Source organism: Allobosea lathyri, assembly GCF_900108245.1.
Classification (GTDB): Bacteria; Pseudomonadota; Alphaproteobacteria; order Rhizobiales; family Beijerinckiaceae; genus Allobosea; species Allobosea lathyri.
The window spans coordinates 399,721-514,141 of sequence record NZ_FNUY01000004.1; the positions used below are offsets into that span (position 1 = coordinate 399,721).

Annotated in this window: 100 protein-coding genes and 1 pseudogene (2 of these 101 running past the window's edge); 63 read left to right on the forward strand and 38 right to left on the reverse strand. The window is 65.7% G+C overall.

Annotated features, from left to right (window positions below; translation table 11 throughout):
- The 4 genes in view from C4S73_RS12340 to C4S73_RS12355 are tightly spaced (at most 38 nt apart) and all read left to right on the forward strand, a layout consistent with a single transcriptional unit that may run on beyond the window.
- On the forward strand, nt 1-653 hold the 3' portion of the coding sequence (locus tag C4S73_RS12340; RefSeq protein ID WP_103872784.1) for an ABC transporter substrate-binding protein. Its footprint begins 892 nt before the window's first position; only the last 653 of its 1,545 coding nucleotides appear in the window; its start codon lies off the left edge, out of view; its stop codon occupies nt 651-653.
- 38 nt (nt 654-691) lie between these two features.
- The gene (locus C4S73_RS12345) at nt 692-1,636 is read left to right on the forward strand and encodes an ABC transporter permease (protein WP_103872785.1); all 945 of its coding nucleotides are present in this window, start codon (nt 692-694) and stop codon (nt 1,634-1,636) included.
- Entirely contained in the window at nt 1,633-2,451 is an 819-nt protein-coding gene (locus C4S73_RS12350) for an ABC transporter permease (protein WP_103872786.1), read from the forward strand. The genes C4S73_RS12345 and C4S73_RS12350 overlap by 4 nt, the downstream gene beginning before the upstream one ends.
- A complete protein-coding gene (locus C4S73_RS12355; RefSeq protein ID WP_200827993.1) occupies nt 2,448-4,115 on the forward strand; it encodes an ABC transporter ATP-binding protein in 1,668 nt (555 codons plus the stop codon). The genes C4S73_RS12350 and C4S73_RS12355 overlap by 4 nt, the downstream gene beginning before the upstream one ends.
- Before the next feature lie 107 nt (nt 4,116-4,222).
- Here C4S73_RS12355 and C4S73_RS12360 read toward each other — a convergent pair whose 3' ends face one another.
- From C4S73_RS12360 to C4S73_RS12370, 3 genes are read right to left on the reverse strand one after another with little or no spacing between them, the layout of a single operon-like run.
- Entirely contained in the window at nt 4,223-5,416 is a 1,194-nt protein-coding gene (locus C4S73_RS12360; RefSeq protein ID WP_103872787.1) for an extracellular solute-binding protein, read from the reverse strand.
- Between the two features lie 21 nt (nt 5,417-5,437).
- On the reverse strand, nt 5,438-6,490 hold the full coding sequence (locus tag C4S73_RS12365) for an N-acetylglucosamine-6-phosphate deacetylase (RefSeq protein WP_103872788.1): 1,053 nt from the start codon (nt 6,488-6,490) through the stop codon (nt 5,438-5,440).
- A 26-nt stretch (nt 6,491-6,516) separates the two neighbouring features.
- The gene (locus tag C4S73_RS12370) at nt 6,517-7,260 is read right to left on the reverse strand and encodes a glucosamine-6-phosphate deaminase (protein WP_103872789.1); all 744 of its coding nucleotides are present in this window, start codon (nt 7,258-7,260) and stop codon (nt 6,517-6,519) included.
- 120 nt (nt 7,261-7,380) lie between these two features.
- Here C4S73_RS12370 and C4S73_RS12375 point away from each other — a divergent pair, with 120 nt between their 5' ends.
- The 11 genes from C4S73_RS12375 (at nt 7,381) to C4S73_RS12425 (ending at nt 19,112) form a co-directional block, all read left to right on the forward strand.
- The gene (locus C4S73_RS12375) at nt 7,381-8,565 is read left to right on the forward strand and encodes an ROK family protein (protein ID WP_103872790.1); all 1,185 of its coding nucleotides are present in this window, start codon (nt 7,381-7,383) and stop codon (nt 8,563-8,565) included.
- 143 nt (nt 8,566-8,708) lie between these two features.
- On the forward strand, nt 8,709-9,896 hold the full coding sequence (locus C4S73_RS12380) for an extracellular solute-binding protein (protein WP_103872791.1): 1,188 nt from the start codon (nt 8,709-8,711) through the stop codon (nt 9,894-9,896).
- A 1-nt stretch (nt 9,897) separates the two neighbouring features.
- Nucleotides 9,898-10,944, forward strand: a complete 1,047-nt coding sequence (locus C4S73_RS12385; protein WP_103872792.1) for a Gfo/Idh/MocA family protein — start codon at nt 9,898-9,900, stop codon at nt 10,942-10,944.
- A gap of 150 nt (nt 10,945-11,094) precedes the next feature.
- Entirely contained in the window at nt 11,095-12,108 is a 1,014-nt protein-coding gene (locus C4S73_RS12390) for a Gfo/Idh/MocA family protein (protein WP_103872793.1), read from the forward strand.
- Nucleotides 12,109-12,257: 149 nt separating this feature from the next.
- Nucleotides 12,258-13,781 carry a xylulokinase gene (locus tag C4S73_RS12395; RefSeq protein WP_103872794.1) on the forward strand — a complete coding sequence of 508 codons (1,524 nt, stop codon included), beginning with the start codon at nt 12,258-12,260 and terminating at the stop codon, nt 13,779-13,781.
- Between the two features lie 3 nt (nt 13,782-13,784).
- On the forward strand, nt 13,785-14,579 hold the full coding sequence (locus C4S73_RS12400) for an SDR family NAD(P)-dependent oxidoreductase (protein ID WP_103872795.1): 795 nt from the start codon (nt 13,785-13,787) through the stop codon (nt 14,577-14,579).
- A 5-nt stretch (nt 14,580-14,584) separates the two neighbouring features.
- Nucleotides 14,585-15,541, forward strand: a complete 957-nt coding sequence (locus C4S73_RS12405) for an ABC transporter permease (RefSeq protein WP_103872921.1) — start codon at nt 14,585-14,587, stop codon at nt 15,539-15,541.
- A gap of 180 nt (nt 15,542-15,721) precedes the next feature.
- Nucleotides 15,722-16,660, forward strand: coding sequence for a sugar ABC transporter substrate-binding protein (locus tag C4S73_RS12410; RefSeq protein WP_200827994.1), 939 nt, complete (start codon nt 15,722-15,724; stop codon nt 16,658-16,660).
- A gap of 181 nt (nt 16,661-16,841) precedes the next feature.
- Nucleotides 16,842-17,606, forward strand: coding sequence for an ATP-binding cassette domain-containing protein (locus tag C4S73_RS12415; RefSeq protein WP_103872797.1), 765 nt, complete (start codon nt 16,842-16,844; stop codon nt 17,604-17,606).
- Between the two features lie 25 nt (nt 17,607-17,631).
- Nucleotides 17,632-18,561, forward strand: coding sequence for a nucleoside hydrolase (locus C4S73_RS12420; protein WP_160115752.1), 930 nt, complete (start codon nt 17,632-17,634; stop codon nt 18,559-18,561).
- 29 nt (nt 18,562-18,590) lie between these two features.
- Nucleotides 18,591-19,112 carry a hypothetical protein gene (locus C4S73_RS12425; protein WP_103872799.1) on the forward strand — a complete coding sequence of 174 codons (522 nt, stop codon included), beginning with the start codon at nt 18,591-18,593 and terminating at the stop codon, nt 19,110-19,112.
- A 217-nt stretch (nt 19,113-19,329) separates the two neighbouring features.
- Here the strand turns inward: C4S73_RS12425 and C4S73_RS12430 are convergent, their stop codons facing one another.
- Nucleotides 19,330-19,686, reverse strand: coding sequence for a hypothetical protein (locus tag C4S73_RS12430; RefSeq protein ID WP_103872800.1), 357 nt, complete (start codon nt 19,684-19,686; stop codon nt 19,330-19,332).
- Nucleotides 19,687-19,728: 42 nt separating this feature from the next.
- Nucleotides 19,729-20,754 carry a sugar-binding transcriptional regulator gene (locus tag C4S73_RS12435; protein ID WP_244595574.1) on the reverse strand — a complete coding sequence of 342 codons (1,026 nt, stop codon included), beginning with the start codon at nt 20,752-20,754 and terminating at the stop codon, nt 19,729-19,731.
- Between the two features lie 128 nt (nt 20,755-20,882).
- Here C4S73_RS12435 and C4S73_RS12440 point away from each other — a divergent pair, with 128 nt between their 5' ends.
- From C4S73_RS12440 to C4S73_RS12480, 9 genes are all read left to right on the forward strand, one after another.
- On the forward strand, nt 20,883-22,241 hold the full coding sequence (locus tag C4S73_RS12440) for an NAD(P)H-dependent oxidoreductase (RefSeq protein WP_103872801.1): 1,359 nt from the start codon (nt 20,883-20,885) through the stop codon (nt 22,239-22,241).
- 17 nt (nt 22,242-22,258) lie between these two features.
- Nucleotides 22,259-23,263 (forward strand): thiamine pyrophosphate-dependent dehydrogenase E1 component subunit alpha, encoded by a 1,005-nt coding sequence (locus C4S73_RS12445; protein ID WP_103872802.1) that lies wholly within the window; start codon nt 22,259-22,261, stop codon nt 23,261-23,263.
- Nucleotides 23,253-24,275: an alpha-ketoacid dehydrogenase subunit beta gene (locus tag C4S73_RS12450; RefSeq protein ID WP_103872803.1), complete on the forward strand. Its 1,023-nt coding sequence runs from the start codon at nt 23,253-23,255 to the stop codon at nt 24,273-24,275. Before C4S73_RS12445 ends, C4S73_RS12450 begins: the two co-directional genes overlap by 11 nt.
- Entirely contained in the window at nt 24,275-25,630 is a 1,356-nt protein-coding gene (locus C4S73_RS12455; protein ID WP_103872804.1) for a dihydrolipoamide acetyltransferase family protein, read from the forward strand. Before C4S73_RS12450 ends, C4S73_RS12455 begins: the two co-directional genes overlap by 1 nt.
- A gap of 127 nt (nt 25,631-25,757) precedes the next feature.
- The gene (locus tag C4S73_RS12460; RefSeq protein ID WP_103872805.1) at nt 25,758-26,753 is read left to right on the forward strand and encodes an ABC transporter substrate-binding protein; all 996 of its coding nucleotides are present in this window, start codon (nt 25,758-25,760) and stop codon (nt 26,751-26,753) included.
- A 9-nt stretch (nt 26,754-26,762) separates the two neighbouring features.
- A complete protein-coding gene (locus C4S73_RS12465; protein WP_103872806.1) occupies nt 26,763-28,475 on the forward strand; it encodes an ABC transporter permease in 1,713 nt (570 codons plus the stop codon).
- Complete coding sequence (locus tag C4S73_RS12470; RefSeq protein ID WP_103872807.1) at nt 28,463-29,554, forward strand: ABC transporter ATP-binding protein; 1,092 nt, start codon at nt 28,463-28,465, stop codon at nt 29,552-29,554. Before C4S73_RS12465 ends, C4S73_RS12470 begins: the two co-directional genes overlap by 13 nt.
- Nucleotides 29,551-30,699: an MBL fold metallo-hydrolase gene (locus tag C4S73_RS12475; protein WP_103872808.1), complete on the forward strand. Its 1,149-nt coding sequence runs from the start codon at nt 29,551-29,553 to the stop codon at nt 30,697-30,699. The genes C4S73_RS12470 and C4S73_RS12475 overlap by 4 nt, the downstream gene beginning before the upstream one ends.
- A gap of 13 nt (nt 30,700-30,712) precedes the next feature.
- A complete protein-coding gene (locus C4S73_RS12480; protein WP_103872809.1) occupies nt 30,713-31,471 on the forward strand; it encodes a 5'/3'-nucleotidase SurE in 759 nt (252 codons plus the stop codon).
- A gap of 104 nt (nt 31,472-31,575) precedes the next feature.
- On the opposite strand, the gene C4S73_RS12485 is transcribed toward C4S73_RS12480, so the two are convergent.
- Nucleotides 31,576-32,712 (reverse strand): DSD1 family PLP-dependent enzyme, encoded by a 1,137-nt coding sequence (locus tag C4S73_RS12485; RefSeq protein WP_103872810.1) that lies wholly within the window; start codon nt 32,710-32,712, stop codon nt 31,576-31,578.
- Nucleotides 32,713-32,841: 129 nt separating this feature from the next.
- Here C4S73_RS12485 and C4S73_RS12490 point away from each other — a divergent pair, with 129 nt between their 5' ends.
- The gene (locus C4S73_RS12490) at nt 32,842-34,662 is read left to right on the forward strand and encodes an ABC transporter ATP-binding protein (RefSeq protein WP_103872811.1); all 1,821 of its coding nucleotides are present in this window, start codon (nt 32,842-32,844) and stop codon (nt 34,660-34,662) included.
- Nucleotides 34,663-34,672: 10 nt separating this feature from the next.
- Here the strand turns inward: C4S73_RS12490 and C4S73_RS12495 are convergent, their stop codons facing one another.
- The 3 genes from C4S73_RS12495 to C4S73_RS12505 all read right to left on the reverse strand — a co-directional run bounded on the left by C4S73_RS12495 (nt 34,673) and on the right by C4S73_RS12505 (nt 37,291).
- Nucleotides 34,673-35,251: an invasion associated locus B family protein gene (locus C4S73_RS12495; protein ID WP_160115753.1), complete on the reverse strand. Its 579-nt coding sequence runs from the start codon at nt 35,249-35,251 to the stop codon at nt 34,673-34,675.
- Between the two features lie 85 nt (nt 35,252-35,336).
- Nucleotides 35,337-36,380, reverse strand: a complete 1,044-nt coding sequence (obgE, locus tag C4S73_RS12500; protein WP_103872813.1) for a GTPase ObgE — start codon at nt 36,378-36,380, stop codon at nt 35,337-35,339.
- A gap of 44 nt (nt 36,381-36,424) precedes the next feature.
- The gene (locus C4S73_RS12505; protein ID WP_103872814.1) at nt 36,425-37,291 is read right to left on the reverse strand and encodes a LysR family transcriptional regulator; all 867 of its coding nucleotides are present in this window, start codon (nt 37,289-37,291) and stop codon (nt 36,425-36,427) included.
- A 171-nt stretch (nt 37,292-37,462) separates the two neighbouring features.
- Here C4S73_RS12505 and C4S73_RS12510 point away from each other — a divergent pair, with 171 nt between their 5' ends.
- The 4 genes from C4S73_RS12510 to C4S73_RS12525 all read left to right on the forward strand — a co-directional run bounded on the left by C4S73_RS12510 (nt 37,463) and on the right by C4S73_RS12525 (nt 41,282).
- On the forward strand, nt 37,463-38,395 hold the full coding sequence (locus C4S73_RS12510) for a DMT family transporter (protein WP_103872815.1): 933 nt from the start codon (nt 37,463-37,465) through the stop codon (nt 38,393-38,395).
- Between the two features lie 77 nt (nt 38,396-38,472).
- Complete coding sequence (locus tag C4S73_RS12515) at nt 38,473-39,654, forward strand: hypothetical protein (RefSeq protein ID WP_103872816.1); 1,182 nt, start codon at nt 38,473-38,475, stop codon at nt 39,652-39,654.
- Nucleotides 39,651-40,325: a hypothetical protein gene (locus C4S73_RS12520; protein ID WP_103872817.1), complete on the forward strand. Its 675-nt coding sequence runs from the start codon at nt 39,651-39,653 to the stop codon at nt 40,323-40,325. Before C4S73_RS12515 ends, C4S73_RS12520 begins: the two co-directional genes overlap by 4 nt.
- Nucleotides 40,326-40,607: 282 nt before the next feature.
- The gene (locus C4S73_RS12525) at nt 40,608-41,282 is read left to right on the forward strand and encodes a hypothetical protein (protein ID WP_103872818.1); all 675 of its coding nucleotides are present in this window, start codon (nt 40,608-40,610) and stop codon (nt 41,280-41,282) included.
- A gap of 3 nt (nt 41,283-41,285) precedes the next feature.
- Here the strand turns inward: C4S73_RS12525 and C4S73_RS12530 are convergent, their stop codons facing one another.
- Genes C4S73_RS12530 through C4S73_RS12540 form a run of 3 tightly spaced genes read right to left on the reverse strand, consistent with a single transcriptional unit; the run spans nt 41,286 to nt 46,419 of the window.
- Entirely contained in the window at nt 41,286-44,507 is a 3,222-nt protein-coding gene (locus tag C4S73_RS12530; protein ID WP_103872819.1) for an efflux RND transporter permease subunit, read from the reverse strand.
- Between the two features lie 11 nt (nt 44,508-44,518).
- Nucleotides 44,519-45,766, reverse strand: coding sequence for an efflux RND transporter periplasmic adaptor subunit (locus tag C4S73_RS12535; protein ID WP_103872820.1), 1,248 nt, complete (start codon nt 45,764-45,766; stop codon nt 44,519-44,521).
- On the reverse strand, nt 45,763-46,419 hold the full coding sequence (locus C4S73_RS12540) for a TetR/AcrR family transcriptional regulator (protein WP_146071341.1): 657 nt from the start codon (nt 46,417-46,419) through the stop codon (nt 45,763-45,765). The genes C4S73_RS12535 and C4S73_RS12540 overlap by 4 nt, the downstream gene beginning before the upstream one ends.
- Before the next feature lie 264 nt (nt 46,420-46,683).
- Here C4S73_RS12540 and C4S73_RS12545 point away from each other — a divergent pair, with 264 nt between their 5' ends.
- The gene (locus C4S73_RS12545; RefSeq protein WP_103872822.1) at nt 46,684-47,484 is read left to right on the forward strand and encodes a glutamine amidotransferase; all 801 of its coding nucleotides are present in this window, start codon (nt 46,684-46,686) and stop codon (nt 47,482-47,484) included.
- A complete protein-coding gene (locus tag C4S73_RS12550) occupies nt 47,481-48,725 on the forward strand; it encodes an NAD(P)/FAD-dependent oxidoreductase (protein ID WP_103872923.1) in 1,245 nt (414 codons plus the stop codon). Before C4S73_RS12545 ends, C4S73_RS12550 begins: the two co-directional genes overlap by 4 nt.
- 216 nt (nt 48,726-48,941) lie before the next feature.
- Here the strand turns inward: C4S73_RS12550 and C4S73_RS12555 are convergent, their stop codons facing one another.
- From C4S73_RS12555 to C4S73_RS28995, 6 genes are all read right to left on the reverse strand, one after another.
- Nucleotides 48,942-49,739, reverse strand: a complete 798-nt coding sequence (locus tag C4S73_RS12555) for a succinate dehydrogenase iron-sulfur subunit (protein ID WP_103872823.1) — start codon at nt 49,737-49,739, stop codon at nt 48,942-48,944.
- A gap of 14 nt (nt 49,740-49,753) precedes the next feature.
- Entirely contained in the window at nt 49,754-51,586 is a 1,833-nt protein-coding gene (gene sdhA, locus C4S73_RS12560; protein ID WP_103872824.1) for a succinate dehydrogenase flavoprotein subunit, read from the reverse strand.
- Nucleotides 51,587-51,590: 4 nt separating this feature from the next.
- Nucleotides 51,591-51,983, reverse strand: a complete 393-nt coding sequence (gene sdhD, locus C4S73_RS12565; RefSeq protein WP_244595575.1) for a succinate dehydrogenase, hydrophobic membrane anchor protein — start codon at nt 51,981-51,983, stop codon at nt 51,591-51,593.
- 12 nt (nt 51,984-51,995) lie between these two features.
- Entirely contained in the window at nt 51,996-52,394 is a 399-nt protein-coding gene (gene sdhC / locus C4S73_RS12570; protein WP_200828006.1) for a succinate dehydrogenase, cytochrome b556 subunit, read from the reverse strand.
- 186 nt (nt 52,395-52,580) lie between these two features.
- The gene (locus tag C4S73_RS12575; RefSeq protein ID WP_103872826.1) at nt 52,581-53,642 is read right to left on the reverse strand and encodes a MaoC family dehydratase; all 1,062 of its coding nucleotides are present in this window, start codon (nt 53,640-53,642) and stop codon (nt 52,581-52,583) included.
- Between the two features lie 129 nt (nt 53,643-53,771).
- On the reverse strand, nt 53,772-55,484 hold the full coding sequence (locus C4S73_RS28995; protein WP_160115754.1) for a serine/threonine dehydratase: 1,713 nt from the start codon (nt 55,482-55,484) through the stop codon (nt 53,772-53,774).
- A gap of 101 nt (nt 55,485-55,585) precedes the next feature.
- Between C4S73_RS28995 and C4S73_RS12585 the strand changes: the two genes are divergently transcribed.
- Nucleotides 55,586-56,461, forward strand: coding sequence for an HpcH/HpaI aldolase/citrate lyase family protein (locus C4S73_RS12585; RefSeq protein ID WP_103872828.1), 876 nt, complete (start codon nt 55,586-55,588; stop codon nt 56,459-56,461).
- Between the two features lie 92 nt (nt 56,462-56,553).
- Here C4S73_RS12585 and ppa read toward each other — a convergent pair whose 3' ends face one another.
- Nucleotides 56,554-57,090, reverse strand: a complete 537-nt coding sequence (ppa, locus tag C4S73_RS12590) for an inorganic diphosphatase (RefSeq protein ID WP_103872829.1) — start codon at nt 57,088-57,090, stop codon at nt 56,554-56,556.
- 159 nt (nt 57,091-57,249) lie between these two features.
- Here ppa and C4S73_RS12595 point away from each other — a divergent pair, with 159 nt between their 5' ends.
- A complete protein-coding gene (locus tag C4S73_RS12595; protein WP_244595576.1) occupies nt 57,250-57,972 on the forward strand; it encodes a fused DSP-PTPase phosphatase/NAD kinase-like protein in 723 nt (240 codons plus the stop codon).
- An 18-nt stretch (nt 57,973-57,990) separates the two neighbouring features.
- On the opposite strand, the gene C4S73_RS12600 is transcribed toward C4S73_RS12595, so the two are convergent.
- The 3 genes from C4S73_RS12600 to hmuQ all read right to left on the reverse strand — a co-directional run bounded on the left by C4S73_RS12600 (nt 57,991) and on the right by hmuQ (nt 60,481).
- Nucleotides 57,991-59,346, reverse strand: coding sequence for a hypothetical protein (locus C4S73_RS12600; protein WP_146071342.1), 1,356 nt, complete (start codon nt 59,344-59,346; stop codon nt 57,991-57,993).
- Between the two features lie 243 nt (nt 59,347-59,589).
- Nucleotides 59,590-60,123, reverse strand: coding sequence for a heme utilization cystosolic carrier protein HutX (gene hutX / locus C4S73_RS12605; protein ID WP_103872831.1), 534 nt, complete (start codon nt 60,121-60,123; stop codon nt 59,590-59,592).
- Nucleotides 60,124-60,133: 10 nt separating this feature from the next.
- A complete protein-coding gene (gene hmuQ, locus C4S73_RS12610) occupies nt 60,134-60,481 on the reverse strand; it encodes a heme-degrading protein HmuQ (protein ID WP_103872832.1) in 348 nt (115 codons plus the stop codon).
- A 326-nt stretch (nt 60,482-60,807) separates the two neighbouring features.
- Here hmuQ and C4S73_RS12615 point away from each other — a divergent pair, with 326 nt between their 5' ends.
- The 6 genes from C4S73_RS12615 (at nt 60,808) to C4S73_RS12640 (ending at nt 66,671) form a co-directional block, all read left to right on the forward strand.
- Nucleotides 60,808-61,785 carry a heme/hemin ABC transporter substrate-binding protein gene (locus C4S73_RS12615; RefSeq protein ID WP_103872833.1) on the forward strand — a complete coding sequence of 326 codons (978 nt, stop codon included), beginning with the start codon at nt 60,808-60,810 and terminating at the stop codon, nt 61,783-61,785.
- A 26-nt stretch (nt 61,786-61,811) separates the two neighbouring features.
- Nucleotides 61,812-62,891: a FecCD family ABC transporter permease gene (locus C4S73_RS12620; RefSeq protein WP_103872926.1), complete on the forward strand. Its 1,080-nt coding sequence runs from the start codon at nt 61,812-61,814 to the stop codon at nt 62,889-62,891.
- Nucleotides 62,884-63,705 carry a heme ABC transporter ATP-binding protein gene (locus tag C4S73_RS12625; protein WP_103872834.1) on the forward strand — a complete coding sequence of 274 codons (822 nt, stop codon included), beginning with the start codon at nt 62,884-62,886 and terminating at the stop codon, nt 63,703-63,705. The genes C4S73_RS12620 and C4S73_RS12625 overlap by 8 nt, the downstream gene beginning before the upstream one ends.
- Nucleotides 63,706-63,765: 60 nt before the next feature.
- A complete protein-coding gene (locus C4S73_RS12630) occupies nt 63,766-64,842 on the forward strand; it encodes a tryptophan 2,3-dioxygenase family protein (protein WP_103872835.1) in 1,077 nt (358 codons plus the stop codon).
- A complete protein-coding gene (locus C4S73_RS12635) occupies nt 64,842-66,026 on the forward strand; it encodes an aminotransferase class V-fold PLP-dependent enzyme (protein WP_103872836.1) in 1,185 nt (394 codons plus the stop codon). Before C4S73_RS12630 ends, C4S73_RS12635 begins: the two co-directional genes overlap by 1 nt.
- A 111-nt stretch (nt 66,027-66,137) precedes the next feature.
- Nucleotides 66,138-66,671: a L,D-transpeptidase gene (locus C4S73_RS12640; RefSeq protein WP_425290342.1), complete on the forward strand. Its 534-nt coding sequence runs from the start codon at nt 66,138-66,140 to the stop codon at nt 66,669-66,671.
- Nucleotides 66,672-66,675: 4 nt separating this feature from the next.
- On the opposite strand, the gene C4S73_RS12645 is transcribed toward C4S73_RS12640, so the two are convergent.
- A complete protein-coding gene (locus C4S73_RS12645) occupies nt 66,676-67,620 on the reverse strand; it encodes an NAD(P)-dependent oxidoreductase (RefSeq protein WP_103872837.1) in 945 nt (314 codons plus the stop codon).
- A 243-nt stretch (nt 67,621-67,863) separates the two neighbouring features.
- Here C4S73_RS12645 and C4S73_RS12650 point away from each other — a divergent pair, with 243 nt between their 5' ends.
- Nucleotides 67,864-68,181 carry a DUF2853 family protein gene (locus tag C4S73_RS12650; RefSeq protein ID WP_103872838.1) on the forward strand — a complete coding sequence of 106 codons (318 nt, stop codon included), beginning with the start codon at nt 67,864-67,866 and terminating at the stop codon, nt 68,179-68,181.
- Between the two features lie 95 nt (nt 68,182-68,276).
- On the opposite strand, the gene C4S73_RS12655 is transcribed toward C4S73_RS12650, so the two are convergent.
- Nucleotides 68,277-69,584, reverse strand: coding sequence for a class I SAM-dependent methyltransferase (locus C4S73_RS12655; RefSeq protein ID WP_103872839.1), 1,308 nt, complete (start codon nt 69,582-69,584; stop codon nt 68,277-68,279).
- 108 nt (nt 69,585-69,692) lie between these two features.
- Entirely contained in the window at nt 69,693-69,914 is a 222-nt protein-coding gene (locus C4S73_RS12660) for a DUF1674 domain-containing protein (RefSeq protein WP_103872840.1), read from the reverse strand.
- Nucleotides 69,915-70,028: 114 nt separating this feature from the next.
- On the opposite strand from C4S73_RS12660, the gene htpX reads away from it, so the two are divergent.
- The 7 genes from htpX to C4S73_RS12695 all read left to right on the forward strand — a co-directional run bounded on the left by htpX (nt 70,029) and on the right by C4S73_RS12695 (nt 77,926).
- Nucleotides 70,029-70,952, forward strand: a complete 924-nt coding sequence (gene htpX / locus C4S73_RS12665) for a zinc metalloprotease HtpX (RefSeq protein WP_103872928.1) — start codon at nt 70,029-70,031, stop codon at nt 70,950-70,952.
- Nucleotide 70,953: 1 nt separating this feature from the next.
- A complete protein-coding gene (locus C4S73_RS12670; RefSeq protein WP_244595577.1) occupies nt 70,954-72,312 on the forward strand; it encodes an RsmB/NOP family class I SAM-dependent RNA methyltransferase in 1,359 nt (452 codons plus the stop codon).
- Nucleotides 72,313-72,370: 58 nt separating this feature from the next.
- Nucleotides 72,371-74,116 carry a heparinase II/III family protein gene (locus C4S73_RS12675; RefSeq protein ID WP_103872841.1) on the forward strand — a complete coding sequence of 582 codons (1,746 nt, stop codon included), beginning with the start codon at nt 72,371-72,373 and terminating at the stop codon, nt 74,114-74,116.
- 89 nt (nt 74,117-74,205) lie between these two features.
- Nucleotides 74,206-75,798 carry a bifunctional phosphoribosylaminoimidazolecarboxamide formyltransferase/IMP cyclohydrolase gene (gene purH / locus C4S73_RS12680; protein ID WP_103872842.1) on the forward strand — a complete coding sequence of 531 codons (1,593 nt, stop codon included), beginning with the start codon at nt 74,206-74,208 and terminating at the stop codon, nt 75,796-75,798.
- Between the two features lie 203 nt (nt 75,799-76,001).
- Entirely contained in the window at nt 76,002-77,177 is a 1,176-nt protein-coding gene (locus C4S73_RS12685) for a low temperature requirement protein A (RefSeq protein WP_103872843.1), read from the forward strand.
- Nucleotides 77,178-77,183: 6 nt separating this feature from the next.
- Nucleotides 77,184-77,462, forward strand: a complete 279-nt coding sequence (locus tag C4S73_RS12690) for a hypothetical protein (RefSeq protein ID WP_103872844.1) — start codon at nt 77,184-77,186, stop codon at nt 77,460-77,462.
- Complete coding sequence (locus C4S73_RS12695; RefSeq protein WP_103872845.1) at nt 77,459-77,926, forward strand: YbaK/EbsC family protein; 468 nt, start codon at nt 77,459-77,461, stop codon at nt 77,924-77,926. Before C4S73_RS12690 ends, C4S73_RS12695 begins: the two co-directional genes overlap by 4 nt.
- A gap of 44 nt (nt 77,927-77,970) precedes the next feature.
- On the opposite strand, the gene C4S73_RS12700 is transcribed toward C4S73_RS12695, so the two are convergent.
- Nucleotides 77,971-78,786, reverse strand: coding sequence for a DUF72 domain-containing protein (locus C4S73_RS12700; RefSeq protein WP_103872846.1), 816 nt, complete (start codon nt 78,784-78,786; stop codon nt 77,971-77,973).
- Nucleotides 78,787-79,094: 308 nt separating this feature from the next.
- On the opposite strand from C4S73_RS12700, the gene C4S73_RS12705 reads away from it, so the two are divergent.
- Entirely contained in the window at nt 79,095-79,889 is a 795-nt protein-coding gene (locus tag C4S73_RS12705; RefSeq protein ID WP_244595578.1) for an IclR family transcriptional regulator, read from the forward strand.
- Nucleotides 79,886-80,980, forward strand: coding sequence for a hypothetical protein (locus C4S73_RS12710; protein WP_103872848.1), 1,095 nt, complete (start codon nt 79,886-79,888; stop codon nt 80,978-80,980). The genes C4S73_RS12705 and C4S73_RS12710 overlap by 4 nt, the downstream gene beginning before the upstream one ends.
- A gap of 19 nt (nt 80,981-80,999) precedes the next feature.
- Here C4S73_RS12710 and C4S73_RS12715 read toward each other — a convergent pair whose 3' ends face one another.
- The 3 genes from C4S73_RS12715 to C4S73_RS12725 are packed head-to-tail and all read right to left on the reverse strand — an operon-like array spanning nt 81,000 to nt 84,253.
- Nucleotides 81,000-81,947 carry a 2-hydroxyacid dehydrogenase gene (locus C4S73_RS12715; protein ID WP_103872849.1) on the reverse strand — a complete coding sequence of 316 codons (948 nt, stop codon included), beginning with the start codon at nt 81,945-81,947 and terminating at the stop codon, nt 81,000-81,002.
- A gap of 3 nt (nt 81,948-81,950) precedes the next feature.
- Complete coding sequence (locus C4S73_RS12720) at nt 81,951-82,649, reverse strand: RraA family protein (RefSeq protein WP_103872850.1); 699 nt, start codon at nt 82,647-82,649, stop codon at nt 81,951-81,953.
- Between the two features lie 41 nt (nt 82,650-82,690).
- The gene (locus C4S73_RS12725; protein WP_103872851.1) at nt 82,691-84,253 is read right to left on the reverse strand and encodes an ABC transporter substrate-binding protein; all 1,563 of its coding nucleotides are present in this window, start codon (nt 84,251-84,253) and stop codon (nt 82,691-82,693) included.
- A 250-nt stretch (nt 84,254-84,503) separates the two neighbouring features.
- Here C4S73_RS12725 and C4S73_RS12730 point away from each other — a divergent pair, with 250 nt between their 5' ends.
- Genes C4S73_RS12730 through C4S73_RS12755 form a run of 6 tightly spaced genes read left to right on the forward strand, consistent with a single transcriptional unit; the run spans nt 84,504 to nt 89,831 of the window.
- A complete protein-coding gene (locus C4S73_RS12730) occupies nt 84,504-85,241 on the forward strand; it encodes a FadR/GntR family transcriptional regulator (RefSeq protein ID WP_103872852.1) in 738 nt (245 codons plus the stop codon).
- Nucleotides 85,242-85,245: 4 nt separating this feature from the next.
- Nucleotides 85,246-86,187: an ABC transporter permease gene (locus C4S73_RS12735; RefSeq protein WP_103872853.1), complete on the forward strand. Its 942-nt coding sequence runs from the start codon at nt 85,246-85,248 to the stop codon at nt 86,185-86,187.
- A 3-nt stretch (nt 86,188-86,190) separates the two neighbouring features.
- Entirely contained in the window at nt 86,191-87,084 is an 894-nt protein-coding gene (locus C4S73_RS12740; protein WP_200827996.1) for an ABC transporter permease, read from the forward strand.
- A complete protein-coding gene (locus tag C4S73_RS12745; protein WP_103872855.1) occupies nt 87,077-87,841 on the forward strand; it encodes an SDR family NAD(P)-dependent oxidoreductase in 765 nt (254 codons plus the stop codon). The genes C4S73_RS12740 and C4S73_RS12745 overlap by 8 nt, the downstream gene beginning before the upstream one ends.
- A gap of 15 nt (nt 87,842-87,856) precedes the next feature.
- Complete coding sequence (locus tag C4S73_RS12750; RefSeq protein ID WP_103872856.1) at nt 87,857-89,047, forward strand: enolase C-terminal domain-like protein; 1,191 nt, start codon at nt 87,857-87,859, stop codon at nt 89,045-89,047.
- A 19-nt stretch (nt 89,048-89,066) separates the two neighbouring features.
- A complete protein-coding gene (locus C4S73_RS12755; RefSeq protein ID WP_103872857.1) occupies nt 89,067-89,831 on the forward strand; it encodes an RraA family protein in 765 nt (254 codons plus the stop codon).
- A gap of 128 nt (nt 89,832-89,959) precedes the next feature.
- On the opposite strand, the gene C4S73_RS28640 is transcribed toward C4S73_RS12755, so the two are convergent.
- Nucleotides 89,960-90,472 carry an ATP-binding cassette domain-containing protein gene (locus tag C4S73_RS28640; RefSeq protein ID WP_244595579.1) on the reverse strand — a complete coding sequence of 171 codons (513 nt, stop codon included), beginning with the start codon at nt 90,470-90,472 and terminating at the stop codon, nt 89,960-89,962.
- Between the two features lie 64 nt (nt 90,473-90,536).
- A pseudogene (gene phnA / locus C4S73_RS28645) lies at nt 90,537-91,508 on the reverse strand (phosphonoacetate hydrolase); the annotation flags it as partial.
- Between the two features lie 102 nt (nt 91,509-91,610).
- On the opposite strand from phnA, the gene C4S73_RS12765 reads away from it, so the two are divergent.
- Nucleotides 91,611-92,477: a LysR family transcriptional regulator gene (locus C4S73_RS12765; RefSeq protein WP_103872859.1), complete on the forward strand. Its 867-nt coding sequence runs from the start codon at nt 91,611-91,613 to the stop codon at nt 92,475-92,477.
- 12 nt (nt 92,478-92,489) lie between these two features.
- Nucleotides 92,490-92,909 (forward strand): siderophore-interacting protein, encoded by a 420-nt coding sequence (locus C4S73_RS29050; RefSeq protein WP_425290343.1) that lies wholly within the window; start codon nt 92,490-92,492, stop codon nt 92,907-92,909.
- Between the two features lie 2 nt (nt 92,910-92,911).
- Here C4S73_RS29050 and C4S73_RS12775 read toward each other — a convergent pair whose 3' ends face one another.
- Complete coding sequence (locus C4S73_RS12775; protein WP_103872861.1) at nt 92,912-96,904, reverse strand: AfsR/SARP family transcriptional regulator; 3,993 nt, start codon at nt 96,902-96,904, stop codon at nt 92,912-92,914.
- A 270-nt stretch (nt 96,905-97,174) separates the two neighbouring features.
- On the opposite strand from C4S73_RS12775, the gene C4S73_RS12780 reads away from it, so the two are divergent.
- The 4 genes from C4S73_RS12780 (at nt 97,175) to minE (ending at nt 103,996) form a co-directional block, all read left to right on the forward strand.
- The gene (locus C4S73_RS12780) at nt 97,175-101,779 is read left to right on the forward strand and encodes an autotransporter domain-containing protein (protein ID WP_160115756.1); all 4,605 of its coding nucleotides are present in this window, start codon (nt 97,175-97,177) and stop codon (nt 101,777-101,779) included.
- 376 nt (nt 101,780-102,155) lie between these two features.
- Nucleotides 102,156-102,887, forward strand: a complete 732-nt coding sequence (gene minC, locus C4S73_RS12785; RefSeq protein WP_103872863.1) for a septum site-determining protein MinC — start codon at nt 102,156-102,158, stop codon at nt 102,885-102,887.
- Between the two features lie 33 nt (nt 102,888-102,920).
- Nucleotides 102,921-103,736 carry a septum site-determining protein MinD gene (minD, locus tag C4S73_RS12790; protein WP_103872864.1) on the forward strand — a complete coding sequence of 272 codons (816 nt, stop codon included), beginning with the start codon at nt 102,921-102,923 and terminating at the stop codon, nt 103,734-103,736.
- Complete coding sequence (gene minE, locus C4S73_RS12795) at nt 103,733-103,996, forward strand: cell division topological specificity factor MinE (protein WP_103872865.1); 264 nt, start codon at nt 103,733-103,735, stop codon at nt 103,994-103,996. The genes minD and minE overlap by 4 nt, the downstream gene beginning before the upstream one ends.
- 219 nt (nt 103,997-104,215) lie before the next feature.
- Here minE and C4S73_RS12800 read toward each other — a convergent pair whose 3' ends face one another.
- Genes C4S73_RS12800 through C4S73_RS12810 form a run of 3 tightly spaced genes read right to left on the reverse strand, consistent with a single transcriptional unit; the run spans nt 104,216 to nt 108,441 of the window.
- Nucleotides 104,216-105,070 (reverse strand): alpha/beta fold hydrolase, encoded by an 855-nt coding sequence (locus C4S73_RS12800; protein ID WP_200827997.1) that lies wholly within the window; start codon nt 105,068-105,070, stop codon nt 104,216-104,218.
- On the reverse strand, nt 105,067-106,203 hold the full coding sequence (locus C4S73_RS12805; RefSeq protein ID WP_160115757.1) for an ABC transporter substrate-binding protein: 1,137 nt from the start codon (nt 106,201-106,203) through the stop codon (nt 105,067-105,069). Before C4S73_RS12805 ends, C4S73_RS12800 begins: the two co-directional genes overlap by 4 nt.
- Nucleotides 106,204-106,218: 15 nt before the next feature.
- Nucleotides 106,219-108,441 carry a TonB-dependent siderophore receptor gene (locus C4S73_RS12810; protein ID WP_160115758.1) on the reverse strand — a complete coding sequence of 741 codons (2,223 nt, stop codon included), beginning with the start codon at nt 108,439-108,441 and terminating at the stop codon, nt 106,219-106,221.
- A gap of 198 nt (nt 108,442-108,639) precedes the next feature.
- Between C4S73_RS12810 and C4S73_RS12815 the strand changes: the two genes are divergently transcribed.
- Nucleotides 108,640-109,638, forward strand: coding sequence for a helix-turn-helix transcriptional regulator (locus C4S73_RS12815; protein WP_103872868.1), 999 nt, complete (start codon nt 108,640-108,642; stop codon nt 109,636-109,638).
- Between the two features lie 79 nt (nt 109,639-109,717).
- On the opposite strand, the gene C4S73_RS12820 is transcribed toward C4S73_RS12815, so the two are convergent.
- Nucleotides 109,718-110,686, reverse strand: a complete 969-nt coding sequence (locus C4S73_RS12820; RefSeq protein WP_103872869.1) for an FAD-dependent monooxygenase — start codon at nt 110,684-110,686, stop codon at nt 109,718-109,720.
- 211 nt (nt 110,687-110,897) lie between these two features.
- On the opposite strand from C4S73_RS12820, the gene C4S73_RS12825 reads away from it, so the two are divergent.
- Nucleotides 110,898-111,392, forward strand: coding sequence for a helix-turn-helix transcriptional regulator (locus C4S73_RS12825; protein WP_146071343.1), 495 nt, complete (start codon nt 110,898-110,900; stop codon nt 111,390-111,392).
- A gap of 78 nt (nt 111,393-111,470) precedes the next feature.
- On the opposite strand, the gene C4S73_RS12830 is transcribed toward C4S73_RS12825, so the two are convergent.
- Nucleotides 111,471-111,902 carry a hypothetical protein gene (locus C4S73_RS12830; RefSeq protein ID WP_103872871.1) on the reverse strand — a complete coding sequence of 144 codons (432 nt, stop codon included), beginning with the start codon at nt 111,900-111,902 and terminating at the stop codon, nt 111,471-111,473.
- Between the two features lie 25 nt (nt 111,903-111,927).
- Nucleotides 111,928-114,421, reverse strand: the end of a protein-coding gene (locus C4S73_RS28905; RefSeq protein ID WP_160115759.1) for an autotransporter domain-containing protein. 3,716 nt of this gene lie beyond the right edge of the window; only the last 2,494 of its 6,210 coding nucleotides appear in the window; the start codon falls outside the window, past its right edge; its stop codon occupies nt 111,928-111,930.

Sequence of the window (114,421 nt, forward strand, 5' to 3'; positions counted from 1 at the left end):
CGATCGCTGCATCCATGGATATGGACGAGATCGTTGCTGCCGCCTCGTCGGGCCTCGCGCAGCCCAACACCTCGCCGATCTATCCGGGTTCGGCCTATTTCGGCGCCGTCGAGAAGCAGGGCCTGAAATACGACCCCGCCCAGGCCAAGAAGCTGCTGCAGGAGGCCGGCTACAAGGGCGAGAAGATCACCATTCTCGCCAACAAGCGCTCGACCGTGCCGAGCTTCCCCGCCGCCGTCGTGGCGCAGGCGATGATGCAGGCCGTCGGCATCAATGCCGAGATCGAGGTGCTGGAATGGGCGACGCAGCTCGACCGCTACAACAAGGGCAACTACCAGATGCAGTCCTTCTCCTATTCCTCGCGCTTCGACCCCGCGCTGGGCTTCGAGCAGTTCGCCGGCCCCAAGGACAAGCAGCCGCGCAAGGTCTGGGAGGAGCCGCAGGCGCTCGCCCTGATCGACAAATCGATGGCGGTTGCCGACAAGGCCGAGCGGCAGAAGCTGTTCGACGAGTTGCACAAGCGCACGATCGACGAGGTGCCGCTGATCTTCACCTTCAACGGTCTCGACGTCCTCGCCCATTCCAAGCGCGTGAAGGGCTTCCAGCCCTGGCAGTCCAAGCTGCGCATGTGGGAAGTCACGCTGGCGAACTGAAGCCGTCGAAACCTGTCCCATAGCCGAAGGGGAAGCGGATGCTGCGCTTCGCACTGACACGGGTCGCCATGGCGCTGCCGACGCTGCTGATCGTGGCAGTGTCGGTCTTCGTCCTGATCCGCCTGATACCGGGCGACCCTGCGCAACTCATGCTGGGCGACCTGGCGACACCGGCGAGCCTGGCCGATCTGCGCGCCAAGCTGGGGCTCGACCAGAGCCTGCCGACCCAGTTCCTGATCTGGATCGGCAAGGTCCTGCAGGGCGATTTCGGCCAGTCGATCAACTCGCAGCAGGCCGTGCTCCCGCTGATCCTGTCGCGCTTCTGGGTCAGCGCGCAGATCGTGCTGACCGCGGTTCTGCTGGCCAGCCTCGTGGCCGTGCCGGCCGGCGTGATCGCCGCCTGGCGGCAGGATTCGACGCTCGACCTCGGCCTCGTCGCAACCGCGACGCTGCTGCTTTCGATCCCGACCTTCTGGCTCGGCCTGCTGCTGCTGCTGTTCTTCGGCCTCAAGCTCGAATGGCTTCCGGTCGTCGGCTATGTCTCGATCGGCGACGACCCCTGGGCCGGTGTGCTCTATCTGGTGATGCCGATCCTGACGCTGTTCCTGCACGAAATCGGCGTCATCCTGCGCATGGCGCGGGCCTCGACGCTGGAGGTGATGCGGCTGGACTACATCACCCATGCCCGCGCCAAGGGCCTCTCCGAAATGGCCGTGCTCTGGCGTCACGCCTTCAAGAACGCGTTCGGGCCGACCTGGACGCTGATCGGCCTCGTGCTTGGCAATCTGCTGGGCGGCATCGCGGTGGTCGAAACCGTCTTCACCATTCCCGGCCTCGGCCGGCTGCTCGTCGATGCGATCTTTGCCCGCGATTACCCGGTGATCCAGGGCTGCATGCTCTTCGTCGCCTTCACCTATGTGCTGGTGAACCTCGTCATCGACCTCTGCTATCCCATCTTCGACCCGAGGGTGACGGCCGAATGAAAACTCCCGCACCCAACGCGCTGATCGGCGGCGCGCTCATCGGCGGCCTCGCCATCGTCGCCGGCATCGGCGCGGTCTGGACGCCCTTCGATCCGCTGCAGCTGAGCTTCCGCGCCAAGCTCGCCGCCCCAAGCGCGGCCCACTGGCTCGGCACCGACGAATTCGGCCGCGATGTCCTGAGCCGTCTGATGGCGGGCGCTGCGACCAGCGTCTGGATCAGCCTGCTGACGGTCCTGCTCGCCGTCACGCTCGGTACGATCATCGGCATCTTTTCCGGCTATGTCCGGGGCTGGTTCGATCGCATCGTCATGGCGTTCAACGACGCGCTGCTCGCCTTCCCCGGCATCCTGCTGGCGCTTGGGCTGCTGGCCGTGGTCGGCGCCAACAAATATGGCATCATCGTCGCGCTTGGCATCGCCTATACGCCCTCGGTCGCGCGCATCGTTCGCGGCACCGTGCTCTCGCTGCGCGAGAAGGAGTTCATCTCCGCCTCCCGCGTGATGGGCAATTCCGAGGCCTTCACCATGGCCCGCCACATCCTGCCCAATTGCATCGCGCCGCTCACAGTGCTGGCGACATCGCTGTTCGGCTGGGTGCTGCTGGCCGAGAGCGCCCTGTCCTTCCTGGGCCTGGGCGTCCCGCCGCCGGCGCCGACCTGGGGCAACATGCTAGCAGGCAGCCGCCCCTATATCGGCCAGGCGGTCTGGCTCGGCATCTTCCCGGGCCTGTGCATCTCGCTGACGCTGCTCGGTATCAACCTGCTCGGCGACGCCGTGCGCGACCGGCTCGATCCGCGGATGAGGGGCATGCGATGAACGCCATCAAAGCCCTGTTGGAGGTCAAGGACCTCACGCTGAAGATCGGCGCGACCGGGAAGACCGTCGTCAACGATGTCAGCTTTTCGGTGTCGCCGGGCGAGATCGTCGGCATCGTCGGCGAATCCGGCTCCGGCAAGACGCTGGCCGCGCGCGCCCTGATGGGTTTCGTGCCGCCGGCCGTCAGGATGACCTCCGGTTCGATCCTGTTCGACGGCGAAGAGGTCACGACGATGCCGCCCAAGCGCCTGCGCGCGATGCGCGGCTCGCGGGTCGGCATGGTCTTCCAGGAGCCGATGACCTCCCTCAACCCGTCGATGCTGATCGGCCGCCAGCTCGACGAGGGCCTTGCCCTGCATCGCAAGCTCGATGCGGCTGGCCGCAAGGCGTTGATCCTCGACATGCTCCGGCGTGTCGGCCTGCGCGATCCCGAGGGCGCCCTCACCGCCTATCCGCACCAGTTCTCCGGCGGCATGCGCCAGCGCATCATGCTGGCCTCTGTCATGCTGCTGAAGCCGGCCCTGCTGATCGCCGACGAGCCGACCACCGCGCTCGACGCCGTCGTGCAGCGCGACGTGATGGAGCTGATGGTCGACCTGACCCAGGCGAACGGCACCGCCGTCCTGCTGATCTCGCACGATCTCGGCATGGTCGCGCGCTATTGCAGCCGGATCGTCGTGATGTGCCAGGGCGACGTGGTCGAACAGGGCTTGGCCGAGGACATTCTGGCGCGTCCGCAACATCCCTATACGCGCAAGCTGCTGGCCGCGATGCCGCACCGGCTGCCGGCCCGCGCATTGCCGGAAGCGCAGACGCCGATCGTCGCCGCGCGCGAGCTGATCGTCGACTATCCCGGCCGGCAGGGCTTCTTCCGCAAGGAAGCTCCCAAGCGGGCGCTTCACGGCATCAGCCTTGAGGTTCAGCCCCGGCAGGTCGTGGCCGTCGTCGGCGGCTCGGGCTCGGGCAAGACCACGCTCGGCCAGGCCATTGCCGGCCTGCTCAAGCCCACCGGCGGCGACATCCTGTTCAACGGCAAGCCGATCTTCAAGAGCGAAACAGCCTATTGGGACTACCGCCTGAGCTGCCAGATGGTGTTCCAGGACCCCTATTCCTCGCTCGACCCGCGCATGACCATCGGGCAGCTCGTCGCCGAGCCGCTGCGGTTGGTGCCCGGCATGAGCACGGACGAGAGGAAAGCCCGCGTCGCCGAGGTGCTGGCCGAGGTCGGACTGAAGGACGGCTTCGCCAGCCGCTATCCGCACGAACTCTCGGGCGGGCAGCGCCAGCGCATCGCGATCGCGCGCGCCATCGTGCGCCGGCCGAGCTTCGTCATCGCCGACGAACCGGTCTCGGCGCTCGATGTCACGGTGCGCGCGCAGGTTCTCGAGCTCTTCGCCGAATTGCAGCGCAAGCACGGCTTCTCCTGCCTGTTCATCAGCCATGATCTCGGCGTGGTCGAGCAGGTGGCCGACCGCGTCATCGTCATGCATGAGGGCCGCATCGTCGAGGAAGGCTCGCGCGACGAGATCTTCGACAATCCCCGCCACGCCTACACCCGCAAGCTGCTTTCGGCCGTACCGGGCCTCGAAAGCACCGGCGATGGCGGCGTGCGCCTGTTCTGGCGCTTGGCCGATCAGGACAAAGAAATGGCCGTGCCGGGCTGATCAGCCAGCGGCACGGCCAGTCTATCTTTCGACAGCCCCGGCCCTCGTCCTGAGAGCCATTCCCAAAGGAATGGCGTCTCCAGGGATGGGGGCTGCAGAGAAGGCGCTCAGCGCGCGCGCTTGGCGCCGACCATTTCGTCCCATTTCCGGAACGCGACGACCATCTTCTCGGGCTTCAGCGGCAGCTCGATCGGGTTGTTGGCGATGAGGTCGGCATATTCGGGCCGGCCGAACTCCTCGATGACCTTCTGGCTGCTCTCGGGCGCCAGCGACAGCGGCACGTTCTTCACCGCCGGGCCCGGATAGAGATAGCCCTCGTCATAGGCATAGGCCTGAGCCTTGGGCGTCAGGACATAGGCCATCATGTCGAGCACGACTGCGAGACGATCGCTGGGAATGCCCTTGGGCACGCACATGAAGAACGCGTCGGACACCCAGTGGAAGCCCTTCAGGGTCTGGATCTTCGCCGATTTCGGCACGATTCCGAGCGCGCGCGGATTGATGTCCCAGCCGGTGGTCGAGATGATGATGTCGCGCGAGCCCTCGCCGAACTCCTTCATCGTCGCGCCGGTGCCGGCCGGATAATACTCGATGTACTGGCCAAGTTCCTGGAGATAGGCCCAGGTCTTGTCCCAGCCACCGACCGGGTCCTGCGGGTCCTTGTCGCCGAGAATGTAGGGCAGGCCCATCATGAAGGTGCGGCCGGGCCCGGAATTGGTCGGGCGGGCATACATGAACTTGTTGGGGTTCTGCTTGGCCCAGGCCAGCAGCTCCTCGGCCGAGGTCGGCACCGCCTTGACGCGCTCGGGCGCATATTCGAGCAGCGGCCCGGACGGGTAATAGTTCACCACGACGCCGAAACCATCGCCCTGGACCTTGTGCAGATTCAGCGCGGCCGGCTCGTAATTCTCCTCGATCTTCGGGAATTTATCCGCGAAGTCGGGCAGGATCTTCTGCCACAGCTTCTGGTCGAGCCCTGCGGCGAGTCCGTCGCTGCCGGTCAGCACGAGATCGAGATCGGCGCGGCCTGCCTCCTGCTGCGCTTTGATCTTGCTGGCGAGTTCAGGCGCCGGTGCCTTCACGAAGGCGATGCGCGAGACCAGCTTGGGATTGGCGGTGCGATAATCCTCGAACGCCTTCTGCATCAAGGCCAGCGCGCCGCCGACATCGATGACGCTGATCACCACCGGCGCGGAAGGCAGCGCCGGCGAGGCAGCAAATGCGCCCGGCGCACCGGTCGCCACTGCAGCCAGGCCGCCCAGAACGGCGCGGCGGTTGAGGCCTGTCAGGTCGTTGCTCATATCGTGATCTCCCCTTTTTGATTAAATCGTTGCTTGAATTCGCGAGACGTCAGGCATGGCGTAACGACGCTCGACATCGCCGATGCGGGCGCGTCGGATGAAGAGATCCTGCGACCATTCGAGCTGGCTTTCGGCAAGCGCGATCCCGCGGGCGCGCAAAGCCGGCTCCAGCGCCGCGAGCGGATGGCTCGACGCCATCGCGACCGCCTCTTCAGGCGTCGCCAATCCCCATTCAATGACATTGCGCACGGCCTGATCGAGGCAGAGCGCCGAGCCTGCGAGCGAGGCGCTGCTCGCCAGCCGCACAGAGCCATCCGCCCCGCGCTCGACCGCCATCCCGGCGAAGCTGTAACGGCCGGGCGTGGCCGCAGCCCCCACCACCGCATCGGTGACGAGGATCGCCCGCGAAAACCCCTTGGCCCGCAGCAGCGATTGCAGGGCCTTCGGGTGGACATGGATGCCATCGGCAATGAAGCTTGCCCAGAGCCGGTCTTCGGCGAGCTGCGCGAAGATCGGATTGACGAGCTTGTGCGCCTGCTGCGGCATGCCATTGCCGAGATGGGTCGAAAGCGTCGCGCCGGCCTGCGCCGCCGCAGCGATCACGTCGAAATCCGCGGCCGTATGGCCGAGCGCCACGATCCGATGAGTTCGTGCCAGGGCCTCGATCAGCGGCAGCACGCCGGCGACTTCCGGCGCGACCGTAACCATCAGGATCGGCCGGGCAAGGCCCTGCTCCAGACGGTCGACGAGAGCCGGATCGGCCGCGATCATCGCGTCCGGCGGATGGCAGCCGGCATAGCCGGCCGCCGGATTCAGGAACGGACCCTCAAGATGATAGCCCGGGCACATCAGCGGCCCGAGCCGGCTTGCCGCGACCGCCATGTCGAGGACTTTCAGGCGCGTCTCCAGCTCGTGGGGATGCGCCGTGATGATGGTCGGCAGGCAGGTGGTGACGCCCGTCGCCAGCATCGCCTCAAACGCGTGGTCGATCTCCGCCGCCGTCACCGTGCCGGAGTTGAAGTCGACGCCGGCAAAGCCGTTGACCTGGAGATCGACAAGACCCGCTGTCAGCATGGGCAACGCCTGCTCCCGTTCCAAGCTCAACCGCGCTTCAAAAGCGAGGCGGCAGGCGGATCGATGAACAGCACGGTATTCTTGTGCTGCTGGAGGATCGAGGCCGGATGCAGGTTGCTGACCGGCCCTTCCAGCGCGTCCCGCGTCGCTTGCGCCTTGCGCGTGTCGGAGACGCAGAGAACGATCAGCTCGCTCTTCAGGATTTGCTTCACGCTCATCGAGATCGCGCGTTCCGGCACGGCATCGAAGCTGGGGAACCAGCCCTCGCCGAACTGCTGCTGGCGGCAGGCATCGTCCAGCTTCACCACGATATAGGGCGCGTCTGTATCGAAATCGGCCGGCGGGTCGTTGAAGGCAAGGTGGCAGTTCTCGCCGATGCCGGCAAAGCAGACATCGATGCGCCGTCCCGCGATCAAGGCGCTGAGGCGCTGCGTCTCGGCGTCGGGATCACCCTCGCCATCGACCGGAACGAATGTGGGCGCGTCATTCAGCGGCAGCATGAAGCGCAGGCGGAGATACCCCCTGAAGCTCGCCGGGTGCTGCTCGCCGAGACCGACATATTCGTCGAGATGGAAAGCGGTGACCTTGGTCCAGTCGATGCCTTCGGCTGCGACCAGAGCCTTGAGCACGTCGAACTGGCTCGCGCCGGTGGCGACGATGATCGTTGCCTCGCCGAAACGGGCCTGAGCCTCGCGGATCGCCTGCGCGCCCAGCGCTGCGGCCTGCACGCCCAACGTCTCCTTGTCAGCGGCGATGCGAATATCGATCATGCTATTTTTGAACCTTTTACGAGATAAATTTTTCTATATTCTGGCTTGAAGCTTATGAAGCTTTCGCGGAAACGCAACCGTAATTTTTGAACCGAAGCGTTCTGAATAAGAGGCAACGCCGTGGCGCTGGTGACGATCGACGATAGCGGGCTCTCGACGGCCTATGAGCGCGACTGCGCGCGGGTCTACCGGCTGGTTCTGGCCGGCCTGGCGCATTCCCGCTCCGACGTCAGCAGGCTGCTGGGCATGCGCTCGACCACGACATCGCGCGTGACGGGCGATCTGCTGGCGCACCGCCTCATTCTGGAAACGACAGGAGAGGCCAGCGGTCGTGGCCGCCCCGCCGCCGTGCTCGTCGCCAATACCAGACGCATCGGTACCTCCGTGATCTATGTCTCCAGCCAGTCGCTGTCCGGCGCGCTGGTCGATCTCAGTGGACATCTCGTCGCGGAACGCACGATCATGATCGCTCGCGACGCTGACAACGCCGCCATCGCCGCTGCAATGGCCGAGCTGGCCCGCCTGCTGATCGAGGCGATGCCGCGTGGCATGAGCCATGCCGGCACCGCCGTCTCACTGTCGGGCTTGCTCGATCTGCAGCGCGGCCAATGGCTGATGGCCTCGCGCTGGCCGAAGATGCGCGGACTGGACATCGCCGCGATTCTTGCGCCCATCGCCGGCCCCGTCGAAATCTGCCGCAATCTCGACGCCGAATTGCGGGCCCGCGCAGCACGAGAGCCCGAGCAGTTCGCCGGAAGCACGCTGCTCCTGCATTGGGGCTGGGGCATTGGCCTCGCCTATGCCGTCAACGGACAGCCCTTCGCACCGGCCGGCTCCTTCGGCGAGATCGGCCATTGGCGGCTCTCGGCCCTGGAAGAGCGCAGCTGCGGTTGCGGCAACACCGCCTGCCTCGAAACCGGCGCGGCGCTCTGGTCGCTCCTGCCAGCGCTGAGGCAGCGCTGGCCCGATCTGGAGGAGGACGAGGCCCGGCTTGCCCGGCAACTTTCGGGCCGCGACCTGATGAGCCTGCCCGAGATCGAAACGGCCGCTCGCCTGCTCGCACGCGCACTCGCCAATGCCTGCCGGATTTTCTTCCCGACACGCATCGCGGTCAGCGGCCCCTTTGCCGCCAATCCGCAGCTCTGGGCCCATTTCGACGAGTTGCTCAGGGCGGAAGGTACGATGGACGGCTTTGCCATGCCGCATCTGGCCAGCGTGCGCGCAAGCCAGCAGCACGAGATCCACGGCGCCGCCGCTCCCCTGCTCAGTCGCGCAGCGGGCGCATTGGTGACCGATCGCGGATAGGCACCGTTTTTGGCCATGCGCAATTCCGCTGCCGCTCAGTCACGGACGCTCTAGCGTCGGCGATTGTGGTGCACTAGTATCCCAGTTTATGCCCCGACTTGCCTTGACGGTACGGATAGAGGGCAACAACCTAGGGAGACGAAATGACCAATCTGACACGTCGTGGCGTGGTCGCCGGCGCAGCGAGCCTTGCAGCCCTTCAGACGACCGGCGCCTTTGGCCAGGCTACGCCGCCCGCCAACCCCGTCGCACTCAACATCATCGATGTCGCAGGCAACCTTCAGCTGACGCAGGCCGCGATCGAACGCTTCGCCAAGGACAATCCGAAGCTGATCTCGCGGCTGAACTTCTCGCGCGCGCCGTCGCCGGAATTGCCGGCCAAGCTCAAGGCCCAGCAGGAAGCCAACCGGGTCGATATCGATCTGGTGCTGACCGGGCCCGGCGCGATGTCGGACGGCATCCAGCAGGGGCTTTGGATCGATGTCTGGAAATCCCACGCGGCGAAACTGCCCAAGGCCGAGGAGGTCTATCACGAGCAGGCGCTGATGATGCAGCGCAACTTCGGCCAGAACGAGGGTGTCGCCGTCGTCTATTCGCCGTCAGGGCCCCTGTTCGAATATGCGCCCGATCGCCTCAAGGTCGTCCCCAAGACCGCCGAGGAGTTCCTGGCCTATGTGAAACAGAACCCCAAGCGCTTCACCTATGCGCGCCCGGTGAACTCCGGCCCCGGCTGGACCTGGCTGCAGGGCCTGCCCTATATCCTGAACGACTCCGATCCGACCGATCCGATGAAGGGGTGGGACAAGAGCTGGGCCTATCTCAAGGAACTCGGTACCGGCATCGACTATTATCCCGGCGGTACGACCCCGACGATGAAGGAACTCGGCGAGGGCACCCGCGACGTCATCGTCTCGACCTGCGGCTGGGACATCAACCCGCGCGCGCTCGGTATCGTGCCCAAGGAGGCCAAGGTCTTCGTACTGGCCAACACGCACTGGATTCCCGATACCCAGTTCATGTGCATCCCCAAGGGCGTGTCGGCCGACAAGGTCGGCGTCCTGCTGGCGCTGATGTCCTACATGCTGAAACCCGAGGCGCAGGCCCAGACCTACGACAAGGGCTATTTCTATCCTGGCCCGGCCGTGAAGGGCGTGACGCTTGCGATGGCGCCGCAGGAAAGCCGCGACGTCCTCGCCGAATACGGCCGGCCGGAATATGACGACCTGATCGCAAAGCTGCCGACGCGGCCGCCGCTGACACCGGAGCGTCTGGTCGCCGCCTTCCGGCGTTGGGACCAGGAGATCGGCGTCGGTCACGGGGCGCCCAAGTAGCATGCGCTTCGCGGCAATCGGCCTCGACCATCGCCACATCTTCCATATGGTCGGTGGCCTCCTGGAGGCCGGCGCGGAATGCGCCGGCTTCGACCCGGCGACGAGCGACGAGCGCGTGCTCGCGGGCTTCCGCGAGCGCTTTCCCGATCTCACCCCGCTCCCGGCCGACCGACTGATCGACGACCCGTCGATCGACTTGGTCGTCTGCGCCGGCATCCCCTCCGAGCGCGCCGCGCTTGCGGTGAGGGCGATGCGGGCCGGCAAGGATGTGATGGTCGACAAGCCCGGCGTCACCACCTTCGCCCAGCTGGCGGAGGTCGAAGCCGCGGTGGCGCAGACCGGGCGGATCTTCTCGGTCTGCTTCTCCGAGCGTTTCATCGTCCCCGCGACCATCGTCGCGGGAAAGTTGATCGCCGATGGCGCGATCGGGCGTGTCGTCCAGACCATCGGCCTGGGTCCCCACCGCCTCAACCGCGCCATTCGTCCGGCCTGGTTCTTCGACAAGCGCTGGTTCGGCGGCATCCTGACCGACATCGCCTCGCATCAGATCGACCAGTTCCTGCATTTCACCGGATCGACCGATGCAGAGATCATTGCCTCCGGCACCGGCCGCTTCGGCACCTACGACCTGCCGGAATTCGAGGATTTCGGTGAAATCCTCCTGCGCAGCGACCGGGCCGGCGGCTATATCCGCGTCGACTGGTTCACCGCCGACGGGCTTCCAACCTGGGGCGATGGCCGCCTGACGATCCTCGGAACCGAAGGCACGATCGAGCTACGCAAATATGTCGATATCGCCGGCCGGGAAGGCACCGACCATGTCTTCCTCGTCGACAAGGCCGGCACGCGCCATATCGACGCCTCGCGCGAGCCGCTGACCTATTTCCGCAACCTCGTCGCCGATATCGGCGCACGGACGCAGACCGCGGCGACCCAGAGCCATGTCTTCACCGTCTGCCGGCTCGCGCTCGAAGCGCAGGACAAGGCTATGCCTCTGCCGCAGAAGCCCGGCCACGGCAGCGCGGATCGTTTCGAGACGACACTGTGAGCCCTCACCCTGAGGAGCCATTGCGCAGGAATGGCGTCTCGAAGGGTGGCTCCAGATCGCGCTGGAACATCCTTCGAGACGCCGCTTCGCGGCTCCTCAGGATGAGGGCTGCGTCTACAAATCATCACAAGCTAACAGGAGCAGCCTGACGTGAAGCGCAAGATCGGTGTCGCCGTCATCGGCCTCGGGCCGGCATCCCTGCCCCATTCAAAGAGCCTGATCGACCTGAGCGAGCGCGTGGACGTCCGCTGGGCGGTCAGCCGCACGGCGGGGCGCGCCACGGCTTTCGCGGGTCAGTTCGCCTTTCCTGTGACGACCGATCTCGACGCCGTGCTGGCTGATCCGACCGTCGAGGCCGTCATCGTCCTGACGCCCCCGAGCAGCCATCTCGACGTGTCCGCGCGCTGCCTCGCGGCCGGCAAGCATGTGCTCGTCGAGAAACCGCTTGAGCTGACCAGCGAGCGCGGCCAGCGCCTCGTCGATGCCGCGCGCCAAGCCGGCAAAGTGTTCGGCGTCGTACTGCAGCATCGCTTCCGCCCCGCAAGCGTCAGGCTGAAGGCCGCGATCGACGGCGGTGAGCTCGGCACAATAGAGGCCGCCTTCCTGAGCGTGCCCTGGTGGCGCCCGCAGGCCTATTACGACGAACCCGGACGCGGCACGCTGGCGCGCGACGGCGGCGGCGTGCTGCTGACGCAGGCGATCCACTCGCTCGACCTGTTCCGCTCGCTTGTCGGCATCTCCCGCGTCGTCGCGGCGCAAGTCCGCACCACGGCGCTGCACAGGATGGAGACAGAGGATTACGTTTCGGCCCTTCTGGAAATCGGCAATGGCGCGCCGGCGACGCTGGTCACCACGACCGCGGCCTATCCCGGCCATCCCGAACGCATCGAGATCATCGGCACGAAGGGCTTCGCCGCGCTCATCGGCGGCAGGCTTCACCTCGCCTTCCTCGACGGACGCAATGAGGTCGTCGAGGCCGAGGGCTCGACCGGCAGCGGCGCCAACATCATGGATTTCCCCCATGACGCCCACCGCGCCGTCATCGCCGACTTCCTCGACGCGATCGAACAGGATCGCGATCCCGTCGTGACCGGCGAGGAAGCGCTTGCCTCGCAACGCCTCGTGGACGATATCCTCGGCAACGCCCGCCAGACGGGTCGCTGATCCCAGGGTTTTCTGATCCCAGGATTTTCTGATCCCAAGGCTTCTGATCCAAGGCGCAATCGGACATCGGATGACAGGACATGCCGGGGCCGCAGGGCCTTCCCGCACTGCGGCGGTTTCGCGGGCGACATCATGAGCACGGCCACGCCATGAGCGTCGTCCTCGCCTGCGATCTCGGCGGCACCAGTTTCCGCGCGGCACTGATTGACGCGCATGGCGTGACGTTGGCCGAAAGCACGATCCCCGGCCCGGCCTCGACCGACCGTATGGGCGGCTCCGAGATCGATCCGATCGCCTGGTGGGACAGGCTCGTGGAAGCCTGCATCAGACTGGCAGACACAGCCCCCGATCTCTTCGCCGCCATACAGGCGGTCGCGATCTGCGGCGTGACGCGGACGCAGATCTTCCTCGACAGGGAAGGCCGCCCGCTGCGCGCGGCCATGACGTGGAAGGATGCGCGCTCCGACGCTGCCGCAACCCGCCTGCGCGAGCGGCTTTCGGAAAACCACCCCGAAAGCGCGCGGATCAACGCTTTTCATCCTCTGGCCCGCCTCGCTTGGCTGCGCGAAGAAGAACATGAGACCTTTCGCAGCATCGCTTCGGTCCTGGAACCGAAGGACTATCTGAACTTCCGCCTGACCGGCCGGCAGGCCAGCGACCCCGTCTCGCTGGCGCGGCTGCTGGCCTGCACGGACATCGTCGCCGGCATCGATCCGCTCGGCGCGCTCGGCCTGTCGGCGGCGATCCTGCCGTCCGTGCTTGAACCCTGCGAGGCCGTCGGACCGGCCGTCTCCGGTCTTCCCGCACCGCTCGACCGTATCGCGGGCGTGCCGGTCTTCTGCTCCTCCAACGATACCTGGGCCGCCGTCGCCGGCCTGGGCGCGCTGCGACCGGGCTATGCCTACAACATCTCCGGCACCACCGAAGTGCTCGGCGTCATCAGCGAGAGCGCGGTCGAGGCCGAAGGGCTGCTCACCGTCGACTGGCGCGGGCTCTACCAGATCGGTGGCCCGAGCCAGAATGGTGCCGATACCGTCTCCTGGCTGCTCGCGCTGCTCGGTCGCGACGACAACCATGCCACCAATATCGGTGACAGCATCGACGCGCTGCTCGCCGGCCCGCGTCACGCCCAGCCCTTGCTGTTCCTGCCCTATCTGCAGGGCGAGCGCGTGCCCTATTGGAACCCGGCGCTGCGCGGCGCCTTCATCGGCCTCAACCGCCAGCACGGCGCGACCGATCTCGCCTTTGCGGTGCTGGAGGGCGTCGCCTTCCTCAACCGCATCGTGCTCGAACGCGCCGAGGCCGCCTTGGGCGAGCCGGTGGCGGAAATCCGCTTCGGCGGCGGCGCGGCCGCCAATCCAGTCTGGAGCCAGATCAAGGCTGATATCTGCGGCCGGCCCGTCATCGTCGGCGCTGCGAAAGAGCCCGGCCTGCTCGGCGCCGCGATCATCGGCTGGACCGGGCTCGGCCGTTTCGGTTCGCTCGCGGAGGCGCAGGAAAGCCTCGTCACGACCGCCGCACGCTTCGAGCCGGACCCGGCGCGACATGCAGCCTATGGCGAGCTTTTCGCGCTCTTTCGGCGCAGCGAGGCGGCGCTGGCACCGATCTCGGCGGAACTCGTGGCGCTCTCGCTTCGCAGCGGGCCAGCCGATGACAACAAGAAGGCGCCCTGACGCATGGCATCCCAGCAATCGCATTCCCCGATCACCCTGATCACCGGCGCTTCCGGCGGCATCGGCGGCGCGCTCGCCATGATGCTGGCCGCCTCCGGCCACAGGCTGGTGCTGTCGGGGCTGGAGAGCGAAGGGCTGGAACGGCTGGCGAGTGAAATCGCGGCTGCGGGCGGCGAGGTCGCGACCATCGCCGGCGACGTGCGCGACCGCGATCTGCCGAAGGCCTGCATCGACCTTGCGATCTCACGCTTCAATCGGCTCGACAATCTCGTCAGCGGCGCCGGCGCCTCGCGCCCTGTCCCGATGGTCGATATGGACGACGACGAGTGGGAGAAGCTCGTCGACATCAACCTCTCCTCCGTGTTTCGCATCGCCAAGGCCGCCGCCCGGCAGATGATCGCGCAGGGCGATGGTGGCGCCATCGTCCATATTTCCTCGATCGCCCATGCCAATGGCGGCGCGAACCTTGCGTATGGCTCGGCCAAGGGCGGCGTCGCCACCCTGACCTATGGCATGGCCCAGCAGCTCGGCCCGCATGGCATCAGGGTCAACGCTGTTGCGCCGGGCATCATTGATACGCCAATGGTGCGCGGCGGCTTCGCCCAGCAGTTCAACGCGCTGGTCGAGGGCGCCGCAGTCCGCACGCCGCTTGGACGATTGGGAAGACCCGAGGATGTCGCTGCCGTGATCGCTTTCCTTCTCTCGCCGGGGGCGGCCTTCGTCACGGGCGCGCTGATCCCGATCACCGGCGGCATCGAGATCCTCCAGCCGATCTCGGCCATCGCGAAGGGAACGTGACGACGATGCGCAGGATCAATCCGCGCGAGCTGATCGGGCGCTACGGCACGGCCTTTGCGGGCCTGCTGCTGATCGCCTTCTTCCTGATTTTCGCGAAGAATTTCGCCAGCCCGACCAATATCGTCAACGTGCTCAAGGATACGAGCTTCCTCGCCATTCTCGCGCTCGGCTTCACGCTCGCCTTTACCGTCGCCGAACTCGATCTTTCGGTCGCGGAAATCGCCAGCCTCGCCGCCGTCGTCTGCGGCTGGCTGGTGCAGCTGCAATACCCGCCGGCCGTCGCGGTTGCCGCTGCGCTCGCAGTCGGCATCGTGCTCGGCACGCTGAACGGCTATGGCGTCACCGTGCTGCGCATTCCCTCGCTGATCATGACGCTCGGCACGGCAGCCATAGCCAAGGGCTTCGCCTTCATGATCACGCAGGGCGTCGCCTTCGTCGGGCGCTGGCCCGTCGGCTTCACCGGGCTCGCCCGGGGCTACACCTTCGGCATCCCCAATCTCGTGTTGTGGATGAGCGCCGCGACCCTGTTCGCCTATGGCCTGGTCAAATGGACCCGCACCGGCGCGCATATGGTCGCGACCGGCGAGGCCGACGAGGCCGCGCGCCTGGCCGGTATCGCGACAGCCCGGATGAAGCGCATCGGCCTGCTGCTGGCCGGCGTCTTCGCCAGCATCATGGCCGTGCTGCTCGCCGCCAACCTGTCCTCGGCTGCGCCCAACATGGCGGGCGACTATCTGCTCTACGCCATCGCCGCCGTCCTGCTGGGCATGACCATGTTCGACCCCGGCAAGCCCAATGTGCCCGGAACGGTCTTCGCCGCGCTGGTGCTGAAGGTGCTCGGCAACGGGCTGGTCCTGCTCGGAGCGCCCTATTACGTTCAGGATATCGTCCTCGGCGCGATCATCATCGGCTCTGTCGCCTTCTCGGCCAGCGCGATGAAGAAAGCGGCGTTCAAGGTGTAGAGTGAATCCGTCTTTACCCTCAGCCCTCATCCTGAGGAGCCGCGAAGCGGCGTCTCGAAGGATGGTCCAGATGGTTCGCGAGCCTCCTGGAGCATCCTTCGAGACGCACCTGCGGCGCTCCTCAGGATGAGGGCTGAGCGTGAGCCGGCACGATGTCAGCAAGCAAGAGGGGAAATGTTCATGCACATTCTAAAATCCATAGCGTTGGCGGCCGGCCTTCTCGTCATGGGCCAGTCGGCCCAGGCCTTCGAGATCGGCGTCATCGGCTTCCAGTTCTCATCGGAGACGCATGCGCGCGTCGCCAATGCCGCCGCCGCCGCCGCCAAGGCCAAGGGCTGGGGCGTGACACTGCTGAACTCGGAGGGCGCGCTGCCCAAGCATGCCGAGCAGTTCGACGCTCTCATCGCCAAGAAGGTCGATGCGATCATCATCGCCATGGGCAAGCCGGTCGAGGCCGACGCCCAGTTCAAGGCCGCCAAGGATGCCGGCATTCCCGTCATCACCGTGCAGTCGGGCTCCAGCCCGCACGCGCTCTTCGACATCCAGACCAATGAATACAAGGTCGGCGCGGAAGCGGCGCTCTATCTGCTCGGCCAGCTCGGCTATCAGGGCAACATCGTCACCGCCCGCTTCGACCTGAACGTCGCCTCGCGCATTCGCGGCAGGCTGCTCGATGCGGTGCTGGCCGAGAACCAGGCGGTCAAGGAACTCGGCAAGTTCTCGATGGCTCGCACCCAGAGCTGGCGCGACGACGTCCGCGCCGGCATGCAGGCGCTGCTCCTGCAGAACCAGGGCAAGATCAACGGCATCTGGGCCTCCTTCGACGGGCAGGCCTATATCATCGACGACCTCTTGCAGGCACAGGGGATCAAGAAGGGCCAGATCCCGCTGATCTCGGTCGATGGCGGCAAGGAGACCTATGCCCGCATCGCCGACCCGGCCTCGACCTTCATCGCGACCGTCTCGATCCCCTTCGAGGAGATGGGCAAACAGGCGGTCGACGCGATCCAGACCATCGTCGTCGAGAAAAAGCCGAAGGAAACTGTCGCCAGCGGCCCCTATCTCTTCACCGAAGCCGTGCTGGTCGACAAGACGAATGTCGAGAAGTTCCTGAAGTGAGATCTTTGCCCTCTCCACGCCGTCATCCCGGACAAGCGGCGAAGCCGCGCCGATCCGGGATCCATCGGAGGCCCAAATTTGTCGCCGGATTTGGCTCTACGATGGACCCCGGATCTTCGCTTCGCTGCGTCCGGGATGACGGCGCGCTTGATTGCAAAGGACGCACACGGATCATCTATCCATGACCAAGCCCACACCCATCCTCTCGCTCCGCGGCATCGGCAAGAGCTACGGCGCGGTTGTCGCCGTCAGTGAGGTCGATCTCGACATCTTTCCCGGCGAGGTCGTCGCGATCTGCGGCGATAACGGTGCCGGCAAGTCGAGCCTCATCAAGGTCATCTCCGGCGCGGAGGAGCCGACAGCAGGCTCGCTTGCGATGCGTGGCAAGCCGGTCAGCTTCGCCTCGCCGCATGATGCGCTGGAGCACGGCGTCGCGACGATCTACCAGGACCTTGCGCTGGCCCCGCGCCTTTCCATCGCGCAGAATGTTTTCATGGGCTCGGAACTGACCAGGCCTGTGCTGCTGCCCTTCCTGCGCGTGATCGACAAGAAGCGCATGATCGCGGAATCGCAGCGCTTCCTCTCGCAGCTTTCCGTCTCGGTGACCGACATGACCCGGCCGGTCGAGCGTCTTTCGGGTGGTCAGCGTCAGGCTGTGGCGATCTCGCGGGCGCTGCGCTGGAACGCCGAGATCATCATCATGGACGAGCCGACGGCAGCGCTCGGCGTCAAGGAGACCGCGCTCGTCCTCGATCTCATCCGCAAGCTCAAGGCGGACCGCCGCACCGTGATCCTGATCAGTCACAACATGCGCGATGTCGTGGCGCTGGCCGATCGCGTCGTGATCATGGGCGCCGGCCGGAAATATGTCGACCGCCCTATCCACGGCCTCTCCGCCGACGACCTCACCCATCTGATCATGAGCGGCAATGCCCGTGCAGCCTGAGCCGGCGGCGCGAGAGAACGGCGATATGCGCGAATCCATCATCATCGATACCGATCCGGGGCAGGATGACGCTGTCGCATTGCTGCTCGCCTTCGCCGCAAGCGACAGGCTCGATCTGCGTTGCATCACCACTGTCTCCGGCAATGTCCCGGTCGCGCAAACCACGGCGAATGCTTTGCGCATCTGCGAACTCGCCGGACGCAGCGATATAGCCGTGCATCGCGGCGCGGACGGTCCGCTGCTGTTCCCGCTGGGGACCGCCGAATTCGTCTGCGGTCCCGACGGACTGGCCGGAGCGGATTTACCGCCGCCGCGAGGCGAGGCCGCGCCCGGCCATGCCGTCGAGGCCATCATCGCGACGCTACGCGCGGCGCCCGATGACGGCGTCGCGCTCTGCCCACTCGGCCCCCTTACCAACCTCGCGCTTGCGTTCCGGCTCGCGCCCGACATTCTTCCGAAAATCCGCCGCATCGTCCTGATGGGCGGCGCGCTCGGCCTGGGCAACATGACGCCGGCGGCCGAGTTCAATATTCATGTCGACCCCCACGCCGCCGCGGTCGTCTTCGGATGCGGGCGCCCCATCGTCATGATGGGGCTGGGGGTCACGCATCAGGCCATTGCGAGCCACGAGCAGATTGCGCGCTTCGCCACACTCGGGACGGCCAGTGGGCGCGCGATCCACGGCATGTTGACCCGCCCCCGCCCGGGCGGGCTTGGAACGGCCGGCCACCCGATGCACGACCCCTGCGTCATCGCCTTCCTGCTCTGGCCGGAGCTGTTCGACGGGCGCGACTGTTTCGTCGAGATCGAGACCGCTGCCGGCGCCCTGCGGGGCCGCACCACCATCGACTGGAACGGCCGCCTGAAGCAGCTGGCCAACGCCCATGTCATCGCCACCGTGCAGGCCCACGAGCTGTTCGAGCGCATGACGGAACGCCTCGCCACGCTGCCGTGACGCTCTCGCAAGCCGCCCAAGGACACCCCATGCCCCATTTCGTCGAAGAGCTTCAGCAGGAAGCCGGCCAGGCTATCGATCGCATGCGAGAGGCTGCCCTTGCCGCCCGCCATACTCACGCGCGGGCCGAACTGATGCGCCATATGCTGACCACCGCGCGCAAGGTGAAGGACAGGCCGAAGGCCGAAGCCGTCGAGACCGTCGTCAGGGAGTGGATGGACGCCTGGAATCTTGGCCGAGCCGACTGGCCCCATATCGCCCGCGAGATGGACGCCTTCACCGAGGCCTTCCACGACTATGCCAACGATGCATCCGACGATCACGACGCCGTTCTGCGCCGGTCCTGCGAGGCGCTTGATGCCGTCCTAGCCAAGGAAGGCACCTCGATCTCCGACCAGATGGCCTGGCGCTCGCAATGCGCGCATGGCTGGTGGGATCTGGTGAAGCCGGTCCCCGCCGATCTGCCGGGACGCAAGGAGCGCCCTTCCGTGCCGCCGGTCGAAGCTGGAAAGCCGTTCTGGGAAGCGGGCTGCGCCGGCTTCTGCCGGTAGGGCGCATCGGATCGCGACAGGGCGCTATCTCCGATCGAATTCGCGCCGTCATCCCGGACAAGCGGCGAAGCCGCGCCGATCCGGGATCCATCGGAGGCCCAAATTTGTCGCCGGATTTGGCTCTACGATGGATCCCGGATCTTCGCTTCGCTGCGTCCGGGATGACCGCGTGCTTCAGGCCAAGCCTGTAGTCCCTATCTGCCGTTACCGCAGAAGATCAGGGAAGCTGCTGGTTCTCGAAGAACCCGTCGAGCGGGATCTGCGTCGTCTTCTCGAAATCGTCCATCGCATCGACGAGGCGGGTGCGATAGTTCAGCAGCGCCAGCAGCAGCTGCGCCGCATCCCGCGAGAGACCGTAGCGCGACCAGCTTTCCGAGGTTCGCCGCTCAAGCCCGATCTGGTCTCCGAAAGCCTCGACGCTGGCGAATCCCAAGCCCGTCACGACCTTCCGCAACTCTTCCGCCGACATGCGCGGCTTGACGATGTGCGAATGCACGCGCTCGAGCATCAGCCTGACGTCCGACGGCCGGAACTCCAGCGAGTTCCGCGCGAATTGTTCAAGATTGCTGGCCATTCTCATTCTCCTCCACTTAATGTCGACGCGCGAGCGTGTCGGCTATTCCTGACCGCCCATGCGAGACAGCAGCGCTTCTGCGGCGCTCTCATCGGTGATTAGCACCTTTGCTGCGCTCGCGCGCAAGGCCGCGCGGATGGCCGGGGCCTTGTTGGCGCCGCCGGCCGCGATCGCGACCAGCCCGATGCCGGCAAGCTCCGACGGACTGACCGCCATGATACGCCTGTTCACGGGATGGTCCACCGGCCTCCCCTCGGCATCGATGAAATGGCACAGGAGGTCGCCGACCGCGCCTGCAGCCTTCAGCGAGGCGAGATCCGACTGCGGCAGTAGGCCCTCGCGAAACAGCGTCGAATCCTGCACGAGATCGCCGACGCTGAGCAACGCCACATCGGCAGCGCGCGCCCGCCCGAGCAGGTCGCGCAGGGTCGGCTCGCGCCACAAGGCGTCGCGCACCTCGACGCTGGAGACGAAGACGGGTGCGGTGAGCTGGAAACATTCCGCGCCGAACATATCGGCGACGCGCCGCGCCACGGCAGAGGGATTGATACTGCGCGAATGGGTCAATCCGCCGAGCAGGGACACGACCGACATCGCTTCGATCTGGCGGGGCTGCATGCCGCGCAACGCCAGATGCAGCGTCTGCCCCCAGCCCACCGCGAGCGACATGTTGTCTCGCAGCATGTCGGACAGCCACAGGCCGGCCGCATAGCCCACCAGGGCGGAAATGCTGGCCGCATCGCGCGCCGTGGGCACGACCACGGCCTCGCGCAGCCCCAAGGCGGTCACGAGCCCGCGCTCCAACCCCACCTGGCTTGCGGAGCGTGCGTCGATCCGGATCTTGACGATGCCTTCGGCTCGCGCGGCAGCCAGCGTCCGGATCACCTTGATCCGGCTCAGGCCCAGCGCCTCGGCGATCTGTTCCTGGGTCAGCCCCTCGACATAATAGAGCCAGGCCGCGCGGACCTTCGCGTCGGCCACCGGTTCGCTGCCCTGCCCCAGCCGGATGTCCTCTGCCGTCACCATTGCATCCTTGCCGGCTGGTCGATCGCCCATATCGCGAACCATCGCCGCAGCGAGTCCGCCCCGCAATCTCTTCGCGAACTGTGACGTCTTGACAAGAGCAAGGCAATGACCTTTTGTGCCATTCAAAGCACATATGTACCAGAAGACTCCGGGATGGAGACGCATTGACGATGGCCGCTATTCACTCGCCGTCCCCGACAGGCGCCCCCATTGCCGCCGGCCTGTCGCTGGCCGAAGCGCTGGAGCATCGCCAGAAGACCGGCAAGCCGGTTCGCGTCGGGCTGATCGGCGCCGGCCAGATGGGTACCGACATCGTCGTGCAGGTCGCGCAGATGCAGGGCATCGAGATCGCAGCCGTTGCCGACATCGCGCCGGACCGGGTCTCGCAGGCCGCCGCGCTCGCTGGCCAGGAGGTCGACATCGTCTCGGACAATGCCGGGCTTGAAGCGGCCGGGCGCAGGGGCCGCATCGCCGCGACGAACTCACTCGACCTGATCTGCCGCTCGCCCGCCATCGACGTGATCATCGATGCAACCGGCAATCCCGAGGCCGGCTCGCGCGTGGCGCTGACCGCCATCGCCGCCCGCAAGCATATCGTGATGATGAATGTCGAGGCCGACATCACGATCGGCTCCTATCTCGCGGTCGAGGCCGCCAAGGCCGGCGTTGTCTATACGCTGGGCGCCGGCGACGAGCCGGCCGCCGCGATGGAGCTGATCAACTTCGTCCGTGCCATGGGCTACCCGGTCGTGGCCGCCGGCAAGGGCAAGAACAATCCCTTCCGCATCGACGCCGTGCCGGCCGACTATGTCGAGGAGGCCACCCGGCGGAACATGAACCCGCGCATGCTGGTCGAGTTCGTCGACGGCTCGAAAACCATGGTCGAGATGGTCGCGATCGCCAATGCCTGCGGCTTCGTGCCCGACATCCCGGGCATGCACGGCCCCGCCGCGCCACGCGCCGAATTGCAGGACTATTTCTGTCCGAAAGAAGAAGGCGGCCTGCTCTCGAACAAGGGCGTGGTCGATTTTTCCGTGGCGAAGGGTGTCGCGCCGGGCGTTTTCGTCATCGCCGAGATGCGCCATCCCCGCGTCCGCGAGCGGATGAGCGATCTGCATCTCGGCCCCGGCCCCTACTATTCCTTCTTCCGGCCCTACCACCTCACCAGCCTGGAAGTGCCGCTTTCGGCGGCGGCCGCAGTGCTGTTCGGCCAGAGCCATATGCGCCCGCTTCCGGTTCCCACCGCAGAGGTCGGCTGCGTCGCCAAGCGCGACCTTGCCGTCGGCGAGACGCTCGATGCCATCGGTGAATACGGCTATCGCGGCTTTGCCCTGTCGCGCGTGGATTCCCTGGCGCGCAAGGCCCTGCCGATCGGCCTCGCCCAGGGCGCGACCATGACGCGTCCCGTCCGCAAGGGCGAATTGATCACGCTAGCCGACGCCGCACCCGACGAGCGCCTGAAGATCGTCGAAGTCCGCCGCGCACAGGAGGCGATGATCGCCGCGCTCGGACAGGGAGCATCGGCGTGACCGCAGGAAAGACAGCCATGACCGATACGGCGACGCGCCCCAATCAGAGGCCGGAGCTCGCAGCGCTCGACGATGCGACCCTGAGCGCCGCCCTGACCCGCATGCATCTGATCCGCAAATTCGAGGAGGCCGCCGAGGCGAGCTATATGCGCGGCCTGATCCACGGCACGATGCATCTCTCGATCGGCCAGGAGGCGAGCGCGGTCGGCACGACCCTGCCGCTCGAGGCGCACGACTACATCCTCTCGACCCATCGCGGCCATGGCCACTGCATCGCGCGCGGCGCCGAGCCGAAGCTGATGTTCGCCGAGTTCTTCGGCAAGGAAACCGGCTACTGCAAGGGTCGCGGCGGCTCGATGCATATCGCGGATGTCGAGGGCGGCAATCTCGGCGCCAACGGCATCGTCGGCGGCGGGCTGCCCATTGCGGTCGGCGTCGGCATGAGCATCAAGGCCCAGAAGAACGGCCGGGTCTGCATGGTCTTCTTCGGTGACGGCGCCTCCAATGAAGGCGCCTTCCACGAGGCGCTGAACATGGCCTCGATCTGGAAGCTGCCGGTCGTCTTCGTCTGCGAGAACAACAAATACGGCATGTCGATGGACATTTCGCGGGCCATGGCAGTGGCCAATGTGGCCGACCGCGCCAGCGCCTACGCCATGCCCGGCCATTGCATCGACGGCAATGATCTCGCGGGCGTCGCGGCCGTCGCGAACGAGGCGATCGCCAGGGCGCGTTCGGGAGGCGGTCCGTCGCTGATCGAGTGCAAGACCTATCGCCTGCGCGGCCACTCCAAAAGCGACCGCAATCTCTACCGGACCAAGGAGGAGATCGAGGACTGGCGCGGCCAGGACCCGATCCGCCGGTTGGAAGCCGAATTGCAGGTGCATGACCGCTTCGGCGCCGCCGAACTGATGTCGCTGGAAGAAGATGCGCAGCGCGAGATCGACGCCGCCGTCGAATTCGCCCGCACCTGCCCGGACCCCGATCCGAAAGACCTGACCCGTGACGTCTATGCGCTCTGAGTTGATCGAGCCGCCCGTGCAATTGCGCGAACTGACCTATGCCGAGGCTGCGCGCGAGGCGCTGGCCCAGGCGATGGAAGCCGATGAGCGCGTCTTCCTGTTCGGCGAGGATGTCGGCGTCTATGGCGGCGCCTTCGGCGTCTCCGGCGACCTCGTGCATCGCTTCGGCAAGGACCGCGTCATCGACACACCGATCAGCGAGCTCGGCATTGCCGGCGCGGCTGTCGGTGCCGCGATCACTGGCATGCGCCCGGTGCTGGAGATCCAGTTCTCCGATTTCGTCACGCTCGCCATGGAGCAACTGGTCAACCAGGCCGCGAAGATCCGCTTCATGTTCGGCGGCAAGGCCAGCGTGCCGATGGTCGTGCGCCTTCCCGGCGGCTCGGGAACAGGCGCGGCCGCCCAGCACAGCCAGAGCCTGGAGGCATGGTTCGCCCATGTTCCGGGCCTGAAGGTGCTGCAGCCGAGCACGCCGCATGACGCCAAGGGCATGTTGCTGGCAGCGATCGACGACCCCAACCCGGTCCTGATTTTCGAGCACAAGCTGCTCTACAAGACCAAGGGCCATGTGCCCGAGGAGCCCTATCGCGTCCCGATCGGCAAGGCCGCGATCCGCCGGGAGGGCACAGACATCACCATCGTCGGTTCCTCGATCATGGCGCTGAAGGCGCAGGCCGCGGCCGAGCGGCTGGCTGCGGACGGCATCTCGGCGGAGGTTATCGACCTGCGCTCGCTGCGCCCGATCGACTTCACCACCATCGCCGAGAGCGTGCGCAAGACCCACCGGCTGATGGTGGTCTATGAGGGCGTCAAGATCATGGGCATCGGCGCCGAAATCTCCGCCATGATCGCCGAGAGCGAGGTCTTCGACTTCCTGGACGCGCCGATCATTCGGCTGGGCGGGGCGGATGCGCCGATCCCTTACAACCCGGTTCTGGAAAAGGCTGCCGTGCCGCAGGAGGACGACATCGTCACCGCCGCGCAGAACCTTGTCCGTCGCGGAGAGGCCTGATGCCGGTCGAGGTCATCCTCCCCAAGGTCGACATGGACATGGAGTCGGGCACGATCGAAGCCTGGCATGTCAAGGAAGGCGACCTGGTCCGCAAGGGCGACACGATCTTCGAGATCGGCACCAACAAGGCCGTGATGGAGGTCGAAGCGCCCGCGACAGGCGCGATTCGACGAATTCGCGCGGAAACCGGCGTGGCGATCACCGTCGGCACGCCGGTGGCCTGGATCTATGTCGACGGCGAGGCGACCGATGGAGTCATCGCCGGCGCAGATCTCCTCCCTGTCGCTATGCCCGTGTCGGGACAGGTCGAACCCGCCCCGGCCTCGACTGCCGTTGAGCCCGTTGTCGCTGCCGCCCCGGCCGGCCTGCGGGCCACACCGCTCGCCCGCCGCGTCGCGCGCCAGAACGGCATCGACATCAAGACGATCACAGGCACGGGGCCACGCGGGCGGATCAGCGAAAGCGACGTCACCGCGGCCCTCGTCCTTCGCGGGGCTCATCAGAATTCGACCGTTCAAACGAGCCCTCATCCTGAGGAGGCCCACAGGGCCGTCTCGAAGGATGGTCAGAATGGCTCTCGAGCCTCGACGAACATCCTTCGAGACGCCATTTCTGGCGAAATGGCTCCTCAGGATGAGGGCTTGAAAGACAAAGATCGCAGCCAATCCGCAGGCACGCTGAAACCCTTCTCCGCGATCCGCCGCATCGTCGCGAGCCGGCTCTCGGAGAGCATGCGCAGCGCGCCGCATTTCTATCTCACCTCGGAGATCGAAATGAGCGCGGCTCGCGATCTGCTGCGCCGGCTATCTGTCAGGCATGAGCGCCTGGCTGCCCCCAAGCCGAGCCTGACCGTGCTGATCGCCCGGGTGGTTGCCCGCGTACTTCGTGACCATCCTCTGCTCAACGCGTCGGCCGAGGGCGAGGCAACGCGGCTGCATGAGCGCATCGATATCGGTGTGGCGATGGAGCGCGAGGGCGATCTCGTCGTGCCCGTATTGCGCGATGCCGGCAGCATGGACATGCTGGCGATGACGCGCGAATTCGCTAGGCTGCGCGAAGGCGTCGTCAAACGCAGCCTGACGCCGGCCGAACTTGGCGGCGGCAGCTTCACCATCTCCAATCTCGGCATGTACGGCGTCGACAGCTTCACCGCGATCATCAACCCGCCGCAAAGCGCGATCCTGGCGATTGGACGCACCGTCGACAAGCCGGTGGGACGCGACGGGCAGATCGTGCTGCGGCCGATGGCGAACTTCACCCTGTCCTCTGACCATCGCATCGTCGACGGCGTCACCGCCGCGCGTTTCATGGCCGATCTGCGCGAAGCGCTGGAGAGCCCGGAGGTTCTGCTGTGATTAAAGATGGCGACGCTTGCCTGAAGGCCGCCGCCGCCGCTTATCGATAGACCGCGACAACCACTGACTAAGATCGTCCGACGCCGCCCGGCGCAAAGGACGACGAAGCCAACGGAGGAGACCTCTTATGACCACGACCAGACGCAATTTCGTCCTCGCCGCCGCATTCGGCGCCCTGATCGCGAGCAGCCCCGCTCTTGCCCAGGCTCCCTCCGGGAAGCTGGTGCTCTACACCTCGCAGCCCGAGAAGGACGCCGCCCAGACCACGGCCGCCTTCAAGAAGGCCTATCCCAATGTCGAGGTGGAAATCTTTCGCTCCGGCACCACCGAGGTCATGGGCAAGCTCGCAGCCGAAATCTCGGCCGGCCAGCCGCGCGCCGATGTGCTCCTGATCGCCGATGCCGCCAGCATGGAGATCCTCAAGAAGGACAACCGCCTGCTCGCCTATCCAGGCGCCAAGGTCGAAGGCCTCCAGCCCGGTTCCTTCGATGCCGACAAGACCTATTTCGGCTCCAAGCTGATCACCACCGGCATCGCCGTCAATACCGGCGCAAAGACCCGGCCGACCTCGTGGAACGACCTCGGTAAACCCGACCTCAAGGGGCAGATCTCGATGCCGAGCCCGCTTTATTCGGGCGCCGCCGCGATCATGCTGTCGACGATGACCGCGAGGCCCGATCTCGGCTGGAAGCTGTTCGAGCAGCTCAAGGCCAACGAGGCCGTCGCCGTGCGCGGCAACGGCGCGGTGCTGCGCGCGGTTGCAACCGGCGAGAAGACCTATGGCGTGCTCGTCGACTTCATGGCCTACAACGCCAAGGCGCAGGGATCGCCGATCGACTTCATCTTCCCCACAGAGGGCGCGCCCGCTGTCACCGAGCCGGTGGCGATCCTGAACACCAACAAGAACGAAGCCGCGTCGAAGGCCTTCGTCGACTTCATCCTGTCGGATGACGGGCAGAAGCTTGCGCTCGCCATGGGCTACATCCCGGCCAAGCCCAGCGTCGGCTCGCCCTCATGGTTGCCCGCCGGCACCAAGATCAACGTCATGGCCTCGGATATCGCCGCCGTGGTCAAGGCGACGGAAGCCGACAAGAGCCGCTTCGCCACCATGTTCGGCAACTGAGCAGGCTGCATGTCGTTCGCGGATGCCTCCACGACGCGGACGCGGATCGAGGAGACGGGCCTTCTCTGGAGCCTCGTCATCCTCGTCGCGCTCCTGTCGCTGCTGCCGATCGGGCGGCTGGTGGTCGAGGGTCTGGCCCCCGGCGGCCAGCTCTCGACCTCCTCGCTCGCCAAGGTCTTCGCCAGCCCGGCAACCTGGACGGCGACGGTCAACAGCCTCGTCACGGCCATCGCCGGCACGCTGCTGGCTGTGCTGATCGGCGGCGTGGTGGCGCTCGTCACCTCGCTGACCGACATCCGCGCCCGCAACGCTTTCACCTTCTGCTTCGTTCTGCCGCTGATGATCGCGCCGCAGGTCACAGCGCTCGCCTGGCTGCAGCTGTTTGGCCCATCGAGCACACTGCTCAAGCTGATCGGCATGGCGCCTGGGCTCGGCAGCCGCAACCCGCTCTATTCACGCGAAGGCATCATCCTGCTGCTTGGCCTGCAATACGCGCCGCTGGTCTTCCTGACCCTGCGTGCCGGATTGCGTGCCTTGCCGAAGGAGCTGATCGAGGCCGGACTTGCCGCCGGCGCGAGCCCCCTCACGGTGCTGCGCACTGTCGTCCTGCCGCTGATGACGCCGCCGCTGGTCGCAGGGATTGCGCTCTGCTTCGTCTCCTGCCTCGGCAATTTCGGCATTCCAGCCTTCCTCGGCATCCCCGGCAATTTCGTCGTGCTTCCAACACTGGTCTATCAGCGCCTCGCGGGGCTGGGCCCCGGCGTGCTCTCGGAGGTGGCGATCCTCTCGCTGCTGATCGGCGTCATCGCCATGGCCGGAATCCTGCTTCAGGATTTCATGCTGCGCCGCCGCGACTTCCGGATCACCACGACCTCGAGCGCGGCCCGCCCCTTCGAGCTCGGGCGCTGGCGCAAACCGGTCGAGATCGCGCTCTGGACCTTCGCCGTCCTCGTCCTGGCCCTGCCCTTCCTCGGCCTGCTGACGACCTCGCTGATCCCCGCCTTCGGCGTGCCGCTGAATGCCAGGACAGCGACCTTCGGCAATTACGCCTATGTCCTGTTCGAGCACGCCGCGTCGAAACGCGCCTTCCTCAACAGCTTCCTGATGTCGGCGACCGCTGCGATCGTGATCGTGCTGATCTGCATCCCGCTTGCCTATTTCATCGTCTGGAAGAAATCGCGGCTGCTGCGCCTGCTGAATGTCGCAGCCGAACTGCCTTACGCCATGCCCGGCGTGGTGCTCGCCATCGCCGCAATCCTGCTGTTCCTGAAGCCCCTGCCGCTTCTGGGCTGGTCGCTCTACAACACCGTCTGGATCATCCTCTTCGCCTATCTGGCGCGCTTCCTGGTGCTCGGATTGCGCCCGATCGTCAGCGGCTATCTCCAGCTCGATCGCACGCTGGAAGAAGCCGCGCAGATCGCCGGCGCCGGCCTGCCGCGCCGGCTCGTGACCATCATCTTCCCGCTAGTGGCACCGGCTGCGGTCGCGGGCGCTCTGCTGATCTTCCTGACCGCCTTCAACGAGCTCACCGTCTCGGCTTTGCTGTGGTCGTCGGGCGCCGAGACGCTCGGCGTCGTCGTCTTCTCCTTCGAGCAGGGCGGCGATTCCACCTATGCCTCGGCGCTTGCCGCCGTCACCGTCCTGGTCACCGTCGGGCTGATGCTCTCGACGCTGACCTTCGCCCATAAACTGCCACAGGGAGTGCTGCCGTGGCGCGACTGACGATCGACCGGGCGCAGAAGCGCTTCGGCACCTATACGGCACTGGACGAGGTTTCGCTGGCGGTAGAGGACGGCGAGTTCGTCGCCGTGCTCGGTGCATCCGGCTGCGGCAAGACCACGCTGCTGCGCCAGATCGCCGGCTTCGACAAGCTCGACGGCGGCTCGATCACCATCGGCGACAGGCTGGTCTCGTCGGATACGCAGCATGTCCCGCCCGAGCATCGCAAGATCGGCATTGTCTTCCAGTCCTATGCGCTCTGGCCGCATATGAGTGTGGCCGAGAATGTCGCCTATGGCCTCACGGTCGCCGGCGTGCGCGACCCTGAGCGCGCCAGGCGCGTCGCTGCGGCGCTGGACCTCGTCGGCCTCTCCGGCTTCGCCGACAGGCGGCCCGGCCTGCTCTCGGGCGGCCAGCGCCAGCGCGTGGCGCTGGCGCGCTGCCTCGTCACCGAGCCCTCCCTGGTGCTGCTCGACGAGCCGCTCGCCAATCTCGACGTCCATCTGCGCGCCTCGATGGAGGAGGAGTTCTCCCGCTTTCACGAGCGCACCGGCACGACCATGGTCTACATCACCCATGATCAGGCCGAGGCGATGGCGCTGGCAGACCGTATCGCCGTGATGGATCGCGGCCGGCTGCTCCAGCTCGCCACCCCCTCGATGCTGTATCGCGAGCCGGCCAATGCCACGGTCGCAGGCTTCATCGGCGATGGCATGGTGCTGCCGGCAACCGTGCTCTCGGGGCCTGATGCCGGGCGCTGCAAGGTGCGCGTGCTCGGCGTCGAGGCGGTTGTGCGCTGTCGTCCGGATCAGACCGCTGGCGACAACGCAAAAATCTGCTTGCGCGCCCGCGATATAGGCATCGCCGCAGCCAACGGCACCGGCATCGCCGCCCATGTCGAACGCCTGTCGTATCAAGGTGGCTTCTTCCGGATGGAGGCCCGCCCCGTCGCGAACCCGAACATGCTCCTGCATCTCGATGTGCCCGAACCCACGCCGGCTGAACCCGGCGGCACGATCACGCTCGCCATATCGGATGGTTGGGTCATTCCGGCTGAGACCGTTGCGGATCTGGCGGCATGAGGCTTCGGATTCACGGCGGCGTCGGCGAGAAGGGCCGCACCTGCATCGGCGTCGAACATGGCTCGACGCGCCTGCTGCTGGATGTCGGCGTGGACACCAGCTCTCCGCGCGGGCCAGCCTATTACCCGGCGATCGCTCCCGACATGCTGGTGGCGACCGACGCCATCATCGTGACGCACGCCCATGAGGACCATGTCGGCGCGCTCGGCTGGTGCCTTGCCAACGGCTTTTCCGGCCGCATCCTGATGACGGCAGAGGCGGCAGCCGAAACCGCCGCGACGCTCGCCGCCTACGCAACGCCGGAAGAATGCGCGCTCGCCCGCAACGGACCGGTCGAGATCATCGAACCCGGCCGGCACTTCGAGATCGGTCCGCTGGCTGTGAGGACAGGCCGCAGCGGCCATGTCGTCGGCGGAGTCTGGTGCCACCTGTCGGCAGGCGGGCGCAGCCTCGGCTATTGCGGCGACGTTGTTCCCGCCAGCCCCGTCTTCGCCATGGACCCGATGCCGCCCTGCGATCTCTTCCTCGTCGATGCCTCCTATGGCGAGGATCGCATCCCCGCCGTCGAACGCGGCCGCGCTGTGGCGCGCTGGCTGCAGGCCCATCCGCAGGGCGCCGTATTACCCACGCCGCTGACCGGCCGCTCCATCGAACTGATCGCGCTGATCGAGACCCCGATCGCCATCCACCCGTCGATGCGCGAGCCGCTGGCGCAGCAGATCGCCGCGACGGACTGGCTAGCGCCCGGCATGGCCGAGATACTTGCAAGCCGGCTCGCCAGGGCCGAACTCTGGCAGGAAGGCATGGCGCTGCCCGCCGCCGCCTTGCTGTGCCATGATGGCATGGGCCTGTCGGGCCCCTCGCAGGCCGCACTCACACAGGCCAGTGCCGCCGGGCACCCCGTCCTCCTGACCGGCCACCTCCCCAAGGGCAGCCCGGCCGCGACCATGTTGGCCTCGGGTCAGGCGCAATGGCTGCGTTTCCCGACGCATCCGACACTGCCGGAGAACGCCGCGCTCGCCGCCACCAGCGGCGCTGCCGTCATACTCGCCCATTCCTGCGACATCGCGACGGCGCGCGCGCTGGCCCCGGTAATCGCGAGGCTGAACCCTGAAATCCGCCCCGGCGATGTCATCGAAGTCTGAAACGAGAAAAACCATGCGGATCCTGCTCGCCAACGACGATGGCATCGATGCTCCCGGTCTTGCCCTCCTTCGGCTCGCCGCCGCCCGGCTCTGGTCCGACATCTGGGTCGTCGCGCCCGAGCGGAAATGGACCGCCGCTAGCCACCATCTCTCCTTCGATCGCGATCTGGTGCTGAGCCGGCGCGAGCCTCAGGTCTACTCCCTTTCCGGCACCCCCGCCGATTGCGTGGTCGGCGCCATGAGCGTGCTGTTCCGCGACGGCCAGAAGCCCGATCTGGTGCTCTCCGGCGTCAATGACGGCCGCAATGCCGGGGAGGATGCCGCCTATTCCGGCACGCTCTCGATCGCCCGCGAAGCCTGCTTCTGGGGCATTCCGGCGATCGGGCTCTCGCGCGCGAAGGGCGGCGGCTCTGGGGAAACCGACATCGCGGCGCTTGCCGCTCTCATCGAGAGCCTCTGGGCAAGGCGGACGCAGTGGTCACGCGACGGCGCCTGGCTCAGCGTCAACCTGCCGAAGGAGCTGCCGGCGGAGGTCGGCCTCGCGCGCATCGGTCGCGACAAGATCGCAGGTGCAGCCGATCTGGTCGAGGAAACCCCGGACAAGATCATCTGGCGGATCAGGCGCGGCCGCTCCTATAGCAGCCAGCCCGGGGACGAGAATGCGCTGATCGATTCAGGGCGGATCGCGATCGTGCGGCATTGCTGGACGGATGGCGCGCCGCTGAACGAAGCGCTTGCAACAGGCATCAACGGCGATCTAGGCGCGAAATAGCGTGACCAGAGCGCGATGCTCTCGGCCTTCAGGCCGAGGCGCCGCGTCATCCGGCCAGCCGGCGTCACCAGCCTCAGGGCAAGTTCGGCCAGCACCTGCCGGCGTCAGGTCAAGGCGCCACGTCCGGCCACCGGCCAGAGTGCCTCGACATGGGCGTCGGGCCCATGCAGCCCGCGCACGCAGACATAGAAATCGTGCAGGTTGACGGTCGGGTCGCAATGGCCGGGCACCAGCAGCAGCCGGTCGCCACGATGCGGCAGCGCGATCGGGTCGCCCGTCAGCACGCCATGTTCGTCGGAAGGCTTCGTATAGATCACGCCCTCGCGGCGGAACGGCATCGGCATGCCCGAATCGACCGCCGCCGCCTTGTGACCGGCATCGACGATGGCGCGATCGGGCACCGGCTTGCTCATCACACCCGTCAGGATGAAGAGCGAGTGCTCGAAGGTGCGGAACGGCGTGCCGTCGGCCTGCCGGTTACGGGCGTAGTCTGCGTCCATGAAGATGTAGGAGCCGGCCTGGATCTCGTTCCAGATACCCGACTGGCTCTCGATTTCGAACGTGCCTGTGCCGGCCCCGCTGACGACCCCGCAGGTCAGGCCCGCCTGGGCCAGACGATCGACCGTATTGCGCGCGGCAAGCCCCGCGCGCTCGATCGCCTCGCGCCGCTCGTCGATCGAGCGCATATGCTGGGCCGTGCCGTGATAGGCCTGCAAGCCGCCGAACCGCAAAGTGTTGCTGCGCGCCACGGCTTCCGCGATCCGCACCGCCGCCTCGCCGGGGGCCACGCCGCAGCGACGCCCGCCGACATCGATCTCGACGAGGATATCGAGCACGACATCGTTGCGTGCGGCTGCTTCCGAAGCCTCGCGCACACCTTCGAGATGGTCGACGCAGAGGCTGATCCTTGCCTGTCGGGCCAGCTGTGCCAGCCTGTCGAGCTTGGCGGCACCGGCAATCTCGTTCGAGACCAGCACGTCGGTGACACCGCCTGCGACGAGGATTTCCGCTTCGGAGACCTTCTGGCAGCACTGGCCAACCGCGCCGTGGGCGATCTGGCGCAAGGCGATCTCGGGGCTCTTATGGGTCTTGGCATGAGGGCGCAGGCGCACGCCATGCCCCTGCGTATAGGCCGCCATGGTGACGAGGTTGCGCTCGAAGGCGTCGAGATCGAGCACCAGCGCCGGCGTGTCGATCTCGTTGAAGCTCTGCCCGGCTTGGGCCGGCGGATGCAAGGGCATGGGCGGTCGCATTCTCCTGAATCAGTTATGTCTATCGGACGACAGCTTCGTGTCCGGAGCAAGACCCATGGACCCCGTGGCGTCATGCGCCAGTGGCGCTTGCGCAAATGCCATGGTAGGCCCCGCGCCATGAAGATAGGCCGCGTCACCGACGATACCCTCGCGCTTTTCCTCCGTGTCTGGCGCGAGCAGGTCAGAACCTACCTGCCGCAGATGGCGATGATCATGGGCCTCGTGGTCGTGATCGCGGCGACGACAAGCTTCTATCCGCTGCTGATCAAGGCGGCCTTCGACGCTTTCGCCGACCCCCTGGGGGCCGAGGCCACCGGCTTCGTGCGCCGCATGGAGCGCCTTGTCTCGAAATCGATCGGCATCGAGATCGGCGTCGTCAACGCCGTCGCCGTCGTCGTCGTCATCGTGACCGCGATCAAGGGCTTCTCGCTGCTGACCCAGACGGTGATGACCAACAGCGTCGTCAGCCGGATCGAGGCCGACATGCAGACCGCGCTCTATGCGCATCTGATCGACGCCGACCTCGCCCAGCTCCAGCGCGAGAACCCGGCCTCGCTGACGCAGCGCTTCACCACCGACTTCACCTTCGTCAAGGAAGCCCTGACCCGGTTGATCAACATCGCCGTCCGCGATGTGCTCACCGCGATCGCCCTCGTCGGCGCGATGATGTGGATCGACTGGCAGATGACGCTGGTCGTATTGCTGATCGCCCCCATTCTCGCCCGCCCCATCGGCAAGATCGGCAAGAAGCTGCGCCGCATGGCGATGTCGCAGCAGGAGCAGACCGGCATCATGGCAAGCCTGGTCACCGAGAGTCTGCAGGGCGCGCGTGCCGCCAAGACGGATTCGCTGGAGCCCTATCTCAAGGCGCGTGCCGCCGGCGCTTTCGAAACCATCCGCGCGCTCAAGATGAAGGCCGCCAATGCGCGCGGCCGCCTCGACCCCCTGCTCGAAGTCGGTGGTGGCATGGCAGTCGCGGGCGTGCTGGCCGCGATCGGCGTGCGCATCACCTCGGGCAGCTCGACGGTCGGCGATTTCACCGGCTATGTCTCGGCCCTGCTGCTTGCAGCCCAGCCGATGCGCTCGCTCGGCAACCTCAACGCCATCGTCCAGGAGGCCGGCGCCTCCCTGAAACGCTACTACGCCCTGCTCGATGAGAAGCCGGCGATCACCGAGCGCCCCGATGCGAAGCCCTTGCAGGTCGGGGTCGGCGAAGTGGCCTTCCGCCATCTGCGCTTCCGCTATCGCGACGACGCCCGCGCGCTGGAGGGCATCGACCTCGTCGCGCAAGGCGGCAAGACCACTGCGCTCGTCGGCCGTTCCGGCTCGGGCAAGTCGACGCTGCTTGCGCTGGTTCCCCGCCTCTACGACCCCAGCGACGGCCGCATCGAGATCGACGGGCAGGATCTGCGCGATCTCTCGCTGACGAGTCTGCGCAGCCGGATCGGCGTCGTCAGCCAGGATGTCGTGCTGTTCGACGACACCGTGCGCGCCAACATTGCCTTCGGGCGCCCCGGCGCGAGCGAGGACGAGATCGTCGCAGCCGCCAAGGCCGCCGCGGCACATGATTTCATCATGGCCATGCCGGAAGGCTATGCCTCATCCGTCGGCGAGCGCGGCCAAAAGCTGTCGGGCGGCGAGCGCCAGCGCATCGCCATCGCGCGCGCCATCCTCAAGGATGCGCCGATCCTGCTGCTCGACGAAGCGACGAGCGCGCTCGACACCGAGTCCGAGCGCCTCGTCCAGCAGGCGCTGGCGCGGCTGATGGAGAACCGCACCACGCTGGTCATCGCGCACAGGCTTTCGACGGTCCGCGACGCGGACCTGATCGTCGTGCTGGATGAAGGCAAGATCGTCGAGACCGGCAGCCACGACGCTTTGCTGGCGCGCGGCGGCACCTATGCCCGGCTGCACCGGCTGCAATTCGCCGAGAGCTGAGCCGCTTTTCTCACGGCTCGCGGGCGAGCGCGTCCATCGCCGCCTGGAAGCCACGGAACGAAAAAGGCAGCACCACCGGCCGGTTCGCCGCATCCGGGAAGCGCAGCTGTCCGCTTTCCGAATAGTCGCGCCAGCGCTTCAGCATCTCGTCGCTTAGCGTAACCTCGGCAAAGCAGCCGCCGGGAATGCAGCGCGAATAGGCCGCGAGCGTGCCCTCCTCCTTCTCGCCCAGCGCCAGGCGCACGCCTGCATTGGGGCCGAGGGTGACATTCGGCGCGACCTGCACGACGAGCTTGTAGGGCTCGGTCCTGACCGGCCGGCCCAGCGCGATCAGGGCGACAGGCCCGCGCTGTCCCTGAATCTCGAGCGTCTGCACGATCTCACAGATGCGCGTGCCGACGCCCTGCTGGCAGCGATGAATCCAGTCGCCGTAACTCGCGGTCGTATTGTCGGGCTGCGAGACGCTCCCAGGCGCCGGTGCCGCTGGCGCCGGGCGCTGCGCCGGAGCCGGCGGCCGCTGCGCCTGTGCGAAGGCCGAACCGGCGCAGAACAGCGCCAGCAAGAGGATCGGAGACGTCAGTTTCATCATCGCGCGTTGCATTCCCTCTCGAACGTCAGGGACACGCAATTGACGCGACGAAGCAACGCCGCGCAAGCGCGAGGTTTACGTCTGGTCACGGCCGCCAGCCGGTTTCCTCGGCCGGCGCATTCTCGCGCTGCTCTTCCTTGCGCGCATCCTCGACATAGGAAAACAGCGCCCGCAATGCCGCCTCGACGCCCTCGCCCGATGCCGAGGACAGGATGATCGGCATGCGCTTGGCTGCCCGCTTCAGCCGCGCCACCTGCTCCTTGAGCAGTTCGGGGCTGAGCGCATCGACCTTGGACAGCGCCACGATCTCGGGCTTCTCGTCGAGGCCCTCGCCATAGGCGGCAAGCTCCTTGCGCACCGTCTTGTAGGCCTTGCCGGCATGCTCGCTGGTGCCTTCGACCAGATGCAGCAGCACACGGCAGCGCTCGACATGGCCGAGGAACCGGTCGCCGAGACCATGGCCCTCATGGGCGCCTTCGATCAGGCCGGGAATATCGGCCAGCACCATTTCGCGCGCATCGACCCTGACCACGCCAAGCCCGGGATGGAGCGTCGTGAAGGGATAGTCCGCGATCTTCGGCTTGGCGGCCGTGACGGTGGCGAGGAATGTCGACTTGCCGGCATTGGGCAGGCCCACGAGCCCGGCATCGGCGATCAGCTTCAGCCGCAGCCAGACCCAGCGCTCCTCGCCGACCAGGCCGGGATTGGCATGGCGGGGCGCCTGGTTCGTCGCGGTCTTGAAATAGGCGTTGCCGAAGCCGCCATTGCCGCCCTTGCACAAGACGAAGCGTTGCCCGGCCTGCGTCAGGTCGGCGATCAGCGTCTCGCCGTCTTCGTCGAATATCTGCGTGCCCGGCGGCACACGGAGCACCTTCACTTCGCCATTGGCGCCGTGCCGGTCGGCGCCCATGCCGTGCCCGCCGATCTTGGCCTTGAAGTGCTGCTGGAAGCGGAAGTCGATCAGCGTGTTCAGACCCTGCACGCATTCGATCACGACATCGCCGCCGCGTCCGCCATCGCCGCCATTGGGCCCGCCGAACTCGATGAACTTTTCACGGCGGAAGGAGACGCAGCCTGCGCCGCCATCGCCCGCCTTCACATAGATTTTAGCTTGATCAAGGAATTTCATGCTGTCTCAGTAGTGGTCCGCGCCCGCAAGGGCAATGCGGCGTCTCATGCCGCGAGCTGTGTCGTCATCATCTCTTCGCGCAGGGCTTCGGCAAACCGGCGCGCGGCGAGGCTGGGCTGTGGCGCGATGATGAGCCCGACCGAGAGCTCGAACAGTGCCGGCAGGTCTTCCGCCGGGCCGAGTCGACGCAAGGAGGCCGGCACCGCGCTTTCCGTGATCGCCGTGACGCAGAAACCCGCCTCGACCGCCGAGAGCATGCCCGAAGTGTGCGAACAGGAAAAGACGAGGCGATGCGCCTTCTGCGCCATGGCCAACGCCGAGAGAATGCGCGGCCGCGCGCGACAGCCCTCGGAGAACAGGGCCAGCGGCAGCGTCTCCTGCAATTCCGGCCGGTGGCCGCGCGCCGCGACCCAGACCAGCGGCTCGCGCCGCAAAACCTCGCCCATCGGACGGTTGGGGTCCTGCGTCACCACGGCAAGGTCGAATTCGCCCGCCGCGAGCGCCGGCTCGATGCGCTTGGAGAGATCGCAGCGCAATTCGAGCTCAACACGGGGATGCTCGGCTGCAAAGCGCGCGATCAGCGGGCGCAGATAGGCATCGACATAATCGTCGGGAATGCCGACGCGCAGCCGTCCCGATGCCGTATCGCCACCGAGATCGGTCAGCGCCTCGCGCTCGACCGCGAGCAGCCTGCGCGCATGGCCGATCAACCGCTCGCCGGCATCGGTCGGCGTGACGCCGCGCCGCGACCGCACCAGAAGCTTGTGGCCAAGCTGCGTCTCGAGATCCTGGATCCGAACCGAAATGGCCGATTGCGTCCGGCCGAGCCGCGCACTCGCGGCAGTGAAACCACCGGTCTCCGCCACCGCTACGAGCATGCCGAGCGCGGCGAGATCGAAATGGGTCGTCATTGCCTCTCCTCGCATCGATCGGATTTAAGAATGGTTAAATCAGAATAATCCGTTTTTCCGATTGATGGAAGGGCGGTATTTTGCCTGCACCCTCAGCCTCATCACTGATCCGCCAGCGCGAGACCGCAGCTCGGGGTGAGGGCTGTAGAGTTCGATAGCCAGGACCACGTCATGTCTGCCCCCAGCTTGTCCGCCCCCGCAGTCGCCACCATGCCGCGCCCCACCGCGCCGGCGCTCGCCATGTTCGTCGCCCTGCTGACCGGCGCGACCTGCATCGGCTTTTCCGGCGTCTTCGTGCGGCTTGCCGATGTCGGCCCGGCCGCAGCCGGTTTCTGGCGGATGATCTTCGCGCTGCCGGCGCTTGCAGCCTGGATGGCGCTGGAACAGCGCAGGCCCGTAACAGGCGGCGTGCGGCCCAGCGCGCTGGGCCCGATCCTGCTCGCAGGTGTCGCCTTCGGTTTCGACGTCGTGCTCTACAACGCCTCCCTCCAGTTCACGACCATCGCCAACGCCTCGCTACTCGGCAATCTCGCGCCGGTCGGCGTCGTCCTCGGCGGCTGGCTGCTATTGGGCGAGCGCCCGACGCGACGCATCCTCGGCGCATTGATGCTGGCGCTGAGCGGCGCGCTGATGCTGGTCCTGCCGAAATTCGCCAGCGCCAATGCCATCGCCGTGGCGCCGAACGGCCCGTTCGGCGATGCGTTGGCCGTGGGCGCCGCCTTTGCCTATGCCGGCTACATCCTCGCCATCCGGCGCGCCCGCGACCATGCCGATGCCGGACGCATCAGCCTGATCTCCAGCGCGGTCTGCGCCGTGTTCTGCCTTGGCGCCGCGCTGGCGCTGGGCGAGACGATCCTGCCGCAGAGCCTGCAGGGCTGGCTCGCCGTGATCGCGCTCGGCCTCGTCTCGCATGCCCTCGGCCAGGGCCTGATCACGCTCTCGCTGGGCAGCTACGGCGCCAGCGCCGCCTCGCTGGTAATGGTCTGGCCGGCGCTGGTCAGCGTGCTCGCCGCCTGGGCGCTCTTCGCCGAACAGCCCTCGCCCGCGCAGGCCTTCGGCGGCGTGGCGATTTTGGCGGCAGTGCTGCTGGTGCGGAAGGGCTAACGGGCATTCCGCACCGGACTTATCCCCCCTCCCGAAAATGACCTGAGAATAGCGCGCTCCAAGCCACGGAGCGCCCCATGCCCACCAGCAACGACACGCCGCCATCCGGCCTCGGCCGAAGCGGCGAACTCATCCGCTTGCGCCGCAGCCTGATCCGTCTCCAGGACGAAACCCGCCTGCTGCGCCGCGATCTCCTGCTGCGCAAGTACAACCCTGCCCAAGCACGCGTACCTGCCGGCAATACCGGCGGCGGGCGATGGACCAGCGGTGGTGACGGCGGCTCTGTTCGAAACCCCGCCGCAGGCGGCGGCGGAGATAGCCTTGGTGGAGGCGGCGATGGCCTCGCCGAATTCGGCTCCGGCGACGGATTTGCCGTCGACGACACCGGCCAGGAAGCATGGGCCTCCTATGATGAAGGCTGGAGCGACGACGGCTCGATCTTCGAGCGCGACATCGTCAACCGCGACGGCAGCACGATCCAGTCGGAATACGCCGCGTCCCGCGAAGCAGGTTGGGACGAGCGTCACACGGTCACGCTGAGTGACGGCAGCAAGACCGTTTTCGAGACGAGCGGTAGCGTCCAGACGATCCGCGACGGCGAGGTGATCAGTCGAGCGGTGTGGACGCCGGATGGTCCGGAGCCGATCGCAGATATTGTGGAAGCAAGGTGGAGACGCGGAAGTCGGTCAGGCGGCTCCACTTGGTCAGCAGCTGGCGATAAGCTGTTCAACTGGCTCAACACATTTGGCAACGCCTCCGGACTTCAGACAGTCCTCGGCTTTAGGGCCAATGACTACCAGCCGGGAGCAGTGGGCTCCTTTGACGTTTCCTTCGTTGCGCAGGTCGCGCGAATCGATGTTGAACGAGCGTGTCCTTCCATGCCAAAAATCCAAGATATGCTTGACCAAGCAGCCCGTGATGCGGGGCCAAGCAGCACTTTCCAGTCGATGCAAAAGTACGGCACGGACGTTCATTTGCGAATGAAGCGCAGCATCGATGCTTGGGGCAATCCCAACGTCGTAGCCGAACGATCTTATTTCAAAGAACGGCGCGAAACAGGCGAGCAGGCTTATGGAACTGCCGGAACGAAGAGGTTCGATATCCATGAGAGGGTATCCGACGGTACCCGCTGCCTCTATGACATCAAGACAGGGCGGGCACTCTCGCGCTCGCAATCGGATACTCTCGCCGATGCTGCTATGCGGATCGAAGGAGACGTGAGCCGGCTGCTTGTCATCGAACTTCGGCCACGCTCATGACGACGCAAAGGCAGATAGTCAGACTCCTGGAGCAATATTGCGGCCGCGACGATCTGCTGATCCGAGGACACGATGTCTATCTCGTGCCGATCGGTCATGTGGTGCGAGGCTTCAGCATTTACAGAACCGGCGAGAAAGATCGCTTCGACATCGCCACCTTTTGCGGCAGCAGCTTCGATTCGACCCTGGAATCACCTCGCGGAATCTCGAGTATCGACCGCTACGAGAACTGGCTTCCTCGATGGACGCATCCGGACCTTCAGCACGATTTCGACCGCCTTATCCAACAGTACATCGTGCCCACGCTGACGTGCCTCGATCTCAAGACTCTGTTGCCCAAATCTGATGCGCGATGGCAGGGTCCAGAGGTTCCATTCGCCGGCAGCTTCCGCATGCCGCACATGAGTGCGCCCGTCTACGCGGCGCTCGGCGACTTCGTCTCCGCGGACAAGCAACTCGATGTGCTCACACTTATCCCTCGTGGCCACCGAATCATGGAGCCAGTGCTGGCGGCACTTCTGGACGACCTTCGGCCTTTGATCCGCGCAAACGACCGGCCGGGGGTTGCAGACTTGCTCCACAAATGGGAGGCAGCCGCAATGAGCCGTTGGGCCCTTGCAGACCATTGGCGCCCGACGCCATTCCCTTTGGAACGTCAACTCCCAGCCTAGTCTAGCTTGGATGCCATCCGCTACCGCCGAAACGTCGATGGCGGCGGGCATACCCGCAACAGGGCTATCCCGCCGATCGATCCGCAGATCGCCGCGTCGCTTCGCGCAGACCAACAGTGGATTCACGTTCCAGGATTCATCGCCATGAGCCTTACCGACTTGAAGGCCGCGCGATCCAATGAACGGCCAGATTGACCACCGTGCGGAGATACTTGCCACAGCTTTGTCGTATGGCTTCCGTAATATCCGGCGCATCATCGTCATGGAGGTTCGGCCCAGGCAATGACGACCAAGAAGCAGATCAAATGGCTGTTGCAACAACTCGCGGACCGGAACGGCGATCTATCCGTTGTCGGCCCGTTCGTCGTGGTAAAGCCGCTCCGTCATGTCATACGAACCATTTCAGTCGACAGAACAAGCAGCGCCGATTACCCGCAATTTTTCTGGTCGATCGGGCATAGCTTCAATCCGTTCACATCTCTGCAAGGCATTTGTCTCGAGCAGTTTTATCTGGAACGGGGCGCGCCCAGTCAGTGGTCGCAACCCGGCATGGCCGACGCCTTCATCGAGGCGGCCGAACAGCGAATCTTGCCAATGCTCCGCAAGGTCGTGAACATCGCCGACATACTTCGCGTCGAAGGCGAACGCTCTCATGAATTCAATTCCACCCTCCAGTACGCGCCATACCAGATGCACTTTCATGCCGCCAATGGCCAACTGGGCGAAGCCGTTGCAGTGCTGAATGCGATAAAGAGCGGTCACTGGAGCAGGACGACAGGGCGACGTCGCGATTTTGAGTATGCCACCGACCGGCTAGGACCGCTCCTCCTCGCGGAAGACCGCGACGGTATCGCGGCTCTGTTGCATCGATGGGAACGTGATTTCGTTGAGTGGGGTGGTCTCGAAGCAATTTACGAATCGACGCCCTTCCCCATCGAACTCCAGCCCCCCGCCTGAGCCTCACTCCGCCGCAAGCCTTGGCGGCAGCGGCCGTGCCAGCGCCTTCGCGCTGGCCTCTCCCGGCGTTGCGTGCTCGTGAATCGGCTCCCATTCGCTTTCGTCTTCGGCCTTGCTGAAGAAGCGGCCGAAGAGCCAGGCGGTGCCGCGCGAGAGATCGTCCATCACGGCGTAGAAGGACGGCACGAAGACCAGCGACAACACGGTCGAGACGATCAGGCCGCCGATCACCGCGATCGCCATCGGCGCGCGGAACTCGCCGCCATCGCCGACGCCATAGGCCGAGGGCAGCATGCCCGCCGCCATCGCGATCGTGGTCATCACGATCGGCCGGGCGCGCTTGCGGCCGGCCTCGAGCAACGCGGTGTAGCGGTCTTTGCCCCGCGCGACCTCCTCGACCGCGAAATCGACCAGCATGATCGCGTTCTTGGTGACGATGCCCATCAGCATGAGCAGGCCGATATAGACCGGCATCGAAACGGCATTGCCCGTCGCCAGCAGCGCGATCACCACGCCGCCGAAGGAGAGCGGCAACGAGAGCAGGATCGTGATCGGCTGGAAGACCGAGCCGAACAGCAGGATCAGCACGGCCAGCACGAGCATCAGGCCGGTTGCCATTGCCGTGATGAAGCCCTGCACCACCTCGCCCTGGATCTCGGCGTCGCCGGTCGCGGCGATGCGGACGCCATTGGGCAGGCCGACCTCCTCGACGATCGACTCGAACTTGCCCTGCGCGGTTCCCAGCTCGAAGCCGCGCTTCAGGTCTGCGCCGATCTGCGCGCGCCGCACGCGGTCATAGCGGTCGATCGAGCTAGGCCCCTCGCCGAAGCCGATCGTGGCGACGGCGGTAAGGGGGATCGACACGCCGCTGGCATTGGTGACGCGCAAGGCCGCGATATTGCGGATGTCGGTGCGGGCGATTTCGTCGAGTTGCACCCGGATCGGCACGAGGCGGTCACCGGCATTGAACTTGGCGAGATTGGGACCGACATCGCCGATGGTGGCGACCCGAACGGCCTCGGAGATCGCTTCTGGCGTGACGCCGAGATTGGCGGCCTCCTCCAGCTTCGGGGTCACCCGCATTTCCGGACGGCTGAGTGAACCGGCTGTGGCGACGTTGAGATAGCCGTCGACCTTGCGCATCCGCGCCTCGATCCGCGACACCGCCTCGTCGAGCGCATCGCCATCCTTGGACAGGATCGAGAAGGCCATTTCGCGTTCGCCGCGCTCGTTGACATACCATGCCCGGACATCGGGCACGCTGGCGAGCTTCTCGGCGATGACGACCTTGAGGTCCTTCTGCCGGGCAGTGCGCTCAGCCTTGGGCTTAAGGAGAATGGTGACGGCGGCGCGGCGGACCTCGCGCTGTCCGGTCGGAGAGGCCCCGCCGAGCACGAAGACGTTCGTGACCTCCGGAATGGTCTTCAGCGCATCCACGAGCTGGTCGGTGGTGACGCGCGTATCCTCAAGCGTGGAGCCGGGCGGCAGCTCGACCGAGGCCACGACGCGCGAGGTGTCCTCGTCCGGGATGAAGCCGGTGGGCAGGAGCGAGGTCGCGTGGATCGAGGCGAACAGGAAGCCGAAGCCGATAATCAGCGTCAGATAGGCCATGTTGAACGGCAGCTTGCGCCAGCGTCCGGTGCCGTCGAAGCGCGGCAGCACTGGAATCCGATGCTTGGCCAACGTGCCCTTGAGCAGTCCGACATAGCCGCGCATGACGATCCCGTCCTTGGGATCGGCATGGTCGACCGGCCGCATCAGATAGGCGGCCATCATCGGCGTGATCAGCCGCGCGACCAGAAGGGAGAACAAGACGGCGACCGCGACCGTCAGGCCGAATTGGCGAAAATACTGGCCGGCGACGCCGCCCATGAAAGACACCGGCGCGAAGATCGCGACAATCGTCAGCGTGATCGCGATGACGGCGAGCCCGATCTCGTCGGCCGCTTCCATCGCGGCGCGATAGGGCGATTTGCCCATCTTCATATGCCGGACGATATTCTCGATCTCGACGATCGCATCATCGACCAAAATGCCGGTCACCAGCGTGATGCCGAGCAGGCTGACGAGGTTCAGCGAAAAACCCATCAATTCCATCGCCCAGAAGGTGGGGATGGCCGATAGCGGCAGCGCAATCGCGGTGATCAGCGTCGCCCGCCAGTTGCGCAGGAACAGGAAGACGACGAGCACGGCGAGCCCCGCGCCCTCCAGCAGCGTCTCCATAGCCGCCTTGTAGTTGCCGTAGGTATAGGCGACGGCGTCGTCGATCGGCTTCAATGCGATGTCGGGGAAGCGCTTGTTCAGCTCCTCGATCCGCGCCGCGACGACATCCTTCACGGACAGCTCGCTCGAGCCTTTCGAGCGGAAGACCGCAAAGGTGACGACGGGCTGCTTGTTCAGGCGGCCGAAGGCGCGCGGCTCGGAATTGGAATCCTCGACACGGCCGAGCTCCTTCAGGCGCACTTCGCGCCCGCCGGTCAGCATGATCTTGGTCTCGGCCAGCTCCGCGACGGTACGTGCACCGGCCAGCGTCCGGATCGCCTGTTCCTGCCCGCCCACTTCGCCTCGCCCGCCGGCGAGATCGACATTGGTGGCGCGGATCTGGCGGTTGACCTCGCCTGCCGTGACCCCCAGCGCCAACAAACGGTCGGGATCGAGAGAAATCCGGATTTCGCGATCGACGCCGCCATAGCGCTCGACCCGGCCGACGCCCTTCAACCCCTGCAATTCACGCGCGACGACATCGTCGACATGCCAGGAGAGCTGCTCCAGCGTCATGCCGGTCGAGGCCGCGCCATAGGTGAGGATCGACTGGCCCTCGACATCGATGCGCTGGATGATCGGCTCGTCGATGGTGCGCGGCAGATCGGCCCTGATCTTGGCGATGGCATCCTTGACGTCGTTTACGGCACGGTCGGTGTTGGTTTCCAGCCGGAACTCGATCACCGTCGCCGAAGAGCCGTCGGTCAGCGTCGACATCACATGCTTCACGCCGGTGATGTTGGCGACCGAATCCTCGACGCGTTTCGAGACCTGGCTTTCCAGTTCGGCCGGCGCGGCGCCGGACTGCGTAATCGTGACCGAAACCAGCGGCACGTCGATATTCGGGAAGCGCGTCACCGGCAGCTTCGAGAAGGACATAAGGCCGAGAACGCACAGAACCACGAAGAGCAGGATCGCGGGGACCGGCTTTCGGATCGACCAGGCGGAGAAATTGATATTCACGATCAGCCCCGTCAGTTCGTCGCGATCGGCGTGATGACATCGCCATCGCGCACGAAGGTGCCGGCGCGCGCGACGACCGTCTCGCCCTCGGTGATGCCCGAGGCGATCTCCGCGCGGCCACCGCCGGCTAGCCCCAGCTTGACCTTCTTCGTGGTGATCTTGCCCTCGGTCACGCTCTGCACCGTTGCGCCGGAGCGCGCATAGGTGATCGCCGAAAGCGGCAAGGTCACGACAGTCTTGCGTCCGGTTTCGATAACGCCGCGCGCGAAGGAGCCTATCGCAACGGGCGGATTGCCGATGAGCGCGACCCTGACCCGGCCGAGCCGCGAGAGCTTGTCGACCTCGGGCGCGATCAGGCGGATCGTGCCCGCCAGCGCCACAGGGCTGCCGGCCGGCGTCACCGCGACATTCTGGCCGATTTTCAGGCCGGGGAGCTCCACTTCCGCCACCTGAGCTTCCAGCTCGATCGCGCCGTCCTCGATGATGCGGAACAGCGGCTCTGTGCTGGCCATCGCGGCGGTTGCGCCGAGCTTGGCATTGCGCCGGCTGACGATGCCGCCCTTTGGGGCCTTGATCTCGGTCCGGGCCAGCTTCACCTCGATGTCGCGGCCCTGCGCCTTGGCCAAGGCGAGATCGGCCGTCGCGATCGCCAGCGCCTGCCGCGACGAATTCAGCCGCGCCGCGGCCGAACGGGCGGCGGCATCGCGCTGGTCGAAGGTCTCGATGCTGGCATTGCCGGTGTCGCGCAGCGCCTTGGTGCGATCGAAAGCGTTGTTGGCCTGCACGAGATTGGCCTGGGCCTCGACGATCTGCGCATTGGACTGGGCAACCAGCGCCTCGGCACGCGCGATCTGGGCATCGTTCTGGGTCTTCTGGACTTCGAGCGTGGTGCGCGACAGCCGGGCCAGGACCTGTCCGGTGGCGACGCGGTCCCCCTCCTCAGCCAGGATCTCGACGATCTGGAGGCCATCGACCTCCGGCACGACCTGCACCTCATCGCGCGCGATCATCGAGCCGGAGACGACGACGCTCTGGATGATTTCGGTCACCTTGGCCGTGGTTACCGTGACCGACGGGCCCGTATTGGTCACGGACTGCGCCGGCGGTGCGGCTGGCGTCTGGGCCTGAAGCGGCGACAGCCCGCCGGCGGCGAGCGCCAGCAGCGAAACGCCGACGAGACGTGAAACAGCGATAGGACGGAACATCGGGCGGACTTTCGGAAGAGCGGCGGACTTCGCCGTAATGGCTTTGGCGGTCATGATCGCGGCATGTCCTCGGATAATGCGTCCTGCGGCGGCAGCAGCATCACCTGAGCCAGCCCGCGCATGGCGGCAAAGAGCGTCTCCGCCCCCATCGCCGCGTCGAAATTCGGATCCATTGCGCGGCGACAGAAGAAGCCGTCCGCCATCATGAAGATGGCCTGCAGGTAGCGTGCGTCGTCGAGATTTGCGGGAAGTTCCCCGCCGGCCTTGGCGCCGGTGATCGCCGCCGCCAGCCCCTGGACGACGGTTCCGTCGATATCCGCGCACATCTGCGCCATGCTGGGGTTGCGCGCGGCCTCGGCCCAGATCTGCAGCGCGATGATCGCCTTCTCGCGCGGTTCGTCGACGAGATGCCGGCGACCGAGCGCATCGAGCTGGTCGAGCAGGTTTCCCTTGCTGGGATCGAGGCCCGCAAAATCGGCGGCGATCTGCGTGCGATCGCGCTCGGCCATCCCGGCGATGATCGCGTCCTTCGAGGCGAAATACCGATAGAGGTTGCCCGGGCTCATGCCGGCCTCATTGGCAACGTCGTTCATCGTCGCGGCATGGAAGCCCGCACGGGCGAAGACGCGTTCCGCCGCATCGAGAATACGCGTATGACGCTCCGACAAGGCGCCGTCCTGCAGCATGGCCGGGGAATGAGGGGGCACACAGATATCCTGATTGAGAATGAACGTTCATTCTCATGTCTGAATCCGATGCTGAAGTCAAGAAATCGATCATGCCGAGCATTACGCTCCACTTCGCGGCTTCCCTATGGCAAGCGCCGCCATGCCCCCACCGCCGGATCGCCATGCGCCGCTGGCTTACAATTTGCTTGCCTCGTTCCGGCTGGAACCGCATTCTCAGGAGATGGCATGGCGTCGCGCGCACCTTCCACCCCTGATCGCAGGCGAACGGCCTCGAACCTTGTGATGAACGACCACTCCCTTCGTTTCCGCGCCGCCCGCCCCATTCGCTCGCCTCTCGCGCCCCGGCCGCGCCCGGCGCCGAAACCGGTGCTGGTCGTGCTGCATCAGGAGCAGTCGACGCCCGGCCGCGTTGGACGGCTGCTGCAGGCGCGCGGACATGCGCTCGACATTCGCAAGCCCCGCTATGGCGACCCGCTGCCGCGGACCATGCGCGACCATGCCGGCGCGATGATCTTCGGCGGCCCGATGAGCGCCAATGACCCCGACGACTTCGTCAAGGCCGAGATCGACTGGATCGGCACCTGCCTCAAGGAGAACGCCCCGTTTCTGGGCATCTGCCTGGGCGCCCAGATGCTGACCCGCCATCTCGGCGGCACGGTCTATCCGCATGCGGAAGGCCGCGCCGAGGTCGGCTATTACGGTCTCGACCCGACAGATACCGGCAGGAGCCACGCCGTCGAGGCCGGCTTCGCCTGGCCAAAGACTGTCTATCAGTGGCACCGCGAGGGCTTCGATTGCCCCAAAGGCGCCGAATGCCTGGCGACTGGCGGCGATTTTCCCGTGCAGGCGATCCGCGCCGGCGGCAAGGCCTATGGCATCCAGTTCCACCCCGAGGTCACGCCCGCCATGATGTGCCGCTGGTCCGTACGCGGCCATGAACGCACCCTGATGCCGGGCGCGCAGCTGCGACATCTCCATCTCGAAGGCTGGTACCAGCATGATCCGGCGATCCGGCTCTGGCTCGACGCCTTCCTCGACCATTGGCTGAAAGTCCCGGCGGGCGCGGAAGCCGCGACGTCGTGAGCCGCAGCGTCATCGTCCTCGGCGCCGGCATGGTCGGCGTCTCCTGTGCGCTCAGCCTCCAGAAGCGCGGGCTCGACGTCACGCTTGTCGACCGCCGCGAACCGGGAACCGAGACGTCCTACGGCAATGCCGGCGTGCTCGCCCGCAGCTCGATCATGCCGCTGAACGCGCCCTCGCTCTGGCGCAAGCTGCCGAGCTATCTCGGCAATCGCAGCCCGGCGCTGCATCTCGATCCCGCTCGCCTCATCGCCGAACCCGGCTGGATGCTGCGCTTTCTCTGGGAGGCGAGGCCGTCACGGCTGGCAGCCCGCGTCGCCGCGCTGGAATCGCTGATGGCGCACACCGTGCCGCTGCATCGCGAGCTGATGACGCAGGCCGGCATCCTGCATCGCCTGCGCGAAACCGGCACGCTGAAGCTCTGGCGCTCCGAGGCCGGCTTCGCCAGCGCACAGGCCGAACACGACTTTCTGCGCGAGCATCACATCGAATCGCAGGTGCTGGACCGGCAGGCGATCTCCGCGGTGGAGCGGGACCTGAAGCCGATCTTTCCGGCGGGATTGCTGATCCCGGCCAATGCGTCGGTCGATGCGCCAGGCCCGGTGACATCAGCCTATGCGGACCTGTTCGTGAATCGCGGCGGTCGCATCGAGCAGGCCGAGATCCGTTCGCTGACGCGGGCCGGTTCAGGCTGGGCCGCCACGACTGATTCAAGCGCCTTCGCGGCCGATCTCATCGTCGTCGCGCTCGGCCCCTGGAGCGGCGACCTGCTGCGTCCGCTGGGGCTCAACCCTCAGCTTGGCGTCGAACGCGGCTATCATCGCCATCTGCGGGCGATCGGCAGCGCCAGTCTGTCGCGCCCGGTCTATGATGTCGATGCAGCCTATTTCATGGCGCCGATGGAGCAGGGCTACCGCGTCACCAGCGGCGTCGATCTCAGCGCGCGCGACGCGCCCGACAACCACCGCCAGATCGATGCGGTCACGGCCAGCGCGCGCGAGGCCTTTCCGCTCGGCGATGTCGTGGAGGCCCAGCCATGGCGCGGCGCGCGTCCGACTCTGCCGGATTCCCTGCCGATGATCGGCGAGGCGCCGCGCAATCCCGGCCTGTGGCTCGCCTTCGGCAACCAGCATATCGGTTTTTCGACGGGCCCCGTGACGGGTGAGATCCTGGCGGCGATGATCACCGGCGAAACGCCGATAGCCGATCCAAAGCCGTTTGCACCGGGACGGTATATCGCCTGACGCCAGCCGTCATGGTCGGGCTTGCCCCGACCATCTCCTGCCGAACGAGGCTCCGGCGCCGTCTCGTCCCGAGATTCTCGGGTCTACGCTACGCTTCGCCCGAGAATGACGACATGCCGATGAGGCGAGAACCGGAGCGGAGCGGACATCAGTCCGTGAGCACCGGAAGCGCAAACCGTCGCGTCGGACGGCCGCGCCAGTAGCAATCGCGCCGCCTCAGACCTGGCGGGTCACCATCATCTTCTTCACCTCTGCGATCGCCTTGGCCGGGTTGAGACCCTTCGGGCAGGCATTGGCGCAGTTCATGATGGTGTGGCAGCGATAGAGCCGGAAAGGGTCTTCCAGATTGTCCAGGCGCTCGCCCGTCGCTTCGTCGCGCGAGTCGATCAGCCAGCGATAGGCCTGCAGCAGCGCGGCTGGGCCGAGATAACGGTCGCCGTTCCACCAATAGCTCGGGCAGGAGGTCGAGCAGCAGGCGCAGAGAATGCACTCATAGAGCCCATCTAGCTTCTCGCGGTCGCCCTTTTCCTGTGCCCATTCCTTTTCAGGCGCCGGCGATGTCGTCTTGAGCCAGGGCTCGATCGAGGCGTGCTGGGCATAGAAGCGCGTCAGGTCAGGGACGAGGTCCTTGATGACAGGCATATGCGGCAGCGGATAGATCGCGACCCTGCCGGAATTCTTACCCGTGCCGCCGCATTCATCGATGCCGGTCGTGCAGGCGAGCCCGTTCTTGCCGTCCATATTCATGGCGCAGGAGCCGCAGATGCCCTCGCGGCAGGAGCGGCGGAAGGTCAGCGTCGGGTCGATCTTGGACTTGATCCAGATCAGCGCATCCAGAACCATCGGCCCGCAATCCTCGCGGTCGACGAAATAGGTGTCGGTGCGCGGATTTTCGGTATCGTCCGGGTTCCAGCGATAGATCTTGAACTCGGTCAGCTTCGAGGCGCCAGCCGGCTTCGGCCAGGCCTTGCCCTCGACGAGGCGGGAGTTCTGCGGGAGATTGAATTCGGCCATCTGTCAGATCGTCCTCAATACACCCGAGCCTTGGGCTTGATGTACTCGATGTCGTTCGAGAGCGTGTAGGTGTGCACCGGACGATCATCGAGCGTGACCGTGCGCTTCTCGTCGTCGATCCAGGACAGGGTGTGCTTCATCCAGTCCTTGTCGTCGCGGTTCGGATAATCCTCGCGGGCATGGGCGCCGCGGCTTTCCGGCCGGTTCAGTGCGGAGTCCATGGTGACGACGGCCTGGGTGATCAGGTTGTCGAATTCCAGCGTCTCGATCAGGTCCGAATTCCAGATCAGCGAACGGTCGGTGGTGCCGATATCGGTGATGCCGGCCCAGACCTCATGGATCTGCTTGTGACCTTCCTCGAGCGTCTCGCCGGTGCGGTACACCGCGCAATTGTCCTGCATGGTCTTCTGCATGCGTCCGCGCAGATCGGCCGTCGGCGTGCCGCCCTTGGCGTTGCGGTACTTGTCGAGCCGCGTCAGGGCGAGATCGGCGGAGTTCGCCGGCAATTCGGGCTGCTTTTCGCCGGGCGTGACGATCTCGGCGCAGCGCAGGCCGGCGGCACGGCCGAAGACCACGAGGTCGATCAGCGAATTCGAGCCGAGACGGTTGGCGCCATGGACCGAGACGCAAGCGGCCTCGCCGATCGCCATCAGGCCGGGAACCACGGTGTCGGGGTTGCCGTCGACCTTGGTCAGGACTTCGCCGTGGAAGTTCGTGGGGATGCCGCCCATGTTGTAGTGCACCGTCGGCAGCACCGGGATCGGCTCGCGGGTCACATCGACGCCGGCGAAGATTTTTGCGCTCTCCGAAATGCCGGGCAGGCGCTCATGCAGGATCTTCGGGTCGAGATGGTCGAGATGCAGGTAGATGTGGTCCTTGTTCTTGCCGACGCCGCGCCCGCCACGGATTTCCATGGTCATCGAGCGTGAAACGACGTCGCGCGAGGCGAGGTCCTTGGCTGACGGAGCATAGCGCTCCATGAAGCGCTCGCCTTCCGAATTGGTGAGGTAGCCGCCCTCGCCGCGTGCGCCCTCGGTGATCAGGCAGCCCGCGCCGTAGATGCCGGTCGGGTGGAATTGCACGAATTCCATGTCCTGCAATGGCAGGCCGGCGCGCAGGACCATGCCGCCACCGTCGCCGGTGCAGGTATGGGCGGAGGTCGCGGAGAAATAAGCCCGGCCGTAGCCGCCGGTCGCCATGATCGCCATCTTCGAGCGGAAGCGGTGCAGCGTGCCGTCATCGAGCTTCAGCGCGATCACGCCACGGCAGACGCCGTCATCGTCCATGATCAGGTCGATGGCGAAATACTCGATGAAGAACTCGGTATTGTAGCGCAGCGCCTGGCCATAGAGCGTGTGCAGCATGGCATGGCCGGTGCGGTCGGCCGCAGCACAGGTACGCTGGGCCGGCGGGCCCTCACCGAATTCGGTGGTCATGCCGCCGAAGGGGCGCTGATAGATCCTGCCGTCCTCGGTACGCGAGAACGGCACGCCCCAATGCTCAAGCTCGTACACGGCGGCGGGAGCATTGCGCACGAGATATTCGATGGCGTCCTGGTCGCCCAGCCAGTCCGACCCCTTGACGGTGTCGTACATATGCCACTGCCAGGTGTCCTTGCCCATATTGCCGAGCGAGGCGGCAACGCCGCCCTGCGCCGCAACGGTGTGCGAGCGCGTCGGGAACACCTTGGAAATGCAGGCGGTGCGCAGGCCGGCCTGAGAGCAGCCCACCGTGGCGCGAAGGCCGGCGCCGCCGGCGCCGACGACGACGACGTCGAAGGTGTGGTCGGTGATCGGATAGGCCTGGCCCGCATAGGCCGGGATCGAACGGGATTTGGTGATCGCCATCGGATCAGCCTCCAAACGAGAGCTTCAGCAGCGCGAAGACGCAGGCAGCGCCGATCGCGATCGCGAAGAAGGTATTGGCCATCACGGCTGCGATCTTGGCGCCTTCGCCATGGATGTAATCCTCGATGACGACCTGCATGCCGATCCGCATATGCACGGCGCCGGAGACGACGAAGAGCAGCATCAGGATCGCCACCAGCGGATGGGACAGGAGCGCGATCGCCGCCGGATAGGGCTTGCCGACCAGCGCGATCACCACGCCCAGGAAGATGATGGTCAAGATGACGTTGGCGACAGCGGTGACACGCTGCAGCCAGAAATGCCCGGTGCCCGATTTGGCCGAGCCGAGGCCACGGACGCGGGCGAGCGGGGTGCGCATGGAGGATTCGGACAGCATGATCTCAGCTCCTCAACGCGTCGCCAGCACGACGATCCAGACGAGCAGCGTCAGCCCGCCGGACACGAAGACGCTGTATTTCGCCAGGTTCATCCGGGTCTCCGGCTCGTAGCCATAGCCCAGATCCCAGACGAAATGCCTGAGGCCACCGACCATGTGATGCAGCAGCGCGAAGGAATAACCGAACAGGACGAGGCGACCGAGGATCGAACCTGCGATCCACTGAGCCGTCTCGAAGGCGGCAGGACCGGACGCCGCCGCCACCAGCCAGGCCGCGATCAACACGGTGCCGGCATACAGCGCGCAGCCGGTGGCGCGGTGGATGACGGACATCGCCATGGTCCAGGACCAGCGGTAGATCTGCAGATGCGGTGATAGCGGGCGCGCCGCCGGCTTGACCTCGGCCAAAATTATTCTCCGACTCCACAGGCCCGGCAGCGAGCCTCATCCATTTGGGATTGTTCTAGAGTGATTGGCTCTGTAACGAAACCCGAACCGTGCTGCAATGCGACACGAGAGATATGAAGTTACAGAATTTGAAAGCTGTAACTTTACCTCATACGCCGCCCATGCGCGGTCATCCTACAGCCCGGCGAGTTAACGCGGCACCAGCGCCCAATAATCGAAGTCGAGGACGACGCCGACGGCATATTGGTCGCCCAACTTCAGCGGATACTCATTGCAGGGCAGGTTCTTGGTCGCCACCAGCCGGAGCCTGAGCGCCCCGACATCGTTGCGGCCGGGCAGCTCGGCCGTCGCGATCACCTCGCTCCACGCATAGACGGTATCGCCCGCAAAGAGCGGCGCGACATGGCGCCCGCCATTGATCGCGGCGATGTGAAAGGCATTGCCCAGTCCGTTGAAGGATAGCGCCCGCGCCAGGCTGATGACGTGGCCACCATAGATCAGCCGCTTGCCGAAGCGCGTATCGCGCGCGCCATAGGCGTCGAAATGCACCTTGGCCGTGTTCTGGTACAGGCGCGTCGCGATCTGGTGCTCGGCCTCCTCGACGCTCATGCCGTCGATATGATCGATGCGCTCGCCCACCGCATAGTCGCCCCAGCGGAACCGCGAACCCGCGAGCGCGTCGTCATAGGCTGCGAGCTCGATCGACGGGCAGCCTTCTCCCAGCTCCTCCGCAAGCACCGCCTTGGCGAGCTCGGGCACCTGCTCGGCATGGGCGGGCGTCCCGGGATGGCGCTTGCGCACCAGAACCCAGCGCGCATAGCTGAGTACGATCTGGCCATGCTGGTTGCGCCCGATCGAGCGGACATAGACGATGCCGGAATCGCCCGCCGAGGTCTGCTTCAGGCCGATGACTTCCGACGTGGTCGACAAGGTGTCGCCCGGAAAGACCGGCTTGAGGAAGCGGCCATCGGCATAGCCGAGATTGGCGACCGCATTCAGCGAGATATCGGGCACCGTCTTGCCGAAGACGATGTGAAAGACCAGCAGATCATCGACCGGCGCAGCCTGATAGCCGACCTGTTTGGCGAAGACATCCGACGACTGGACCGCGAAACGAGACCCGTAAGATGCGGTGTAGAGCGAGACATCGCCGCTCGTCACCGTGCGCGGCGTCGCATGCACGATGGTCTCGCCGAGATTGAAATCCTCGAAGAAACGGCCGGGATTGGTCTTGGGCAAAGGCTCGGACATGGGTTCTCTCGTCTGCTGCGCGAAAGAGTGTGCGCTGCCGCATAGTCAGGCGTCCAGCCCTGACATGACCGGCAGAGTCATGGTCGGCCTTGAGCCGACCATCTCCTGCAAGGTCCTTGCTCCTGAAACCTACCCCAGCAACACTGCCAGCTTCGCCAGATCGACATTCGCCCCGCACACGAGCACGCCGAGCCGCTCGCCCGGCGCGGGCTTGTAGGCTCCGCTCAGCAGGGCCCCGAGCGCCGCAGCGCCGCCGGGTTCCACCGCCAGCCGAAAATCGCGCCACAGCGTCGCCTGCGCCTGCGTGATCGCTTCGTCCGGCACGAGCACGACATGATCGACCGCGTCCTTGCAGACCTCGTAGACCAGCGGCCCGACATTGCGCGCGCCGAGCGAATCGGCGGCAACCGAGGCGACCTTGACCTCGACCGGCCCCTTCGCCTCCAGCGCCGCCTGAAGCGCGCGCGAACCTTCCGGCTCGACACCGACGACCTTGACCCTCGTGCCGGCGAACCAGGCGGAGATGCCCGAGATCAGGCCACCGCCACCGACTGCGACCAGAACCGTGTCGAGATCGGGCTCCTGCGCCTGCCATTCGCGCCCAAGCGTGCCCTGGCCTGCAATCGTCTCTGCAGCTGCGAAGGGATGAATCTTCAACGCGCCGGTCTCGGCGACGAAACGGTCGCAGGCGGCCTGCGCATCGTCATATTGCGCGCCACCGATGACGACCTCGGCACCAAAGCGGCGGATCGCCTCGATTTTCGCAGCCGGTGAAATCTCCGGCACGAAGATCGTCGCCTTCACGCCACGCTCACGCGCTGCATAAGCGACAGCCGCGCCGTGATTGCCGCCCGAGGCCGCTGCAACGCCTGCCGGCGGAACCGGCAGCGAGAGCAGGTTGTTGAAAGCGCCGCGCGTCTTGAACGAGCCGGCATGCTGCAGGCATTCGAGCTTCAGCGAGATATCGGCGTGCGAGCCGAAGGCCCCCTGGTCCAGCCGCATCACCGGCGTGACGCGGGCGTGGCCGGCGATGCGCTCAGCGGCGGCCTCGATCATCGGGCGCGGCACGGGACGGTCGGTCATGGCGAAATCCTGTGAAGGCAGGCGATCGGGCTTGAAGGTCCAGATCGCGATGGGAAGTCCGTGGCTATCGCGTCCGGGCGGATCGGGGAAGGAGATTCCGCGCCCGGCAAGCATGTGATGGGCGACGACCAGTGCAGCCAACGCGTCGAGCGCATCGTCCGCTGCCGCGCCCCTTGGTGGCCGGGCATTGACGCTTTCGGGCGCAACACCGGCTGCGATCAGGAGGTCGCGCCGCTCGGCCATGCCCAAAGGATTGATCGCGCCCCTGATCTTCTTGGGATGCGTCAATGCCTCGCCGCGCATGGTCGCGAAGGCCAGTTCGGGATGGACCTCGAAAACCCGCTCGCACAGGGGCGGACTCGCCCTGAGCAGGGCATCGATTTCGCGGATCTTCGGGAAAAGATGAAAGCCCTGCTTGGACACTTTGCGCGGGGGTGTCGAGGTCTCCAGCGCCAGCCGGCAGGCCTGCAGATACTCCGTTGCATGAACAGCCACCCGCGCGGGGATGGAAAAGACCGAGGATTGCCGCTGGCCCAGCTGCGGCCGGACCAGCTGCTCCGGCCCTCGCCCCGAGCCCTCCACCCGATCCGGCAGGCCGATCGGCATGTCCACCGCGACGATCGCGGGCGAATTCTCCCCTACGAACAGTTCGGTAAAGCTGGAGACCACGCGCAGGACCGGTGGCTCGCTCCCGGCTGAATCGACCAAAGCTGCTACCCAGCCCGCCTTGCAGCCATCGACACCTGCGATCCAGACCATCTCCGCTCCCCCATGCGCCTTTCGCATGACTCACATTGCATCTGCGTTGCGTCTGGTGTGCAGTGCAATACAACATGGCCGACAGACGTCAGGAGACAACCATGACCACGATCCATCCGCGCCGCAGCGTGCTTTATATGCCGGGTTCCAACGCTCGCGCCCTCGAAAAGGCCCGCGAGATCCCGGCTGACGCCCTGATCCTCGATCTGGAAGACGCGGTTGCCCCCGACGTCAAGGAGGCCGCGCGCGCGCAGGTCTGCGCCGCCGTGAAGGCCGGCGGCTATGGCCGCCGCGAACTGGTCATCCGCGTCAACGGTGTCGATACGCCCTGGTTCATGGACGATCTCGCCGCCGCCACCGAAGCCAAGCCCGACGCCATCCTGATCCCCAAAATCTCGGCGCCCGAGACCTTGCAGCAGATCGGCGCGCAGCTGACCGGTCTCTGGGCCGATCCGGCGATCCGGATCTGGGCGATGATCGAGACCCCGCTCGCCATCCTCGATATCGAGCGGATCGCACGGGCCGCGCGCGATCCCACGACAAGGCTGTCCTGTTTCGTGATGGGCACCAACGATCTCGCCAAGGAGACACGCGCCCGTTTCGTGCCCGGCCGCGCGCCGATGCTGCCCTGGCTGACCAGTGCAATCCTGGCGGCACGCGCCTACGGCATCGACATCGTCGACGGCGTCTACAACGATCTCAAGGACGAGGACGGCTTCAGGGCCGAATGCGAGGCGGGCCGCGACCTCGGCTTCGATGGCAAGACGCTGATCCATCCCGGCCAGGTCGCTGCCGCCAATGCCGTCTTCGCGCCCGATGGCGCGGAACTGTCGCGAGCCCGGGCGATCATTGCCGCCTTCGATCAGCCGGAGAATGCCGATAAGGGCGCAATCCAGCTCGACGGCCGCATGGTTGAGCGGCTGCATGCCGACATGGCCAAGCGCGTCGTGGCGCTCGGCGAGGCGATCGACGCATAAGGCCGGATCGCTGTGACGCTCGGGCCTGTCCCGAGCGTCTCCGGGCGAAGAGGTTCCCGGGTCCGCGTAAGGCGCGACCCGGGAATGAGACCTCAGGCCTTCGCGGCCTTGGCCCGCTCCATCGCCTCGAGGATCAGCTCCTTGGCCTTGGCGGCATCGCCCCAGCCGGTCAGCTTGACCCATTTGCCGGGCTCGAGATCCTTGTAGTGCTCGAAGAAGTGCTGGATCTGGTCAAGCGTGATCTTGGGCAGATCGGTGTAATTATGCACGTTCTCATAGCGCTTGGTCAGCTTGGGAACGGGGACCGCGATGATCTTCTCGTCGCCGCCGCCTTCATCCTCCATCATCATCACGCCGATCGGCCTGACCGCGATATAGGAGCCGGGGATCAGCGGCCGGGTGTTGGCGACGAGCACGTCGCAAGGGTCGCCATCTTCCGACAGCGTATGGGGAATGAAGCCGTAATTCCCGGGATAGCGCATCGGCGTGTAGAGGAAGCGGTCGACGAAAAGCGTACCGGCCTCCTTGTCCATCTCGTACTTTATGGGTTCGCCGCCAATGGCCACCTCGATGACCACGTTGACTTCGTCCGGAGGGTTCTTGCCGATGGAGATGGCGTCGAGGCGCATATGTCGTAACCTATCGATAGGGAAATCCGGGCGCCTTATGCGCGTTTAGAGCACAAAGGCCAAGCCCGACCTTGAGCCACAAATTTGCGTAGCACCGCAACCGCTGATATCGGCGGGCATGAAAAATGAGCGAGATCAGATCATGAATGGGAGCCGGCCTTGCTGAGCCGCCTGCGCCCCGACGAGGAACGCTATGCGCGGCGGATGGCCCGCATAGCGCGCTGGGACCGGCCGATAGAGGGCCGTGCCGCGCGCCTTCGCGCCTGGGCCAACATGCTGCTGGTCGACCACGGCATCTTCCGGCTGGCCTATCTCAACGCGCACCGCGTCACGCCACGGCTCTGGCGGGCGGCGCAGCCTGCGCCGGGTCAGATCGCCTGGTTTGCCCGCCAGGGTGTCAAGACCATCGTCAACCTGCGCGGCGGGCGCGAACACGGCTCCTGGCCACTGCAGCGCGAGGCCTGCGAGCGCCATGGCATCGCGCTGGTCGATTTCGTGCTGCGCTCGCGCGGGGCCCCCGAGCGCGAGACCATTCTGGCCAGCAAGGCGTTCTTCGCGACGCTGACCGAGCCGGCGCTGGTCCACTGCAAATCGGGCGCCGACCGCGCCGGCTTCTTTGCGGCGCTTTATCTGCTGATCCACGAGGAACGACCACTGGATGAGGCGACCCGCCAGCTCTCGCTGCGCTACGGGCATTTCCGCTTCGCCAAGACGGGCATCCTGGATGCGTTCTTCGATACCTATCGGCGCGAAGGTGCGGCGAAAGGCATCGCCTTCCTGGACTGGGTCGAGACGGCCTACGATCCCGAACGCCTCGAGCGCGAGTTCAAGCCGGGCTTCCTGTCCTCGATGATCGCCGACCGGCTGATCCGGCGGGAGTAGAACGCCGGGGCTCGCGCCTCAGCCGCTCATCTCGGGCTTGAGTATCGGCGATCCCTCCGGTCCCAGACGGGTCCAGGCGAAGCGGATTTGCGCCAGCATGCGCGCCAGCGACACGATGCCGAGCACATAGAGCAGCGGCATCGACAGCGCTCCAAACCAGAGCATGACCAGCGCGGCCGCCAGCAGCGCGACCGCATTGGTCGCGACATGCTGGAGCGGATGACGCGACAGGGAGGCAATGTCGTGCAAGGGCGACACCAGCGCGATCCCGCAATAGAACAGCGTCATGATCGCGACGATCTCGCCGACGCCTCGCCATTGCCCGTCAGCAAGCATCGAATCGACGCCGAGCGCCACGAGCGCGATGCCGCCGAATAGCGCCACCGCACCGGCGATGAGACCAAGGGTCACGAGACGGACCCATGATTGCCGCTTCGCCTCCGGCAGCGCGCGCAGATGGTTGAGAACCAGCGGACCTGAAACCGTCGCGTACATCTGCGTCGGCACGTCCAGCAACCGCATCGCCAAGGCGACATGGGCGGCCAGCAGCGGGTTGCCGCCATAGGGCAGCGCCATCAGCGGGGCGATCGTAAAGCCATAGGACAGCAAGGCGGAGGGCAGAAGGTAGCGCGGGGCATCGCGCCACCGGATCGCCGACGCCAGCAATTCGCTGAGTGACCAGAATCGCGGCCGCACCAGCGCAACCAGCGCCTTGCGCCGTAGCCAGATGAGATAGGTGGCCGCGACGGCATGGCCGAGCGCATCGGCCAGGAACAGGGCGTACGAATTCGCCCCCAGCGACCAGATCAACAGAAGCATCAGGACTGGCTGCACCACGGCCTGCACGACGTTGCTGTTGCCGATCACCTTGAAATCGCCTTCGGCGGTCGCCTCCGACCAGAGCAGCCGAAGGACGCTCCGGCCCGTCAGCGAGACCAGGAACAGCAGCGCGACCGACGGCTCGATCCAATCCAGAGCCATGCCCGCAATCACGACACAGGCGACAAGCCCGAGAAAAGCCGTGCCCGCAGCGAGAGCCAACCGGAAGGCGCGGCCAAGCCGATCCCGGTCACTGGTCTGGAAGAAAATCGCCTCCAGCCGCATCAAGGCCGCGATCGCGACGAAATTGGCGAAAGCCGAGAAAACCGCGAAATCCGCGAAGGCCTGGGGCGGGCACAGCGCCGCGGCCACCAGCAACCCCCAGACCGAGATGAAGCGCGCCTGGATGAAGCGCACCGCCAGCATCAGCCCCGCAGTGAGGCTTTTGCGGGTCGCAGACGCCTTCTCTTGGGCAACAGCACGGGTTGGCACGGCCGCCACGGAAGGCGCGCTGGCCGGAAAGGCCGCGCGTTCCATGATCACATGAGCTGCCATGTCCACATCCACGGTCGGGATATCGAACAAGCCGGCCTCGCCAACCTCCTGCTGGTCATGGCGGCGAGGCGAACTCGACACTCGATCGGCAGGAACGATCACGAGAGATCGGCTCTCTGCGTGGCACGCTGCGCCAGTATGGTTAACGATGGCTTAAGACGGGTCATCACGATCATCGAAGCGGGGAGCGATGCGCTTCTACCAAGATCGTGGCGCAATTATGCGACACGATCGTCACACCCTTCAGCCGAATGTGCCCTTCAGGGCCTCGAAGCGCGCAAGCTGGTCGGCCAGCAGTTCGCGATTGGCGTCGCGCCTGACGAAGACCTTGAACATGACCTCGCCAGCGCCGTTGAAGAACTGCACCGAGCAGACGCGGCGCTTCGGGAACTGGCGGTCGACCACATAGATGGCGACACAGTTCGCCGCCTTGATATGCCCGCCGATCGGGCTGTCGCCATGGATGTTGTAATAGCCATGGCCGAACGAGCCCACCGGCAGCGAGCCCTCGCATTCGAGCACGATATCGGGCGTATGGACGAGGAACAGCACTGTTCCCCACGTCGCCAGCTCCTGCCAGACCGCCTCGAAGCGCTCCGGCGCGACAACAAGACGCTCCTGCGCCGGGATCAGATCCAGCACCGCGCGTGTCGGCACGCCGACCTCGCGCGCCACCGATTCGACCATGGCGTCGGGCTTCTCCGCCAGCGTAAGCCTGGCACGCTCGATCGGATCCTGCGCGGCGGAAACCGGCGCGCCTGCCTGCGAAATCGACATGTCGTTCTCTTTACTCGGCGGCCTGGCGCGGCTGGTGCGGATTGGCTTCGCTCAGCACGGTCTCGAAGCCCTCGAATTCGGGATGCCCGAGATACATCGGCTTCTCGCGCGGCTGGCCGGCATTGCGATGCGACTCGCGGAACTGCTCGGACTTGGTCCAGGCCACGAAATCATCCTTCGATGCCCAGCTGGTATGGGAGGAGTACAGCGTGTGATCCTCCTTTTCCGGACCCTTCAACAGGTGAAAGGCGAGGAATCCCGGCATCTCGTCGAGACGCGTCTTGCGCGAGGACCAGACCGTCTCGAAGGCGGCTTCCTCTCCCTTGACGACCTTGAAGCGGTTCATGGCGATAAACATGCGGTGCGATCCTTGCGACGATGAGGCGGTTCTGAAGACCGTTGTCCTGCAGACATTGCAGAACACGGGCCCCGAACCGGAAAATATGGCGGCTGGCTGAGCGCTGACGCACCTTGCTGGCATGCGAAACGGGCCGCGCCTGACGGCGCATCGCCCTTGACCCGTTCTAGTAAAGCTGAATATCAACGTCAACAACGCCGCTGTAATTGTTAGTTTTGAATAATTAAAAACTGACAATTACTTGGCGAACCGCACGCAATGCTGGCGTCCCATCGGATCGGCTGAGAAGCCGGTCATGCGACACGCCGCCATGAGGAGACGCGATCATGTTCGGCCGCCCCGCCCTCCCGGCTCTTTTGGCCCCTTCGACCGCCAGCCCAGCAAAACGCAGCCGGCTGGATCGGCGCGAACTCGGCGCCGCCATCGCGCTGACGCTTCTCGCCGCGGGCAGCCTTGCATCGCCCTTTGCCGGCCCTGCGCTGGCACAGACGCCCGAGCGCATCGTCGCGGTCGGCGGCGTGGTCACCGAAGTGATCTATGCACTGGGCCTGCAGGACAAGATCGCCGGCGTCGACTCCACCAGCCAGTACCCGGCCGAGGCGCTGAAGCAGAAAGCCAATGTCGGCTATGTCCGCGCGCTGTCGGCCGAAGGCGTGCTCTCGCTCAAGCCCTCGCTGGTCATTGCCATCCAGGGCGCGGGCCCGCCGGATGCGATCTCGCTGGTGAACGAAGCCGGGGTCAGGCTCGCCCGCATCCCCGACGACACCACCGCCGAGGGCGTGGCGACCAAGATCGAGGCGATCGGCGCGGTCGTCGGCGCGGTCGAGCCCGCACGCCGCCTGGCGGCCCAGACGAAGGCACGCTTCGACGAGCTTGCCGCCGTCCGCTCCGGCATCGCCAGGAAGCGCCGCGTGCTGTTCGTGCTGTCGCTGCAGAATGGACGCGCGCTCGTGGGTGGCCGCAACAGCTCGGCCGACGCGATCATCGGCCTTGCAGGCGGCATCAACGTCGCCAGCGACATCGAAGGCTTCAAGCCGATGACCGATGAGGCGATCATCGCCGCAGCACCTGAAGTCATCGTCATGATGAGCCATAGCAGCAGCCATAACGCGCCTGCCGACGAGCTCTTCGCCATGCCGTCCTTTTCCCAGACCCCTGCCGCAACGGCCAGGTCTCTCGTGAGGATGGACGGGCTCTATCTGCTGGGCTTCGGCCCGCGCGCGCCGATGGCTGCCCGCGACCTGATGGCGGCGATCTATCCGGAAGCCGCGATCCCGCAGCTCAAGACGGCGGCGGCTCCGTGACCATCGCCTCGCCAGCGCCAACCGCCATGCTTGCGCCGGCGCTTGCCTCGCTGATCGCGGGCCGGCGACGCGTAGCGGTGTTCACCGTCGTCGGGCTCGCTTTCGCCTGCATCGTGCTGACGCTGGTCGCGATCGGCCAGGGTGCGATCGCGATCGCGCCTGGCCGCGTCGCCGAAATCCTGATGGCCCGCCTGAGCGGCGACACGACCCTGCTGGAAGGGCGCGACGTCCTCGTCGTGCTCAATATCCGCCTGCCGCGCGTGCTGCTCGGCCTGCTGGTCGGCGCGGCGCTTGCCGTCTCCGGCGCGCTGATGCAGGGGCTGTTCCGCAATCCGCTGGCCGATCCCGGCCTCGTCGGCGTCTCCGCCGGCGCGGGGCTGGCCGCAGCTGCAACCATCGTACTGGGTGACCGTTTCCTGACGGGCATGGCGATGAAGCTGCCTTTCGCAGTCCTGCCTTTCGGCGCCTTCTGCGGCGGGCTGGCCTCGACGCTGGCGCTTTATCTGATCGCGACCCGCCAGGGCCGCACCTCGGTCGCGAGCATGCTGCTGGCCGGCGTCGCGCTCGGCGCGCTGGCCGGCGCGCTGACCGGCCTCCTCGCCTACATCTCCGACGACCGGCAATTGCGTGATCTCACCTTCTGGTCGCTCGGCAGCCTCGGGGGTGCCAGCTGGACCAAGCTCGCCGCCGTCGCGCCGATCGTGCTGCCGCTGCTGCTGGCCATGCCCTTTCTCGCGCGTGGCCTCAATGGGCTGATGCTGGGCGAAGCCGAGGCCTATCACCTCGGCATCCCCGTCCAGCGCATCAAGGCGATGGCCATCGTTTTGGTCGCGCTGGCGGTCGGCGCCAGTGTCGCCTCCGCCGGGCTGATCGGCTTCGTCGGCATCGTCGTGCCCCATCTGATCCGGCTCGCCATCGGCCCCGATCACCGCCTGCTCCTGCCGCTCTCGGCGCTTGGCGGGGCGATCCTTCTGGTTGCCGCCGACATCGTCGCGCGGCTGATCGTGGCGCCCTCCGAATTGCCGATCGGCATCGTCACCGCCGCGATCGGCGCTCCTTTCTTCCTGTGGCTGCTGCTGCGCCGTTCGAGTGCGCTCGATGTCTGAAACCGCCATCATCTCCGGCCAGGGTCTCGGCTATGCTGCCGATGGCCGCATGCTCGTCGACGACGCCACGCTCGACCTCGCGCCGGGCACCACCACGATCCTGATCGGGCCCAACGGCGCCGGCAAATCCACCCTGCTGAAACTGCTGACGGGCGAGGTCAAACCGTCGGCCGGCTCGATTCTCATCGATGGCGAGGCCTTGCAGGCGATTCCGGCCTGGCGGCTTGCCTGCCTGCGCTCGGTGATGGCGCAGCATGCGCGGCTGGCCTTTCCGTTCAGCGTCTATGAAGTCGTGCATCTCGGCGCCGACGGTGTCGGCCGCGCCCTGCCGCGCCAGCGTCGCGAGGCGCTCGTCGCGGAATGCCTCGCAGCGGCCGGCGTGCTCGATCTCGCGGGACGGCGCTACCAGACCCTGTCAGGCGGCGAACAGCAGCGCGTCCAGTTCGCGCGCGTGCTGTGCCAGCTCGAGGCCGGCCGCAGCGTCGCCGGCCGGCAGGTGCTCTTCCTCGACGAGCCGATCGCGAGCCTCGATCTCTGCCACCAGCTCGCCTTGCTCGACATGGCCCGCAGCATTGCCGCGCGCGGCGTCGCGGTCCTCGTCGTACTGCACGACCTCAATCTCGCCGTGACCTATGCCGACCATCTCGTGGTGATGGATCAGGGCCGTATCATCGCGCAGGGGCCGCCCGCCAAGACGCTGGACGATGCCTTGCTGCGCCAGGTCTTCAAGGTCGATCTCTCGCTCAGCCGCGCGCCGGCGCCCGGCCTGCCCTTCCTTCTGCCGCAGCAGCACCGCGCGCTTCCCGCCGCTTGATCGCTGCCTCGAGTTATTTTAAGCTTGAAATAACTCGGGCGACATAGCGGGAAAGCGATCATGACGGGCGCACCGCGCAGGCTGTCTTATGGCGACTATCTCCAGGTCGACCGGCTGTTGTCCTGCCAGGCGCCCGAAAGCCTGAAGGCCGGCGCTGAAGCGCATGACGAGATGCTCTTCATCATCGTCCACCAGGCCTATGAGCTCTGGTTCCGTCAGATCCTGCATGAGCTCGACCGGATCCAGCAGGATTTCGCGGCGAGCCCCGTCGCCGACGAGCATCTCGGCCGCATCACGGCCGGCCTCAGCCGCATCCATGAGATCCTGAAGCTGCTTGTCGGCCAGCTCGACGTGCTGGAGACGATGACGCCGGCCGGCTTCCTCGAATTCCGCGATCTCCTGACCCCGGCCTCCGGCTTCCAGTCGGTGCAGTTCAGGTTGATCGAGACGCGGCTCGGCCTGGCCGATGCCCTGCGCATCCGCATCGACGACCAGAGCATGAGCGAGCGCCTCGCACCGGAGGACCGCGACAAGCTCAAGGCCGACCGCAGCCCTTCTCTCCTGGCCCAGCTCGACGCCTGGCTGTCGCGCACGCCCTTTGTGGCGCTGGGTGACTACCGCTTCCGCGAGAGTTATCGGGCTGCCGTGATCGCCGCCCTCACGCGCGATGCCTCCAGCGTGGTTGCCGACGCTGCCGTGCCCGAACCGCAGCGTCAGGCGGATGCTGCCGCGATCGAAAAGGCTCTCGGCAATTTCCGGGCCCTGTTCGAGCCGGACGCCGCTGCCTCGACCTGGCGCATGTCGGCTCCCGCGATCGAGGCCGCCCTGTTCATCTCGCTCTATCGCGACATGCCGGTGCTGCAACTGCCCTTCCGTCTGCTGCAGGCGCTGATGGACATCGACGAGAGCCTGACGCTCTGGCGCCTGCGCCATGCCCTGATGGTCGAGCGCATGATCGGCGTCCGGCCCGGCACCGGCGGTTCGTCCGGCCATGGCTATCTGCGCGCCACCGCCGAAAAACACCGCATCTTCATCGACCTCTTCCACCTCTCGACCTATCTGTTGGCCGGCCGCGATCTGCCGGCCCTGCCCGAGGATGTGCGCCGGCGCATGGGCTTCAGCTATGGTGCAGCGTGATGACAGAGGCCGGCGACTGGACAGGCGCTTTCGCGCGCTTCCGGGGGGCTGCGCCCGATCGCATCAACCTTGCCGCCCACAGCCATCATGACTGGCCGGACGTGACCTATCAGGCCCAGGAGACAGCCTGGGCGGATGCTGCTCGCCTTGCCGGCGACAAATGGGATGTGGTCTTCGGCGAGGTGATCCCCGCCGTGCAGGCCGGCATCGCGCGGCATCTGCGCCTGCCCGATCCCACCACTATCGCCTTCGCGCCGAACACGCATGAATTCCTGCGCCGGCTGCTCTCCTGCCTGCCGAAAGACCGCGTTCCGCGCATCCTGACCACCAGCGCGGAATTCCACACCGCCCGGCGGCAACTCGGCCGCCTCGCAGAGGACGGCCTGATCGAAATCGACGAGGTCCCAGCCGAGCCCTTCGCGACCCTGGCCGAACGCCTGCGCACGGCCATTGCAGCGGGCGGCCACGACCTGATCTATGTCAGCCAGGTCCTGTTCAATTCGGGCGCGACATTGGGCGATCTCGCCGCCTTGGCCGATGCCGTGCCATCGCGCGAAACCCTGTTCGCGATCGACGGCTATCACGGTTATCTCGCGCTGCCGACGGACCTGTCGGGCATCGCGAACCGCGCCTTCTACATCGCCGGCGGCTATAAATACGCGATGGCGGGCGAAGGCTGCTGCTTCATGCACTGCCCGCCCGGCTTCGGCCCGCGCCCGCGCGACACTGGCTGGTTCGCGGCCTTCGGCGCACTCGCCGCACCGCCCGGCAGCAGCATCGGCTACTCCGCCGATGGCGGCCGCTTCATGGGCGCGACCTTCGACCCGTCCGGCCTCTACCGCATGCGGGCCGTGCTTGAGTGGATGGCCACCGAGAACCTCGACGCTTTCAGCATCCACGGCCACGCCGTCGCGTTGATGCAGCGCTTCCTTGCCGGGCTCGATGGCCTGCAATTGGCCGAGCTGAGCCGGGACAGCCTCATCACACCGCTGCAGGACATCGCCGCCCACGGCAATTTCCTGGCCTTCCGGACTCCAGCGGCCGGCGCACTCGAAGCAAGCCTCGCAAAGCTCGGCATCGCCACCGACCACCGCGGCGACATCCTGCGCTTTGGCTTCGGCGTGGCGTTGGCAGAAGGCGACATCGATATCGCGCTCGAGCGGATAAAGCTTTTACGCGCCTGAGCTGCGTTTCACGCGTGATTCATCGTGAATCGCGGCTTCACCATATCGCTCAACCGCCGATTCACAGGATCGGCGCGACATCTCCCGCAGATTTCCGTTCGGGAGCCCCACATCGTGACCAGACGACACACTCCGATCGACCTTCTCTTCGCGGCCACCATCGGCCTGCTCCCTGCCGTCGCCATCACGGCCCCGGCGCAGGCCCGCGAGATCGTGCAGACCCAGGATGCGCGCTACTACCCCGGCACGATCGTGATCCGCACCGGCGAGCGGCGGCTCTATTTCGTCACCGCGCCCGGCGAGGCGATCCGCTACACCATCGCCGTCGGCAAGGCGGGCAAACAGTGGCGTGGCGTCAAATATGTCGAGGAGCTGCAGGTCGATCCGGCGTGGAGCCCGCCGGCCTCGGTTCGACGCGACAATCCCCGCCTGCCCGACGTCATCCCCGGCGGCTCGCCGCGCAATCCGATGGGCGCGCGCGTCATCGGCCTCGGCCCCGGCGGCGAATACGCCATCCACGGCACCAATATGCCCAATACGATCGGCACGGCCGCCTCCTATGGCTGCTTCCGCATGCACAATCAGGACGTATCCGACCTCTACGAGCGTGTGCGCATGGGCACGCCGGTCGTCGTCCTGCCCTGAAGCGCTACAGCGCCACAGGCGACAAAAGCGGTTTCCCGGCAAAGAATGCCGCCAGATTGGCCAACATCAGATCCTGCTGGGCGATCTGCGCGGTCTCGGCATTGGCGGCGATGTGCGGTGTCAGCACGACATTGTCGAGCGCCTTCAGCCTGTCGGGCACCAAAGGCTCATGTTCATAGACATCGAGCGCGGCGCCCGCGATCACGCCAGTCTCCAGCGCCTCGCACAGGGCGATCTCGTCCACGGCGATGCCTCGGGAGATGTTGACGAGATGCCCCTGCGGGCCCAGCGCCTTCAGAACTTCGGCATTGATCGCATGGCGGGTCTCGGCGCTCGCCCGCACGGCTACGATCATCACATCCGCCCATTCAGCCAGACCCAGCAGGCTGTCATGATAGAGATAGGGCAGGTCACGCCGCGAGCGGTTGTGATAACCGATGCTCATCTCGAAAGCGGCGGCGCGGCTGGCGATACGGCTTCCGACCGCCCCCAGACCGTAGATGCCGAGCTTGCGGCCTGCCAGGCCGGGCACATAGGCCATGCGCTCGACCGCATTGCCCTTCCAGCGGCCGGCGCGCACGAAACGCTCGGCCGCCCCGATCTGCCGCGCCGAAGCCAGCAGCAATCCCATCGCGAACTCGGCGACGCTCGCCGCATTGGCGTCGGCGGCGTTGCTCAGCAGGATGCCGCGCGCCTTGGCACGAGCCCGGTCGACACCTTCGATACCCGTCCCGTAGCAGGCGATCAGCCTGAGCCCGGGCAGCGCATCGATCAGCGCAGCATCCGTCTTCTGCGTGCCGATCGTGAGCAGAGCCTGCGCCGCATCGGCGCCAGCCGGCAGGGCTTCGGGCGCGGAGCGTTCCATCGGCCCCAGCAGGGTATAGTGCTCCTGCAACCGCTCCACGAGACGCGCCGGCATGCGCGGCGCCATCAGTATCGTCGGCTTCATCGGGCAGCACCTCCACCTTGTGCTGCACCGCATCATAGGAGCGCGATCGGCTCAACCGGCATCGGCGCGGGGGCCGACATCCCGCCAGTGCATTGCAGCTCCCCGATCAGGGCACGTATTGCGCAATTAAAAAGCAACCGGAACGGGCCGCGCCCTCTCGCCTGCGACAAAAAAGCGCGTTAACGTCCCGCCGCGACACCACAGGGTGCCCGGCAGTGTTGCCGGGCCAAGAGGGGGCTAAAGATGGATCATCTCGCCGACGTCAAGAAATTTGCCAAGAAGCCGCTCAATGAGCCGGCCTTTGCTGGAATGTCGAAATCTTACGCGCTCGTCATGGGCAAAGCCGATACGCGCTTCGTTGCCTGCTCCGACCCGGCAGAACTCGATCGCGTTCGCGAGAATTTCCTGAAGAAGAAGCTCGGCCTGAAAACCGCTGACCTCGACGCTACCATCAAGGCGACCTGCGAGCACATGAAGGCCGACAAGACCAAGTCGCGCCTGACCTTCTATTATCTGCTGGCCGAGCACTACGGGAAGCTGGACCTCTTCGTTAAGAAGTGAGCGCGACGGCTGCCCGCCATGCCCGGGCCTGCCCCGGGCATCTTCCCCACCACTCGTCAGGAATTGAGCTGGTCGGCTAGCAGCCGACCCTGGCTTCAATCCGGCTGATAGAGATCGCCACGCGTCAGGGGCAACCCGGAAGCGCCCTTGCGGCGCTTCGACACCAGGGTCTGGTTCACCATCGCTCCGCCGCGCTCGAAGGCCAGCGAACACCCCGCGAGATAGAGCAGCCACATCCGCGTGCGCTCCGGTCCGATCTCGGCTTCAGCCTCGGCCTTGCGCGCTTCCAGCCGCTCCCACCACAGCCGCGTCGTGCGCTGGTAGTGTTCGCGCCAACCCTCGACATCATGCACCTCGAAGCCGTTGCGTTCGAGATTGGCGATCGACATGCCCAGATGGTCGAGCTCTCCGCCCGGAAAGATGTAGCGCACCAGCGCCCTGTATTCCGCCGGCATCTTGTTGAACGCCTTGTCGGTCTTCTTGGCCCGGCGCGAAATGCAGTGATGCAGATAAAGCCCGCGCGGACGCAGCAGACGGTTCACCGCCTTGAAATAGGTCGGGTGATTGGCGATGCCGACATGCTCGAACATGCCGATCGAGGAGATCTTGTCGAACTCGCCCTCCATCAGGGTGAAGTCCTTGAGATGGAGCGTGACCTTGTCCTCCAGGCCAAGCCGCGCAACCTTTTCGCGGGCCAGCGCCAGCTGCTCCTCGGCCAGCGTCACGCCATGCGCCTCGACCCCGTAATGCTGGGCGGCATGACAGACCAGCGCGCCCCAGCCACAGCCGATATCGAGGAAGCGGTCGCCGGGCTTGAGGCGCAGCTTGCGGCAGATCATGTCGAGCTTGTCGCGCTGGGCGCGTTCGAGATCGCCGTGATCCTCGGTGAAATAGGCGCAGGTGTAGACCATCTCCTCGTCGAGGAAGAGCCGGTAGAAGGCGTTCGAGACGTCGTAGTGATAGGCGATATTGGCCTTGTTCGTCGCAGGCGCCCCGTCGCGGGCGATCTCATCGCCCTTGAGATGCTCGACAGAGCTGGGCGCAGCGCCAGGCGCGAAGATGAAGCGCCTGACCACGTCGAAGACCGCGCCTTTCGGGATCGTTCGGGCCAGCCGCCCGACCTTGCCCTCCGGCCGCGCCCCCGCCAGATCGAAGATCGAGCCGTTGAGGAGCGAAATCCGGTCGGTGATATGAAGGTTCAAAAGCGTATCGAGTTTGGGCTTGCGGATGAGAGCCGAGACCACGCCGGGATCGCGCAGGGCAATCGTGATGCCCCCTTCAGGCCAGCCCGCCGGTACATGACTGCCGTCCCAAAGCTTGAAGCCGAGCTTCAACCCGAGTTTCTGATGGGCTTCCGCGAGAAGTCGCCGGAGCGCCGCAAGACGTTTGTCGTCGCTATTCATAGGCCAATGATCCGATGCCTGCCGACACCTGTTTGGCCGGGCGATCGGAGCTTGGCAATAACCTCGGAGCAAATCCGGCCGTCTTCGCAGCCGAAGCGCGATCTTCAGCTAGAAATCGCTCGCGATGCCCTTCACTTCCCAATCGTCATAGCGAACCGGCTCAAGCCCGCCGCGCCCGTTGATCTCGCGGTCCTTCGACACCTCGGACGCCCGCGCGTCGATTTCGACTCGGCGGGCCTGCGCCTCGGCCAGCGCGCGCTTTGCCGCCGGCGGCAATGGCTTCGCCGGAGCAGTCTCCACGGGCGGTTCCGGAGGGCTTTTACTCGGCATCGGCACTGGTCTCTCTTGCGGGATCGGCATGCGCTTCACCACATAAGGTGCAAATCCGCGCTGCGGGAGGGGTAAAATCGCCCTGACATGCTCGCAACCTTCAAGGGGAGCACCATGAACTACGTCCGCACCTTCATGCTGATGGCCGGCCTCACCGCGCTGTTCGGCGTGGTCGGCTACCTGCTCGGCGGCGCTGGCGGCATGCTGATCGCGCTCGCCATCGCGGCCGCGACAAATCTCTTCAGCTACTGGAATTCCGACAGACTCGCGCTCGCCGCCCATAATGCGCAGGAAGTCGACGCTACGACCGCGCCGGAGCTTTACGGCATGGTGCGCGACCTCGCGGCCCGCGCCAACATGCCGATGCCGCGCGTCTATCTGATTCAGGAAGACCAGCCCAACGCCTTCGCCACCGGTCGCAATCCGGAAAACGCAGCGGTCGCGGCGACGACCGGCATCCTGCGCACGCTCAGCTATGAGGAGCTTGCCGGGGTGATGGCGCACGAACTTGCCCACATCAAGAATCACGACACGCTGACGATGACGATCACCGCGACCATGGCGGGTGCGATCTCCTCGCTCACCACTTTCGGCATGTTTTTCGGCTCGCGCGACAACCGGCCCAACATGATCGTGCAGATCCTGATTTCCGTGCTCGCACCAATGGCGGCGATGGTGATCCAGATGGCGATCTCACGCTCGCGCGAATACGAGGCCGACCGGCTTGGCGGCGAGATTGCCGGCAACCCGGTCTGGCTCGCGGACGCGCTGGCCAAGATTGCGGGTGCCGTCGAGCACATTCCCAACGAGACGGCGGAGGCGAAGCCTGCTACGGCGCACATGTTCATCATCAACCCCCTGAGCGGACGCGGCATGGATTCCCTGTTTTCGACACACCCGGATACGGGCAATCGTATCGCCGCCTTGATGGAGCAGGCCCGCGCCATGGGCGTCGGCCGCACGCCGCAGGGTGGATTCGTCGGCCAGGCCAGTCAGAGCCCGTGGAACAGCCCGCATCAGCGCGGCCCCTGGGGCTGACATGGCAGATCAGGGAAATACCGGCAGCATGCCGGAGACCGAGCCGAAGACCGGCGAGGACGTGCCCGGCCTGCCGGCGCGTCGCCTGGCCGCGACGCTGATCGACGAGGTGCTCAAGGCCCGGCTCGCGCTGGACGAAACCTATGAGCGGCTCAGCCCGGCATTCGGGCTCGACGCCGCGGATGCAGCCTTGGCCCGCGCCATCGCGATCACGGCCTTTCGCCGTCTCGGCACGATCCAGCACGCCATCAACGCCCGGCTCGAACGCGGCAGCCCGCGCAATTCCGGTCCCTTCGAGCCGATCCTGGTGGCCGCCGCTGCGCAGATCCTGTTCCTCGATGTGCCCGACCACGCTGCCGTCGATCTCGCGATCCGGCATCTGCACGAGGACGCCCGCTCCTCGCGCTATGTCTCGCTCGGCAACGCGCTGCTGCGCCGTCTCGCCCGCGAACGCGATGCGATCCTGTCGGAGGCCGTCGATCCGTTCATCGACACGCCTGAATGGCTCGCCGAGAGTTGGCGGGCGACCTATGGCGAGGCGACGGCAGCCGCCATCGCCGCAAGCCATCGCGACGAGCCGCCGCTGGACATCAGCGTGAAGGACGACGCCTCGGGCTGGGCCGAGAAACTCGACGGTCTTCTGCTGCCGACCGGCTCGATCCGCCTGCGCGAGCGCCAGGGCATCACCGGCCTGCCCGGCTTCGATGAAGGCACCTGGTGGGTGCAGGACGCCGCCGCCGCGCTGCCGGTGCGCCTGCTTGCGCCCAAGGCCGGCGAACGCATCGTCGATCTCTGCGCCGCGCCCGGCGGCAAGACCGCCCAGATCGCGGCCCTGGGAGCCAACGTCACGGCCGTGGACCGCTCCGGGCCACGCCTGCGCCGGCTCAGGGCCAATCTGGAACGACTTGGCCTCTCCGCCGAGATCGTCGCCAAGGACGCCACCACCTGGCAGGCAGAACCTTTCGACGCAGTCCTGCTCGATGCGCCCTGCAGCGCAACGGGCACGATCCGCCGCCACCCTGACGTCGCCTGGACCAAGACGACCGAGGATCGCGACAAGCTGGCCGCCTTGCAGGCGAGGCTTCTGGAGGCCGCGGCGCGGCTGGTCAGGCCCGGCGGCCGGCTGGTCTACTGCACCTGTTCGCTCGAGCCGCAGGAAGGTGAAGAGCAGATCGAGATATTCCTCGCCGAGCATCCGGATTTCGCGCGCGCGCCCATCACGCCCGAGGAAATCGGCGGACTGTCCGAAGCGATCGACCGCAATGGCGATCTGCGCACCCTGCCCCACCAGCTCAAGCACGAAACCCCGCGCCTTTCGGGATGGACAGGATTTTACGCAAGCCGCCTGATCAGGCTATGACAAAGCCGGGATTCGCGCGGCGGGGGCGCCGCGTGTCGGGACGGAGCGTACTGAGGCATTGAGCGGCTGGTCTGAGCGAAAGGGACTTGCCCAGGCTGCGGTCGGGCGGGCGGCGCGGCGCACCCGTGGCCAGTTCGTCGGCGCAGCCCGCAAGCTCTGGCCCTTCGGCCGCGCTACAGCCACCCGCCTGCTGTTTGCGCCGCATGATCTGCGCACCGCCGACCCCACGACGGCCAGCGACATCTATGCGGGCTATTACGCCTTCGCCGGGCGCACGATGCGGACCCACGGCGAATCCCCGTTTGACGCCGAGCCGCCGAGCGAGGCGTGGGCCGAGGCGCTGCACGGCTTCAGCTGGCTGCGCCATATGCGCGCCGCCGACACCGCGATCGCCCGCGCCAATGCGCGCGCTCTGGTCGACGACTTCATCACGAAGCGGCGTGACCGCAGCGAGATCGCCCGTCGCCCGGCCGTCGCGGCGCGGCGCCTGATCTCCTTCCTGTCGCACTCCCCGCTCCTGCTCGAAGGCGCCGATCACGTCTTCTACGAGCGCTTCCTGCGCCATGTTTCGCGCCTGACCGAGAGGCTCAGCCTTGCTTTGGCCGGTGCGGTGGACGGCGTAGCGCGCCTCAACTGCATGATCGCCATAGCCTTTGCGGCGATCTGCCTTGACGGCCAGGACAACAGGCGCCGGCGGATCGAGTTCCTGATTTCCGACGAGCTCTCCCACCAGATCCTGCCCGATGGCGGCCATCTCTCGCGCAATCCGCGCTTGCTGATCGAGTTGCTGCTCGATCTCCTGCCCCTGCGCGAGACCTTCGCTGCACGCGGATTGGAGCCGCCGCGCGGCGTGCTGACCGCCATCGAGCGGATGATGCCGCATTTGCGCCTGTTCCGGCACGGCGACGGGGCGCTCGCTCTGTTCAACGGCATGGGCACGACGCCGCCGGACCTGATGGCGACCTTGGCGGCTTATGACGATGCGCGTGCGCGGCCGATCGAGCAGGCCGCCTATTCCGGCTATAGCCGCCTGAGCGGCGAGCGCAGCATCGTGGTCGTCGATGCCGGCGCTCCGCCACGCGGCGCTCACTCCGTCGAGGCCCATGCCGGCTGCCTCTCCTTCGAGTTCTCCAGCGCGGCCCAGCGCATCGTCGTCAATTGCGGCAACAGCCGCTTCGGCCCGGCTCCGCTGCGGCTGGCGGCGCGCAGCACGGCGGCGCACTCCACCCTCGTCCTGAACGACCGTTCGAGCGCCACCTTCGGCATGGTGCTCGGCGAAATGCGGATCGTCGCCGGCCCCTCCGACGTGCGCCTCGCCCGCCAGGACAGCGAAGCCGGGCAGGAATGGGTCGCAAGCCATGATGGCTACCGCCGCAGCCTCGGCGCCGTCCACACCCGCCGGCTGCTGCTCGCGCGCGACGGCGCATCCCTCTCGGGCGAGGACGAGATCGCCTTGTCGGGAACGCATTCCAGCCTGCCGGCCGTCATTCGGTTCCACCTCCACCCGGGAGTCAGGGCAAGCCTAATCCGTGAGGGCAAGGGCGCGCTGCTCGCCTTGCCTTCGGGCGAGGTCTGGGCCTTCGAGGCTTCGGATCTGGCGATTGCGATCGAGGAGAGCATCTTCCTCGCTTCCGCCGATGGCCGACGCCAGACCGAGCAACTGAGCGTCGCCTTCGATGCGGTCGCGACACCGCGGGTCGAATGGCGCTTCAACCGTGTCAGCACCTCGAGCGCACGCAGCGGCAGAACCCAAAGCGCCGTCTCTGAGCCGCTCCCGCTTGACGAACTGGCCCCGGAAGCCTGACCATCCGACGGCGGCGCGCTTTGCTTTCGCGCCGCAACATGATAGCCGGCGCGCGACAGTTTCCTGAATCCAGTCATGGACATGAACCGATGCCGACAGAGCTTCGCCGCGTCGAACGCGCTCTCCTTTCCGTTTCCGACAAGACGGGGCTGGTCGATTTCGCGCGCGCCCTCCACCGCCTCGGCATCGCGCTGGTCTCGACCGGCGGCACGGCGAAGGCGCTGGGCGAAGCCGGCCTGCCCGTCACCGACGTCTCGGACCTGACCGGCTTTCCCGAAATGATGGACGGGCGCGTCAAGACCCTGCACCCCAAGGTCCATGGCGGCCTGCTGGCGGTGCGCTCGCATCCCGAGCACCAGGCCTCGATGATCGGCCACGGCATCGCGCCGATCGATCTGCTCGTCGTCAATCTCTACCCCTTCGAGGCAACGGTCGCCGCGGGCCGAGCCTACGACGATTGCATCGAGAACATCGACATCGGCGGCCCCGCCATGATCCGCGCCGCCGCCAAGAACCATCACGACGTTGCCGTCGTGGTCGAGCCCTCGGATTATGGTTCGGTACTGAGCGATCTCGAAGCCCAGAAGGGCGCGACCACGCTGACCCTGCGCCGCAAGCTGGCGCAGAAGGCCTATGCCCGCACCGCAGCCTATGACGCCGCAATCTCGAACTGGTTCGCGGGCGAGCTCGGCGACACCGCCCCGGCCTATCGCGCGCTCGGCGGCGGCCTTGCCGAAGCCCTGCGCTATGGCGAGAACCCCCATCAATGGGCCGCCTTCTATCGCACGCCCGAGCAGCGCCCCGGCGTTTCGACTGCCCGGCAGGTTCAGGGCAAGCAGCTCTCCTACAACAATATCAACGATACCGACGCCGCCTTCGAATGCGTCGCCGAGTTCGATCCGGCGCTCGCCGCGGCTTGCGTCATCGTCAAGCACGCCAACCCCTGCGGCGTTGCCAGCGCCGGCACGCTCCTGGAAGCCTATGACAGGGCCTTGGCCTGCGACCCCGTCTCCGCCTTCGGCGGCATCGTGGCACTGAACCGCAAGCTCGATGCACAGGCGGCCCGGAAGATCGTCGAGGTCTTCACCGAGGTCATCATCGCGCCCGACGCCGACGAGGAGGCGATCGCGCTGATTGCCGCCAAGAAGAACCTGCGCCTGCTCCTGACCGGTGGCCTGCCCAATGTGCGCAACCCCGGCCTGTCGCTGCGCACCGTGTCCGGCGGCTTCCTGGCGCAGGCACGCGACAATGCCGTCGTCGACGACATGGATCTGAAGGTCGTGACCACGCGCCAGCCCAGCGAAGCCGAACTGGCCGATCTGCGCTTCGCCTTCCGGGTCGCCAAGCACGTCAAGTCGAACGCGATCGTCTACGCCAAGAACGGCGCCACCGTCGGCATCGGCGCAGGCCAGATGAGCCGCGTCGATTCCTCGCGCATCGCCGCCTGGAAGGCTGGCGAAGCTGCCAGGGCGCTTGGATCGGCCGAGAGCCTCGCAAAGGGCTCGGTTGTTGCCTCGGACGCCTTCTTCCCCTTCGCCGACGGCCTGCTCGCCGCAGCCGAGGCCGGGGCGACGGCCGTGATCCAGCCCGGCGGCTCGATGCGCGACGACGAAGTCATCAAGGCGGCCAACGAAGCTGGCCTCGCCATGGTCTTCACCGGCCACCGTCACTTCCGGCACTGAGGCCGGAAACCACCCCTGTCATTCGAGACAAGCCGCGAAAGCGGCGCCGGGCCGGAATCCACCGGAAGGCTGACAGCTCTACGATGGCTTCCGGGGCGCCGCTTCGCAGCGCCCGGAATGACGGCGCTCGTTTTTGAGCGCGATGGGAATCGACGCGCGTCGCCGCCGCGCATTACTGTGCGCGCAGCCTGGAAGAGGACGGCATGACGCAACATACTGGCAAGCGCGACCTGCTGCGAGAACGCGACGAGCACGCGCACAACAAGGTCTCCTTCGTCGAGCTGTTCTTCGACCTCGTTTTCGTCTTCGCGATCACGCAGATCTCGCACACGCTGCTCGAGCATTTCACGCCAACCGGGCTGGCAGAGGCGGCCCTCCTGCTCGGCGCGGTCTGGTGGGTCTGGATCTATACGAGCTGGGTGACGAACTGGCTCGATCCCGAGGCGACGCCGGTGCGGCTGATGCTGTTCGCGCTGATGTTCCTCGGCCTCCTCCTGTCGACCTCGATACCCGAAGCCTTCGGCGAAAAGGGCCTGATCTTCGCCTGCGCCTATGTCGCCATCCAGCTCGGGCGGTCGCTCTTCGCCATGGCCTGCCTGAAGCGCAGTCCGGTCAACTTCCGCAATTTCCAGCGCATCAGCGCCTGGCTGGCGATTTCCGGCCTGTTCTGGATCGCCGGCGGCCTGAGCGAAGGCGGCTTGCGCTTCGCGCTCTGGGCCTGCGCGCTCGGCATCGAATATGTCGGCCCCGCCGCCGGCTTCAGCTTTCCGGGCCTCGGCCGCTCGAAGACCGCTGATTGGGATGTCGAGGGCGGCCATCTTGCCGAGCGTTGCGCCCTCTTCATCATCATCGCGCTCGGCGAATCCGTACTCGTCACCGGCGCGACCTTCGCCAAGCTTCCGGCCACGCCCGAAACGGTGCTCGCCTTCGCCAATGCGTTCCTGAGCTCGGTTGCGATGTGGTGGATCTATTTCCACATCGGCGCCGAACGCGGCAGCGAACTCATCGCCCATTCCAAGGATCCGGGCCGCATCGCCCGGGTCGCCTATACATATATCCATCTGCTGCTGGTGGCCGGCATCATCCTCGTCGCCGTCGGCGACGAATTCATGCTGGCTCATCCCGGCGGGCATACCGAGCCGAAGGTGGCGCTGGCTGTGATCGCGGGGCCCGGCTTCTACCTCCTCGGCAATCTCCTTTTCAAGAGAGCCACGGCCGGCTGGTTTCCGCTGTCGCATATGATCGGGCTCGGTCTGCTGGCGCTGCTCACTCCCCTGGCCGCCATGCTGCCGCCGCTCGGCTTCAGCTTCGGGGCCACCCTCATCCTCATCATCGTCGCGACCTGGGAAGCGATCTCGCTTCGCCCCAAGGAGGCCTGAGAACGCATGCATACGGTCAAGGTCATCGGCGCCGGCTTCGCCTTGCTCGGCCTGCTCCTGTTCCTGGCGCCACGGCTCAGTCTTTCACGGGCGAACCCGATCGGCTTTGCGACCAGGCTCTTCATTCCGCTCTGGTTTGCCGCCGCCCTCCTCAATCTCGCGATCGGCGTCAGCCGCGCGGGCTATACCGTGGCGCAGGAGGCTCCGATCTTCCTGATCGTCTTCGGCGTGCCCGCTGTCGCGGCCTTGCTGATGTTCTGGGCCTTCGGCAGGCGTGCATCATGAGCCTTGAATCAGTCCGCGCTTTCTTCGCCGAACGCGCGCCCGACGTCAGCATCATCGAAACCGAAGGCAGCAGCGCGACGGTGGCGCTCGCCGCCGCCGCCCATGGCGTCGAACCGGCGCAGATCGCCAAGACACTGTCGCTGCGTATCGGCGAACGGATCGTGCTCGTCGTCGCGCGCGGCGACGCGCGGCTCGACAACCGCAAGGCCAAGGCCGCGCTCGGCGGCAAGCCGCGCATGCTCGACCTCGAAGAAGTCGCGGCCATCACCGGCCATCCGGTCGGCGGCGTCTGCCCCTTTGGGCTGGCGACACCTCTTCCCGTCTATTGCGACATTTCGCTCAGGGCGTTCGACGAAGTCGTGCCCGCCGCGGGCTCGACTCAGAGCGCCGTTCGCATCAACCCCGAGCGAATGGCTGTACTGACCGGAGCCGAGTGGATCGACATCTGCCAAGAACCGGTCTGAACTAAGAGCCGGCCTGAACTCAGAACCGGTCTGAGCCCGCGCGATCAGCCCTTTGCCGAAACGCGCTCGATCAGCGCCATGGCGGCGGCCGGATTGCGGACCTTGTCGCCGCTGATCACATAGAGGAACACGTCCCTCGCCGCCTTCTTCGCCTCGGCGGGCGCAACTGTCTCAAGCCCGTCGGGCACACCGCCCTTGGCCCAGACACGAGCGGCTTTCGCCCATCTGTCGAGATCTGCATCCGCGTAACCGTTCGGCTCGGCCTCGCTCGTCCCCATGATGCGGGCGTAGACGAAGGGCGCCGTGACATCAGCGATCTGCGTATAGTCCGCATCCGCCGAGGTGATGGCGGCGACGCCATATTCGCGCAGCAGCGCGATGAACTCCGGCGAGCGGAAACTGTCGTGGCGCACCTCGACGGCGTGGCGCAGCTTTCGCCCCTCGGCCTCATGCGGAAGCAACTTCAGAAACGCCTCGAAATCGGCCGGGTCGAACTTCTTCGTCGGCATGAACTGCCAATTGATCGGCCCGAGCTTCTCCTTCAGCTCCAGCATGCCGCCGAACACGAACTTCTCGATCGACGGACCGGCCTCGGCCAGCACCCGGCGATTGGTGATATAGCGCGAGCCCTTCAGCGCGAAGACGAAGCCCTCAGGCGTCTCGGCATGCCATTTCGCGAAGCTCTCTGGCTTCTGCGATCCGTAATAGGTGCCGTTGATCTCGATTGAGCTCAGCTTGCTGCCGGCATATTCAAGCTCACGCTTCTGCGGCAGGCCCTCGGGATAGAACACCCCGCGCCAGGGCTCGAACACCCAACCGCCAATGCCGATCTTGATCGCGCCTTCCGATGCCATTGCCATCGCCCTTTTTCCCTCGGCCGGAAGCCATGCTCTGCGTCCCCCGATCATCGACGCATGGCGGCCACTTGGCCACCCGCTTTCGTACAAGGGGAGCCGGCGACCGCTGAAGCACCGTAGGCGGGAGTGATGACCGCTGCTGTCAGGAAGGATACTGCCGATCGTTTGCGGGCCACATCGTATTGCATTGTAATACGGCTGTATCGATTTTCCATCGACTCACGCAAACGCCGCGATATAGAAATTCCATCCCCTGCGATTCGCCGAGTGCGCGTTGGAGACGTTCAGACGTGACGGACCAAGACAGCCTGATGGTACGCTCCGTTGAAAAGGCGATGCGGGTTCTGACGGCCTTCGGAGGCGGGCAACCGACGCTGAGCATCGCGGAGGTCGCGGCGATCGCCGGGCTCGACAAAAGCGGCGCGCAGCGCTTGACCCATACCTTCGTGCAGCTCGGCTATCTGCGCAGGGATCCCGAAACCCGCCGGCTCGCACTAACCCCACGGGTTCTGGAACTGAGCGCGCATTACAGCCGCTCGAGCCCGCTGATCCGCGCTGCGGCGCCCTACCTCCTGAACATCAGCAAGATCACCGAGGAATCGGTCAGCCTGACCGTCCTCGACGGCACCGATATCGTCTATGTCTATCGCCTGCTCAGCCGGAACATGCTGGCGACCGACGTCATTGTCGGAACCCATCTGCCGGCATATTGCACCGCGCCGGGCATTGCGATTCTCTCCGGGCTCCCCCGGGACGAGGCCGAAGCCATCCTGAACGCCTCGGACCTGACCGCCTACACACCGTTCACGACGACAGACATCCCAACGCTGCTGGCCCGGATCGACGAGGCCGCGAGCCAGGGCTTCGCGATAGTCCAGGACCAGATCTACATGAACGACGTCTCGATCGCGGTTCCCGTTTATGGGCCCGGTCAGCGAGCGATCGCGGCGGTGAACATCGCCGTCAACAAGCTCAGTCTTTCAGCGGCGGAGGCGGTTGAAAAATTCGTGCCCCTGCTCGCGCCTGTCGCCAAGAACCTCTCTCACGCCGGCCCCATGCCGGCGCGAAAGCCACTGACGCTCCCGAAGGGACGATCCCGCATATGAGCTCTTCCCAGATGCAGCCCTGTGACCTCATCGTTTTCGGCACGGGACAATTCGCCGGCCGTATCGTCTTCGACCTCGCCGCGACGACGAAAACCCCGATCGAGGTCGTCATCGCCGGGCGCAATGCCGAGAGGCTGGACTGGCTGACGACAGCGGCGAATGCGAGAGCCTTCATGTTCGGCTGTCCTGCACGTTTCACCAGCGCCGCGCTCGATGTGACGGATGCCGCTGCGATCGCGGCCTTGCTCCAGAAGAAGCGGCCGCGCCTGGCAGTGCAAACCGCCTCCTCGCAGCCCTCCGCCGTCATCAGCGATAGCGGCAATGCCTGGTCCCGGCTGGTCGCGGAAGGAGGATTGAGCGTAACGGCAGTCTCCCAGGCCGTCCTCTCGATCAAGGTTGGCGAGGCCATCAAGGCGGCAGGCATCGACTGCGCGCTGATCAATTGCTGTTTCCCCGATGTCGTGAACGCCATGCTGGCGGCGCGCGGCATCAAGGTGCTTTGCGGGACCGGCAATGTCGCAATCCTCTCGAACGCCTTCAGCGGCGCGATGGCGGAGCGTAACCAGCGGCTTCAGGTCCTGGCGCATTACCAACAGCTCGGCGCTTGGCGCCAGGCCGCCGGTCAACGCAGCGGTCAGGCGCCGCGCGTCTGGATCGACGGCCGGGAAATCCAGGACGTCTTCGCCGAATTTGCGCATCTCAAGCTCACGCGGGAGCCTGCCATCGAGATATCCGGCGCCAGCGGCGTAACGCTGATGCAGGCATTCGTTGCAGGACTGGAATGGCGCGGTCACGCCCCTGGCCCCAACGGCCTGCCGGGAGGCTACCCGGTGCGGCTCGTGCAAGGCGAGCTGCAACTCGACCTCCCCGAGGGGATCGGCGCGGAGGAAGCCATCGCCTGGAATGCAGCTTTCGAAAGCAAATCGGGCCTCATCGTCAGACAAGACGGCCATGCAACCTATACCGGCGCGACAAAATCGCGCCTCGCGGCGCATGGATTCGACTATTCAGACGGATTCCACGTCTCGCAAATCGAGGACGTAAGCGGCGAGCTGGACAGGTTGCGGAAACGGCTTGAAATGACCGGCTGACATTGCCCCGACGGGTGCATCAGGACCGCACCCGCTCGAAATGCGACCGCAGCGCCGCGACGACAGTCGCACCCATGGCCTGCCGCGTCTCATGCGTTGCGCTACCCAGATGCGGCAGCAGCACAACGCTATCGAGGCTCATCAGGCGCTCCGGCACGTTCGGCTCATGGGCGAAGACATCGAGCCCCGCCGAACCCAGACGGCCATCGCTCAACGCCTCCCCTAACGCATCCTCATCGAGGATCTCGCCGCGAGCGATGTTGACCAGCGTGGAATCGGGCCGCAAGGCGGCGATGACCTCCCGATCGACCAGATGTCGGTTCGCCGGACCACCTGGACAGGCGACGATGAAGACGTCGCTGTCTGCTGCCAGCGACAGAGCGTCGGGATAGTAAGGATAGGCGCAGCCTTCGATGCGGCGCCGTGTGCAATAGCGCGGCGCCATTCCCATCGCGACGGCGCGGCGGGCGATCGCGCTGCCGATATGGCCCAGTCCAAGCAGTCCGATGCGCTTTCCCGCAGAGCCTTGCCCCAGCGGGAAGGCTTCTTTGCGCCAATGCCCGCTGCGAACGTGACGGTCTGCAGCGACCAGCCTGCGTCGCGCCATGACCATCAAGGCGATCGCGAGATCGGCGACCTCCTCAGCCAGCGCAGCCGAGCTTTTGGTCAACACGATCCCGCGCTCCGCCAGCGCGGTCGTGTCGATATTGTCGAGACCGGCGCTGTAGCACGCGACGATCTCGAGATCGGGCAGCCGTGCCAGCAGGGCGCGGTCGAGCCTCGCCTTGCCGGTCGTGGCGATACCGCGAATGCGGCCCCCGTCGCGCTCGAGCAGTCCGGCGAGCGCGTCCGGAGACGCCGGTCGCAGCACCTCGAAGCTTGCGGCGAGCTCGGCGACTGTCGCCTCCGGCACGCCCGCCGACAGGACGAGGATGGCAACATCGCGCTGCGCAACGGGAGCGCTCATCGCTCAGAGCTTCTTGTATCGGCCATAGACCTCTTCGGCGTCCTTTGTCGGATCGGCGAATTCGGCGCGTGCCCGCGTCTCGGTTGCGGCATGTTCTTCAGCCAGCCGCAGCACCTCGATCGCCCGCTCCTGCGGGATCACCAGGACGCCATCGATGTCACCGAACATGAAGTCGCCCGGCCGGCAGGTGACGGTCGCACTCATGCTGCCGCGCAACGTGATCGGCTGTTGCCAGCGGTAATAGCTCCAGCGCGCCACGGCCTCGACCGGCGAATGATAGCGCCGGAAGCAGGGAAAGTTCATCTTGAGGATCAACCCGCTGTCGCGGATACCGCCATCAATGACCGCCCCGACGACTCCCTTGGCGCTGCCGAGCACGGCATTCATCTCGCCATAATGTGCGACGCGGGTATCGAAGCCGCAATCGCGCACGTCGATACAGGGATGGCGCATGTCGCCGAACATCTTGATGCGGCGCTCGCGCAGGCCGGGATCGCCGACAGGATCGGAGATGCCCTGGACCGTGAAAGCCGGCCCGGCGATGACCATGTCGTCGCGCAGAGGCCTGAGATCGGTCGCGAGCGACTGGTTGGGCAGCCCCATCTCGTCCATGATGTCATAGACGAGGCCGGTATAGAGCCGCTTGTAGCGCTCGATCACATCGAGCATGTCGGAAGCGCCGGGAAGCACGTTGAAGGTCATGGGTCTCTCTTCGGTCGGTCTGGTGAAGGGGTAGCCGGGCCTCAGGCCTTGGCAATCCAGGATTCGGCGAGCTGCCAGGCGCCGCCGGAATCGAGCACGATGTTCTGGAGTTCCTTGCGCGCGACATGGCGCGCCTCGCGGAAGAACAGCCAGGAATAGTAGTTGTTCTTGTTCAGCGCGGTCTGGAGGTCCTTGTAGAGGGCCTTGCGTTTGGCCTGCTCGGTCTCCTCGCGCGCCTTGTCGACAAGGCCGAAAACCTCCTCGTCCTTGATGCCGGACCAGTTCTGGGCGGCAGCGCGACCGAAGAACGGCCCAAAGACATGGTCCGGGTCGGCGCGGGGAACGTTGACCCGACCGATGGCGAGTTCGTGTTGCAGGCCGAGCACTTTCGGCACCCAGGCCTGCCGCTCCAGGATCTCGATTTCGAGATTGATCTTGTGCTGCTTCAGCTGCGCCTGGACGATCTGGGCAACCTGGGTATCGGGGTCGCGCTGAATGATCGAGATCTTGCAGGAAAAGCCGTTGGGCTGGCCGCCCTCCTTAAGGAAAGCCTGAACCTTGGCGGGATCGAGCGAGGGCGAGGGCACGCCGGCATCGAAGGACCAGTCGGTCGGCGGCACCCAGGTCGGCGTCACCGCGCCAAATCCACGCGTGATGCCGCGCATCAGCACATTGCGGTCGATCCCGTGATTGACCGCGGCACGTAGCGCGGGATTGGCGAAGATGCCCTTGCTGACATTGAAGGTCATCCACTGCGCGATGCCCGGCGGCACCGCGACGAGTTTCAACGCCGGGTTCGCCTGGACCTCTTCGAAATCGCGCGGCGTCACGCCGTCGACCAGATGCACCCCGCCGGACTTGACCTCGACCATCTTGACCGCGGTCGTCGGGATGATCCGCAGGATGACGCTGTCGGAATAAGGCAGGCGCTTGCCGTCGGCGCCATCGCGCCAATACGTCTCGTTCCTGACCATGCGAATCTGGCTGCCGCCGATCCACTCGGCGAATCTGTAGGGCCCTGTCCCGACCGGCTGGCGCCCGAAATTCTCGCCGAGCTTCTTCAGCGCCGCCGGCGAGCACATCATGCCGGCCTCCACCGCGAGCGAAGCGAGCGCCGCACCCGAAGGCTGCTTCAGCACGATCCTGACCGTCATCGGGTCGATCGCTTCGGCGGCAGCGATATCGGCGAGATCCGGCGAGCGCGGCGCAGTCGATCCCGGAGCGATGACGCGCGCGATATTGGCGACGACGGCCGCGGAGTTGAAGGGCTCGCCGTCATGGAAGACGACATTGGGGCGTAGTTTGAAAACGACGGACTTCTTGTCCTGCGACCACTCCCAGCCCGTCGCCAGGGACGGCTCCAGATTGCCCTGCACGTCGAATTTGAGCAGGCCCTCGAACATCTGGATCAGGGCATAGCGATCCGATGTCGGCGCATCCCCCATGATCGGGTCGAGGCTCTTGGGCTGCAGGTCCATCGAAGCGACGATGGTGCCTCCGCGAACCGGCGCGCCTTGCGCCAAGGCCGGCAGGCCGGGCAATGCAACCGCAAGACCGGCGCCGGATGCGCCTAGCAAGAGGCCGCGACGAGAGATCGAGGTCATGACTGCGTCTCCTCCAAACGGCGCTCTTCATGTGACGGCGCCTGATCGCGGTCAGCCTATAAGATATGTTATATGAAACGCAAGAGCCTCAGATTCGGGCCCGAGCGCTTCTTGAGTGCTTCCTCGACGGTGACGTAGGCAATGCGGCTGGATTCTGCCAATGGCTGGGAGAATTTCTATCGAACTTTGCGTTCCGAAACCCAAAACGGAATGATTTGACGGCGCCACACTCACAAGATATCTTATATGTATGACGGACGCATTCCCCCTGCCGAACGACAAGCAGCGCCTGACCGAAACGGTCACGCAATTCGTGATCGATCGCGTTGCCGAGCGGGTCTACCGCCCCGGCGACTCGCTGCCGTCGGAATCGGACCTGGCAAAGCGCCTCAACGTTTCCAAGCCGGTCGTACGCGAGGCGCTTGGGCGACTTGCTGCGCTCGGCATCGTCCAGATCCAGCAGGGCAAGCCGACGACGGTGCGCGGGCTTTCGGTCGCGCCGCTCGATCAGTTCCTGCGGCTTGCCGTGCGCGCCACCGATAACGGCCTGCGCGAAGCCGTGGAGTTGCGGCGCGCGATCGAAGTCGAGATCGCCTCGCTGGCTGCCGAGCGGGCGACGCCCCTCCAGATCGAGCCTGTCGAAGCTGCCGTCGAGAAAATGCGTGAGAGCATCGACGGCGATTTCGAGCGCTGGCTGCAAGGCGATTTTGCATTTCATGTCGCGCTCGCGCGCTGCTCTGGCAATGCCCTGCTCGAGCATCTGGTCAATGCGCTGGCGGAGACGATCAAATTCACCCAGCGCGCGCTCGGCGTGCAGCGCGACCTGCGCGATCCGGTGGCCACCGTGGCCCGCCACCAGGCCATCGTCGATGCGCTGAGGGCGCGCGACCCAGCCGCGGCGCGGATCGCGATGACCGCGCATTTCGCGGTCTCGGACGCCGTCATAAGCGAAATCGCGCGCGACCGCCGCCGCCTCGACCGGTTCTGAGCCGATGCTGCCTTATCTCGCCAAGAAGCTCGCTCAAATGCTGCCCGTGGCCTTCTTCGTCACGGTCATCGTCTTCTCGCTGACGAATCTGCTGCCCGGCGACCCGACTGTCACCATACTGGGCGAGCAGGCGACGCCGGAACAGCGCGCGGCGGTGCGCATAGAATATGGTCTCGATCAGCCGGCGCCCCTGCGCTACATCACCTGGATCGGCCGCGTCGTGCAGGGCGATTTCGGCCGCTCGCTGCGGACGCGGGAGGATGTCGGCGCAATGCTGGCCGCGCGCGTGCCGGTGACGTTGCAGCTCGGCTTCCTCTCGATCCTGATCGCGGTCGTGATCGGCTTGCCCGCAGGCATCCTGGCCGCGCGCTTCCGCGGCACGGCCATCGACGTCGTCGTCAGCTTCACCGCGATGTCCTCTGTCGCAATTCCCTATTTCTGGATGGGCGTGCTGCTCATCATGCTGTTCTCGCTGAAGCTGGGCTGGCTGCCGCCCTCGGGACATGCCCGCTTTTTCGACGATCCCGTCCTGAACATGCGCCTCATGGCGATGCCGGCGCTGACGATCGGCTCGGCCTTCGCAGCCCTCGTGATGCGCCAGACGCGCGCCTCGATGTTGCAGGTGCTCTCGCAGGACTACGTCCGAACCGCCCGCGCCAAGGGGCTCTCCGAAACGACCGTGCTGTTTCGCCATGCGCTACGCAACGCGCTCATACCCGTCGTCACCGTCATCGGCCTGCAGATCGGCGCGCTGCTTGGCGGCGCGGTCGTGACCGAGACCGTATTCGCGCTGCCGGGCCTGGGCCGGATGCTGGTCGACGGCATTTTCCAGCGCGATTTCCCGGTGATCCAAGGCGCCATCCTGTTCATCGTGGTGGCGGTCTTCGTGGTCAATCTCCTGACCGACCTGCTCTATCGGTCGTTCGACCCGCGCGTGAAGGTCTGAACCGTGGCGGCCACACTCGACTTGCCTGCTCCGCGCCCCCAGCGCGCACCACGCTCCCCCGGCGCAATCTTTCTGCGCCGCATCCTGATGTCCTGGCAGGGCCTCTTCGGCGTCGTGGTGCTCGGCATCATCGTCGCTCTGGGGCTGCTCGCGCCATGGATTTCGCCTTACTCTCCCATCGAGATCGATCCCGAGAACTTCTCCGGTCCGCCCAGCGCCGCGCATTGGTTCGGAACCGACGAGATCGGCCGCGACGTGCTCTCGCGCGTCCTCCATGGCGCAACCGTTTCGCTTCAGGTCGTCGTCTTCTCGATCGGCATCGCGCTCGTTGCGGGTTCGATCCTGGGCCTGATCTCAGGCTGGCTCGGCGGGCGCTGGGACGCCCTGATCATGCGGATCATGGATGCGTTCCTGGCGTTTCCGCTGCTGGTGCTCGCCCTCTCCATCGTCGCAGTGCTCGGACCCGACCTGATCAACGCGATGCTCGCCATCGCCATCACCAAGATGCCGGGCTTTGCGAGGCTGGTCCGCTCGGAAGTGCTGACCTTGCGCGAGGTCGACTATGTCAGCGCCGCAGAGGCCGCCGGCGCCAGCCCCTTTCACATCATCACCCGGCACATTTGGCCCAATGTCTCCGGCAACGTCATCGTCTACGGCTCGCTTTCGGCCTCGCAGGCGCTGATCACCGAGAGCGCGCTGTCTTTCCTGGGCCTCGGCGTCCAGCCGCCGACGCCGAGTTGGGGTTACATGGTCGCGACCGGCATCCAGTTCTATCAGTCCTGGTGGATGAGCTTTTTTCCGGGGCTGGCGATCTTCCTGACCGTGCTCGCCTTCAACTTCCTCGGCGACGCCATTCGTGACGCGTTCGATACGCGGTTGGGCGGCAGCGATGGCTGAGCCCACCGCGCTTTCCACCCCGCTCGCGGGGCGTCGCGCATTCGTTACCGGCGCGACGCAGGGCATCGGCCTGGCGATCGCGCAGAGCCTCGCAGGCGCAGGCGCCCGGCTCTGCATCAACGGACCCGCTGACGACGATGCGCTGGAACAGGCGCGTCGCGAGGTCGGAGACGATGCGCTGGCACTCGCGGCCGATCTGTCCCGCCCCGACGAAGTCGAGCATCTCCTTGCCCGCATCGACGTCACGCTCGGCGGTATCGACATCCTCGTGCTGAACGCGGCGCTGCAGGAGCGCGAACCCTGGCAAGGAATCGGCCGGCCTGCCCTGGACCGGCAGGTCGAGGTCAATCTTGCGGCCAACCTTCGGCTGATCCAGGCGCTGACCCCGGGCATGATGGAACGCGGTTGGGGACGGTTGATCGCCATCGGCTCGATCCAGCAGGTCCGCGAACACCCGGAGATGCTGATCTATGCGGCAAGCAAGGCCGCGCTTGAAAGCATGGTCCGCAATCTGGCGCGACAGCTCGGACATCGAGGCGTCACGTGCAACGTGCTGGCGCCCGGCGTGATCGAAACCGCGCGCAACCGCGACGCTCTCGCCGATGCCGCCTATCGCGACACCGTTACAAGCGCGATTCCGCTGCGCAGCTTCGGAACACCGCAAGACTGCGCCGCCGCGGCCCTTTTCCTGGCCTCGGACGGCGCTCGCTACATCACCGGCACGACGCTTTTCGTCGATGGCGGCATGCATCTCTAGGAGGACGCGCAGGTCATGAAGATCGTCGATATGAGGGTGCGTTGCGTGGCGATCCCGCTCAACGCCCAGCTACGCCACAACACCGGCGTCCATCCCGGCTATTTCCTGCGCACGATTCTCGAACTCGTGACCGATGAAGGCCTCATCGGATTGGGTGAGGTCGGAGGCGGCGACCAGCGCGGCGCCTTGATGAAGCTCAAGCCGCGCGTCATCGGCATGGACCCGTTCCATCTCGAGCTGATCAAGCTGAAGACGTTGCGGGCGATCTATTATCTCTCCAACGCGCGCCTCTATGCGGCCATCGAGATGGCCTGCCTCGACATCCAGGGCAAGGCATTGGGCCGGCCGCTCTGCGATCTGCTCGGCGGCCCCGTGCGCGATCGCATCCCCATGATCGCTTATCTGTTCTGGCGTTATGACAGGTCCGGCGGGGGGCATGACGAGCACCCCGAAGACATGGCCGATCTCTGCCAGGAGCTGCACGAGACGCTCGGCGTCACCGCGATGAAGCTCAAGGCCGGCGTGTTGGACCCGAATATCGAGGCCCGTGCCGTCGAGCTCTGCAGAGATCGGATGGGCCCGGATTTCGGCCTGCGCATCGATCCCAACGGGGTCTGGTCGGTACCAACCGCGATCCGGATCGGCCAACGGCTGGAAGCCGTAAACATGGAGTATTTCGAGGACCCGGCCTGGGGCCTCGAAGGCAATGCCGCGGTGCGCAAGGCCGTCCGGATACCGATCGCAACCAATATGTATCCGGCTAAGTTTGACGATCTCGGCCCGGCAATCCGAATGGGCGCCGTCGATATCGTGCTGACCGACATCCACTATTGGGAAGGGCCGCGCGGTGTGAAGGACCTCTCCGCCGTATGCCGGACCTTCGGGCTGGGCGTCGCCATGCATTCGGGCTCGGAGTTCGGCATCGAGCTCGCCGCCATGCTGCATACAGCCGCGACCATCCCGGAGATGAGCTTCGCGGGCGACGCCCATTATCACTACCTGACCGACGACATCATCGAGGGCGGGCTGATGAAATACGAGGGCGGCGCCATCCGCGTGCCGACGGGGCCGGGCCTCGGCGTGACCCTCGACGAGGATAAGATGCGCCATTACGGCGCGCTCTATGACGAGAAGGGCGACTATTACGCCCGCTTCCATGCGGACCCCTATCGGCCGGACTGGTACCCGGTCGTCGGCGGCCAGTGACGGACACAGGAGAGCGGCCATGACGACACCGACAAGCAATGCCGACACCGGCGCTTTGCAGCGCGAAGCTGCGATGATGAAGCTGGAGCGTTTCATCGCCGAACGCGAACTCATCGACGACGTCGCCTTGTCGATACCCGGCGACGAGCTGCTCGCGCGCTACGAGCGGCTCTATACCGGCGCCATCAGCGACGTGCTGCGCGAGCACTGCCTGACCGAGCAGACCCTGCCCAACGCGCTCGTGCCACTTCATCCCAACAAGACCGTCGCAGGCTTCGCCTTCACCGTTAAGAGCGCGCCCAACACCAAGATCACCGGCGAGCTGACCTTCCGCACGCAGATGCTCGACGCGATGCACGCCGGCAGCTTCGTGGTCTGGGATACATCAGGCGACATGGAGGCGACGGCCTGGGGCGGCGTCATGACGGCGACAGCGCTCGGAAAGGGCATCCGCGCGGCCGTCATCGATGGCGGCATCCGCGACACCCATCAGATCATGGAAAAGGATTTCCCGGTCTATTACCGCTACCGCAGCCCCAATGGCTCGCTCGGGCGTTGCCTGATCTCGCATTACCAGGTTCCGATCAGGATCGGCTCGGCCTGGATCCGGCCCGGCGACATCGTTATCGGCGATATCGACGGCGTCATCGTCGTGCCGCGCAAGCTCGCTGTCGAAGTGCTGCTGCGCGCCGAGGAGATCCTGCGCAACGAAAAGCAGATCTTCGGCTGGGTCGCGGACGGCGAAAGCGTCCAGTCGATCACCGAAAAGGGCGGCTATTTCTGAGCTGGACTGTTTTCAGTCGGAACCGAGTCATCCCGGATCCTTGCCTATCAGCGCTCAGGAATGGATCCCGGGTCTCCGCTTCGCTACGCCCGGGATGACAGGGCGTTTCCGTGTGAAAACAGAACGCTCTAACTGATTGCTTCCTCTGCGCGGCCGCGCCATCCGGTGTCGCCCGGCATGGCGGCAAGGCTCGCCATTGCCTGCCCCCGTGGCATCGCGGCCATCAGCCGTTGCGTATAGGGTTCGCTGGGCGCCTCGACGATCGCGGCGGCCGGCCCCTGCTCGACGATGCGGCCGCGATGCATCACCGCGATGCGGTCCGACACCCAGCGCACGATCTCGATGTCGTGGCCGACGAACATCATGGCGAAGCCGCGCTTGGCCTGGAGTGTCTTGAGCATGGCGATGACCTGCATCTGAACGGTGGCATCGAGCGCCGAGACGATCTCGTCGCAGATCAGCAACTCCGGCTCCGACAGAAGCGCCCGGGCGATGCAGACGCGCTGGCGCTGCCCCCCTGACAATTGGTGCGGATAGCGGCCGAGATGTTCGGGCGCGAGAGCCACATCGTCGAGCGCCGCCTCGATCCGGGCCCGGTCGCCAGCGTCTGAAAGGCCGAGCAGCTCCAGCGGCTCGCGCATCGCAGCCTCGATCGTGAGCCTTGGGTTGATCGAAGCGGCGGCAAACCTCCTCGCGCAGCAGCGCGTGCTGGACGCCGGGCAGGCTGCCCAGGAAGTCGCGAACCTCGTCATGATCCAGATCGGACAGGATGTGGACACGCACGAAACCGCCGAGCGCACCATGATGGCGCACGAACGGGTCGGTGATCGGGCAGATCACCCGTGTTGCTCCAACCCCGTAGCGCGCATCCAGCCGATCGCCGAGATAGAGGATGTTCGGCGAGCCATCGGCGAGGGACAGATCCGTCATGCCGTGATCGGCGACGATGCCGACCGTGGCGCCCGCGTCGATGAAGGCCCCGACACGCTCATCGACGGCGCGGATGAAGGCGTCCGATTCCGGCGCGCCTGGCGCATGGGCGTGCTGAACGAAATCCGAAAGCGAGAGATAGAGCAGCTGCGCCCGGCCGCTCTGCAGCAGGCGAAGCCCGGCATCGAGCACGAACAGCGAAAGCTCCGGCGAATACTGGTCGGGAACCGGCCTGCCCGCCTGGGCGTCGGCGCCGGAGATCCCATGCTCCGCCACGGTACAGGTCATCGCTTTCTCTGCCGAGAATGCGATGCCCGGACGGCCCTCGCCCGCTAGCCCGACGGCGAGCGCCTTGCGCAGCTTGTCCTTGGCGGTGACGGCGGCGACCTTCACGCCGGCTTCCGAGAGGCCGGCAAGGATCGTCGGGACGCTGAGCGGCCCGGCATCGGTCATCATGACCTCCTCGCCAGTCGTGCGATCGTACCAATAATTGCCGGAGACGCCGTGCACGCTCGGCGGCACGCCGCAGACGATCGAGACATTGTTGGGATTGGTGAAGCTCGGCATCGCGGAATGTGCGCTGTCATAAAAGCCGCGCTCGGCCATCACCGACAGGCGCGGGGAAATCCCCCTTATTGCCGCATCCGCAAGATATGATGGGTCCATTCCATCATAACAGATCACGACAACAGGGTTTTCCGGCAGAAAATAGCCGCGATCGTTGATATGAATTGACGTATTGCTCACGTAATTCCTCGGCTTTACAGTTCAGCCAAGGCTCTATCTTCTTATTTACGCGAAGATGAAAGCGACTTATATTCGCGCCGATTTGAGATAAGGTCACATTCTATGTCGCATCTACCTTCTTTGCGGGCGCTGGCAACTCTTGAAGCCGTCGTGCGCACCGGCAACATCGTCGCAGCGGCAGATGAACTCTGTGTGACACCCGGCGCGATCAGCAAGCAGCTCGGGCAGTTGCAGGAGGCGATCGACGAGCCTCTCTTCGAGAAAGGGCATCGGTTGCGTCCGACGACGCTGGCCACCGAACTCGCACAGGCGATCGGGGCAGGCCTGCAGCAGATCCGCGGTGGCTGGGACGCCGCATCAGAGAAAGGGCAGCAGCGCGTCGTGACGCTGGCTGCCAATGCGACACTTTCGGTTCACTGGATCATGCCGCGATTGGTGGATGCGGAAGTGGCGGCGGGCGGGCGCGCCATACGCGTCTCGGCGCTCCACACCACCGACGACTGGCAGCAGGCGCAGTTCGATATCGCCATACTCCGCAACGCCTGGAGGCCCGAAGGCTGGCAGCAGCGCGAGATCGGCGTGGAGCGTTTGACCTTACTCGCTCGCCCCGATTGTGCCGAGATGCTGCGGCGAACGGGACCCGCGGGATTGCAGACCCAAACCGTCTTCGTCGCCGACACCCGCAGCGGCGAACTCGAAAGTTGGATCGAAGTCGCGGGAATCGAAAGGCCCCCAGCCATCCGGTCGACACCGCATTTCTACATTGCGGCACAGGCGGCGATGGCGGGCCAGGGTTGCATCATCGCGCCGCCCTTGGTGCTGGCCGACCTCATCGAGCAAGGCCGACTCGCCGCCCCCTTCCCGGAGATCGTGGCGCAAGGCGCAACCCTGACAGCCGTTTTCGACGCGGACCGATGCAAGACCGCTTTCGTCGAGAAGCTGTTGCAGGCCCTGTTTCGAGAGTTCTGACACCTGAAAAAGATAACCTTCAGCGGCGAAGATCTCGGCCGCTTTGCCTCGATGGAAGCCCTGCATGTCCGCCTGTTCCTGCCTCCGGCAGGGCTCGCCGAACCGGCCTGGCCGATGCTGGGCACGGATGGCATGTTGCAGATACCGCCGCCGGAAGGGCGCCCTGCTGTTCGCAAATACACGATCCGCCGGATCGATGTCGGCGCCGGAACGCTCGCGATCGATTTCGTAGTTCCCGCCGAGCCGCCGCGCGCCAACGCCTGCGCCCGGACCTGGACCGGCATCTGGTCGTCAGCTACTGGCGCAACGGCCTGTCGGAAGAGCAGCATTCGGCCGAGAAAAAGGCTGCAGCCCGGGCCGCCTGAGCCCGATGCGCGTTGTACTATCGGCAGCCGGCATGGCCGTAGCCAGGGTGTAGCCCGACCCGGGTGATACTAACCCTCGGAAACGATGGCCAGCTCCGGCAGGTTGCCTGATCGCATGCCCATCTCCCGGTACATCATGGTTGCGATGGCAAGTTGGTCACGGGCCTGATCCGGCTGGCCTGCGCGCAGATACAGGCTCCCAAGGCCATGATGGCAACGTGCGACAAGCGGATACAGCCCCAGCTCCATCGCGAGCGCGAGGGCGTCCCGATAATGCGCCTCGGCGGGTTCGGCAGCCTCGGTGCAGACTGCGATCTCGCCGAGAAGGTGGAGGGCGTTCGCTTCACCGCGACGCTGACCGCCTTCACGAGCCGTGGCCAGGGCTCGCATGGCATATTTGAGAGCGTCGGCGTGTTGGCCGGCAAGCCTATGCGCTTCCCCCAGCGGCACCAGGAAGAGGGCCTGCCCGAATCGATGCCCCATAACCTCGAGAGCGCTCAGTGCCTGCTCCAGCAAGGGCAGGCCCCGATCGGTCTGTCCCAGCATCGCATAGGCGTAGCCGATCGTTCCCGAACTGCCGGCGACCATGAAGGGCAGATCAAACTCAAGGGCCACCGTGTGAGCGCGCTCCAGCCTCGTTATGGCGCCGGCGAACTCGCCCCGGATGACATGGAGGTCGGCGAGGCACCAATAGGCGATCGTCAGACCGAGCGGGTCGTCGACCGCATGAGCGATGCGAATACCCTCCTCGCCATGCGCGATTCCCTGTTCGAATTTGCCCTGCTCGGCATAAATGCGGGCCAGGAAGCCCCGCACGGTCACCGCTGGATATGCAGCGAGACCAAACCGTTCGAAACTGGGCTGGCGATCGAGCAATTCCAGGGCTCGCACGAAGAGCGGCTCGACCTGCCGAAGTTCGAGTGTGGCGAAGCCGGCCGTCCCGAGAAACAGGGTCGACGCCATCTGGAGCGGAACGTCGCCAAGTGAATCCGCAAGCTCGAGTGCCTGCTGGCCAAAAACCGACGCTTCCGCCGGATCGCCGCCAAGCGCGAGAGTCTGGCACATGTGAAAGGAGAACCGCGCCAGTCTGTGCTGATCGCCGAGGCGCCTGGCCAGGCTTTCTGCTTCGCGAAGATGGCCGACGATGCGCTCGAATTGCCCGAGCGGGATAAGCGACGCCTTCAGCTCGAAGCGAAGATCGATGGCTTGCTCGAGCGTCTCTCGGGTCTCGGATAGCGTTGCAAGAACTCGCAATGCCTGTTCGAAAAACCCGGCCGCCTCGCGATTGGCCCAGCGTGCATGGGCAAGCTGAGCCGCCTTGACCCAATGGACGACTGCCTCGCTGGCAAGCGAAGCCTCAGTGAAATGGTGAGCAACGATTTCGGGCTGCTTTTCGGCCAGGGCCGGGAAGCGCTCGATCAGCGCTTTGGCGATGCTGGCATGCAGCCGCCGCCGCCGGCTCTTGACCATCGTGACATAGGCGGCATCCTCGACAAGCGCGTGCTTGAATATGTAGCTTGCCTCCGGCGGCGCTCCGCGGCGCGAAATGAGACCGGAAGCCACCAGACGCGCGAGCGCTGCGTCGAGATCCTCTGGTGCCAGGGCCGACACCGCGGCGATCAGCCCGTGGGAAAACTCCCGCCCGATCGCAGCGCCGATCATGGCCACGTCCTTGGCAGGGCCGAGCAGGTCGAGGCGAGCCACCAGCGAGGCCTGCAGCGTCGTCGGGATAGCCCGCAACGGCAAAGGTCCATCGAGGAGGTAGCTGTCGGCCATCTCACGCAACAACCCGCTTTCAAGGAGGGAACTCGTCAGCTCCTCGATGAACAGCGGCACGCCATCGGTGCGCGAAAGAATTTCCTCGAGAACGACACCGGGCAGCGCCTTGTCCTGCGAGATGCCGCGGATGATGCCAGCGCTATCGCTCGGCCCAAGGCGGCTCAGAGATAGCGTCGTCACATGCGGCTGGCCGATCCAGCTCGGTTGAAACTCCGGCCGGAATGTCACGAGCAACAGTATCGGCAGTTGGGGCGCACAGGTCACCATGCGCTCAAGCAGGTCCAGCGACGTCGGGTCGATCCAGTGCACGTCCTCGAACACGATCAGGACGGGTCTCTGCGAAGCGATGCCCTTGAGATGATCGAGAAGCGCGCTGAGAGTCATCTCGCGTTTTTGTTGCGGGCTGACCGTCAACGCCGGATAGCGGTCGTCCATCGGCACGCCCAGCAATTCGGCGAAGAGTGCGAGGTCGCGAGATGGATCTGCGGTTACCGGCCTGAGCAGCGCCTCCAGCTTGTCGAGCCTTGCGCTGGCGCTGTCGTCGGGACCGAAGCCGGCATCCAGCTGGATCTGGCCAATGAACGGGTAAAGCGGGCTGTGCCTATGATAGGGAGAGCAGGAATAACGAAGGCATGCATAGGATTTGCCGACGAGACTGGCTGGCAAGCTCTCCGCGATGCGCGACTTGCCGATGCCGGGCTCGCCCGAGATCAGCACGACCCGTCCCTCGCCGGAGCCGGCTTGATCCCACCGGCGGAGAAGTAACGCGATCTCCTCCTGCCGGCCGACGAGCGGGGTTAGAGCATCCCCACGCAGCGCATCGAAACGGCTCATCCCGGCCATCTCGCCACGCACTTGCCAGGCCTCCACTTGCCAGGCCTCCACTTGCCAGGCCTCGATCTCCCGCGGCAGGCCTGTCCCATCGCTGGCCGGAAGTGCCCGGCAGTCGAACATCCGCCTGACAAGCCGTTGCGTACTTGCGGAGATAGCGACTTCGCCGCCTCCTGCGCTGGACTGCAGCCGCGTCGCTATCGTCGAGGGCTCGCCCATTGCGACATGGTGGCGGCCATTGCCCGTCGTCGACTTTTCGCCGACGACGACGAGCCCGGTCGCAATTCCGACGCTCGCTTGAATCGTCCCGGCGGAAGGCGCGGTCAGTCTGCCCGTCGAATCGACGACGGCGAGACCGGCGCGCACAGCTCGTTCGGCGTCATGCTCGTGAGCGTTCGGGTAACCGAAATAGACGATCGCGCCATTGGCCTGGTACTGGGCGACAAATCCGTCAAATCGCGCGGCGACATCGGCCACCATCTTGTGGAAGGCGGCGATCAGATCATGGACGTCTTCTGGATCACGGCTTGCCGAAAGGGTCATGGAGCCGATCAGGTTGCAAACCATGATTGTCAGCTGGCGCTGCTCGATAACATGCGAGCGAACAGCGACACTCGCCGAAGCATCGTCGCTCCCGGCTGCGGCACTCTTGCCTTCGGTCTCCTGCCCGGATGTCCCGGCCGTGGAAACGTCGGAACTCCGCGACCGCCCGGGCGGCGTTGCGCTACGAAGCTCGGCGGCCAGCGACTGCGTGATCGCATCGGGCTCTGCGCTGAGCTCGCGCTTCAGCAGCGCAACGAGATCCTGATAGTGCTTGAGTGCCTCGGCCTTTCGCCCCAGGGCGACCAGCGCCCGGACGATCAACCGATGTGCGTCCTCGCGCAGGGCATTCACCTGGATGGCCCGATGGGCAGCCTTGAGCGCAGCCTCCTCATGGCCAGCCAGCAGCGCCTCCTGACTGTGGCCGACCATGGCGTCGAGCGCAAAGCCTTCCAGGCGCTCCCGTTCTGCGGCACGCCAATCCGACCAGGAATCTTCCGCTATGCTCAAATCCGACAGCAGCGGCCCGCGGTAGAGATCGACGGCTGCGGCGAGCGAAGCGCGGCTTCCGCCGGCGATCAACGCCTTGAAGCGAACCACATCGCAATCGATCGCGCCCGGCGCAAGCCAGACCTCATCATCGTTGTTGAGGAGGGCATCCTGGCCCAAAGTCCGGCGTAGCCGAAAAAGAGCCTGACGCAGGCTCTGCCGGGCCTGGGTCTCGTAATGCGAGCCCCAGAGGAGAGTGGCCAACCTCTCACGCGGCTGAGGCTGATGCGCGGTGCAGGCCAGATAGGCCAACAGCCCCGAGAGCTTCTTGCTCGGCAAATGGATGATGCCATCCGCGGTTGCCAGTTCAAATCGCCCGAGCAACGAAAGGCGGAATTTGGGAAGAGCGACCCTGTCTTTCATTCCGCTGGCGACGCGATCACGACGATGTTCCTCAAAAAGCACACTCTATATTGTTCGAACGCACGGTAAGCCGAAATGACGATCCTGTAACGCGGCAATAACGCCCGCAAGGACGGCGCGCGATTTAGTCAATAGCCAGAGATTGCTGCCGCGGATAGCGGCATTTGGCACGCGTGAGGACTGTCTATGACATCGGCTATCGTTTCCAGCGCGACATCCGGTCTGCGTCGCGGGTGGTTCTTGTCCACCACTGCCCTGGCTGGTTTGGTCATGATGCTTCCGGGCGCGGGCAGCTACGCCCAGACCGTCGTGGATGACGGCACCCTGGTGGTGAGCTCCGATGCTCAGCTCGGCGGCAGTAGCGTCACCGTGGACAATGCAGCCGACAAGAATGCCACGCTGCAGATCAACGCCGGCGTCAGCATCGGCAACGAAATCATCGTCAATAACGGCGGCACGCTGAGCAATGCGGGCACCCTTTCGCGCATGAATGCGGGACAAGCCGGCGTGCTATCCATGACGGGGGGCGCCACGGTTCACAATCTGCAAGACGCAGTGATAGCCGGGCAAACGCAAGGCGTGTTGCTGCTGGGAGGCGGCACACTGACCAATACAGGCGGCACGATCACCGGCACGACTCTGGATGGGGCGGCGTTCGGCCCATACGGGACGGTCACGAACACGCTGGGCGGAACGATCAAGGGCAAGCGAGCCGGCGTGCTTATCTTCGGAAACGGAACAGTGACAAACGCCGGAGGGACGATCACCGGCACCGACGTGTCTGGCGTGCAAATCGACTCTGGAACGATCTCGAATACACTGGGCGGAACAATCACGGGTCGAGACAGCGGTGTGACGCTGAATGCCGGCGGCACGGTCATCAACGATGCCGACTCGACGATCGAAGCCCCGGGCGGCCACGCAGTGAGCTCGGTTGTCGGAAACGTCTCGCTCAGCAACGCGGGCAAGCTGATCGGGAGCGTGACCCTGCGCTCCAACGCCAATGGCGATGAAGTCCACGGGGTCACTCTGTTCACCGGCTCCAGCATCACTGGCAATCTGCGCTTCGGCGCCAACGCCGCCTCCACGCTGACGCTGGACGGCACGGGCGCTCAGCTCTATTCGACGGCCGTCGGCGGCACCACGACCTTCGACACCGGCACGCTCATCAAACAGGGCAGCGGCACCTGGGTGCTGAACAAGGTCCTGACGCGCAGCGGCGCCACCGAGGTCAACGCTGGAATGCTGGTCGCCGCCGTCGGCGGGAGCCTCGGCAGCGGCGCCGTCACTGTGGACAACAATGGCAATCTAGACGCCACGCTTCAGATCAACGCCGGCGTCAGCATCGGCAACGAAATCATCGTCAACAATGGCGGCGCGCTGAACATTGGGGGCACCATTTCGCGAATGGCTGTGGGCGATATGGCGGTGCGCTCCGATCAGGGCGGCGCCACGGTGAACATTGCCTCCACCGGACGGATCGAGGCATATGGCATCGGCGTGTCGCTGGCAGATGGCGGCACGGTTACCAACAGTGGCGGCACCATCACGGCGACGACAGACGCTGCCAGCAAGGGTGTCTACGTCTATGGCAGGGCGGGCGCCGTCAACAACCTGACTGGCGGAACCATAGAGGCGAAGGAGATCGCCGTGCAGCTCAACGCCGGGGGCACGGTGACCAATAACAGCGGCACGATCGCGGCCAACTGGGGGGTCTACACCTCCGGCGGGTCGGGCGTTGTCGCCAACCTCGCGGGCGGCGGCATCAGGGGTGGGCAATTCGGCGTCATCCTGGATGCAGGCGGCACGGTGACCAACACCGGCGTTGGGAGCGCCATCGGCGCCAGCGCGGCTGACGGCATAGGCGTGTTCGTCAACGGCGACGGAACGGTGACGAATGAGGGCAGCATTGCCGGCGGGCTCGGCGGCGTCCGCATCTGGGGGGCCGGCACGGTGAACAACACCGGCGGCACCATCCGTGTGACCACGGACGATCAGGGCCACGGCGTCGAGATCGTCGGCGGCCTGGGCATCGTCACCAACAAGGACAGCGGGAGCATCACGGGCAAACTCTACGGGGTAAGCCTTGCCGATGGTGGCACGATCACCAACATCTCAAGCACGATCATTGCCGATGGGATGGACGCGCTTGCCGCTGGCGTGGGTATCAGTGGTGGGCCCGGTATAGTCACCAACACCGGCGCGGGCAGCCTCATCAAAGGACCCTCGGCCGGCGTGCGCCTCATCAATGGGGGCACGGTGACCAATGGCGCGGGCGCCACCATTCAGGGCGCGGCGTCGTTGCAGGCCATCGGCGGGAACACCACGCTCGGCAACGCCGGCGCGCTCGTCGGCAATGTGCTGCTGCGCAGCGCCAGCACCAACCGGGTCACGCTGTTCACCGGCTCCAGCATCACGGGCAATCTGCAGATCGGCACAAACGCGGCCTCCACGCTCACGCTGGACGGTGCCGGCGCTCAGCTCTATTCAACGGCCGTCAGTGGCGACACTACCTTCAGTATCGGCACGCTCGTCAAGCAGGGCAGCGGCACCTGGAAGCTGGACAAGGCCATGTCTCGAAGCGGCGCCACCCAGATCACCGCCGGAACGCTGGTCGTCGCCCACAGTTCGGGTCTGGGCGCGGGTGGCGATGCGACGGTATCTGGCGGCACGCTGCAGTTCGGCAACGGCATCGCGGGCGGAACTTACAACCTGGCTGGCAAGATCGACGTGACCGGCGGCAGTCTGGTGCTCGAAACGCTGGCGGCGCTGAAAGTCGCCGGAAATGTAAGTTTTGCCGACAATACCGCGCTGTCGATCGTCGCCACTGCGGGGGGCCCATCGCTGCAGGCTGAACGCGTCACGCTCGCCAGCAATGTCGCTTTCAACCTCAGCGGCCTCGACGATGCAAACGGCCTGGACAGGGTCGTGATCGATACACGTTCGGGGCTCGGCGGCGATTTCGGCAAGGTCACGGTGGGCGGCTTCAATGGGGTCGTGGACTATCTGACCCTGTCGACCCGCAGATCGGCCGACAGCAAGCAATATCTTGCCAGCTACGGTCTGAGCTGGACCGCGGACAACAATCTCGCGCATGGCACGTTCACATTGGCCAATCCCGCCGACAGGTTCGATATCGGCGCGACCCTGACCGATCGGCCCGCCAATGCAGCGACCGGCTGGGACGGCAAATCACTGGCCAAAGCAGGCGCCGGTACGCTGGTTCTGTCGAGCGCCAACCGCTACAGCGGCGCAACCACGCTCGATGCAGGCAAGCTCGTTGTGAACGGCTCGCTTGCGAGTACGGTTACAGTGAACGGCGGTTGGCTCGGCGGCTCGGGCACGGTCGGTGGTTTCGCTGCAAATGCCGGCGGTACGGTCGCGCCGGGCAATTCGATCGGCACGCTGAACGTCTCCGGTAACGTCTCCTTCGCCGCCGGTTCAACCTATCAGGTCGAGATCAACGCTGCCGGACAAGGCGACAGGATCAATACCTCGGGATCGGCGACGCTCGCCGGCGGCACGGTCCAGGTCCTGGCCGAGGGCGGCAGCTACGCGGCTTCGACGAACTACACCATCCTGACCGCAGGCGGCGGCGTCAGTGGCCATTTTGCCGGCGTCAACGCCAACCTCGCCTTCCTGACACCCTCGCTAACCTATGACGCCCAGAACGTCATCCTGACGATGGCCCGCAACGATACTTCGTTTGGGCCGGGCAGCGGGAACTTCATCGCCCGGACGCGCAACCAGAGCGGGATCGCGATCGCGGCTGAGCGGCTGGGTGCCGGCAATCGCGTCTACGACACGGTGATCTCGGCGACGGCCGACGAGGCGCGGGCGGGTTTCGATCTGCTCTCGGGCGAGGCGCATGCCCAGGGTGTCGCGGTCGCGATCGGCGAAAGCCGGCTGGTCCGCGAGGCGATCCTCGGACGTCTGCGCGGGCCGCTGCTGGTGACGCAAGGATCAAGCGTCACTGCGGATTTCTCGTCCGACCTGCCGACGCCCAAGGGCGCGACCATGCTGCCGGCGCCACGCTTCGAGGAGCGTTTCGCCGTTTGGGGCGAGGCGGTGGGAGCGCAGGTGAACAGCAATGGCGACGGCAATGCGGCCGGGCTCTCCCAGCGCATCGGCGGCGCCATCCTCGGCGCCGACCTCAAGCTCTATGATACCGGCGCGAGCTCGCTCACGGTCGGCGTCGCCGGCGGCTACACCCGGTCGAATTTCGACGTCGATGCCAGGCTTTCGTCCGGCCGGATCGAGAGCGGCCATGCCGCGCTCTATGCCGACGCGCGCTTTGGCGCCTGGCGGCTCGATGGCGGCCTGGCATATTCCTTCGGCGAGACCAGCCTGACCCGTCAGGTGCAGCTCCGCGGCTTCAGCGACAGGCTGCGCTCGGATCGCGACAGCCAGCTTCTGCAGGCTTTCGGCGAGTTCGGCTATGCCTTTCGCTTCGAGCGCTTCGCTATCGAGCCCTTCGCCCAGCTCGCGCTGCTGCGGATCTCGTCCGGCTCGGCCGTCGAGCAGGGCGGTCCTGCGGCGTTGCGTGTCTCCTCCGGCGAGCAGAATCTCGGCTTCGCGACGCTGGGCCTGCGCTCCGAGGCGCAACTCGGCACGATGCCGCTCTTCGCGCGGGGCCTGCTCGGCTGGCGCTATGGTTTCGGCGAGTTGACGCCGCAGGCGCTGACCGCGTTTGCGATCGGCGCCACCCCGGCGCGCGTCCATGCGACAGCGATCGACCGCAACGCACTGGTTGCCGAAGCCGGGCTCGACTGGCGCGCCAGCCAGAGCACGACCCTGGGCCTGGCCTATTCCGCCGCCATCGGCGAGCGCAGCAGAGACCACGCCCTCAAGGGACGAATCGACGTCAGGTTCTGACGGGAGCAAGCATCGCCTCGCCTCTGGTGCAGTTCGTTCCGATGACCAACGGCCGTCAGAAAGTCACTTCGAGGCCGACGACGGGCCATCTCGGGAATCGGCGCGTGGCCGAACAGGCGGCTACCCGCCTGACTCGGCCGTTCGGCTTCGGGAACAGCCGAGGCCGGGGTCGCGCGCGCTGCTTTCAGGACACGATCCAGCGTCCACGGACAGATCTTGGTCTCTGCCAGGAATAACACCTAACGCTCTGATAATAAATGGTATTATTCCCGGTCACTCAGGCTTTGACGGCGCTTTCTCCCGCATTTTCGCTTGAGTGATTTACCATCTGTTAACCACTCCATCGATACACAGAATCAACCGAAAATTTACCAAGATGACCAACGTGTTAACTCAACCCAGGCCTATTCGCCTCAAGGGGCGAAGCTTCCTTGCGCTTGCATTGACCCCCGAACTGCCGTTCGAGGATTGGCTGGTTCGGCTCGACGATCTGGCCTCCCGGTCGACCGGCTTCTTCATGCGGCGGCCGGTCGTGCTCGATATCACCGGGATGGAGATCGACCGGTCGCAGCTTCACGGGCTCGTCGAACAGCTCCGCACGCGCAACGTGCGGATCATGGGTATCGAAGGTGCGCGCCCGTCATTGCTCGACGCGAATCTGCCGCCCGCGATGACCGACGGCCGTCCAACCTCGGACATCGAGGCGCCCCCGAACGAGGATACCAAGGCCGGTGCCGTCGAGGCCGTCGCGCCTCAGGCTCCGCAGCCGGCCAAGGCCCCATCCTCGCTCGTCGTGACCCAGCCGGTACGCTCGGGCCAGTCGCTGATCTTTACCGAAGGCGACGTGACCATCGTCGGATCGGTCGCATCGGGTGCAGAGGTCATCGCCGGCGGATCGATTCACATCTACGGCACGCTCAGGGGGCGGGCGATGGCGGGAACGATGGGCAACGCCTCCGCCCGCATCTTCTGCCGCAAGCTCGAAGCGGAGCTGGTCGCCATCGACGGCTACTACAAGACGGCCGAGGACCTGGGGTCCGACCTGCGCGGCAAGCCCGTCCAGTTCTGGCTGGAAGACGACACATTCAAGTTCGGATCACTCGCCTGAGCCGGCAGTGCGCGACATAAACAGGAGAGATCTATGGGCAAGGTCATCGTGGTCACATCGGGCAAGGGCGGCGTCGGCAAGACGACGTCCTCCGCCGCACTCGGGGCTGCTCTTGCGCAGAACGGCGACAAGGTCGTGGTCGTGGATTTTGACGTCGGATTGCGAAATCTCGACCTGATCATGGGCGCCGAGCGGCGGGTGGTCTACGACCTCGTCAACGTTATCCAGGGCGAAGCGAAGCTGACGCAGGCGCTGATCCGCGACAAGCGACTCGAGTCGCTCTATCTGCTGCCGGCCTCGCAGACGCGCGACAAGGACAATCTCACGGAAGAAGGCGTCGAGAAGGTCATCAGGGCCCTGAAGCATGCCTTCGACTGGGTGATCTGCGACAGCCCGGCCGGTATCGAGCGCGGTGCGACGCTGGCCATGCGCCATGCGGATGTGGCGATCGTCGTGACCAATCCGGAAGTCTCCTCGGTGCGCGATTCCGACCGCATCATCGGCCTGCTCGATTCCAAGACGCTTCGCGCCGAGAACGGCGAGCGGATGGAAAAGCATCTGCTTCTCACCCGCTATGACCCGGCGCGGGCTGAGCGTGGCGACATGCTGAAGGTGGACGACGTCCTCGAAATCCTGTCGATCCCCCTGCTCGGCATCATCCCCGAAAGCATGGACGTGCTGCGCGCCTCCAATCTCGGCACTCCCGTCACCCTGGCCGATGACCGCAGCGCGCCGTCGATCGCCTATTTCGAAGCTGCGCGGCGGCTGAATGGCGAAGACCTGCCGGTGACCATTCCGGGTGAAAAACGAGGCTTCTTCGGCAAGTTTTTCGGAAGGAAAGCAGCATGAACCTCCGTCGCTTTTTTTCCCGCCCCCAGTCCGCCCCCGCCGCGCGCGAGCGCTTGCAGGTGCTGTTGGCCCATGAGCGCGCATCCGTGGGTGGATCGGACCTCCTGACCAAACTGCGCGACGAGATTCTCCAGGCGATTTCGAAGCACGTGCAGATCGATCAGGACAAGGTCAGCGTCAAGATGGAGCGTGGCTCCCAGGTCTCGATGCTTGCAGTCGACATCGAGATTCCGTTCGATGCCGGCAAGAAAGCCGCCTGAGGGCGTCGAGCTCGGCAACGCCGCCGCCGCGCTCTCAACCCAGAACAGCCTGATCTATGATTGACGGGTGCGGCGGCTCACCGCCGCACCCGTTTCAGTTCGTCCGCCTTGCGCGATTTCCGGCAGAACGAATTGAGCGGCCAATCCATGCTCCGGTGCTAAGATCCGACTGGATCGAGCGCAATTTCACGGCCCACTGGTCGAATTCTCGTCCACTGTTCACACAGCGCCGAGAAAGCGTGCGATCTCGGGGGCGAGTGCGTCGGCGAAGTCCTCTTCCGTCGTCATCTCGCTCGTCATCGCGGCCGAAGACAATTCACCTGCCGGCATGATCGCGGCGAGTTTCTCAGCGAGCTCGCGCGGGTGGCGGGTGTCGATGCCGGGGATGATCAGGGTCGGCGCCGTCAGCGCCGCCAGTTCCTCCGGGTGCCGGAAAGAGCGGTCATTGCCGATCGCCGCGGCCGCGGTGATGCTGGCGGCGTCCGAGCGCGGAATCGCGTCTCGCACCATTCTGCCGACGATCGGCGGGAAATGCGCCAGGATCGGCTCCCAGCCGGCCGCGATCCCCTGCTCGCGCACGCGTTTCGCGAAAGCGGCGAGATAGGTCTTTTCCTTTTCCTTGTCGGCGTCGTCCTCAATGTCCTCGACGCTGATGAGCGCGGCCCTGCGAAACCGCTCGGGCGTGCCAATGGCGGCCCGCATCGCGATGGTCGCGCCGAGCCCGACGCCGAGCAGATCGACCTGGCGAAAGCCAAGATGATCGATCAAAGCGACGACGTCTTGCGCATATTGCGACCAGCGATGACGCGCCGGGTCGGTGCAATGCGAGCGGCCGTAGCCACGGATGTCGGGCAGCACGATCGTCCGGCTGTCGCCGAGGCGCTGCGCGAGCGGCAGCAGCATGTGGTGGTCGGGGCCGCCAGCATGCAGCATCACCAGCGGCGGCAGCCCGGCATCATTCACCTCGCCGATCTTTGCCAGCAGGGGCCAGCCGTCATCGCCGCGGAAGGTGAGCTCCCGCATGCCGCCGACGAAATCACCGTCGAGGCGAACCTGTCGCGTGCGCGCCGTCATCGGGCCGGCTCCTGATCGCTGAGACCGAGCCAGTAGATGCCCTCCATCGGCACCGACAGGCGGCGATTGATGGCCGCCATCGTCACGGCCGGATCGAGATCGGCGAACAAGTCCGGATGCAGCCATTTGGCGATCTGCTCGATCGCGACGATGTTGATCGGCTGCGTCGCGAACACGGTCCAGATCGCGTAGATCCTGCCCTCCCGCACCGGCCTGATCTCCCTGAAGCCGCTTCGTTCGGTGAGGCGCGCGAGCGAAGCGCGGATCGTCGCCCGGTCGTATCCCGGGCCGATCACCAGCCCTTTGCCCTCGAGATAGGAGCCGCCATTGCCGATATAGATCTGCGGCTCCTGAGCCAGCAGGTATTCGAGGCTGAGCATGCCGCCGGCCTGGGGCGTGTCGACGCCGAGATTGCGGCCGCCGGCGAGCTCGACGAACTCGCTCCAGCCATGGCGACCTGGGGCCCGACAGCATTCGCCGAGCCCCGCATAGGTCTCGATCAGCACCGAGGGCCGGGCGGGATTGGCGTGGGCGATGCGTTCGGTCACCGCCGCCAGATGAGACTGGTAGAAGGCGATATAGTCCTGCGCCTCACGTTCGCGACCGAGAATCCGGCCGAACATCTGCAGCTTCGGCGCGATATCGGCCGCACTTGTGCGTGTGTTCACGCCGGCTGTGACGAAGGCGACTGGAATGCCCGCTGCCTCGAAGCGGCGGGTCAGGTCGCCATGTCCAAGCCCGGGCTCCTGATAGGCCGTCATCAGGACAAGGTCGGGCTTGAGCGCGATCGCCTTCTCGGCCGCGAAGCTGTCGGCCGACCAGTCGCCGACGATCTCGATCCGGTCGATCGCCGGGAAGCGCCGACGATAGGCGGCGAGCGTGCCGTTGTCGAAGCGGCGCAGCGCCGCCCAGCCGACCAACCGCGCGGCCGGATCGGGATCGAGCAAAGCGAAGGAGAGCAGATCATTGGCCTCAGTGAGGACGATCCGCTCCGGCCGGCGCGGCAGGGTCACGCTGCGGCCGGCCATATCGATGAAGCTGACTGGGGACTGCGCCCGCAGCGGCGGTGCGAAATTCGCTGCCGCGGTTGCGGCTAGCCCCGCCAGCGCAGCGCGACGGGTCGGATGGGACATGCGTTTAGCCATCGCTCACCACCGATAGGTCAGGCTGGCGGTCACGGTCCGGCGCTGGCCGCCGAAGCAATAGCCGGCGTCGAGGCTGGTGCCGCCGCAGCTCGCGGCATAGGTCTTGTCGAGCAGGTTCTGGACATTGACCTTCAATTGCAGCCCCGCGAGCTGAGGCATCGAAGCGCCGAAATCATAGCGCAGTGCGGCATCGACCAGCGTCGCCGCCGGCGCCTCGAAATAATTCAGCGTGTTCAATGTATTGGACGGCGAGGCGCCGACATGGCGAACGCCGGCACCGAGGCCGAGACCGGTCAGCGGCCCGCTGCGGAAGGTGTAATCGAGCCATGCCGAGGCGCTATGGCGTGGCGAATTGGTCAGGCGCATGCCCAAGTCTCCGCCGTCGCTGCGCCTGATGCGGGCATCGAGATAGGTATAGGCGGCGATCAGGTTGAGCTCGGGCGTGATCTCGACCTTGGCCTCGGCCTCGACGCCGCGCGAGTGCGCCTCGCCGATCTGGATGTTGAAGTTGCCGCAGCCCCGTGCATTGCCGGTCGCGCCGCAGGTATGAGCGAGGTCGGGCGTAGTGCGGTTCTGCTCGGTGATGTCGAACGCGGCGAGCGTGAACAGGCCACGGAAGCCGGCCGGCTGGTACTTGAGGCCCGCCTCCCATTGCTGGCCGGTGCGCGGCTTGAAGGGCGCCCCGAAGAAATCGGTGCCGCTCGTCGGCTGGAAGGACTCGCTGTAGCTGACGTAAGGCGCCAGCCCGTTGTCGAAGAGATAGAGCAGCCCTGCCCGGCCGGTGGAGGCGTGGTCGGACTGGCGCGTGGTGACGCTGGTGTTGCGGTTCAGCGTATCGCTCTCGGCCCGGTCGAAGCGGCCGCCGAACAGGCCGATCAGTTTGCCCAGGCGAATCTGATCCTGGGCGTAAAAGCCGAATTGCTCGGAGATCTGCGAAGTGTTGGTCTGCGGCACGGCTGGGAACCGGATCGCGCCGGTGCCGTAGACCGGCGCGAACAGGTCGATCGGGCCGGCCATGCCGGTCGCCATCGAATTGGTGAAGTCGGAGCGCAGATAGTCGACACCCATCAGCAGCTTGTGCTTGAGCGGACCGGTATCGAAGTTGAGCTCGGCCTGATTGTCGAGCGAGAGGCCGTATCCCTCCGCCCGGCTCATCAGGGCATAGCGGTTGACCGTGCGCCGGTTGGCGGCCAGCGCCGAGAGCTGGACGGCGTCCCAGGAGAACTCGGAGCGGACATAGCGCAGGTTCTGCCGGATGGTCAGAACCTCGTTGAAGCGGTGCTCGAAGAGATAGGCGAGCGAAGCGTATTTTCGGTCGAAACGGTCGAAACTCGGCTCGCCGGCGTAGAAGCCCTTGGGGATGCGCCCAAGCGGGTTGCGCACGGCGGTGCCGATCGCCGGCAGCGCGTCATAGAAACCGATTTCAGGATCATGCTGGTAGCTGCCGAGCACGGTCAGGCGCGTGTCGGAGGTCGGCCGCCATGTGATCGACGGCGCGATGGCGAAGCGCCCCTCGCGGGTGTGATCGACCTGCGTTTCGCCGGTTACGCCCAGGCCGGTGACGCGGTAGGACCATTGCCCCTGCGGATCGACCGGGCCGCCGATGTCGAAGCCGGCAAGCGCCCGGCCATTGCTGTCGATACTGGCGGTGACCTCGCGCAGCTTCTCCGCTGTCGGTCGCTTGCTGACGAGGTTGAGTGCGCCCCCCGGCGTCGCCTGCCCGAACAGCACGGATGACGGCCCCTTCAGAACGTCGATGCGGTCCATCAGATAGAGATCGGGCGCAGGGGCGCCATAGGTGCCGATCGCAGGAATCTTGAGGCCGTCCCAATAGCCGTCGACGCCGTAGCCGCGGATCATGACGCTGCCGATTGCAGCGCCAAAATTGCCGGCTGCAACGCCACGCCATTCGGGCACCACGCCAGCTGTGTAGCGCAAGGCCTCACCAACCCCCCTTGCCCCTTGCGCCTCAATCTGGTCGCGGGTCACCACGCTGACCGATTGCGGCGTCTCGATGATCGGGGTGTCAGTCTTGGTTGCTGTCGCGCTGCGACTGGCAATATAGCCGCGCACCGGCGAGGTCGCCGTCTCGCCCTGCACGACGATCGCCGGCAGATCGATCGGCTCCGCCGTCTGGGCCTGGACTGGCCCGCTAGCGAAGGCCAGAGAGGCGATAGCGCCGAGCCAGCGGGTCAAGGCGGTTTCGGAAAGGAGCAGGTTTCGCATGATGTTTGGCTCTGTATCGTTCAGAGCGATAGAACACGGCGCTGCGCTCGCCTCCATGGCGGATGTATTTGCAAAAGCGACTATTGCTTCGTCAAAACTGTTCACTTTCAACTATTTTCAAACTGAGATGTAATCCTTGACAAATGGCACGTGCAAACCGCCATTGCAGTCATCAGGCACGAGCTTCGGGGAGCCCTTTTGCCGCAACAGTCCAACGCGATCCGCCGTTCGCTCGGCCACGCCGATCTAAAGATTCTGGCGAACGGCATCGGCGGCGAATTCCGCATCAGCGACAATCGCAAGCTGACACACGATCAGCTGCATCGCGGCCGGCTCGCCCATGCCGAGCTGGCGCCGGGTCTTTCCGTTCATACCGTCGACGTGCTCGATCTGGCCGATTTCTCCGCCGACATCGCGATGCCGCCCTCGATCAGCTTCTCCTTCGTGCTCGGCGGCGAGGTCTCGATGCTGGTCGGCGACGACGAGAAGGTCAGTATAGGCCCGGACGCCAACAACGGGCAGCCACAGGGCGCCTTCCTCGCCTTGCAGCGGCCGGAGCATTTCAAGCGCTTCGCCCGCCAGGGCTGCCATCTACGCGCGGCGATCGTCGTGCTGACGGCGGAGTGGCTCACCCGCTATGCGGAGGACGGGCTTGGCGCCTCGGCCGCCTATGCGCGGCTGTCGCAGCAACCTGTGAGCCATGGCGCCTGGTCGTTGACCGCGCGCCAGATCGCTCTCGCCGAGCAGATCCTGCGGCCGCCGCAATTCGAGCCGCTGCTCCATACCCTGTTCCTGACGAGCCGGGCGATCGAGGCGAGCGCCGAGGCGCTGCGTTCGATCGCCGGGATCAAGCCCAACGAGGCCTATTCACTGCGGCGGCGCGATCTCGATCGGCTGGAGGCGCTGAAGCACTTCATTGAATCCGACGAGGCGGTCGGCGTGCCCATCGACGAGATCGCCTCGCGCTTCGGGGTCAGCATCCGCAGCTTGCAGCGCGATTTCCGCCTAGCCTTCGGCACGACCATCTACAGTTACGTCAAGGACCTCAGGCTCAACCGAGCGCGCGACGCCTTACAGTATCACGGGGTGACGATCGCCGAAGCCGCCCACATCGCCGGCTATGCCAGCGCCGCCAATTTCTCGACGGCTTTCCGAAAAGTCTTCGGCGTCGCGCCCGGCAGGCTGAGATTGGATTGAGCGGTCAGCCCCAAGCGAACCCCGGCTTGACCCATATTCCTGTTGTGTCGACGTCGGCTCCACATTCGCAAACCTGTGCCTAGGCTTGGAGCAGCGCGATCTCCTTTTTGATCGCATTGAGAAAATAGCGCCCGAGCCAGCGCCGGGGCATGTAGCGCAGAACGACGTTGCGAAGCCGGAAGGCCATGCGCCCGTCCGGAATGAAGACCTTGGCCATATGACGGCTGCGCTGCTGCAGACGCGCGATCGCAGGCGAAAGCCGGCGACGGTGTTCCGCGAGTGCCTCGTCTATCGACCTCCTCGCCAGCTCCTGCGACAGCATCTCGGCCGAGGCCATCGCCATGCCGGCCCCTTGCCCGGAGATCAGGGTCAGGCAATGCGCGGCATCGCCGAGAAGGACGATCCTGCCCTTGTGCCAGGACGGCATCGCGATCATCGTCAGGCTGTCGACCTGCGGCGTCACGCTGGTCTCGCAGCTCTCGATCAGCTGCGTGACATGCGGGTGGCTCGCATTTGCGACACGCTTCAGCAGCGGCCAGCGTTCTTCGGGCCGTACCGGAGCATCGTCCGGATCGCGCCAGATCTGCAGGGCGGCGAGACCACCGCTGCGGAGCCCGTAATATTCGGCCATCTGGCCCGGTTCGGCATAGGAGAGGAAGCTCTCGCCAAGGCCGAGCGTATCCGCCAGCGGATAGGTCGCGAAGCGATAGCCGAGCGGCTCGTGAAAGGCGCTGTCGGGACCGAAATGGCGCTGCCTGATGCCCGATCGAAAGCCGTCGGCTCCGATCAGCAGATCGCCCCGCAGCACGGTTCCATCGATCAGCGTGACGCGCACGCCGGCTGCTGTCTCATCGACCTCGCATCCGTTCTCGCCGAAGCGGAGCGAAGCGGTCGCGGGCAGGGCTTCGTGCAGGATGCGAACGAGATCGGTGCGCAGCAAAGCGAGATAGGATAGGAAGGGTACGCAGCTCTCGATCCATGTCCTGCTCGACGCCGCCGGGCATGGCTGGGTCGCCGACGCAACGGGGGCTCCGCTCGGCGAACCCATCGCCTATCGGCCGGGCCTGACCTATCTCTGCTTCTTCGAGCGCGAGGTCGCTGGCACATATCAGGTTCCCGCAGGAGCGCGCTTCAAGCTCGTCGAACTGCGGCTACAGTTCGATTTCCTGCAGAAGCTCGGTGTGCTCGCCAAATGCCGCGAGCTCGCTGAGAACCACCCGCTCTGCAGGGCGGCGGGAGAGCAATACTGGATCGGCTTGATGCTGACGCGTCCTGCGGTCCAACGCGCGGCAGCGCAATTGCTCGACCTGGTCCTCGGCGACCAGGCCAGCGATCTTGCGATCGAAGCTCATGCGCTGGACGTGCTTTCGCAGGTGCTGCCAGTCCTGGGCAGTGGCGCTGCGGAGACCGCACATGCGCCGCGCGATGTCTCGCGCCTGCTGGCGGCGCGCGATCTCTTGCTGGCGGATCTGGACCACGCCTGGACCATCCGCGAATTGTCGCTCAAGGTCGGCCTCAACGAGAAGAAGCTGAAGGCCGGCTTTCGCGATCAGTTCGGCTCGCCGATCTACGCCTTCCTGCAGCGCGCCCGCCTCGACTGCGCCCGCGCGCTGATCGAAAGCAGGAACGTCAGCGTGACAGAGGCAGCACTTCAGGTCGGCTATACCAATCCGAGCCATTTCGCCCGGTTGTTCCGGCGCGAGTTCGGGATCGTACCGAGCTCGGTGCACGGCAAGGGCAGCCCGGAAATCTGAACTCGGACGCTTCGGCGGACTTTTCTTCGCCTGTCCGCCACAATTCGATTGGCTCCGCTTTGAAACAGCCTCTAGCGGTTATCGCGCGAAGAGCTCGCTGCAGCGGGAGAACGAGAAGCCGGTGCCGGCGGTGTCCCGGCTGATGCGGATCGACTCGATGATGTCCTGGTTATCCGCCGTGATCTGCATCTCGCAGAAATAGTTGAGCTGCTGTGGCGGCTGGTAATTGACGATCGCACCGCGCATCGGCCTGCCATCATAGGCCGGACTGACGGTTTGACGGGCCTGAAGCTGACCCGGCCGCGTGATCGTCGCGTCGCCGCCTCGCCAGGTATGGATCATGCCGCCACCCTCGCGAGGGAAGCTGTCGCGCGGCGGTCCATTGGCGACGAAGAACGCATCGGCGCGCTGGCCGACCCATTCGCTTCTGACCAGCTTGGCCGCCTCCTGCGAGCTCTGGCAGGCCGTGAGCGTCACGGCTGCAAAGACGATACCGATCAGCTTTCCCACTATGGTCTCTCGACGCAACATCATTTCAGAACCTCAATCCGAGCCTGGCGTTGAAGCTGTGATCGGTGGCGCGCTGCGCGAGCTGGCCGTCATAGGCGAGCGCGAACTCCGCGCCCGGCGCGAGCTTCAGCGCGAAGCCGGCGCCGACGACGAGCGCGTCGCGGGCGATCGGGACACCGGCGATCGAGAACGGCGCGCCGCCCGCGAAGGTTTGCAGCGAGAGCGGGGTAATGTCGCCGGCGGCGCGGCGCCAACCAAGCGTGGTGTCGAATGCCACAGGCAGGCTGCCGAGGTTGAAGCTGGTCTGCGTGCGCAGGCCGAGGGTGGCGAAGGCGACCGCGGTGGTCTGCGCATTGGCCGAAAGCGCGGCGACGCCGCCCGTCTCGGCGAAGCGATCGCTGTGCAGGTTGATATAGGCGAGATTGGCGAAGGGCTCGAACGCGGTCGGGCCGAGGTCGAAGCGATAGGCGAGCTCGCCGAAGGCCTGGATGCTGCGAGCCCTGGAATCGGACTTGAGCTCCTCGCCGAAGCCCGGGAAGGAGACGGTGCGGCGGGTCGAGAGGTCGTGCCAGGCATAAGTCAGGCCGCCGCTTAGACGGAAGCTGTCAAAACGGGCGCCGCCATAGAGGCCGGCATGGTAGGTGTCCGCTTCGCCGTGGGAGCGGCGTTTGGCCACGTCGAAGGTCGAGCGCGAGTAGCCGGCAGTGATGCCGATCCGGGCATCCTGCGCCGCGGCGATGTCGCCGCCGGCAACAAGGCCATTGTTCGAGCGGGTGAGTGAGGCAGCATTGCCATCGCCGCGCGTCTGGCCCCAGGAGCCGAAGCCACGGGCCCAGAGCGCGAAGCTCTCCACTGGGGCGGCCGAGACGGCCCCGTTGCCCGAGGCATAGGCCAGCGTCGCGATCTGCGGCGCGCCGATCCCGTCGAAGGCGGCGCGAATCCGGTCGGAGACGGCGCTGCGCACGGCCTGGCTGCCCTCGATCAACGCGGTCTTGGCCGAAGCGTGGATTTCGCCGGACAGGCTGTCAAAAGCGCGCTGGGCCTCGCCTTCGTCGCGCAATTGCGTGATCGCGTGCCAGAGCTCGTTTCTGTCACCGAGGCTCGCCAGGCCGAGGCCCGTTTGCGCCTGATTGCGCGTCTGCGCGAGCGATGCGAACTGCAGGTCATTGCGCAGCAGGGTCAGCGTGACGCTGATCGCGTCGTAGTCCAACGACGGATCGAGGAAGAGATAGCGCGAGCTGACATCGTCGAAGCGGCCCTGCACGCCCTGGTCGGCGGTCAGGATCGTATAGCGCTGGTTCGCCCGGTAATTGCCGTCCTCGCCGATCTGGACCACAGAACCGCCGGAGAGGCGAGCCTTGCCGCTGGCGCGGATCAGGTCGCTCGCGGTTCCCGTCGGGCTGACCTCGACCTCATAGATCGCGCCAGGCTGGAAGGTGATGTCGCCGGCGACGCTGAGCGTGCCGATCGAATTGCCAGGCGCGATCGTCGCGCCGGCGCGGAGCATGCTCGACCCGACGGTGCCACTTCCTTGCAGCCGGGCGCCCGGCAGGACAGCGAGTCCACCGCCGAGCGCACCGTTGACGACCAGCGCGCCCGCCGAAACCGTGGTAGCGCCGGCAAAGCCGGAGCTGTCGCCGGTCAGTTCGAGCCCCCCGCTGCCGGCCTTGGTGAACCGGCCGGTTCCGGAGAACACGCCCGCAAGGCCGGCATCGCGCTGCTGGTTGAAGACGACCGCCCCATCATTGGCGATGTTGCCGGAGATCGAAGCGGCGTCACCGACGAGCGTGCCGGCCGCGACGATGGTGTTGCGATAGGAGTTCGCGCCGCTCAGCGTCAGCGTACCGGCGCCGGCCTTGATCAGGTCGCCAACCCCGTAGACGCCGCCTGATAGCGTCGTGTCATGGCCGTTGGTGTCGAGCGTGCCCGGGCCGGCCATCAGGACGGTGCGATTCGTGTTGAACGAGGCGCCGAAGCGCAGCGTGCCACCGAGGAAGCTGATCGCGCCGCTGCTGGCGCCGAGATTGGCATCGACCGAGACCTGGAGCGTGCCGGCCTGGATCAGCGTGCCGCCGGAATAGGTGTTGGTGCCGGTCAGGATGGTCGTGCCGGAGCCCGATTGCACGACGACGCCGCTGCCGGCGATGGTACCGGAGAATGTATAGTCGTTCGCGCGCTTGAAGCTCAGGGCAGCGTTGTTGACGACGTTGCCGGCGAGCTCGCCGGTGGTACCGCCATTGCCGATCTGCAGCATGCCGGCCGCGATCGTCGTGCCGCCGGTATGGCTGGCGTTGCCGGTCAGGACGAGTGTGCCCCAGCCTTCCTTGACGAGCTGGTCGCCGAAAATCGGCCCGCCGACAGTGTAGGTGGTTCCGATCCAGGTCTCGATCGTGCCGGCTCCCTGAAGGGCAATCGGCCGATTGCTCGTCATGTCCGCCAGCGTCGCGAGCTTCGCGCCGGAGATCAGCACCGGGGCGCCCGCGTCACCGAGATTGGCGTCGGCGACGATGGCGAGCGTT

What these genes read in the sequence shown, in the direction of transcription:
- C4S73_RS12360 (WP_103872787.1), bottom strand. Translation starts at nt 5,416, where the DNA reads ATGAGCAACGACCTGACAGGCCTCAACCGCCGCGCCGTTCTGGGCGGC.
- C4S73_RS12505 (WP_103872814.1), bottom strand. Translation starts at nt 37,291, where the DNA reads ATGACGACCCATTTCGATCTCGCCGCGCTCGGCATGCTCGTAGCGGTG.
- C4S73_RS12455 (WP_103872804.1), top strand. Translation starts at nt 24,275, where the DNA reads ATGCCGGTCGAGGTCATCCTCCCCAAGGTCGACATGGACATGGAGTCG.
- C4S73_RS12635 (WP_103872836.1), top strand. Translation starts at nt 64,842, where the DNA reads ATGACAGAGGCCGGCGACTGGACAGGCGCTTTCGCGCGCTTCCGGGGG.
- C4S73_RS12535 (WP_103872820.1), bottom strand. Translation starts at nt 45,766, where the DNA reads ATGACCGCCAAAGCCATTACGGCGAAGTCCGCCGCTCTTCCGAAAGTC.
- ppa (WP_103872829.1), bottom strand. Translation starts at nt 57,090, where the DNA reads ATGCGCCTCGACGCCATCTCCATCGGCAAGAACCCTCCGGACGAAGTC.
- C4S73_RS12585 (WP_103872828.1), top strand. Translation starts at nt 55,586, where the DNA reads ATGACCACGATCCATCCGCGCCGCAGCGTGCTTTATATGCCGGGTTCC.
- C4S73_RS12450 (WP_103872803.1), top strand. Translation starts at nt 23,253, where the DNA reads ATGCGCTCTGAGTTGATCGAGCCGCCCGTGCAATTGCGCGAACTGACC.
- C4S73_RS12495 (WP_160115753.1), bottom strand. Translation starts at nt 35,251, where the DNA reads ATGATGAAACTGACGTCTCCGATCCTCTTGCTGGCGCTGTTCTGCGCC.
- C4S73_RS12515 (WP_103872816.1), top strand. Translation starts at nt 38,473, where the DNA reads ATGCCCACCAGCAACGACACGCCGCCATCCGGCCTCGGCCGAAGCGGC.
- C4S73_RS12755 (WP_103872857.1), top strand. Translation starts at nt 89,067, where the DNA reads ATGACGACACCGACAAGCAATGCCGACACCGGCGCTTTGCAGCGCGAA.
- C4S73_RS12445 (WP_103872802.1), top strand. Translation starts at nt 22,259, where the DNA reads ATGACCGATACGGCGACGCGCCCCAATCAGAGGCCGGAGCTCGCAGCG.
- C4S73_RS28640 (WP_244595579.1), bottom strand. Translation starts at nt 90,472, where the DNA reads ATGCGCGAGCCGCTGGAGCTGCTCGGCCTTTCAGACGCTGGCGACCGG.
- C4S73_RS12645 (WP_103872837.1), bottom strand. Translation starts at nt 67,620, where the DNA reads ATGAAGCCGACGATACTGATGGCGCCGCGCATGCCGGCGCGTCTCGTG.
- C4S73_RS12355 (WP_200827993.1), top strand. Translation starts at nt 2,448, where the DNA reads ATGAACGCCATCAAAGCCCTGTTGGAGGTCAAGGACCTCACGCTGAAG.
- C4S73_RS12630 (WP_103872835.1), top strand. Translation starts at nt 63,766, where the DNA reads ATGACGGGCGCACCGCGCAGGCTGTCTTATGGCGACTATCTCCAGGTC.
- C4S73_RS12420 (WP_160115752.1), top strand. Translation starts at nt 17,632, where the DNA reads ATGCGCGAATCCATCATCATCGATACCGATCCGGGGCAGGATGACGCT.
- C4S73_RS12730 (WP_103872852.1), top strand. Translation starts at nt 84,504, where the DNA reads ATGACGGACGCATTCCCCCTGCCGAACGACAAGCAGCGCCTGACCGAA.
- C4S73_RS12465 (WP_103872806.1), top strand. Translation starts at nt 26,763, where the DNA reads ATGTCGTTCGCGGATGCCTCCACGACGCGGACGCGGATCGAGGAGACG.
- C4S73_RS12655 (WP_103872839.1), bottom strand. Translation starts at nt 69,584, where the DNA reads ATGAATAGCGACGACAAACGTCTTGCGGCGCTCCGGCGACTTCTCGCG.
- C4S73_RS12370 (WP_103872789.1), bottom strand. Translation starts at nt 7,260, where the DNA reads ATGATCGATATTCGCATCGCCGCTGACAAGGAGACGTTGGGCGTGCAG.
- C4S73_RS12425 (WP_103872799.1), top strand. Translation starts at nt 18,591, where the DNA reads ATGCCCCATTTCGTCGAAGAGCTTCAGCAGGAAGCCGGCCAGGCTATC.
- C4S73_RS12825 (WP_146071343.1), top strand. Translation starts at nt 110,898, where the DNA reads ATGCTGACGCGTCCTGCGGTCCAACGCGCGGCAGCGCAATTGCTCGAC.
- sdhD (WP_244595575.1), bottom strand. Translation starts at nt 51,983, where the DNA reads ATGCTGTCCGAATCCTCCATGCGCACCCCGCTCGCCCGCGTCCGTGGC.
- C4S73_RS12775 (WP_103872861.1), bottom strand. Translation starts at nt 96,904, where the DNA reads ATGAAAGACAGGGTCGCTCTTCCCAAATTCCGCCTTTCGTTGCTCGGG.
- sdhA (WP_103872824.1), bottom strand. Translation starts at nt 51,586, where the DNA reads ATGGCGATCACCAAATCCCGTTCGATCCCGGCCTATGCGGGCCAGGCC.
- C4S73_RS12625 (WP_103872834.1), top strand. Translation starts at nt 62,884, where the DNA reads ATGTCTGAAACCGCCATCATCTCCGGCCAGGGTCTCGGCTATGCTGCC.
- htpX (WP_103872928.1), top strand. Translation starts at nt 70,029, where the DNA reads ATGAACTACGTCCGCACCTTCATGCTGATGGCCGGCCTCACCGCGCTG.
- C4S73_RS12545 (WP_103872822.1), top strand. Translation starts at nt 46,684, where the DNA reads ATGAACGACCACTCCCTTCGTTTCCGCGCCGCCCGCCCCATTCGCTCG.
- C4S73_RS12810 (WP_160115758.1), bottom strand. Translation starts at nt 108,441, where the DNA reads ATGCGAAACCTGCTCCTTTCCGAAACCGCCTTGACCCGCTGGCTCGGC.
- C4S73_RS12460 (WP_103872805.1), top strand. Translation starts at nt 25,758, where the DNA reads ATGACCACGACCAGACGCAATTTCGTCCTCGCCGCCGCATTCGGCGCC.
- C4S73_RS12700 (WP_103872846.1), bottom strand. Translation starts at nt 78,786, where the DNA reads ATGGCAATGGCATCGGAAGGCGCGATCAAGATCGGCATTGGCGGTTGG.
- C4S73_RS12750 (WP_103872856.1), top strand. Translation starts at nt 87,857, where the DNA reads ATGAAGATCGTCGATATGAGGGTGCGTTGCGTGGCGATCCCGCTCAAC.
- C4S73_RS12400 (WP_103872795.1), top strand. Translation starts at nt 13,785, where the DNA reads ATGGCATCCCAGCAATCGCATTCCCCGATCACCCTGATCACCGGCGCT.
- C4S73_RS12345 (WP_103872785.1), top strand. Translation starts at nt 692, where the DNA reads ATGCTGCGCTTCGCACTGACACGGGTCGCCATGGCGCTGCCGACGCTG.
- C4S73_RS12685 (WP_103872843.1), top strand. Translation starts at nt 76,002, where the DNA reads ATGACGCAACATACTGGCAAGCGCGACCTGCTGCGAGAACGCGACGAG.
- C4S73_RS12385 (WP_103872792.1), top strand. Translation starts at nt 9,898, where the DNA reads ATGCGCTTCGCGGCAATCGGCCTCGACCATCGCCACATCTTCCATATG.
- C4S73_RS12705 (WP_244595578.1), top strand. Translation starts at nt 79,095, where the DNA reads ATGGTACGCTCCGTTGAAAAGGCGATGCGGGTTCTGACGGCCTTCGGA.
- C4S73_RS12710 (WP_103872848.1), top strand. Translation starts at nt 79,886, where the DNA reads ATGAGCTCTTCCCAGATGCAGCCCTGTGACCTCATCGTTTTCGGCACG.
- C4S73_RS12415 (WP_103872797.1), top strand. Translation starts at nt 16,842, where the DNA reads ATGACCAAGCCCACACCCATCCTCTCGCTCCGCGGCATCGGCAAGAGC.
- C4S73_RS12440 (WP_103872801.1), top strand. Translation starts at nt 20,883, where the DNA reads ATGGCCGCTATTCACTCGCCGTCCCCGACAGGCGCCCCCATTGCCGCC.
- C4S73_RS12405 (WP_103872921.1), top strand. Translation starts at nt 14,585, where the DNA reads ATGCGCAGGATCAATCCGCGCGAGCTGATCGGGCGCTACGGCACGGCC.
- C4S73_RS28995 (WP_160115754.1), bottom strand. Translation starts at nt 55,484, where the DNA reads ATGGTCTGGATCGCAGGTGTCGATGGCTGCAAGGCGGGCTGGGTAGCA.
- C4S73_RS12660 (WP_103872840.1), bottom strand. Translation starts at nt 69,914, where the DNA reads ATGCCGAGTAAAAGCCCTCCGGAACCGCCCGTGGAGACTGCTCCGGCG.
- C4S73_RS12410 (WP_200827994.1), top strand. Translation starts at nt 15,722, where the DNA reads ATGCACATTCTAAAATCCATAGCGTTGGCGGCCGGCCTTCTCGTCATG.
- hmuQ (WP_103872832.1), bottom strand. Translation starts at nt 60,481, where the DNA reads ATGTTTATCGCCATGAACCGCTTCAAGGTCGTCAAGGGAGAGGAAGCC.
- C4S73_RS12620 (WP_103872926.1), top strand. Translation starts at nt 61,812, where the DNA reads ATGCTTGCGCCGGCGCTTGCCTCGCTGATCGCGGGCCGGCGACGCGTA.
- C4S73_RS12600 (WP_146071342.1), bottom strand. Translation starts at nt 59,346, where the DNA reads ATGGCAGCTCATGTGATCATGGAACGCGCGGCCTTTCCGGCCAGCGCG.
- C4S73_RS12350 (WP_103872786.1), top strand. Translation starts at nt 1,633, where the DNA reads ATGAAAACTCCCGCACCCAACGCGCTGATCGGCGGCGCGCTCATCGGC.
- C4S73_RS12525 (WP_103872818.1), top strand. Translation starts at nt 40,608, where the DNA reads ATGACGACCAAGAAGCAGATCAAATGGCTGTTGCAACAACTCGCGGAC.
- C4S73_RS12725 (WP_103872851.1), bottom strand. Translation starts at nt 84,253, where the DNA reads ATGACCTCGATCTCTCGTCGCGGCCTCTTGCTAGGCGCATCCGGCGCC.
- C4S73_RS12475 (WP_103872808.1), top strand. Translation starts at nt 29,551, where the DNA reads ATGAGGCTTCGGATTCACGGCGGCGTCGGCGAGAAGGGCCGCACCTGC.
- minE (WP_103872865.1), top strand. Translation starts at nt 103,733, where the DNA reads ATGAACCTCCGTCGCTTTTTTTCCCGCCCCCAGTCCGCCCCCGCCGCG.
- C4S73_RS12745 (WP_103872855.1), top strand. Translation starts at nt 87,077, where the DNA reads ATGGCTGAGCCCACCGCGCTTTCCACCCCGCTCGCGGGGCGTCGCGCA.
- minC (WP_103872863.1), top strand. Translation starts at nt 102,156, where the DNA reads ATGACCAACGTGTTAACTCAACCCAGGCCTATTCGCCTCAAGGGGCGA.
- C4S73_RS12765 (WP_103872859.1), top strand. Translation starts at nt 91,611, where the DNA reads ATGTCGCATCTACCTTCTTTGCGGGCGCTGGCAACTCTTGAAGCCGTC.
- C4S73_RS12650 (WP_103872838.1), top strand. Translation starts at nt 67,864, where the DNA reads ATGGATCATCTCGCCGACGTCAAGAAATTTGCCAAGAAGCCGCTCAAT.
- C4S73_RS12430 (WP_103872800.1), bottom strand. Translation starts at nt 19,686, where the DNA reads ATGGCCAGCAATCTTGAACAATTCGCGCGGAACTCGCTGGAGTTCCGG.
- C4S73_RS12800 (WP_200827997.1), bottom strand. Translation starts at nt 105,070, where the DNA reads ATGACGGCGCGCACGCGACAGGTTCGCCTCGACGGTGATTTCGTCGGC.
- C4S73_RS12615 (WP_103872833.1), top strand. Translation starts at nt 60,808, where the DNA reads ATGTTCGGCCGCCCCGCCCTCCCGGCTCTTTTGGCCCCTTCGACCGCC.
- C4S73_RS12805 (WP_160115757.1), bottom strand. Translation starts at nt 106,203, where the DNA reads ATGTCCCATCCGACCCGTCGCGCTGCGCTGGCGGGGCTAGCCGCAACC.
- C4S73_RS12780 (WP_160115756.1), top strand. Translation starts at nt 97,175, where the DNA reads ATGATGCTTCCGGGCGCGGGCAGCTACGCCCAGACCGTCGTGGATGAC.
- C4S73_RS12435 (WP_244595574.1), bottom strand. Translation starts at nt 20,754, where the DNA reads ATGGTTCGCGATATGGGCGATCGACCAGCCGGCAAGGATGCAATGGTG.
- obgE (WP_103872813.1), bottom strand. Translation starts at nt 36,380, where the DNA reads ATGAAATTCCTTGATCAAGCTAAAATCTATGTGAAGGCGGGCGATGGC.
- C4S73_RS12575 (WP_103872826.1), bottom strand. Translation starts at nt 53,642, where the DNA reads ATGTCCGAGCCTTTGCCCAAGACCAATCCCGGCCGTTTCTTCGAGGAT.
- C4S73_RS12480 (WP_103872809.1), top strand. Translation starts at nt 30,713, where the DNA reads ATGCGGATCCTGCTCGCCAACGACGATGGCATCGATGCTCCCGGTCTT.
- purH (WP_103872842.1), top strand. Translation starts at nt 74,206, where the DNA reads ATGCCGACAGAGCTTCGCCGCGTCGAACGCGCTCTCCTTTCCGTTTCC.
- C4S73_RS12380 (WP_103872791.1), top strand. Translation starts at nt 8,709, where the DNA reads ATGACCAATCTGACACGTCGTGGCGTGGTCGCCGGCGCAGCGAGCCTT.
- C4S73_RS12485 (WP_103872810.1), bottom strand. Translation starts at nt 32,712, where the DNA reads ATGCCCTTGCATCCGCCGGCCCAAGCCGGGCAGAGCTTCAACGAGATC.
- C4S73_RS12395 (WP_103872794.1), top strand. Translation starts at nt 12,258, where the DNA reads ATGAGCGTCGTCCTCGCCTGCGATCTCGGCGGCACCAGTTTCCGCGCG.
- C4S73_RS12715 (WP_103872849.1), bottom strand. Translation starts at nt 81,947, where the DNA reads ATGAGCGCTCCCGTTGCGCAGCGCGATGTTGCCATCCTCGTCCTGTCG.
- C4S73_RS12365 (WP_103872788.1), bottom strand. Translation starts at nt 6,490, where the DNA reads ATGCTGACAGCGGGTCTTGTCGATCTCCAGGTCAACGGCTTTGCCGGC.
- C4S73_RS12720 (WP_103872850.1), bottom strand. Translation starts at nt 82,649, where the DNA reads ATGACCTTCAACGTGCTTCCCGGCGCTTCCGACATGCTCGATGTGATC.
- C4S73_RS12820 (WP_103872869.1), bottom strand. Translation starts at nt 110,686, where the DNA reads ATGGGTTCGCCGAGCGGAGCCCCCGTTGCGTCGGCGACCCAGCCATGC.
- hutX (WP_103872831.1), bottom strand. Translation starts at nt 60,123, where the DNA reads ATGTCGATTTCGCAGGCAGGCGCGCCGGTTTCCGCCGCGCAGGATCCG.
- C4S73_RS12695 (WP_103872845.1), top strand. Translation starts at nt 77,459, where the DNA reads ATGAGCCTTGAATCAGTCCGCGCTTTCTTCGCCGAACGCGCGCCCGAC.
- C4S73_RS12510 (WP_103872815.1), top strand. Translation starts at nt 37,463, where the DNA reads ATGTCTGCCCCCAGCTTGTCCGCCCCCGCAGTCGCCACCATGCCGCGC.
- C4S73_RS12670 (WP_244595577.1), top strand. Translation starts at nt 70,954, where the DNA reads ATGGCAGATCAGGGAAATACCGGCAGCATGCCGGAGACCGAGCCGAAG.
- C4S73_RS12690 (WP_103872844.1), top strand. Translation starts at nt 77,184, where the DNA reads ATGCATACGGTCAAGGTCATCGGCGCCGGCTTCGCCTTGCTCGGCCTG.
- minD (WP_103872864.1), top strand. Translation starts at nt 102,921, where the DNA reads ATGGGCAAGGTCATCGTGGTCACATCGGGCAAGGGCGGCGTCGGCAAG.
- C4S73_RS12555 (WP_103872823.1), bottom strand. Translation starts at nt 49,739, where the DNA reads ATGGCCGAATTCAATCTCCCGCAGAACTCCCGCCTCGTCGAGGGCAAG.
- C4S73_RS12490 (WP_103872811.1), top strand. Translation starts at nt 32,842, where the DNA reads ATGAAGATAGGCCGCGTCACCGACGATACCCTCGCGCTTTTCCTCCGT.
- C4S73_RS12520 (WP_103872817.1), top strand. Translation starts at nt 39,651, where the DNA reads ATGACGACGCAAAGGCAGATAGTCAGACTCCTGGAGCAATATTGCGGC.
- C4S73_RS12735 (WP_103872853.1), top strand. Translation starts at nt 85,246, where the DNA reads ATGCTGCCTTATCTCGCCAAGAAGCTCGCTCAAATGCTGCCCGTGGCC.